Annotated in this window: 91 protein-coding genes, 12 pseudogenes and 1 riboswitch (2 of these 104 cut by a window edge); of the genes and pseudogenes, 58 read left to right on the forward strand and 45 right to left on the reverse strand. The window is 61.4% G+C overall.

Annotated elements, in window-relative coordinates; all coding sequences use genetic code 11:
* Nucleotides 1-362 carry the 5' portion of an HAD-IA family hydrolase gene (locus EJ067_RS18260; protein WP_126087003.1) on the reverse strand. Its footprint begins 304 nt before the window's first position, so 362 of the gene's 666 nt are visible here — the first part of the coding sequence; the start codon lies at nucleotides 360-362; the stop codon falls past the left edge of the window.
* 170 nt (nucleotides 363-532) lie between these two features.
* On the opposite strand from EJ067_RS18260, the gene EJ067_RS18265 reads away from it, so the two are divergent.
* Nucleotides 533-1,402, forward strand: a complete 870-nt coding sequence (locus EJ067_RS18265) for a transglutaminase family protein (protein WP_126087004.1) — start codon at nucleotides 533-535, stop codon at nucleotides 1,400-1,402.
* 304 nt (nucleotides 1,403-1,706) lie between these two features.
* A complete protein-coding gene (locus EJ067_RS18270; protein ID WP_126087005.1) occupies nucleotides 1,707-3,125 on the forward strand; it encodes a pilus assembly protein in 1,419 nt (472 codons plus the stop codon).
* Here the strand turns inward: EJ067_RS18270 and EJ067_RS18275 are convergent.
* Together EJ067_RS18275 and EJ067_RS18280 are read right to left on the reverse strand one after the other, a co-directional pair.
* Nucleotides 3,109-3,306: a hypothetical protein gene (locus tag EJ067_RS18275; protein WP_126087006.1), complete on the reverse strand. Its 198-nt coding sequence runs from the start codon at nucleotides 3,304-3,306 to the stop codon at nucleotides 3,109-3,111. The genes EJ067_RS18270 and EJ067_RS18275 overlap by 17 nt on opposite strands.
* A gap of 328 nt (nucleotides 3,307-3,634) precedes the next feature.
* Complete coding sequence (locus tag EJ067_RS18280) at nucleotides 3,635-4,105, reverse strand: MarR family winged helix-turn-helix transcriptional regulator (protein ID WP_126087007.1); 471 nt, start codon at nucleotides 4,103-4,105, stop codon at nucleotides 3,635-3,637.
* 104 nt (nucleotides 4,106-4,209) lie between these two features.
* On the opposite strand from EJ067_RS18280, the gene EJ067_RS18285 reads away from it, so the two are divergent.
* Nucleotides 4,210-4,578: an antibiotic biosynthesis monooxygenase family protein gene (locus EJ067_RS18285; RefSeq protein ID WP_126087008.1), complete on the forward strand. Its 369-nt coding sequence runs from the start codon at nucleotides 4,210-4,212 to the stop codon at nucleotides 4,576-4,578.
* A 154-nt stretch (nucleotides 4,579-4,732) separates the two neighbouring features.
* Complete coding sequence (locus EJ067_RS18290) at nucleotides 4,733-6,001, forward strand: cyclopropane-fatty-acyl-phospholipid synthase family protein (RefSeq protein ID WP_126087009.1); 1,269 nt, start codon at nucleotides 4,733-4,735, stop codon at nucleotides 5,999-6,001.
* 1 nt (nucleotide 6,002) lies between these two features.
* On the opposite strand, the gene EJ067_RS18295 is transcribed toward EJ067_RS18290, so the two are convergent.
* On the reverse strand, nucleotides 6,003-6,752 hold the full coding sequence (locus tag EJ067_RS18295) for an MOSC domain-containing protein (RefSeq protein WP_126087010.1): 750 nt from the start codon (nucleotides 6,750-6,752) through the stop codon (nucleotides 6,003-6,005).
* Nucleotides 6,752-8,707, reverse strand: a complete 1,956-nt coding sequence (gene acs / locus EJ067_RS18300) for an acetate--CoA ligase (protein ID WP_126087011.1) — start codon at nucleotides 8,705-8,707, stop codon at nucleotides 6,752-6,754. Before acs ends, EJ067_RS18295 begins: the two co-directional genes overlap by 1 nt.
* A gap of 308 nt (nucleotides 8,708-9,015) precedes the next feature.
* On the opposite strand from acs, the gene EJ067_RS18305 reads away from it, so the two are divergent.
* Together EJ067_RS18305 and EJ067_RS18310 are read left to right on the forward strand one after the other, a co-directional pair.
* Entirely contained in the window at nucleotides 9,016-9,288 is a 273-nt protein-coding gene (locus tag EJ067_RS18305; protein WP_126087012.1) for an usg protein, read from the forward strand.
* A 260-nt stretch (nucleotides 9,289-9,548) separates the two neighbouring features.
* Complete coding sequence (locus tag EJ067_RS18310; RefSeq protein WP_126087013.1) at nucleotides 9,549-9,965, forward strand: hypothetical protein; 417 nt, start codon at nucleotides 9,549-9,551, stop codon at nucleotides 9,963-9,965.
* A gap of 108 nt (nucleotides 9,966-10,073) precedes the next feature.
* On the opposite strand, the gene EJ067_RS18315 is transcribed toward EJ067_RS18310, so the two are convergent.
* Nucleotides 10,074-11,108, reverse strand: coding sequence for an aldo/keto reductase (locus EJ067_RS18315; protein ID WP_126087014.1), 1,035 nt, complete (start codon nucleotides 11,106-11,108; stop codon nucleotides 10,074-10,076).
* A 68-nt stretch (nucleotides 11,109-11,176) separates the two neighbouring features.
* A complete protein-coding gene (locus EJ067_RS18320) occupies nucleotides 11,177-12,364 on the reverse strand; it encodes an MFS transporter (RefSeq protein ID WP_126087015.1) in 1,188 nt (395 codons plus the stop codon).
* Nucleotides 12,365-12,486: 122 nt separating this feature from the next.
* Between EJ067_RS18320 and EJ067_RS18325 the strand changes: the two genes are divergently transcribed.
* Nucleotides 12,487-13,392, forward strand: a complete 906-nt coding sequence (locus EJ067_RS18325; protein ID WP_126087016.1) for a LysR family transcriptional regulator — start codon at nucleotides 12,487-12,489, stop codon at nucleotides 13,390-13,392.
* A 56-nt stretch (nucleotides 13,393-13,448) separates the two neighbouring features.
* On the opposite strand, the gene EJ067_RS18330 is transcribed toward EJ067_RS18325, so the two are convergent.
* Together EJ067_RS18330 and EJ067_RS18335 are read right to left on the reverse strand one after the other, a co-directional pair.
* Nucleotides 13,449-14,498: an aldo/keto reductase gene (locus tag EJ067_RS18330; protein WP_126087017.1), complete on the reverse strand. Its 1,050-nt coding sequence runs from the start codon at nucleotides 14,496-14,498 to the stop codon at nucleotides 13,449-13,451.
* 138 nt (nucleotides 14,499-14,636) lie between these two features.
* A complete protein-coding gene (locus EJ067_RS18335) occupies nucleotides 14,637-15,302 on the reverse strand; it encodes a YggS family pyridoxal phosphate-dependent enzyme (RefSeq protein WP_126087018.1) in 666 nt (221 codons plus the stop codon).
* 147 nt (nucleotides 15,303-15,449) lie between these two features.
* Here EJ067_RS18335 and leuS point away from each other — a divergent pair, with 147 nt between their 5' ends.
* The gene (gene leuS, locus EJ067_RS18340; protein ID WP_126087019.1) at nucleotides 15,450-18,077 is read left to right on the forward strand and encodes a leucine--tRNA ligase; all 2,628 of its coding nucleotides are present in this window, start codon (nucleotides 15,450-15,452) and stop codon (nucleotides 18,075-18,077) included.
* The gene (gene lptE, locus EJ067_RS18345; protein WP_126087020.1) at nucleotides 18,064-18,639 is read left to right on the forward strand and encodes an LPS assembly lipoprotein LptE; all 576 of its coding nucleotides are present in this window, start codon (nucleotides 18,064-18,066) and stop codon (nucleotides 18,637-18,639) included. Before leuS ends, lptE begins: the two co-directional genes overlap by 14 nt.
* Nucleotides 18,640-18,708: 69 nt before the next feature.
* Here lptE and fsa read toward each other — a convergent pair whose 3' ends face one another.
* Complete coding sequence (fsa, locus tag EJ067_RS18350; RefSeq protein WP_126087021.1) at nucleotides 18,709-19,365, reverse strand: fructose-6-phosphate aldolase; 657 nt, start codon at nucleotides 19,363-19,365, stop codon at nucleotides 18,709-18,711.
* 90 nt (nucleotides 19,366-19,455) lie between these two features.
* Between fsa and EJ067_RS18355 the strand changes: the two genes are divergently transcribed.
* From EJ067_RS18355 to lepB, 9 genes are all read left to right on the forward strand, one after another.
* The gene (locus tag EJ067_RS18355) at nucleotides 19,456-21,639 is read left to right on the forward strand and encodes a primosomal protein N' (protein WP_126087022.1); all 2,184 of its coding nucleotides are present in this window, start codon (nucleotides 19,456-19,458) and stop codon (nucleotides 21,637-21,639) included.
* A gap of 34 nt (nucleotides 21,640-21,673) precedes the next feature.
* Nucleotides 21,674-22,369, forward strand: coding sequence for an aspartate/glutamate racemase family protein (locus EJ067_RS18360; protein ID WP_126087023.1), 696 nt, complete (start codon nucleotides 21,674-21,676; stop codon nucleotides 22,367-22,369).
* A gap of 141 nt (nucleotides 22,370-22,510) precedes the next feature.
* A complete protein-coding gene (locus EJ067_RS18365) occupies nucleotides 22,511-22,906 on the forward strand; it encodes a DUF4345 family protein (protein ID WP_126087024.1) in 396 nt (131 codons plus the stop codon).
* A 349-nt stretch (nucleotides 22,907-23,255) separates the two neighbouring features.
* On the forward strand, nucleotides 23,256-23,816 hold the full coding sequence (locus EJ067_RS18370; RefSeq protein ID WP_126087025.1) for a F0F1 ATP synthase subunit delta: 561 nt from the start codon (nucleotides 23,256-23,258) through the stop codon (nucleotides 23,814-23,816).
* Entirely contained in the window at nucleotides 23,816-25,345 is a 1,530-nt protein-coding gene (gene atpA / locus EJ067_RS18375; protein WP_126087026.1) for a F0F1 ATP synthase subunit alpha, read from the forward strand. Before EJ067_RS18370 ends, atpA begins: the two co-directional genes overlap by 1 nt.
* A gap of 29 nt (nucleotides 25,346-25,374) precedes the next feature.
* Nucleotides 25,375-26,259, forward strand: a complete 885-nt coding sequence (locus tag EJ067_RS18380; RefSeq protein ID WP_126087027.1) for a F0F1 ATP synthase subunit gamma — start codon at nucleotides 25,375-25,377, stop codon at nucleotides 26,257-26,259.
* Nucleotides 26,260-26,332: 73 nt separating this feature from the next.
* On the forward strand, nucleotides 26,333-27,916 hold the full coding sequence (atpD, locus tag EJ067_RS18390) for a F0F1 ATP synthase subunit beta (RefSeq protein WP_189510035.1): 1,584 nt from the start codon (nucleotides 26,333-26,335) through the stop codon (nucleotides 27,914-27,916).
* Nucleotides 27,917-28,015: 99 nt separating this feature from the next.
* Nucleotides 28,016-28,423, forward strand: coding sequence for a F0F1 ATP synthase subunit epsilon (locus tag EJ067_RS18395; RefSeq protein WP_126087028.1), 408 nt, complete (start codon nucleotides 28,016-28,018; stop codon nucleotides 28,421-28,423).
* Nucleotides 28,424-28,619: 196 nt separating this feature from the next.
* Nucleotides 28,620-29,570, forward strand: a complete 951-nt coding sequence (gene lepB, locus EJ067_RS18400; RefSeq protein WP_245467986.1) for a signal peptidase I — start codon at nucleotides 28,620-28,622, stop codon at nucleotides 29,568-29,570.
* Nucleotides 29,571-29,577: 7 nt separating this feature from the next.
* Here the strand turns inward: lepB and EJ067_RS18405 are convergent, their stop codons facing one another.
* Complete coding sequence (locus EJ067_RS18405; RefSeq protein WP_126087029.1) at nucleotides 29,578-31,125, reverse strand: mannitol dehydrogenase family protein; 1,548 nt, start codon at nucleotides 31,123-31,125, stop codon at nucleotides 29,578-29,580.
* Between the two features lie 294 nt (nucleotides 31,126-31,419).
* Here EJ067_RS18405 and EJ067_RS35825 point away from each other — a divergent pair.
* The 7 genes and pseudogenes from EJ067_RS35825 to EJ067_RS18445 all read left to right on the forward strand — a co-directional run.
* Nucleotides 31,420-32,361: pseudogene (locus EJ067_RS35825) on the forward strand (glucuronate isomerase); the annotation flags it as partial.
* A 25-nt stretch (nucleotides 32,362-32,386) separates the two neighbouring features.
* Nucleotides 32,387-33,160 carry a FadR/GntR family transcriptional regulator gene (locus EJ067_RS18420; protein WP_126087030.1) on the forward strand — a complete coding sequence of 258 codons (774 nt, stop codon included), beginning with the start codon at nucleotides 32,387-32,389 and terminating at the stop codon, nucleotides 33,158-33,160.
* Between the two features lie 16 nt (nucleotides 33,161-33,176).
* Nucleotides 33,177-34,028 carry a 5-dehydro-4-deoxy-D-glucuronate isomerase gene (kduI, locus tag EJ067_RS18425; RefSeq protein ID WP_126089667.1) on the forward strand — a complete coding sequence of 284 codons (852 nt, stop codon included), beginning with the start codon at nucleotides 33,177-33,179 and terminating at the stop codon, nucleotides 34,026-34,028.
* Entirely contained in the window at nucleotides 34,025-34,792 is a 768-nt protein-coding gene (gene kduD, locus EJ067_RS18430; protein WP_126087031.1) for a 2-dehydro-3-deoxy-D-gluconate 5-dehydrogenase KduD, read from the forward strand. Before kduI ends, kduD begins: the two co-directional genes overlap by 4 nt.
* 29 nt (nucleotides 34,793-34,821) lie before the next feature.
* Nucleotides 34,822-35,154, forward strand: a complete 333-nt coding sequence (locus EJ067_RS18435; protein ID WP_126087032.1) for a cupin domain-containing protein — start codon at nucleotides 34,822-34,824, stop codon at nucleotides 35,152-35,154.
* 368 nt (nucleotides 35,155-35,522) lie between these two features.
* Complete coding sequence (locus EJ067_RS18440; RefSeq protein ID WP_126087033.1) at nucleotides 35,523-36,269, forward strand: sulfotransferase; 747 nt, start codon at nucleotides 35,523-35,525, stop codon at nucleotides 36,267-36,269.
* Nucleotides 36,266-37,225, forward strand: coding sequence for a hypothetical protein (locus EJ067_RS18445; RefSeq protein WP_126087034.1), 960 nt, complete (start codon nucleotides 36,266-36,268; stop codon nucleotides 37,223-37,225). The genes EJ067_RS18440 and EJ067_RS18445 overlap by 4 nt, the downstream gene beginning before the upstream one ends.
* 24 nt (nucleotides 37,226-37,249) lie before the next feature.
* Here the strand turns inward: EJ067_RS18445 and EJ067_RS18450 are convergent, their stop codons facing one another.
* Nucleotides 37,250-37,876, reverse strand: coding sequence for a LysE family translocator (locus EJ067_RS18450; RefSeq protein ID WP_126087035.1), 627 nt, complete (start codon nucleotides 37,874-37,876; stop codon nucleotides 37,250-37,252).
* Between the two features lie 166 nt (nucleotides 37,877-38,042).
* On the opposite strand from EJ067_RS18450, the gene recQ reads away from it, so the two are divergent.
* Complete coding sequence (gene recQ / locus EJ067_RS18455; RefSeq protein WP_126087036.1) at nucleotides 38,043-39,887, forward strand: DNA helicase RecQ; 1,845 nt, start codon at nucleotides 38,043-38,045, stop codon at nucleotides 39,885-39,887.
* Nucleotides 39,888-39,903: 16 nt separating this feature from the next.
* Here the strand turns inward: recQ and EJ067_RS18460 are convergent, their stop codons facing one another.
* The gene (locus EJ067_RS18460) at nucleotides 39,904-41,526 is read right to left on the reverse strand and encodes a caspase family protein (protein ID WP_126087037.1); all 1,623 of its coding nucleotides are present in this window, start codon (nucleotides 41,524-41,526) and stop codon (nucleotides 39,904-39,906) included.
* A gap of 335 nt (nucleotides 41,527-41,861) precedes the next feature.
* Between EJ067_RS18460 and EJ067_RS18465 the strand changes: the two genes are divergently transcribed.
* Both EJ067_RS18465 and EJ067_RS18470 read left to right on the forward strand, forming a co-directional pair.
* Nucleotides 41,862-42,482 (forward strand): DUF6647 family protein, encoded by a 621-nt coding sequence (locus EJ067_RS18465; RefSeq protein WP_126087038.1) that lies wholly within the window; start codon nucleotides 41,862-41,864, stop codon nucleotides 42,480-42,482.
* A 285-nt stretch (nucleotides 42,483-42,767) separates the two neighbouring features.
* Nucleotides 42,768-43,307: a sulfotransferase gene (locus EJ067_RS18470; RefSeq protein WP_245467987.1), complete on the forward strand. Its 540-nt coding sequence runs from the start codon at nucleotides 42,768-42,770 to the stop codon at nucleotides 43,305-43,307.
* A 524-nt stretch (nucleotides 43,308-43,831) separates the two neighbouring features.
* On the opposite strand, the gene EJ067_RS35365 is transcribed toward EJ067_RS18470, so the two are convergent.
* The 3 genes from EJ067_RS35365 to EJ067_RS18475 are packed head-to-tail and all read right to left on the reverse strand — an operon-like array spanning nucleotide 43,832 to nucleotide 47,625.
* On the reverse strand, nucleotides 43,832-44,374 hold the full coding sequence (locus EJ067_RS35365; protein ID WP_306462658.1) for a shikimate kinase: 543 nt from the start codon (nucleotides 44,372-44,374) through the stop codon (nucleotides 43,832-43,834).
* Entirely contained in the window at nucleotides 44,262-45,173 is a 912-nt protein-coding gene (locus EJ067_RS35370) for a shikimate kinase (protein WP_245454709.1), read from the reverse strand. Before EJ067_RS35370 ends, EJ067_RS35365 begins: the two co-directional genes overlap by 113 nt.
* Complete coding sequence (locus tag EJ067_RS18475; protein WP_245455307.1) at nucleotides 45,154-47,625, reverse strand: hypothetical protein; 2,472 nt, start codon at nucleotides 47,623-47,625, stop codon at nucleotides 45,154-45,156. The genes EJ067_RS35370 and EJ067_RS18475 overlap by 20 nt, the downstream gene beginning before the upstream one ends.
* A gap of 464 nt (nucleotides 47,626-48,089) precedes the next feature.
* Between EJ067_RS18475 and EJ067_RS18480 the strand changes: the two genes are divergently transcribed.
* Entirely contained in the window at nucleotides 48,090-50,630 is a 2,541-nt protein-coding gene (locus tag EJ067_RS18480) for an EAL domain-containing protein (RefSeq protein ID WP_168247756.1), read from the forward strand.
* A 314-nt stretch (nucleotides 50,631-50,944) separates the two neighbouring features.
* Here the strand turns inward: EJ067_RS18480 and EJ067_RS34615 are convergent.
* A pseudogene (locus EJ067_RS34615) lies at nucleotides 50,945-51,458 on the reverse strand (transposase); the annotation flags it as partial.
* Between the two features lie 122 nt (nucleotides 51,459-51,580).
* Between EJ067_RS34615 and EJ067_RS18490 the strand changes: the two are divergent.
* Nucleotides 51,581-51,793 carry a hypothetical protein gene (locus tag EJ067_RS18490; protein ID WP_126057615.1) on the forward strand — a complete coding sequence of 71 codons (213 nt, stop codon included), beginning with the start codon at nucleotides 51,581-51,583 and terminating at the stop codon, nucleotides 51,791-51,793.
* Nucleotides 51,693-51,975: pseudogene (locus EJ067_RS18495) on the forward strand (transposase); the annotation flags it as partial. The gene EJ067_RS18490 and the pseudogene EJ067_RS18495, both read left to right, overlap by 101 nt.
* Before the next feature lie 298 nt (nucleotides 51,976-52,273).
* On the opposite strand, the pseudogene EJ067_RS18500 reads toward EJ067_RS18495, so the two are convergent.
* The 11 genes and pseudogenes from EJ067_RS18500 to EJ067_RS35830 all read right to left on the reverse strand — a co-directional run.
* A pseudogene (locus EJ067_RS18500) lies at nucleotides 52,274-53,056 on the reverse strand (sensor histidine kinase); the annotation flags it as partial.
* Nucleotides 53,057-53,085: 29 nt separating this feature from the next.
* Nucleotides 53,086-53,718 (reverse strand): Hsp20/alpha crystallin family protein, encoded by a 633-nt coding sequence (locus EJ067_RS18505; protein WP_126057616.1) that lies wholly within the window; start codon nucleotides 53,716-53,718, stop codon nucleotides 53,086-53,088.
* A 531-nt stretch (nucleotides 53,719-54,249) separates the two neighbouring features.
* Nucleotides 54,250-54,474 (reverse strand): DUF982 domain-containing protein, encoded by a 225-nt coding sequence (locus tag EJ067_RS18510; protein ID WP_245454712.1) that lies wholly within the window; start codon nucleotides 54,472-54,474, stop codon nucleotides 54,250-54,252.
* 627 nt (nucleotides 54,475-55,101) lie between these two features.
* Nucleotides 55,102-55,917 (reverse strand): hydroxymethylpyrimidine/phosphomethylpyrimidine kinase, encoded by an 816-nt coding sequence (locus EJ067_RS18520; protein WP_126057617.1) that lies wholly within the window; start codon nucleotides 55,915-55,917, stop codon nucleotides 55,102-55,104.
* A complete protein-coding gene (locus tag EJ067_RS18525; protein WP_126057618.1) occupies nucleotides 55,908-56,513 on the reverse strand; it encodes a thiamine phosphate synthase in 606 nt (201 codons plus the stop codon). Before EJ067_RS18525 ends, EJ067_RS18520 begins: the two co-directional genes overlap by 10 nt.
* Complete coding sequence (locus EJ067_RS18530) at nucleotides 56,510-57,283, reverse strand: thiazole synthase (RefSeq protein ID WP_126057619.1); 774 nt, start codon at nucleotides 57,281-57,283, stop codon at nucleotides 56,510-56,512. The genes EJ067_RS18525 and EJ067_RS18530 overlap by 4 nt, the downstream gene beginning before the upstream one ends.
* A gap of 1 nt (nucleotide 57,284) precedes the next feature.
* Nucleotides 57,285-57,482, reverse strand: a complete 198-nt coding sequence (gene thiS / locus EJ067_RS18535; RefSeq protein ID WP_126057620.1) for a sulfur carrier protein ThiS — start codon at nucleotides 57,480-57,482, stop codon at nucleotides 57,285-57,287.
* Entirely contained in the window at nucleotides 57,451-58,452 is a 1,002-nt protein-coding gene (gene thiO / locus EJ067_RS18540; RefSeq protein WP_126057621.1) for a glycine oxidase ThiO, read from the reverse strand. The genes thiS and thiO overlap by 32 nt, the downstream gene beginning before the upstream one ends.
* Nucleotides 58,449-60,284, reverse strand: coding sequence for a phosphomethylpyrimidine synthase ThiC (gene thiC, locus EJ067_RS18545; protein ID WP_126063809.1), 1,836 nt, complete (start codon nucleotides 60,282-60,284; stop codon nucleotides 58,449-58,451). The genes thiO and thiC overlap by 4 nt, the downstream gene beginning before the upstream one ends.
* A 103-nt stretch (nucleotides 60,285-60,387) precedes the next feature.
* Nucleotides 60,388-60,504, reverse strand: a riboswitch (TPP riboswitch).
* A 121-nt stretch (nucleotides 60,505-60,625) separates the two neighbouring features.
* Nucleotides 60,626-60,853: a hypothetical protein gene (locus tag EJ067_RS18550; RefSeq protein ID WP_245454713.1), complete on the reverse strand. Its 228-nt coding sequence runs from the start codon at nucleotides 60,851-60,853 to the stop codon at nucleotides 60,626-60,628.
* A gap of 662 nt (nucleotides 60,854-61,515) precedes the next feature.
* A complete protein-coding gene (locus EJ067_RS35830; protein ID WP_306283303.1) occupies nucleotides 61,516-61,977 on the reverse strand; it encodes a hypothetical protein in 462 nt (153 codons plus the stop codon).
* Nucleotides 61,978-62,875: 898 nt separating this feature from the next.
* On the opposite strand from EJ067_RS35830, the pseudogene EJ067_RS35375 reads away from it, so the two are divergent.
* From EJ067_RS35375 to EJ067_RS18570, 3 genes and pseudogenes are all read left to right on the forward strand, one after another.
* Nucleotides 62,876-63,398 (forward strand): annotated as a pseudogene (locus EJ067_RS35375) (SMC-Scp complex subunit ScpB).
* A 533-nt stretch (nucleotides 63,399-63,931) separates the two neighbouring features.
* Complete coding sequence (locus tag EJ067_RS18565; protein WP_126057624.1) at nucleotides 63,932-64,582, forward strand: DUF433 domain-containing protein; 651 nt, start codon at nucleotides 63,932-63,934, stop codon at nucleotides 64,580-64,582.
* A gap of 4 nt (nucleotides 64,583-64,586) precedes the next feature.
* Nucleotides 64,587-64,964 carry a DUF5615 family PIN-like protein gene (locus EJ067_RS18570; RefSeq protein WP_126057625.1) on the forward strand — a complete coding sequence of 126 codons (378 nt, stop codon included), beginning with the start codon at nucleotides 64,587-64,589 and terminating at the stop codon, nucleotides 64,962-64,964.
* 21 nt (nucleotides 64,965-64,985) lie between these two features.
* On the opposite strand, the gene EJ067_RS18575 is transcribed toward EJ067_RS18570, so the two are convergent.
* From EJ067_RS18575 to EJ067_RS18585, 3 genes are read right to left on the reverse strand one after another with little or no spacing between them, the layout of a single operon-like run.
* On the reverse strand, nucleotides 64,986-67,619 hold the full coding sequence (locus EJ067_RS18575) for an ATP-binding protein (RefSeq protein ID WP_126063810.1): 2,634 nt from the start codon (nucleotides 67,617-67,619) through the stop codon (nucleotides 64,986-64,988).
* Nucleotides 67,616-68,740 carry a DNA repair exonuclease gene (locus EJ067_RS18580; RefSeq protein ID WP_126057626.1) on the reverse strand — a complete coding sequence of 375 codons (1,125 nt, stop codon included), beginning with the start codon at nucleotides 68,738-68,740 and terminating at the stop codon, nucleotides 67,616-67,618. The genes EJ067_RS18575 and EJ067_RS18580 overlap by 4 nt, the downstream gene beginning before the upstream one ends.
* 13 nt (nucleotides 68,741-68,753) lie before the next feature.
* Nucleotides 68,754-74,717: a DUF3320 domain-containing protein gene (locus EJ067_RS18585; RefSeq protein ID WP_126057627.1), complete on the reverse strand. Its 5,964-nt coding sequence runs from the start codon at nucleotides 74,715-74,717 to the stop codon at nucleotides 68,754-68,756.
* Nucleotides 74,718-75,388: 671 nt separating this feature from the next.
* Between EJ067_RS18585 and EJ067_RS18590 the strand changes: the two genes are divergently transcribed.
* Nucleotides 75,389-78,073, forward strand: a complete 2,685-nt coding sequence (locus EJ067_RS18590; RefSeq protein WP_126063811.1) for an AAA family ATPase — start codon at nucleotides 75,389-75,391, stop codon at nucleotides 78,071-78,073.
* 21 nt (nucleotides 78,074-78,094) lie between these two features.
* On the opposite strand, the gene EJ067_RS18595 is transcribed toward EJ067_RS18590, so the two are convergent.
* Nucleotides 78,095-78,424: a hypothetical protein gene (locus EJ067_RS18595; protein ID WP_186815491.1), complete on the reverse strand. Its 330-nt coding sequence runs from the start codon at nucleotides 78,422-78,424 to the stop codon at nucleotides 78,095-78,097.
* Nucleotides 78,425-78,483: 59 nt separating this feature from the next.
* Here EJ067_RS18595 and EJ067_RS18600 point away from each other — a divergent pair, with 59 nt between their 5' ends.
* From EJ067_RS18600 to EJ067_RS18610, 3 genes are read left to right on the forward strand one after another with little or no spacing between them, the layout of a single operon-like run.
* Entirely contained in the window at nucleotides 78,484-79,941 is a 1,458-nt protein-coding gene (locus tag EJ067_RS18600; protein ID WP_126057628.1) for a metallophosphoesterase, read from the forward strand.
* A gap of 2 nt (nucleotides 79,942-79,943) precedes the next feature.
* Nucleotides 79,944-82,010, forward strand: a complete 2,067-nt coding sequence (locus EJ067_RS18605) for a hypothetical protein (protein WP_126057629.1) — start codon at nucleotides 79,944-79,946, stop codon at nucleotides 82,008-82,010.
* Complete coding sequence (locus EJ067_RS18610; RefSeq protein ID WP_126057630.1) at nucleotides 82,007-83,062, forward strand: hypothetical protein; 1,056 nt, start codon at nucleotides 82,007-82,009, stop codon at nucleotides 83,060-83,062. Before EJ067_RS18605 ends, EJ067_RS18610 begins: the two co-directional genes overlap by 4 nt.
* A gap of 606 nt (nucleotides 83,063-83,668) precedes the next feature.
* On the opposite strand, the gene EJ067_RS18615 is transcribed toward EJ067_RS18610, so the two are convergent.
* Together EJ067_RS18615 and EJ067_RS18620 are read right to left on the reverse strand one after the other, a co-directional pair.
* Complete coding sequence (locus EJ067_RS18615) at nucleotides 83,669-84,727, reverse strand: class I SAM-dependent methyltransferase (protein WP_024504268.1); 1,059 nt, start codon at nucleotides 84,725-84,727, stop codon at nucleotides 83,669-83,671.
* Between the two features lie 57 nt (nucleotides 84,728-84,784).
* A pseudogene (locus EJ067_RS18620) lies at nucleotides 84,785-85,005 on the reverse strand (insulinase family protein); the annotation flags it as partial.
* Nucleotides 85,006-86,059: 1,054 nt separating this feature from the next.
* Here EJ067_RS18620 and EJ067_RS35380 point away from each other — a divergent pair.
* Nucleotides 86,060-86,425, forward strand: coding sequence for an extracellular solute-binding protein (locus EJ067_RS35380; protein ID WP_245454714.1), 366 nt, complete (start codon nucleotides 86,060-86,062; stop codon nucleotides 86,423-86,425).
* Nucleotides 86,426-86,889: 464 nt separating this feature from the next.
* On the opposite strand, the gene EJ067_RS18630 is transcribed toward EJ067_RS35380, so the two are convergent.
* From EJ067_RS18630 to EJ067_RS35385, 3 genes and pseudogenes are all read right to left on the reverse strand, one after another.
* Nucleotides 86,890-88,344, reverse strand: a complete 1,455-nt coding sequence (locus tag EJ067_RS18630) for a glutamate synthase subunit beta (RefSeq protein WP_024504270.1) — start codon at nucleotides 88,342-88,344, stop codon at nucleotides 86,890-86,892.
* A gap of 41 nt (nucleotides 88,345-88,385) precedes the next feature.
* Nucleotides 88,386-88,549: pseudogene (locus tag EJ067_RS18635) on the reverse strand (thioredoxin domain-containing protein); the annotation flags it as partial.
* A 275-nt stretch (nucleotides 88,550-88,824) separates the two neighbouring features.
* A pseudogene (locus EJ067_RS35385) lies at nucleotides 88,825-89,010 on the reverse strand (pyridoxal-phosphate dependent enzyme); the annotation flags it as partial.
* On the opposite strand from EJ067_RS35385, the gene EJ067_RS18645 reads away from it, so the two are divergent.
* Nucleotides 88,925-89,878 (forward strand): TauD/TfdA family dioxygenase, encoded by a 954-nt coding sequence (locus EJ067_RS18645; protein ID WP_024504271.1) that lies wholly within the window; start codon nucleotides 88,925-88,927, stop codon nucleotides 89,876-89,878. The pseudogene EJ067_RS35385 and the gene EJ067_RS18645 sit on opposite strands and share 86 nt — an antisense overlap.
* Nucleotides 89,879-90,472: 594 nt before the next feature.
* Here the strand turns inward: EJ067_RS18645 and EJ067_RS34625 are convergent.
* The gene (locus tag EJ067_RS34625) at nucleotides 90,473-90,742 is read right to left on the reverse strand and encodes a hypothetical protein (RefSeq protein ID WP_024504272.1); all 270 of its coding nucleotides are present in this window, start codon (nucleotides 90,740-90,742) and stop codon (nucleotides 90,473-90,475) included.
* A gap of 993 nt (nucleotides 90,743-91,735) precedes the next feature.
* On the opposite strand from EJ067_RS34625, the pseudogene EJ067_RS18655 reads away from it, so the two are divergent.
* Nucleotides 91,736-91,882 (forward strand): annotated as a pseudogene (locus EJ067_RS18655) (multicopper oxidase domain-containing protein); the annotation flags it as partial.
* Between the two features lie 104 nt (nucleotides 91,883-91,986).
* Here the strand turns inward: EJ067_RS18655 and EJ067_RS35390 are convergent.
* Nucleotides 91,987-92,115 (reverse strand): annotated as a pseudogene (locus EJ067_RS35390) (LysR family transcriptional regulator); the annotation flags it as partial.
* A gap of 370 nt (nucleotides 92,116-92,485) precedes the next feature.
* Between EJ067_RS35390 and EJ067_RS18660 the strand changes: the two are divergent.
* The 11 genes from EJ067_RS18660 to EJ067_RS18710 all read left to right on the forward strand — a co-directional run bounded on the left by EJ067_RS18660 (nucleotide 92,486) and on the right by EJ067_RS18710 (nucleotide 104,401).
* Nucleotides 92,486-92,767, forward strand: coding sequence for an acyl carrier protein (locus EJ067_RS18660; RefSeq protein ID WP_029356603.1), 282 nt, complete (start codon nucleotides 92,486-92,488; stop codon nucleotides 92,765-92,767).
* Nucleotides 92,768-93,976 carry a beta-ketoacyl-[acyl-carrier-protein] synthase family protein gene (locus EJ067_RS18665; RefSeq protein WP_126057631.1) on the forward strand — a complete coding sequence of 403 codons (1,209 nt, stop codon included), beginning with the start codon at nucleotides 92,768-92,770 and terminating at the stop codon, nucleotides 93,974-93,976.
* Nucleotides 93,977-94,829: 853 nt separating this feature from the next.
* Nucleotides 94,830-95,420: a NodA family N-acyltransferase gene (locus tag EJ067_RS18670; protein WP_024505875.1), complete on the forward strand. Its 591-nt coding sequence runs from the start codon at nucleotides 94,830-94,832 to the stop codon at nucleotides 95,418-95,420.
* On the forward strand, nucleotides 95,417-96,076 hold the full coding sequence (gene nodB / locus EJ067_RS18675) for a chitooligosaccharide deacetylase NodB (protein ID WP_126057632.1): 660 nt from the start codon (nucleotides 95,417-95,419) through the stop codon (nucleotides 96,074-96,076). The genes EJ067_RS18670 and nodB overlap by 4 nt, the downstream gene beginning before the upstream one ends.
* Nucleotides 96,077-96,091: 15 nt before the next feature.
* Nucleotides 96,092-97,417, forward strand: a complete 1,326-nt coding sequence (nodC, locus tag EJ067_RS18680) for a chitooligosaccharide synthase NodC (RefSeq protein WP_032899868.1) — start codon at nucleotides 96,092-96,094, stop codon at nucleotides 97,415-97,417.
* Nucleotides 97,418-97,677: 260 nt separating this feature from the next.
* On the forward strand, nucleotides 97,678-98,592 hold the full coding sequence (nodI, locus tag EJ067_RS18685) for a nodulation factor ABC transporter ATP-binding protein NodI (RefSeq protein WP_024505873.1): 915 nt from the start codon (nucleotides 97,678-97,680) through the stop codon (nucleotides 98,590-98,592).
* Between the two features lie 3 nt (nucleotides 98,593-98,595).
* Nucleotides 98,596-99,384, forward strand: a complete 789-nt coding sequence (locus EJ067_RS18690) for an ABC transporter permease (RefSeq protein ID WP_029356621.1) — start codon at nucleotides 98,596-98,598, stop codon at nucleotides 99,382-99,384.
* Between the two features lie 289 nt (nucleotides 99,385-99,673).
* Complete coding sequence (locus EJ067_RS18695) at nucleotides 99,674-100,435, forward strand: sulfotransferase (protein ID WP_024505871.1); 762 nt, start codon at nucleotides 99,674-99,676, stop codon at nucleotides 100,433-100,435.
* A 377-nt stretch (nucleotides 100,436-100,812) separates the two neighbouring features.
* Nucleotides 100,813-102,099 carry a dicarboxylate/amino acid:cation symporter gene (locus EJ067_RS18700; protein ID WP_126063813.1) on the forward strand — a complete coding sequence of 429 codons (1,287 nt, stop codon included), beginning with the start codon at nucleotides 100,813-100,815 and terminating at the stop codon, nucleotides 102,097-102,099.
* 272 nt (nucleotides 102,100-102,371) lie between these two features.
* Nucleotides 102,372-103,433: a LacI family DNA-binding transcriptional regulator gene (locus EJ067_RS18705; protein ID WP_024505889.1), complete on the forward strand. Its 1,062-nt coding sequence runs from the start codon at nucleotides 102,372-102,374 to the stop codon at nucleotides 103,431-103,433.
* A gap of 164 nt (nucleotides 103,434-103,597) precedes the next feature.
* On the forward strand, nucleotides 103,598-104,401 hold the full coding sequence (locus tag EJ067_RS18710; RefSeq protein WP_024505888.1) for a TIM barrel protein: 804 nt from the start codon (nucleotides 103,598-103,600) through the stop codon (nucleotides 104,399-104,401).
* 48 nt (nucleotides 104,402-104,449) lie between these two features.
* On the opposite strand, the gene EJ067_RS18715 is transcribed toward EJ067_RS18710, so the two are convergent.
* On the reverse strand, nucleotides 104,450-105,367 hold the full coding sequence (locus EJ067_RS18715; protein ID WP_024505887.1) for a LysR family transcriptional regulator: 918 nt from the start codon (nucleotides 105,365-105,367) through the stop codon (nucleotides 104,450-104,452).
* Nucleotides 105,368-106,068: 701 nt separating this feature from the next.
* On the opposite strand from EJ067_RS18715, the pseudogene EJ067_RS35835 reads away from it, so the two are divergent.
* The 6 genes and pseudogenes from EJ067_RS35835 to EJ067_RS18740 form a co-directional block, all read left to right on the forward strand.
* Nucleotides 106,069-106,443, forward strand: a pseudogene (locus EJ067_RS35835) (IS110 family transposase); the annotation flags it as partial.
* Nucleotides 106,444-106,534: 91 nt separating this feature from the next.
* Entirely contained in the window at nucleotides 106,535-107,059 is a 525-nt protein-coding gene (locus tag EJ067_RS35840; protein WP_245265439.1) for a transposase, read from the forward strand.
* Between the two features lie 1,218 nt (nucleotides 107,060-108,277).
* Nucleotides 108,278-108,559: an acyl carrier protein gene (locus EJ067_RS18725; protein ID WP_126057635.1), complete on the forward strand. Its 282-nt coding sequence runs from the start codon at nucleotides 108,278-108,280 to the stop codon at nucleotides 108,557-108,559.
* Entirely contained in the window at nucleotides 108,560-109,768 is a 1,209-nt protein-coding gene (locus tag EJ067_RS18730; RefSeq protein WP_126057636.1) for a beta-ketoacyl-[acyl-carrier-protein] synthase family protein, read from the forward strand.
* A 762-nt stretch (nucleotides 109,769-110,530) separates the two neighbouring features.
* A pseudogene (gene nifA / locus EJ067_RS18735) lies at nucleotides 110,531-111,574 on the forward strand (nif-specific transcriptional activator NifA); the annotation flags it as partial.
* Nucleotides 111,575-112,156: 582 nt separating this feature from the next.
* Entirely contained in the window at nucleotides 112,157-112,723 is a 567-nt protein-coding gene (locus tag EJ067_RS18740; protein WP_024505228.1) for a sugar O-acetyltransferase, read from the forward strand.
* Between the two features lie 307 nt (nucleotides 112,724-113,030).
* Here EJ067_RS18740 and EJ067_RS18745 read toward each other — a convergent pair whose 3' ends face one another.
* From EJ067_RS18745 to nifB, 5 genes are all read right to left on the reverse strand, one after another.
* The gene (locus tag EJ067_RS18745; protein ID WP_024505229.1) at nucleotides 113,031-113,924 is read right to left on the reverse strand and encodes an SIR2 family protein; all 894 of its coding nucleotides are present in this window, start codon (nucleotides 113,922-113,924) and stop codon (nucleotides 113,031-113,033) included.
* A 34-nt stretch (nucleotides 113,925-113,958) separates the two neighbouring features.
* Nucleotides 113,959-114,171, reverse strand: coding sequence for a putative nitrogen fixation protein NifT (gene nifT / locus EJ067_RS18750; RefSeq protein ID WP_024505230.1), 213 nt, complete (start codon nucleotides 114,169-114,171; stop codon nucleotides 113,959-113,961).
* Nucleotides 114,168-114,488 (reverse strand): nitrogen fixation protein NifZ, encoded by a 321-nt coding sequence (locus tag EJ067_RS18755; RefSeq protein ID WP_024505231.1) that lies wholly within the window; start codon nucleotides 114,486-114,488, stop codon nucleotides 114,168-114,170. The genes nifT and EJ067_RS18755 overlap by 4 nt, the downstream gene beginning before the upstream one ends.
* 85 nt (nucleotides 114,489-114,573) lie before the next feature.
* On the reverse strand, nucleotides 114,574-114,768 hold the full coding sequence (locus EJ067_RS18760; protein WP_024505232.1) for a 4Fe-4S binding protein: 195 nt from the start codon (nucleotides 114,766-114,768) through the stop codon (nucleotides 114,574-114,576).
* Nucleotides 114,769-114,797: 29 nt separating this feature from the next.
* Nucleotides 114,798-115,343, reverse strand: partial view of a nitrogenase cofactor biosynthesis protein NifB gene (nifB, locus tag EJ067_RS18765; RefSeq protein ID WP_024505233.1) — the end only. 936 nt of this gene lie beyond the right edge of the window; 546 of the gene's 1,482 nt are visible here — the last part of the coding sequence; the start codon falls outside the window, past its right edge — the gene reads right to left on this strand; it ends in the stop codon at nucleotides 114,798-114,800.

Genomic DNA, 115,343 nt, shown 5'->3' on the forward strand with positions numbered 1-115,343 from the left:
CCGGCCGCCGCAATGCGCAGCAGCGCGAGCTCGCGCGGCGCCGAGGTGACGATGGCCCAGCGTTCCGGCCGCAGCGACTTGAGAAACGCCACGGCGCCGGGGATCGGCACGATGCCCTCGAGGTCCGCGGCCTCGGCCTTGAGCAGCGCATCGGCCTCAGTGACCGGATCGACGCCGGGGAGCTTCAGCGCCGAGATCGTCTCGATCGCGCGCTTGCCGTGGATCGTCGGCAGGAAGCCCGCGACGTCGAGACCTTGGCGATTGGCCCACTGCGTCCACACGCGTTCCGCCGCTGCGATCGAATTGAGGACTGTGCCGTCCATGTCGAAAAGGAAGGCGGCGAACTTTCTGCCTGGAAACATCGGATATCCTGGGAGTGTTTTTTGGGGAGGGCAAAGCCTGGATGTATGGTAGACTGGCGGGCGCCGCATTGGAAGGCGCGAGGCAGTCTTTTCGACCCGACGCAGGAACAACAGACCCGTTGCCGCGTTGATTGGAAAGTCTTTCCAAGAAATGACGAAGGGGGAACGCGATGCTGATCCGGCTCGGCTACGAAATCGCTATCGAATGCGTCCAGGCCACGCCGATCATCTCGCTCCTCGATATCCATCCCGACCGCCATGCCGATATCAAACGGCAGACGCGCGTGCTCACCTCGCCGTCCGTGCCGACCCGGACCTATCGCGACCGCCACAACAATATCTGCCGCCGCTTCACGGCGCCGCCCGGCGGGTTCCGCATCCTTTACGATGCGGTGATCGAGGACAGCGGCGGGACCGACGAGGTCAACAGGCTGGCGCGCGAAACACCGGTCGCGGATCTGCCGGATGACGTGCTGGTCTATCTGCTCGGCAGCCGCTATTGCGAGACGGATCACCTCAGCGGCCGCGCCTGGCAGTTGTTCGGCCATCTGCCGTCCGGCTGGGCCCGCGTGCAGGCGATCGTCGACTATGTCCACAGCCGGCTTTCCTTCGGCTATGGCTATGCCCGCGCCACCCGCACGGCGGCACAGGCGCATGAGGAGCGCGTGGGCGTCTGCCGCGACTTCGCGCATCTGGCGATCGCGCTCTGCCGCGCAATGAACATTCCGGCGCGCTACGTGAATGGCTATCTCGGCGATATCGGCGTGCCGGCCGATCCCGCGCCGATGGACTTCTCGGCCTGGATAGAAGTGTTCCTCGACGGCAAATGGTACACGTTCGACCCGCGCCACAATTGTCCGCGGATCGGCCGCATCGTGATCGCGCGCGGCCGCGACGCCACCGACGTGCCGCTGCTGCACAGCTTCGGCCCGCACAAGCTCGTGCTGTTCAAGGTGTGGACCTACGAGCAGGAAGGCAACCGTTTCAACCCACCGCATCGTGGCCTCGACCGTACGATCAGCGCGGGGATGCTGGCATAAGCCAGCCGGCTGTCCCGCCACGCTTTCGGCGCCGTTGCTGACCCGCTTCGGCACAGGCCAGGCTGTACCGAAGCGGGAAGCGCCGCGATCGCTCCGCAGAACATGGTAAGCGCTTCCTGAACGATATTTCACCGCCAGTTTCTTGTTTACCCGCCATTCACCTTCCTGTCTGCCGAAATGATGAGAAAACAATGAGTTAACTTGCTGCTGGCCATCCTTCGGCGAGGCGGCGGCCGCATCTGGCCGAAATCCTGCAGCGCCTGCGCCGAGCGGCTCCGATGCCGCGGACAGCGGAGGCGGAAGGATGCGGCAGTTCAAAGGTCTCGTTCGTGGGGTGAACGGGTTTGCCCGGGATCGCGGAGGCAATTTCGCGGTTCTGTTCGGGGCTGCCGTATCGGTCCTGGCGCTGGGGGTGGGATTCGCGGTCAATATCTCGCAGATCTACAATGCCAGATCGAGTTTGCAGAGCGTCGTCGACGCCGCCGTGACCTCGACGGCACGCGATCTCACCCTCGGCGTCATCAAGGAGGCCGATGCCAATCAATCGGTGCAGGCATTTCTCGACGCCAACAGCACGGCCGGCATCCTGCAGGCCGACCAGATCGTGCTCGACAAGCTCACGATCGACAGGACAGCGAAAACCGTGCAGGCGGATGTGCATGCCGACATTGGTCTCTATTTCCCGCTTTTCAGCATGGGCAACATGCAGCGCGTGACCACTTCAACCACCGCTCTCTATTCTGACAAGAAGATCGAGGTGGCGATGATGCTCGACATCACCGGCTCGATGGCGCCTAACAGGCGCGCCAAGACCAACAAGATCGGCGACCTGCAAGCGGCCGCATCGCAAACGGTCAAGGATCTTCTGGGACAGAACCGGGATCCCAACGACCCACGGATCCGGGTGGCGATCGTTCCCTATGCCGAGGCGGTCAACACCGGCGGCCTCGCCGGGACTGTATTCGTCGAGACGGAGGATGGACCAAGGGTGCCGCCGCCGATCGATGCGCCGGCGGCGGTCTCCACCACGACGGCTCCCGACAAGTGCGCCACCGAACGCAAGGACAAGGATGGCTATGCCGACTATTCGTCCGATGGCCCCGATACACTTCGCCGAAACAACAAGGGCAAGACCTATCAGGCCAAAGTCAACCGCGACTACCGCATGCGGACATGCCCCGCGGCGGCTCTGGTTCCGCTGACCGCCGACCAGGACAAGCTGCTCACGGCAATCGGTCATTTCCAGGCCGCGGGCGTGACTGCGGGCGGCATTGCCGCGCAATGGGGCTACTACATGCTCTCCCCGTCGTGGCGCGCGACAATTGCCGATGCCCGCCTGGGCGCCGGCCCGGCCAATTTCGATCCGAAAAAGGTGGCCAAGATCGCCATCCTGATGACGGATGGCCAATTCAACACCGCCTTTGCCCGAGGGCGCGGCGCTGGCGCGTGGCAGGACGAGGGCGAGACTTCGCGCGCCAATGCCGAAGCCATTTGCGACAACATGAAGCGCGACGGCATCGAGGTCTTCACCATCGGCTTCGATCTCAATGACCCATCGATGACCGCGGCCGAGCGGGATCAGGCCAAGTCCGTGTTGAAGGACTGCTCGAGCGCAGACACCTCCTCGTTGAAGCACTATTACGAGGCCGCCACGGGCGCCGAGTTGTCAGATGCCTTCGGCGAGATCACCCGCAACATCGAAAAGCTCACCATCGACCGCTGACCGCCCTTAGAGCGGTTCGGCGATTCATAGAATCGCCGAACCGCTCTAAGTATTTGTTTTTACGCAATTCCGAACGGAAAACCGTTACACACTTTTCCTGGATTTGCTCTAGGCAGACCGCGAGAAAGGAAAAGGCCGCCGCTTCTTGACGAAGCAGGCGGCCTTCCGTGTTTCCGTCCATGACGCGGCTCCTGGCGGCGACCCCTTCGGGTCACCTGCCGCGCGTCTCGCGCCTTAACGGGAAGACTGCTTCCCGGAAGTGCAATCCGCTGAGCTCACGTTATGGAAAACGAAATCACTCGACATCGGATCACCTCCTTTCGGTTTGTTGAACACAGGCAGATGATGGGGTGCATCGCGGCAAAAGACAAGATGACGCGACGGAATGGCCATGCCTCGGGCGGGAAATCCTTCTCCGGCGGTGCTTTTGCGCAACAGGTCGGGATTGCGGTTCAGGGAGCAATGCCTCCCGCCCGATGTCATCACCTTCAGAACCTGGCCGCGCCACGTCACGCCTGCTCTTCTGCTTCTCCTTCCAGCTTCCGGCGAAGCGCCTTCACGACAGAGTGCGTGGTCTCCAGTTCGCCGACCTCGATCCCCTCCGAGAGCCAGTTCACCCAAGGCGCCTGCAGGCGCATGGCGGCGTCGAATGCCTGTTTCCCGGTATCGGTCAGCACCACGAGCTGCGCCCGCCGGTGATGTGGGTTGGGCTTGAACGCGACAAGCCCCTCTTCCGCCAGGTCGTTGACGATGCGCTGGACGTTCTGACGATTGGCGCCCATGTCGCGCGCCAGCCACGCGACCGGCTGCGGCCGGTCTGCCGCGACGATGGTGCCTAGCACCTGCCAGCGGGCGCTCGTCAGGCCGAGGCCGGCGACGAGCCTGTCGCCGGAGGCGATGACGAGGTTGTTGAGCCTGAACAGATCGAGAAAGAGACCGGTCAACGCGGCGGCGGCCTTGGTTCGGTCGGTTCCATGCATTTTTTGTCACCATACAATGATATTGACATCATAGTGTCCAAGTGGATATATTGGCTCTATCATACCGAACTGACACCATGAAACCATATCGAACGGAGTTTGTCATGCCTCATATGCGCCCATTGGACCCTGCCTTCCCGATCGAACGCCAGATCGCCGTCGACGCTTCCCCCGTCGTGCTCGTCAACATCTTCACCCTCGACAAGGCCGACGAGCAGACCTTCCTGCAGGCCTGGGAGGTTGACGCGCATTTCATGAAGCGCCAGCCGGGTTTCATCTCGGCCCAGCTTCACAGGGCCATTGGCGACAGCCCGACCTATCTCAACTATGCCGTCTGGGAATCGACGGCCGATTTCAGGGCCGCGTTCATGCATCCGGACTTCAGGGCGAAGCTCTCGGCCTATCCGTCCTCAGCCGCGGCATCCCCACACCTGTTTCAGAAGGTTGCCGTGTCTGGCATCTGCGTTGTGTAGCACTGCCGGAAGCGAGCAGGGGCGCCAGGAGCCTCCGCCGGGCCCGATCCGGCGGTCAACTCTGTCTCGTCCCCCCGGCCTTTGAATTTCGTCGAGGTCCCGACATAATCCGGATGCGGCGCCGTGACAGTTTGCGCCGCATCGGGAGGTGGGAATGGACGCCGCCGACAGAGCCGCGCGGATCGTGCGAACGGTCATTGAGACGCTGAAACCGGGCTTTGCGGTCAGGTTGTGGACCGGCGAGCGGATCGGCCCCGTCGGCGGTCCGGTGCTCGCCATCAACGACCAGGACATCGTCTGGCAGCTGGTTCGCCGGCCAGCCTTCGCGACGCTGGTCGAGATGTGGATTTCCAAGACCGTCGACATCGAAGAGGGCACGCTGTTCGATCTCTACGCCTTGCCGTCGCAAGGCAAGCTCAAGACGAAGCTCAAATCCCTGCCCAAGCTGGCGATCCTGCGCGACCTGCCGATGGTGCTGTTTTCACGGAAGCAGATGACGGCGCGCAGCGACCTTTCCGGCCGCAAGCCTTTCGTCAGCGGATCGAACAAGGAGGCGATCCAGCATCACTACGACATCTCGAATGCCTTCTACCGGCTCTTTCTCGACGAGCGCATGGTCTATAGCTGCGGCTACTTCCGCGATTTCGCCAACGGCATCGACCAGGCCCAGGTCGACAAGCTCGACCACATATGCCGCAAGCTCAGGCTGAAGCCGGGCGAAACGCTGCTCGACATCGGCTGCGGCTGGGGCGCCATGCTCATCCACGCGGCGAAGAACTACGGCGTCATCGGCCACGGCGTCTCGCTGTCGCAAGCCCAGACCGAGCTTGCCCGCGAGCGCATTCGCGCCGAGGGGCTGGAGGATCGCATCACCATCGAGATCAAGTCCTATGCCGAGCTCTCCGGCACCTTCGACAAGATCTCGTCGATCGGGATGTTCGAGCATCTCGGGATTGCCAACCACGACGCCTATTTCTCGGCCGTGCACCGCCTGCTGAAGCCCGGCGGCATCTACCTGCACCACGCCATCACCAGGCGCAGCAAGGGCGACATCCGGAAGACATTGCGCAAGGGTCCGGAATACAAGGCGCTGATCAAATACATCTTTCCCGGCGGCGAGCTCGACACGATCGGCATGACGCTCGGCAATCTCGAGGCGCATGGCTTCCTGGTCCATGACGTCGAGAACCTGCGCGAGCACTATCAGCGCACCTGCCGCCTGTGGGCCGAGCGCCTCCATGCGCGCTTCGAGGAGGCGATCGCCGAGGTCGGCGAGGCGAAGGCGCGGCTCTGGCTGCTCTATCTCACCGGCTGCTCGATCGCCTTCGAGCGCGCCTCGGCGCAGATCTTCCAGACCGTCGCCACAAAGCGCGCGCGTGGCGCCAGCGGCCTGCCGCCGACGCGGGCCGATTTGTATCGATAGCCTACACGAACCGCATCGGCGCGCCGATCTCGACGCGCGCCGGCCGGTCGACGGTGCAGTAGACGCCGAGATTGTGGGCGTTGTGGCGGACGAGGTTGCGCAGGATGCCGGGATCGTTGTCGAAGCCGTCCTGGGCGATGATGGTGAAGCCGCAGCGCCGGCAGGGCTCCGAGACGGTGAGCAGGAGATCGCCGACCGCGAGCTTGCGGCCGATCCATTCGGTCTCCGGGAAGGAGCCTTCAACCGGATCCATGTCGACGACGATATTGGGGCGGAAACGGCGCGGATCGGGCACGCCTTCGGGGTGCAGCGCCTTCAACCTTGCCAGCGAGGCGGTGGTGAGCAGGTGGATCGGCGCCTTGCGGTAGCGGGCGGCGGTCAGCGGGCCGGCGTAGCCGGGCGCGGTGCCTTCGCGGTCGAACGGCCGGATCGACGCCTTGAAGCCGAGATAGTCGGAAACGGCGCGATCGCTTTCGACCCCGGGCGCCGGCAGCCAGTCGCCCTCCGGCACTGCCACCTCGAGCTTCCTGTCTGCGGACAGCCTCGTGCGGATGCGTGGCACCTTGTGCCATTTGACGTCGCGGTCGGGCCGCGCGATCTCATTGTCCGTGGCGTCGACAAGGCCGAAAATGCGATCGCCTTCGATGCTTTCGGTGCCGATCGAGATGGCGTCCAGCCGCTCGCCGGCGAGCGAGCTCGCCGGATAGCGCCAGATCTGGCTGACGGTGCCGAGTGCCGCCTGGACGGTCATCAGGCCCGTTTGTTCTGCCGGTTGGCGACGAGATCGTCGACGACGGCCGGATCGGCGAGCGTCGAGGTGTCGCCGAGCGCGCCGTAATCGTCCTCGGCGATCTTGCGCAGGATGCGGCGCATGATCTTGCCCGAGCGGGTCTTGGGCAGGCCCGGCGCGAACTGGATCTTGTCGGGCGTTGCGATGGCGCCGATCTCCTTGCGGACATGGGCGACGAGTTCCTTGCGCAGGTCCTCGCTCGATGTGCTGCCGGCCATCAGCGTGACGTAGCAGTAGATGCCCTGCCCCTTGATGTCGTGCGGATAGCCGACGACGGCGGCTTCCGAGACCTTGTCGTGGCTGACCAGCGCCGACTCCACCTCCGCCGTGCCCATGCGGTGGCCGGAGACGTTGATGACGTCGTCGACGCGGCCGGTGATCCAGTAGTAGCCGTCGGCGTCGCGGCGGCAGCCGTCGCCGGTGAAGTACTTGCCCTTGTAGGTCGAGAAATAGGTCTGCACGAAACGGTCGTGGTCGCCATAGACGGTGCGCATCTGACCCGGCCAGGAATCGATGATGCAGAGATTGCCGTCAGCAGCCCCTTCGAGCACGTTGCCCTCGCCGTCGACCAGCTGCGGCTGGACGCCGAAGAAGGGCCGCGTCGCCGAGCCGGCCTTGAGGTCGGTGGCGCCGGGCAGCGGCGTGATCAGGATGCCGCCCGTCTCGGTCTGCCACCAGGTGTCGACGATCGGCCTCTTGCCGTTGCCGACGACATTGAAATACCACTCCCAGGCCTCCGGGTTGATCGGCTCGCCGACCGTGCCAAGCACGCGCAGCGACTTGCGCGAGGTCTTCTTCACATGGCTGTCGCCGGCGCCCATCAGCGCGCGCAGCGCCGTCGGCGCGGTGTAGAAGATGTTGACCTGGTGCTTGTCGATGACTTCCCAGAAGCGGGACTGCGAGGGGTAGTTGGGCACGCCTTCGAACATCAGCGTCGTGGCGCCGTTGGCCAAAGGTCCATAGACGATGTAGCTGTGGCCCGTGACCCAGCCGACATCGGCGGTGCACCAGTAGATGTCGCCGTCGTGGTAATCGAAGACGTATTGGTGCGTCATCGAGGCATAGACGAGATAGCCGGCGGTGGTGTGCAGCACGCCCTTCGGCTTGCCGGTCGAGCCCGAGGTGTAGAGGATGAACAGCGGGTCCTCCGCCTTCATCTTCTCCGGCTTGCACTCGGCCTTAACGGTCGCTGCCTCTTCGTGGTACCAGACGTCGCGTCCGGGCACCCAGCCGGTCTTGCCGCCGGTGCGGCGCACGACAATCACCTTCTCGACCTTGGTGCCGGCTTTTGCCGCGATGTCGATTGCCTTGTCGGTGTTGTCCTTGAGCGGGATCGGCTTGCCGCCGCGCAGGCCCTCGTCGGTAGTGACGACGAGGGTCGACTTGCAGTCGTCGATGCGGCCGGCCAGCGCATCCGGCGAGAAGCCGCCGAAGACGACCGAATGGATGGCGCCCAGCCGCGTGCAGGCCAGCATCGCGTAAGCCGTTTCCGGAATCATCGGCATGTAGATGGTGACGCGGTCGCCCTTCTTGACGCCGTGCTTCTTCAACACGTTGGCGAAGCGGCAGACATGCGCATAGAGCTCGTTATAGGTGATCTTCCTGTCATCGTAAGGGTTGTCGCCCTCCCAGATGATGGCGGTCTGGTCGCCGCGCTTCTTCAGATGCCGGTCGATGCAATTGTACGAGACGTTGGTCTGGCCGTCCTCGAACCACTTGATCGAGACCTTGCCGTCGAAGGAGGTGTTCTTGACCTTGGTGAAGGGCTTGAACCAGTCGATGCGCTTGCCGTGCTTGCCCCAGAACTTGTCCGGGTTCTTCACGCTGTCGGCATACCATTTGAGATAGGTGTCATTGTCGACTAGCGCGTTCTTCTTCCACGCCGGCTGGACGCGGTGGACATGGACGTCGGACATTTTTCAGCTTTCCTCCGGAAACGTTCCGCCGGCTTGACGTGCCGGCGGCATCGCGGCGAAGCGGCCGCGAATTCGCGGGCATTATTAACAGTTCCGCCGTGACGGCAATATTAGACGTTGGATTCGCGCGGCGGGATGACGCAGGGGCAACCGCGAGACGCTGTCAGCACTCGGCTGCGGTCGCTGCTAAGCATATGTTTTTTCGTGACAAAACCGATGGCGACCACTAGAATATCAATAGACGGGTAAGCAATAGCGCGCACAATTTGGTGTTGGGAGGAAAGGAGAATTCAAGTCTGGGGGCTGCAATGCGCGATCATTCCGAAATGGACCTGATGCTCAGAGGCTATGGGCTGACCACGGCCAAAATCCTCTATCACTTTCCTGACCACCCGCATTTGCTGCAAAGCTTCATCTGGCAGGACTACGACATCGCGCCGAAGTTTCCGGTGCTGATCCGCTTCATCGAATTCTGGAAGACGAAGCTCGACGGTCCGCTGCATTCTGTCACCTACACGCACCAGAAGCTGATCGCGCCGAACGAGTGGCGGAAGGTGGATGGGGAGTTTTTGGTGCATTAGTGCGTTTCACCGTTTCACGGAAACGGCGAAACGCCCTATCTCCTTGTTTTTACGCAATTCCGGACGGAAAACCGCTCACACTTTTGCTGGAATTGCTCTAGTTTCCCGGCGCCGTTGGACGCACCGCTTGCGTGGCTTGGCGAGTGAGGGATTCGTCATAGTCGACGCGGTGGCATAGGTGCCATCCTTGCGCCCACAGGAGTGGCAGCCTGCGCGTTCGGGCAAACGGCCTGGAGGTCGATGTGAAGCTTGGGTGGACGATGTTGATCGGTCTTACGCTTGTCGGCCCCGTCGCCGCGGAAGAGGCGAAATGTCCGAAAGGCGAAGCGCCGATCCAAACGGAGGACATCGAAGCCGCGCCGGGTTGCATCCAGGCTCACAAGCTGCACGAGGCTTGCGCCTGGGGGTCGAGCGGCGATGCCAATATGACCGAAATCGTCGTGAGGAAGTGCGAGGCCGGTTTCTTCGACCGTATGACGGCCGCGCAAAAGCGCCGCTATGAAGCTCGCGGCCAGGCGTGCGGCAAGCGTTATCCGATCACGGAGCTTGGCGGGTCGATCCAGATATACCTGTCCGCCATGTGCTTCGAAGACCTCGCTGCGACCTATTTCAAGGCGGCCAAAGGCGGGCGCATCGTGGGAACGCCACGGTGGAAGGTTCCGGACATAGCCGAGTAGATTAGGGTTGCTTTCGGTAAACCCCAAGCAGCGCTGCGGCGAAAGGTCGATGGCGAATTCTTGGCCCGCCGAACCGCGGCTATGTCGCCGCTCGGCGGGCCCAAGAATTCAGACGGCCGGCGGGTTGAGCCGGGCAAAGCCTTCCTGTCGCCGATAGGGGAAGTACGGGTAGGGCGCGGTCACCGCGCTTGCTTCGTCGAGGGCCTGGACCTGCTCCGGCGTCAATGCCCAGCCGACGGCGCCGAGGTTCTGGCGCAATTGCTCCTCGTTGCGCGCGCCGATGATCACCGACGACACGGTCGGCCGCTGCAACAGCCAGTTGATGGCGACCTGCGGCACGGTCTTGCCGGTTTCCTCGGCGACGACCGCGAGCGCATCGACCACCCGGTGGAGATGCTCGTCCTCGACCGGCGGGCCGAAATCAGCGGTGTCGTGCAGACGGCTCTTCTCCGGCAGCGGCTGGCCGCGACGGATCTTGCCGGTCAGCCGGCCCCAGCCGAGCGGGCTCCACACCAGCGCGCCGACGCCCTGGTCGAGGCCAAGCGGCATCAACTCCCATTCGTAGTCGCGTCCGACCAGCGAATAGTAGACCTGGTGCGCGACATAGCGCGGGTAGCCATGCCGGTCGGCCAGGCCGAGCGACTTCATCACCTGCCAGCCTGAGAAATTGGAGACGCCGACATAGCGCAGCTTGCCCGAGCGCACGAGGTCGTCCAGCGTCGACAGCACCTCCTCGATCGGCGTCGCGGCGTCGAAGGCATGGAGTTGCAAGAGGTCGATATAGTCGGTGCCGAGGCGTTTCAGCGCCGCGTCGACCGACCTGATCAGTCGTGAGCGCGACGAGCCGTAGTCGGCCGGGCCGTCGCCCATCGGCAGCGCGGTCTTGGTCGAGATCAGCACCGCGTCGCGACGGCCCTTGATCGCTTCGCCCAGCACCTCCTCCGAGGCGCCGTTCGAATAGACGTCGGCCGTGTCGAAGAGATTGACGCCGGCCTCCAGGCAGATGTCGACGAGCCGTCGCGCCTCTTGCGCGTCGCTGTTGCCCCAATGGCTGAACAGTGGTCCGGAACCGCCGAAGGTTCCGGCGCCGAAGGAAAGCGCCGGCACTTTCAGGCCGGAGGCGCCGAGACGTCGATAGTCCATGGTTTTGCTCCTTGTGATCTTGAGGGGGAGATCTTGAGGGGGTGATCCTGAGGGCGGATTTGGGCGGGTCAGCACTGCGCCGTGACCGGCGCGCCGATCGCACGGCCGCGCTCGAGGCGCAGCGCCAGAAGCACCACGGCGAGCGCCGCAAGCGGCACCAGGCCGGCGACAAGCGTGACGGCGCCGAGGCCCGGTCCGTGATCGATGACGAAGCCTCCGAGCCAGGCGCCGATCGCATTGCCGAGATTGAAGGCGGCGATGTTGAAGGACGAAGCGAGGCCCTGGCCGGCGCCCTTGGCCTTCTCCAGCACCCACATCTGCAGCGGGGCGACGGTGGCGAAGGCGGCCGCGCCCAAAAGGCCGACGGCAACGATCGCCGCAATCGGCTGATGGATGGCGGCGGTCATTGCGAACAGCACAGCCGACAGCGCGACCAGCGTGCCGATGACGGTCGGCACCAGACGCCGGTCGGCAAGGCGGCCGCCGAGAAGATTGCCGGCGACCAGCCCGCCGCCGAAGACGAGCAGGATCGGCGACACGGCGGCTTCGGAAAAGCCGCTGATGCGGGTGAGGATCGGCGCCATATAGGTCAAGGCGGCAAAGACGCCGACCCAGCTCAGCACCGTGGTCAACAGGCCGAGCAGCACCGGCCGGCGGCCCAGCACGGCCAGCGCGCCCTCGGAGCTCGCCTCGTCGTCGGGCGTGGCCGGCTCGTCGCGCGGCACCAGCAGCGCGATCACGGCAAAGGCGACAACGCCGACCAGGGTGACCGCAAGGAAGCTCGAGCGCCAGCCATAGGCCTGGCCGAGCCAGGTGCCGAACGGCACGCCGAGGATGTTGGCGACGGTGAGGCCGGTGAACATCAGCGCGATCGCCGAGGCCTTCCTGCTGGGCGCGACAAGACTGGTGGCGACGACCGAGCCGACGCCGAAGAAGGAGGCGTGGGCGAAGGCGGTGAGCACACGCGCGGCCATCAGCGTCCAGTAGTCGGGCGCCAGCGCACAGGCGAGGTTGCCGATTGTGAAGACCACCATCAGGGCAAGCAGCAATGTCTTCTTGGCCAGGCGGCCGGTGAGCGCGCCGAGCAGCGGCGCACCGATGACGACGCCCAGCGCATAGCCGGAAATGAGCAGGCCCGCGGCCGAGATCGAGACGCCGAGATCGGCGCTGACGTCGAGCAGCAGGCCCATGATGACGAATTCGGTGACGCCGATGCCGAAGGCGCCGGCGGTGAGGGCATAAAGAGCAAGGGGCATGGCGGTGGTCCGATTGATCATGGAGGGACGCCCAATCCCGCGCCCCGGCCGCGAAGATCGTGATCCGCCAAGCTGTGAACCAGCCTTGCGCCAGGCATATTTTCTGTGAAATAGATTCACGAATGGCGAGACCCGAAATCAACCGCTCCGGCGAGATCGAAGTGTTCGTCCGCGTCGTCGAGGCGGGCAGTTTTTCGGCCGCGGCGCGGGCTTTGCGCATGACGCCGTCGGCGGTGAGCAAGCTGATCGCGCGGCTGGAGGCGCGGCTTGGCGCGCGGCTCGTCAGCCGCTCGACGCGCAAACTGCAACTCACGCCGGAGGGAACAGGCTTCTACGACAGCGGGATGCGCATCCTCGCCGATCTCGACGCGGCCGAGCGCGAGGCGGCGGCGGGCGCGGCGCCGCGCGGCAGGCTGAGGGTCAACAGCTATGTGCCGTTCGGCCAGCATAGGCTGATGGCGCTGTTGCCGCGTTTCGTGGAGCGTTACCCCGAGATTTTCGTCGAGGCGGTGCTGACCGACAGCGTCATCGACCTTCTGGAAGAGCGCGCCGATGTCGCCATCCGCGCCGGGCCGTTGCGCGAGTCACGGCTGGTGGCGCGCAAGCTCGGCCAGAGCCGGATGGTGCTGGTCGCGTCCCCTGCCTATCTGGAATCGCGCGGCACGCCGCGCGCGCTCTCCGATCTCACCCGCCATAACATGCTGGCCTTCGGCTTCGCCAGGCATATCGAGGGCTGGCCCTTCGTCGATGCGGCGGGCAAATCGATCATTCTGCCGATTGTCGGAAACATGTCGCTGACCGACGGCGAGGCGATGCGGCGGACGGCATTGGCAGGAGCCGGCATCGCGCGGCTGGCGCGCTGGCACGTCGAGCCCGACATTGCCGCCGGGCTGCTCGTGCCGTTGCTCGAGGAATTCAATCCCGGCGACGAGGAACCGACGCACGCCGTCTATGTCGGCCAGGGAAAGCATCTGCCAGCGAGGGTGCGGTCTTTCCTCGATTTTCTGGTCGAGACGGTACGGATATGAAAGGCCGCGCATCCGGGAACGCGCGGCTCTTCTATTGCGGCTGATACCCTGAACGATCAGGTCTTCGGCACGAAAGCCGCGGGATGCCGGCCGGCGCCCTGCCGCTCCAGCATCCAGCCGGGATATTCGGAAGGCAGCGCGCTCACCTCGTCCAGCTTGGCGAGATCGTCGGCGTCGAGCTTGAGCCCGGTGGCGGCAAGGTTCTGCTCAAGCTGGTCCATGCGGCTGGCGCCGATGATGACGCTCATCACGAAGGGCTTGGCCAGCACATAGCCCAGCGCCACCGTGGCGACGCTGACATCGTGCTTCCTGGCGATCTCGCGCATGGCGGCGACCGCCGTCCAGGCGCGGTCCTCGTTGACCGGCGGGAAGTTGAAGGAAGCGCGGCGGCCCTCGCCATTGCCCGGCGCGCCCGGGCCGTATTTGCCTGAGAGCAGCCCGCCCGCCATCGGCGACCAGACCATGAGGCCGAGCTTCTCCTCGTTGATCAAAGGCACGATCTCGCGCTCGAGATCGCGGCCGGCGATGGAGTAATAGGACTGGACCGTCTCGAAGCGGGCATAGTCCTTGCGCTCGGCGATACCCAGCGCCTTGGCGATGCGCCAGGCCTGCCAGTTGGAGACGCCGACATAACGGACCTTGCCGCTAGCGACGAGGTCGTCGAGCGCCCGCAGCGTCTCGTCGATCGGCGTCGCCGTATCGGTGCCATGCAGCTGGTAGAGGTCGATGTGATCGAGCTGCAGCCGCTCGAGGCTGGCGTCGATCGAATCCATGATGTGGCCGCGCGAGGAACCGCGCTCGTTCGGTCCGCTGCCCATGGCGCCGTGGACCTTGGTGGCGATGATGACGTCGGAACGCTTGACGCCGAGATCCTTGAGCGACTGGCCGAGCAGCCGCTCTGACTGGCCGAAGGAATAGACGTCGGCGGTGTCGAAGAAATTGACGCCAGCGGCGATCGAGCGGCCCACGATCTCGTTCACGCCTTTCTGGTCGAGGCTGGCGATGAGGCCCCATTGAGCATTCTCGCCGGCGGCGCCGAAGGTCATGGTGCCGAGGCAGAGTTCGGAGACGAACAGGCCGGTATTGCCAAGCTGGTTGTAGCGCATGATGGAAGTTTCCCGGAGCGTGTTGAATGACACGAGGGATATAGGAACGCACCGTTTCGTTTCAACCGCTGGCGCAACGATATCGCTCGGCTGGCCGGCCTATGACGAGATCGTGAAAGGAAAGTCGCGCGGAGACGCCTAGGTTCGACTGCCGAAGATCGCCGAGCCGACCCTGACGCTGGTCGCGCCGAAGGCGATCGCGGTCTCGTAATCGCCGGACATGCCCATCGAGAGCCTTGCCACTCCGGCCTCGCGGGCGATCTTTTCCAGAAGCGCGAAATGCGGGCCCGGATTCTCGTCGGCCGGCGGAATGCACATCAGGCCTTCGATGGCGAGGCCGTGCACCTCGCGGCACCGCTTGACGAAGGTGGCGGCCTCGCGCGGCTCGATCCCGGCCTTTTGCGGCTCGGAGCCGGTGTTGACCTGGACGTAGAGTTTTGGCGCCCGGCCCTGCCTGGCGGTTTCCCTGGCGAGCTCGACGGCGATCTTCTCGCGGTCGACCGCCTCGATGACGTCGAAAAGCGCCACCGCTTCCCTGGCCTTGTTGGACTGCAGCGGGCCGATCAGATGCAATTCGATGTGGGGAAATGCTTCCTTCAGCGCCGGCCATTTCGCCTGCGCTTCCTGCACGCGGTTCTCGCCGAAGACCCGCTGGCCGGCCTCGATCACAGGGCGAATGTCTTCGGCCGCGAAGGTCTTCGACACCGCGACCAGCGTGACTGCGCCCGGGTCGCGCCTGGCCTCGCGCTCGGCCTTCGCGATCCTCGCCTTGACCGCGAGAAGCTGTTCGACGGCACTCGTCATGCCCATATCCTGCCTATAGTTTTTGGCGCCAACGCCGGGTCGCCACAGTTGACGGGTCCGGCAATCCATGGTGAACACCGCGACGACATTTCCTCGGCCGCCGGCCTTGTCCGGCGCCGCGTACCGCTTTTAAGTGAAAAACATCCGATGGCAACCGAACGATACAATCCGCGCACGTCAGAGCCCAAATGGCAGAAGGCCTGGGCCGAAAAGAAGCTGTTCGAGGCCAGGAACGACGACCCGAAGCCGAAATACTACGTGCTCGAGATGTTCCCCTATCCGTCGGGGAAGATCCATATCGGCCACACCCGCAACTATACGATGGGCGACGTGGTGGCGCGCTACAAGCGCGCCAGGGGCTTCAATGTGTTGCACCCGATGGGCTGGGACGCCTTCGGCATGCCGGCCGAGAACGCGGCGATGCAGAACAAGGTCCATCCCAAGGACTGGACCTATGAGAACATCGCCGTCATGCGCGAGCAGCTCAAGATGATGGGCCTGTCGCTCGACTGGGCGCGCGAGTTCGCGACCTGCGACGTCGACTACTATCACCGCCAGCAGATGCTGTTCCTCGACTTCGTCGAGAAGGGGCTGGTGACGCGCAAATCCTCCAAGGTCAACTGGGACCCGGAGGACATGACGGTGCTCGCCAACGAGCAGGTCATCGACGGCCGCGGCTGGCGCTCCGGCGCGCTGGTCGAGCAGCGCGAGCTGACGCAGTGGTTCTTCAAGATCACCGAATTCGCGCAGGATCTGCTGGAATCGCTCAACCTGCTCGAGGAGTGGCCGGAAAAGGTCAAGCTGATGCAGCACAACTGGATCGGCCGCTCGGAAGGGCTGCTGATCCGCTGGCCGCTGGCCGCACCAGTGGGCGACATGCATGAGCTCGAAGTCTACACGACCCGGCCCGACACCATCTTCGGCGCCTCCTTCATGGCGGTCGCCGCGGACCATCCGCTGGCGAAAAAGGCCGCCGAGAGCAATGTCGAGCTGGCCAAGTTCATAGACGAGGTCCGCCATATGGGCACCTCGGTGGCGGCGCTCGAGACGGCCGAGAAGAAGGGCTTCGACACCGGCATCCGCGTCGTCCATCCGTTCGACGAGAACTGGACGCTGCCGGTCTACGTCGCCAATTTCGTGCTGATGGAATACGGCACCGGCGCCATCTTCGGCTGCCCGTCGGGCGACCAGCGCGACCTCGACTTCGCCAATAAATACGGCCTGCCGGTGATCCCCGTGGTGATGCCGGAAGGCGAAAATCAAGGAAGCTTCCAGATCATCGAGGAGGCCTATGACGGCGACGGCGTGATGATCAATTCGCGCTTCCTCGACGGCATGAAGCCCGAGCGGGCCTTCGACGAGGTGGCGAAGCTGCTCGAGCAGAAGACGATCGGCGGCCGGCCGATGGCGGAGCGCAAGGTGAATTTCCGCCTGCGCGACTGGGGCATCTCGCGCCAGCGCTACTGGGGCTGCCCGATCCCGATGATCCACTGCGAAGCCTGCGGCGTGGTGCCGGTGCCGAAGGCCGACCTGCCGGTCCGGCTGCCCGACGACATCGAGTTCGATCGTCCGGGCAATCCGCTCGACCGCCACCCGACCTGGCGGCATGTCAAATGCCCGCAATGCGGACGCGACGCGCGCCGCGAGACCGACACGATGGACACCTTCGTCGACTCGTCGTGGTATTTCGCGCGCTTCACCGCGCCCTGGGCCAACGAGCCGACCGAGCCGAAGGCGGCCGACGAATGGCTGGCGGTCGACCAGTATATCGGCGGCATCGAGCACGCGATCCTGCATCTGCTCTATTCGCGCTTCTTCACCCGCGCCATGCGCGAGACCGGCCATCTCAATCTCGCCGAGCCGTTCAAGGGCTTGTTCACGCAAGGCATGGTCGTGCACGAGACCTATCGCGTCGGCGGCTCGTCGACCAATGGGCGCTGGCTGTCGCCGGGCGAAGTCAGGATCGAGGATGTCGGGGGCAAGCGTCGTGCCATCGAGATCGCCACCGGCGAGGAGGCGACGATCGGCGCGCTCGAGAAGATGTCGAAGTCGAAGAAGAACACGGTGAGCCCGGAAGAAATCACCGATGGCTATGGCGCGGACACAGCGCGCTGGTTCATGCTGTCGGACTCGCCACCCGAACGCGACGTCGAATGGACCGATGATGGCGCGGCCGGCGCACATCGCTTCGTCCAGCGCATCTGGCGCCTGGTGCAGATCGCGGCCGAGCAGCTCGCCGGCGTCAAGCCGGCTGCGGCGAGGGACGGCGAGGCGGGCGCCGTTTCCAAGGCTGCGCACAAGACCCTGAAGGCTATCGGCGAGGACATCGAGAAGCTCGGCTTCAACCGCGCGATCGCCCGCATCTACGAGCTTGCCAACGCGCTGACCACGCCGCTCAACGACGTCGCCGAAGGCAAGGCCGACGCGGCGCTGAAAGCCGCCTGCCGCGAGGCGGTGGAGATCCTGGTGCATGTGATCGCGCCGGTGATGCCACATCTGGCCGAGGAATGCTGGGAGGCTCTGGGCGGCACGCACATGGTCGCGGAACGGCCGTGGCCGGTCTACGACCCGGCTTTGGTCGTCGACAACGAGATCGTGCTGCCGGTGCAGGTCAACGGCAAGAAGCGCGGGGATTTGACAATTGCACGCGACGCGGATCAAGGTGCCGTCGAAAAAGCGGTGCTGGCTCTCGACTTCGTGCAAAAAGCGCTCGATGGTAAGGCCCCGCGCAAGGTGATCATCGTCCCGCAGAGGATCGTCAATGTCGTTGCCTGATCCGGAAAAGTCACAGGCGGCGCGTTTGCTGCGCCGCGCGACTCTCTGCGGGCTGGTCGCCTCGCTGGCCTTGGTCTCGGCCTGCACGGTGCGGCCACTCTATTCCAGCCAGCCGCTCACCGTCGGCTCACCGGTCGCCGCCGCCGCCGAGCTGGCATCGATCTCGATCAAGCCGGTCGGCACGCGCTACGGCCAGCAGGTGCGCAACAATCTGATCTTCGCTTTCGGACAGGGCTCGGGCGAGCCTGCCTCGCCCGCCTATACGCTCGATCTCGGCGTCACCGAGCTGGTCGAGTCGGCGGCCATCGTTCAGGTGCAGACCGAAGAGGACGAGCCGACGGCGGGCACCGTGACGCTCACCGCCAATTATGTGCTGCGGGATGCGACCGGCGCGGTGGTCGCGGTCGGCAAGCGCTCGATCCCGTCGTCCTTCGACCGGCCGCGCCAGGAGTTCGCGGCTTACCGGGCGCAGATCGACGCCGAGAACCGCGCCGCGCGCGAGCTTGCCGATCTGCTGCGCCTCGCGATTGCTCAGGACCTGGCCAAGCACAAGAAGGCCTGACCGGCACTGGCACTGGGTCACAAAAGAAAAAGGCCGGTTGCCCGGCCTTTTTCTATTCGGCGTACCGCCTCAGCCGATCTTCTGGCCGGTCTTGGCCCAGTCGGCGAGGAAGGCCGCGAGGCCCTTGTCGGTCAGCGGATGGCTGACCAGCGCCCTCAGCGTCGCCGGCGGGGCCGTCACCACGTCGGCGCCGATGAGCGCCGCCTGCTTGACGTGGTTCACGGTGCGCACCGAAGCGGTCAGGATCTCGGTCTTGAAGTCGTAGTTATCGTAGATGGTGCGGATTTCCGAGATCAGCTCCATGCCGTCCGAGCCGGTATCGTCGATGCGGCCGACGAAGGGCGAGATGAAGGAGGCGCCGGCCTTGGCGGCAAGCAGGGCCTGGTTGGCCGAGAAGCAGAGCGTCACGTTGACCATGCGGTTCATTTGGGTGCGGATCGTCTTGCAGGCCTTCAGCCCATCCAGCGTCAGCGGCACCTTGATGCAGACATTCGGCGCGATCTTGGCCAGCACCTCGGCCTCGGCCATCATCTGATTGAACTCGGTTGCCACGACCTCGGCCGAGACCGGGCCTTCGACGATGTCGCAGATCTGCTTCGTCACCTCGGAAATCTTGCCGCCCGATTTCAGGATCAGCGAGGGGTTGGTGGTGACGCCATCGAGCAGCCCCAGGTCGTTCAGCTCCTTGATCTCCTTGATGTCGGCGGTGTCGACAAAAAACTTCATGGTGGTCTCCTTGGGAATTCCTGGTGCCGGTCCGGCACGTTCGAGAGTCACCCTTTGATCTAGAGCAAAGTCGGGGCAAGGTCACGCCTCATGATCGAAGATTCGCCCTTTGTCGCGGCCGCACCGGTGCTGGTGCCGATGCCGGCCGAACGGCCCTACACCTATGCCGTGCCGCCCGGCATGCGCGTGGTGCCGGGCTCGATCGTGCGCGTGCCGCTCGGACCCAGGCAGGTCGCAGGCATCGTCTGGGACGGCGTCGTCGAAACGGTCGATCCGAAGAAGCTGCGGCCGATCGAGGAGGTCTTCGACTGCCCGCCGATCGACAGGGCGATGCGCCGCTTCGTCGACTGGATCGCGCAATACACGCTCTCTGCCCCAGGCATGGTGGCGCGCATGCTGCTCCGCGCCCCCGAAGCCTTCGATCCGGAGCCTTGGATCGAAGGACTGCAGCGCACGCTTGCCGAGCCCGACCGGTTGACCGACGCGCGGCGCCGCGTGCTCGAAACGGCGGAGGGCGGCCTGGCCTGGACGCGCTCCGGGCTGGCGCATGCGGCGGGCGTCTCCTCGACCGTCATCGACGGCTTAAGGGCGCAAGGCGTGTTCGAGACGGTGATGATCCCGCCAAGGCCCGTGGTGGCGGCGCCCGATCCCGGCCATGCCGTGCCGGGACTGATGCCGGACCAGAGGGCGGCGGCCGACAAGCTTCGCGCCGCCGTCGCCGCCGACGCCTTCAACGTCACCCTGCTCGACGGCGTCACCGGATCCGGCAAGACGGAAGTCTATTTCGAGGCGGTGGCGGCGGCGCTCGACAAGGGCAGGCAGGTGCTGATCCTGCTGCCGGAAATCGCGCTCACCCATGCCTTCCTCGAACGCTTCCAGGATCGATTCGGCGCCAAGCCGGCGGAATGGCATTCCGACCTGCCGCCACGGATGCGCGAACGCGTCTGGCGGCAGGTGGCGGAAGGCGGCGTGCGCGTCGTTGCCGGCGCGCGGTCGGCGTTGTTCCTGCCGTTCAAGGAACTCGGCCTGATCGTCGTCGACGAAGAGCACGACCCGGCCTACAAGCAGGAAGACCGCGTCTTCTACAACGCCCGCGACATGGCGGTGGTGCGCGGCCATATCGGGACCTTCCCGGTGGTGCTCGCCTCGGCGACGCCTTCGGTCGAGAGCCGGGTCAACGCCAGCCAGGGCCGCTACCATCGCGCGGTGCTGTCGTCGCGCTTCGCCGAGGCGGCGCTGCCCGACCTCAAATCGATCGACATGCGCCGCGCGCCGCCGGCGCGCGGCAGCTTCCTGTCGCCTCTGCTTCTGGAGCAGATGCAGCGTACGCTGGAAAGGCAAGAGCAGTCGCTGCTCTTCCTCAACCGGCGCGGCTATGCGCCGCTGACGCTCTGCCGCGTCTGCGGCCATCGCTTCGGCTGCCCGGTCTGCTCGGCCTGGCTGGTCGAGCACCGCTTTCGCGGCCAGCTCGTCTGCCACCATTGCGGGCACAACGAGCGGCGGCCGGACGCGTGCCCGGAATGTGGCACGCTCGATCATCTTGTTGCCTGCGGGCCAGGCGTCGAGCGCATCGCCGAGGAAGTGGTGGGCCATTTTCCCGAGGCGCGCACCATCGTGCTGTCATCCGACCTTCTTGGCGGCGTGCGCCGGCTGCGGCTCGAGCTCGAGGCCGTCGCCAATGGCGAGGCCGACATCGTCATCGGCACGCAGCTTGTCGCCAAGGGGCACAATTTTCCGGGCATGACCCTGGTCGGCGTGGTCGACGCCGATCTCGGCCTTGCCAATGGCGATCCCCGCGCCGCCGAGCGCACCTTCCAGCTGCTCAGCCAGGTGACGGGGCGCGCCGGCCGCACCGGCAAGAAAAGCCTCGGCCTCTTACAGACCTACCAGCCCGACCATCCGGTGATGCGGGCGATCGTCTCGGGCGATTCGGAAGCCTTCTACGAGCGCGAGATCGCCGAGCGCGAGCGGGCGGCGCTGCCGCCTTTCGGCCGGCTGGCCGGCATCATCGTCAGCGCCGCGACGCGGGGCGAGGCCGAAGGCCACGCGCGAGGATTGAGACGGGCGGCGCCACAAGCCTCCGATCTCTTCGTGCTCGGCCCGGCGGAGGCGCCGCTGTCGCTGATCGGCGGCCGCCACCGCTTTCGCCTGCTGGTCCAGGGCGAGCGGCGCGCCGACATGCAGGGCTTCATTCGCGCCATGCTGGCGGATGGGCCGAAGCTGCGCGGCTCGGTGCGGGTGCAGGTCGACATCGACCCGCAGAGCTTTCTGTGAGAGACATCTTGCAGTCCTGCTGGAGCACTCCGTTATGAAAACCCTTGGCCTCATCGGCGGCATGAGCTGGGAATCGACCGCGATCTATTATCGCCTGCTCAACGAGATCGTGCGCGAGCGTCTCGGCGGGCTGCATTCGGCGAAGCTCTTGCTGTGGTCGTTCGATTTCGCCGAGATCGCCGAACGCCAGCACGCGGGCGATTGGGAAGGCGCCGGCGCCCTTCTCGTCGAGGCGGCGCTCGGGCTGGAAGCGGGCGGCGCGCAAGGCCTGGTGATCTGCACCAACACCATGCACAAGCTTGCCGATAATGTGGCGGCGGCGGTGTCGATCCCGCTCATCCACATTGCCGATGCCACGGCGCGCGCTGTCGTCCATGCCGGCGTGAAGCGCCCGGCGTTGCTCGCGACGCGCTTCACCATGGAGCAGGATTTCTACAAGGGGCGGCTCGCTGACAAATATGACTTGCGGCCGGTGGTGCCGAATCAGGCAGGCCGCGACCTGGTGCACAGGGTGATCTACGACGAGCTCTGCCAGGGCATCGTCAAGGAGGACTCGAAGGCCGCCTATATCGCCGAGGTCGGCCGCCTGCGGCGCGACGAAAAGATCGACGGCCTCATCATGGGCTGCACAGAGATCACCATGCTGATCGGCCAGGGCGACTTCGACATCCCGGTGTTCGACACTACGCGCATCCATGCCGAGGCCGCGATCGATTTCGCGCTCTCCTGACCGGATACCCTCCTGATCGGGCGCTCGCCTGATTCGGGGGTTCTTGATGCGCCTTCTCTAATGTGCCGGCCGCCATCTGGCGCGCGGCTTTTCCTCAGCTAGAATGCCGGCAATTTCAAACAAGAATCTACAGGGGGAAGGATGGAATTCGCGTTTCCGTGGCCCGCGAGCCAGGGCGAGTGGCTGGCATGGTCGAGCGCTGTCGTCACCCTGCTCATCGGCCTCGTCCTGTTCCTGGCGCCGAACCTTGCATTCCGAATCCTGCGTCTGCAGGCAAAGCCGGAGAAGGCGGCGGCGATCGCCGAGGGGCGCGGCCGCATGTCGGGCTTCTATCTCGGTGTCAGCCTGTGCTGCATTCTTTTGGCGCAGCCGCTGCTCTATATGGCGCTCGGCTTCTCCTGGCTGTTCACCGCTTTCGGTCGGCTTCTGTCGATGATGTCGGACGGCGCCAACACCCCTTTCAACTGGGCCTCCATCGTGGTTGAATTGGTGCTGGCGGCGCTGCCGCTGGCCTTTGCCTTCGGCTTCGTGCCGTGAATTCATGACCAAGCGCGTCGCGCTGAAACGGATTCAAGCGACGCGCTTCAGGTTCTTGTTTCGATGCATGTCGTTCCCCAAAAACCGCCGCACACTTTTGGGCGACATGCATTAATCCGGCGCTTGGAGTTGGCCTTCGCCGGCTGATGCGACAAAAGTGCCTGAAAACCATGCCGGGCGACGCATTGCGGTCTTAAAAGGCCTGTGCTAGACGGCAATCGACTTTCGGCCGGGGATAGCGGAAGCCGCGCCTCCGTGCTTGGAAAAATGCAGTAAGGTCAAAGATTTAGCCAGAGTTTTCGCTCGCGCCAACAATCTGCGGCCTGTCAGACAAGAGAAAAGACGGTCCGTGGCTCAATCGTCATCGCCAATCTCAGCTGTCGCAGAACGCTATGCGGGTTCGCTGTTCGAACTCGCGCTGCAGGCAAATTCGGTCGCCAAGGTCGAGGCCGACCTCACCAGTTTCGAGGCGCTGCTTGAAGGCAGCGCCGATCTTGCCCGGCTGATCAACAGCCCGGTGTTCTCCAGCGAGGATCAGGCCAAGGCGATCGCTGCGATCGTCGACAAGGCAAAGCTCGGCGGGCTTGCCGGCAATTTCCTGCGCGTCGTCGCCAAGAACCGCCGCCTGTTCGCAGTGCCCGGCATGATCAAGGCTTTCCGCCGGATCGCCGCCGACCATCGCGGCGAGGCGTCCGCCGAGGTCACCTCGGCGCACGCGCTGACCGATGCGCAGCAGGCCGAGCTCAAGGCGACGCTGAAGAGCATCGCCGGCAAGGACGTGGCCATCGCCATGACCGTCGACCCGTCGCTGCTCGGCGGCATGATCGTCAAGATGGGCTCGCGCCAGATCGATACGTCGCTCAAAACCAAACTCAATTCGCTCAAGCTTGCACTGAAAGAGGTCGGCTGATGGACATCCGCGCCGCGGAAATTTCCGCAATTCTGAAAGACCAGATCAAGAATTTCGGCAAGGAGGCCGAGGTCTCCGAAGTCGGCCAGGTTCTGTCCGTCGGTGACGGCATCGCCCGCGTCTACGGCCTCGACAACGTCCAGGCCGGCGAGATGGTCGAATTCCCGGGCGGCATCCGCGGCATGGCGCTGAACCTCGAAGCCGACAATGTCGGCGTCGTCATCTTCGGCAACGACCGCGACATCAAGGAAGGCGACACCGTCAAGCGCACCGGCGCCATCGTCGACGTTCCGGTCGGCCCCGGCCTGCTCGGCCGCGTGGTCGACGCGCTCGGCAATCCGATCGACGGCAAGGGCCCGATCAAGGCCACCGAGCGTCGCCGCGTCGACGTCAAGGCACCCGGCATCATTCCGCGCAAGTCGGTGCATGAGCCGATGTCGACCGGCCTCAAGGCCATCGACGCGCTGATCCCGGTCGGCCGCGGCCAGCGCGAGCTGGTCATCGGCGACCGCCAGACCGGCAAGACCGCCATCATCCTCGACACGATGCTGAACCAGAAGTCGGTGCACGACAACGGCCCCGAGAAGGAGAAGCTCTACTGCGTCTACGTCGCCGTCGGCCAGAAGCGCTCGACCGTCGCGCAGTTCGTCAAGGTGCTGGAGGAGCGCGGCGCGCTCGACTACTCCATCATCATCGCCGCCACCGCGTCCGACCCGGCGCCGATGCAGTTCCTGGCGCCGTTTGCCGGTTGCACGATGGGCGAATATTTCCGCGACAACGGCATGCATGCGCTGATCAGCTATGACGACCTGTCGAAGCAGGCCGTCGCCTACCGCCAGATGTCGCTCTTGCTGCGCCGCCCGCCGGGCCGCGAAGCCTATCCGGGCGACGTCTTCTACCTGCACTCGCGCCTGCTCGAGCGCGCCGCCAAGCTCAACGACGACAACGGCAACGGCTCGCTGACCGCCCTGCCGATCATCGAGACGCAGGCCAACGACGTGTCGGCCTACATTCCGACCAACGTGATCTCGATCACCGACGGCCAGATCTTCCTCGAAACCAACCTGTTCTTCCAGGGCATCCGCCCGGCGGTGAATGTTGGTCTGTCGGTGTCGCGCGTCGGTTCCTCGGCGCAGATCAAGGCGATGAAGCAGGTCGCCGGCTCGATCAAGGGCGAGCTCGCGCAGTACCGCGAGATGGCGGCCTTCGCGCAGTTCGGTTCCGACCTCGACGCCGCCACGCAGCGCCTGCTCAACCGCGGTTCGCGCCTGACGGAGTTGCTCAAGCAGCCGCAGTTCTCGCCGCTCAAGGTCGAGGAGCAAGTCGCGGTGATCTTTGCCGGCGTCAACGGCTATCTCGACAAGCTGGCGCTCAACCAGGTCGGCAAGTTCGAGCATGGCCTGCTCAGCCACATGCGCTCGGCCGGCAAGGACGTGCTCGATGGCATCCGCAACGAGAAGGCGCTGTCGGACGATCTGCGCGCTAAGCTGAAGGCGGAAATCGACGCCTTCGCCAAGACCTTTGCTTGAACGAAGCCGGACGGGATCGGGTTTGAAGCATGGCTTCGTTAAAAGACCTTCGTAACCGTATCGCCTCGGTCAAGGCGACGCAGAAGATCACCAAGGCGATGCAGATGGTCGCCGCGGCGAAGCTGCGGCGCGCGCAGGAAGCGGCGGAAGCGGCGCGTCCTTACTCCGAGCGGATGGGCGCGGTGCTGGCCAACATCACCCAGGCGATCGGCGGCGGCGGCGATGCCCCGGCGCTGATGACCGGCACCGGCAGGGACGACGTGCATCTGCTCATCGTCTGCACCGCCGAGCGTGGTCTGTGCGGCGGCTTCAACTCGCAGATCGCTCGCCTTGCCCGCGACCACATCCGCCGGCTTCTCGCCGACGGCAAGCAGGTCAAGATCATCTGCGTCGGCAAGAAGGGTTTTGACATCCTGCGCCGCGACTACGGCTCGCTGATCCTCGAACGCGTTGACCTGCGCGAGGTCAAGACGCTCGGCTTCGTCAACGCCGACGCGATCGCGCGCAAGGTGATCAACCTCTTCAACCAGAATGGCTTCGACGTCTGCACGCTGTTCTATTCGCAGTTCAAGTCGGTGATCAGCCAGATCCCGACGGCGCAGCAGATCATCCCGGCGGCCCAGGCTTCCGCCGCCGCCGAGACGAGCAATGGCGCCACCGCCGTCTACGAGTACGAGCCGGAGCCGGGCGAAATCCTCTCCGACCTCATTCCGCGCAACATCGCCGTGCAGATTTTCCGCGCGCTGCTGGAAAACGCGGCCGGCGAGATGGGCGCCAAGATGAGCGCGATGGACAATGCGACGCGCAACGCCGGCGACATGATCAACAGGCTGTCGATCACCTACAACCGTCAGCGGCAGGCGCAGATCACCAAGGAACTGATCGAAATCATTTCGGGCGCCGAGGCGCTCTAGGCGCGGGCCGCGCGGGGGCAATAGCCTCGCAGCGGGCAGCGTGAACAACAGACAGACGAAAAGGGCAAAGACGATGGCGAAAGCAGCTACCCCGAAGACCGCGGCCAAGGCGGCACCGGCCCCCAAGGCGGCGGCAAAGGCTCCGGCAGCAGCCGCGAAGGCCGCTCCGGCCAAGAAGGCGGCCGCTCCGGCCAAGGCAGCGGCACCCGCCAAGGCGGCAAGCGTTGTGGCGAAGCGGGTCGGCGCCGCCGGCAAGGTCCGCCAGGTCATCGGCGCAGTCGTCGACGTGCAGTTCGAAGACCATCTGCCGGCCATTTTGAACGCGCTCGAAACCGATAATGTCGGCAACCGCCTGGTGCTCGAGGTCGCCCAGCATCTCGGCGAGAACACCGTGCGCTGCATCGCCATGGACTCGTCCGAAGGTCTGGTGCGCGGCCAGGACGTCTTCGACACCGGCGGCCCGATCTCGGTTCCGGTCGGCCCGGGCATGCTCGGCCGCATCATCAACGTCATCGGCGAGCCGGTCGACGAAGCCGGCCCGGTCGACGCCGTCGAGCTGCGCGCCATCCACCAGCCGGCTCCGGCCTATGTCGACCAGTCGACCGAAGCGCAGATCCTGGTCACCGGCATCAAGGTTCTCGACCTGCTCGCGCCTTACGCCCGCGGCGGCAAGATCGGCCTGTTCGGCGGCGCCGGCGTCGGCAAGACCGTGCTGATCCAGGAACTGATCAACAACGTCGCCAAGGCGCATGGCGGCTTCTCGGTGTTCGCCGGCGTCGGCGAGCGCACCCGCGAAGGCAACGACCTCTATCACGAGTTCATCGAATCGGGCGTCAACAAGAAGGGCGGCGGCCAGGGCTCCAAGGCCGCGCTCGTCTACGGCCAGATGAACGAGCCGCCGGGCGCGCGCGCCCGCGTCGGCCTGACCGGCCTCACCGTCGCCGAATATTTCCGCGACCAGGGCCAGGACGTGCTGTTCTTCGTCGACAACATCTTCCGCTTCACGCAGGCGGGCTCGGAAGTGTCGGCGCTGCTCGGCCGCATCCCGTCGGCCGTGGGCTATCAGCCGACGCTGGCCACCGACATGGGCGCGCTGCAGGAGCGCATCACGACGACGACCAAGGGCTCGATCACCTCGGTGCAGGCCATCTACGTTCCGGCCGACGATCTGACCGACCCGGCGCCGGCGACTTCCTTCGCCCACCTCGACGCCACCACCGTGCTCAACCGCGCGATCTCGGAAAAGGGCATCTACCCGGCCGTGGATCCGCTGGATTCCACCTCGCGCATGCTCGACCCGATGGTCGTCGGCGAGGAGCACTACCAGGTCGCCCGCCAGGTGCAGTCGATCCTGCAGCGTTACAAGTCGCTGCAGGACATCATCGCGATCCTTGGCATGGACGAGCTGTCGGAAGAGGACAAGCAGACGGTTGCCCGCGCCCGCAAGATCGAGCGCTTCCTGTCGCAGCCGTTCTTCGTCGCCGAAGTGTTCACCGGTTCGCCCGGCAAGCTGGTCGACCTCGCCGACACCATCAAGGGCTTCAAGGGCCTTTGCGCCGGCGACTACGACCACCTGCCGGAAGCCGCCTTCTACATGGTCGGCGGTATCGAGGAAGCAGTCGAGAAGGCGCAGCGCCTGGCGGCTGAAGCGGCGTAACGAAGCGAATAGCGAATAGGGAGTAGCGAATAGGGATCAGTGGGCCAGCCGAGTTACTTCACTACTCGCTACTCGCTATTCCCTACTCGCTAGACAGGCATGGCTGAAGCTTTCAAGTTCGAACTGGTCTCGCCGGAGCGGCTGCTCGTTTCCGAGCAGGTCGAGTTCGTCGTCATCCCGGGTGCCGAAGGCGAGATGACCGTGCTGGCGCAGCACGCTCCCGTAATGACCATGATTAAGCCCGGCGTCGTCACGGTGAAGACCGCGGCAGGCAAGGAAGAGCGCTATGTCGTGTTCGGCGGCTTCGCCGACATCCTGCCTTCCGGCTGCACGCTGCTCGCCGAGTCGGCGACGCATGTGAACGACATCGACCGCGCCGATATCGCCCGCCGCATCCAGGAGGCCAGGGAAGACGCCGCCGACGCCAAGGACGACGAGAGCCGCGCCAAGGCCGAGCAGTTCCTCAGCCAGCTCACCACGCTGGAAGGCGCGCTGCTGCCGGCCTGAAATCGGCTTCAGACAATAGATGGAAAAAGGCGGGGCTTGCCCCGCTTTTTTGTTTGCCCGGTTTTCTCCTTTGATGGACAGTCCGCCCTGCTTGTCGGAGCGTCTTGTCTTGACGCAATCCCTGACGGAAAGTTACGGCGAAGGCGCCGAACTCAATCGCTTCGCACTTTTCCTGGAATTGCTCTGGGGGGGCCGGATGTCCAGCGAATCAGGCTCACGATCCAGATGGTCGACGGCGCTCGTATCGGTGTTCGGCGGCTTCCTGTGGATCGGCGCCGGCTGGTTGGCTGTCGCCTGGCTTGTCGGCGTGGGTCTGGCTGAGTTGGCTGTCTGCCATGTCGGCTTTCCGGTCTTTCCGGGCGTCAAGCTTGCCTGGGCCGTCAACCTTATGCGGCTCGGTCTGGCGGTTCTGTCGGTCGTGATCGTCGTTCCCTTCGCGTCGCGTTTCAGGCCCGACAAATGGTACGCGCGCGGGCTCTGGGTCCTGATCCTTGTTCTTCTCGTCTCCTATGGCGCCGCGCTGGCGGTCCGCACATTCCTGGTCCAGCCATTCTCGATGCGGTCCGGCAGCATGGAGCCGACACTTGAGGCCGGCGACTATCTGTTCGCCTCCAAATCCGCTTATGGCTATGGCCGCTACAGCTTTCCCTTCGGGCTGATCCCGATCCAGGAGCGGGTTCTCGGCGGCCTGCCGAAGCGAGGAGACGTGGTGGTGTTCCGGCCGCGCAGCGATCCGGACACGGACTATATCAAGCGCATCGTCGGCCTGCCGGGGGACCGGATCCAGATGGTCGACGGCCGGCTCTACATCAACCGCGTCGCCGTCAAGCTCGAGGATCTCGGCGACTATTCCACCGCGGACATCTCCTCGGCCAGGCTGCAGCGCGAGACGCTGCCGGAAGGCGTCTCCTATCTGGCGATCGACTATGATGTGAGCTCGGTCGGCGATGACACGCCGGAAATCACGGTGCCGGCGGGAGAGTATTTCATGCTCGGCGACAACCGCGACAACTCCGCCGACAGCCGCTTCACCATCGGCACGGTGCCTTACGCAAATCTGGTCGGCAAGGCCGTGCGCCTGTTCTGGAATTCGAACGGGATCGACTATGCCGCGTGGCAGGTCGTGAACGGTTCGGCGGGCGATTAGGCGAGCGTTACCGGCCGTCTATGCCTAGCGCGGCGAATGCCAGCACCGGCCCTTCCCGCCGCAAGTGGACGAGATGCACGGCTACGAGCTCGATCAATGTCTGTCGTTCGGCATGGTCCTTGGCGAAGCCAGCCAGATCAAACACCGCCGTCACCGTTTCATTCGCCGGCAGTTGCTGGTCCAAGAGCGCTGTCAACGCCGCGTCGAGCGGGTCGGTGAAATGCCCTTCCGGCAAGGCCTTTCCCCGCGCCGCGCAGGCGGCGATCCAAGCGGCAACCACCAGGGTCAGATGGACCAGCTCAGTGCCGGCCTCCAGGCACTCCAGGGTTGACGCTATGATGCGCTGCGGTAATTTCTGGCTGCCGTCATTGGCGATCTGCGCGGTGCGATGGGCGAGCGCGGTGTTTGAGAACCGCTCGGCGAGTTCGGCCGTATAGGCGGTCGTATCGAGTCCGGCGTCGTCCGGCAGTGTCGGGATGGCTTCGGCCCACAACGCATCGACGAATTGCCGGATCGCCGGATCGGCGAATGCGCGGTCGACGGTGGCGTGGCCGCTGAGCAGGCCGAGATAGGCGATGCCCGAATGGGCGCCGTTGAGCAGCCTCAGCTTCATGTCCTCGAACGGACCGACATCCTCGACCATGGTGACGCCGAATTTTTCCCAGGCCGGCCGCCCGGCCGGGAAACGATCCTCGATAACCCATTGCCGGAACGGCTCGGTCATCACCGGCCAGGCGTCCCCGAAGCCGAGTTCGCCGGCGATGCGGGCGCGGTCGACATCGGTGGTCGCCGGCACGATGCGGTCGACCATGCTCGACGGGAAAGCCACTTCGTCAGCTAGGTAGCCGGCTAACGGAAGATGATCTGCGCCGGTACGCTCGGCATCGCCCTGTCGGGCGAGCCCGGCATCGACCTGGCGGTCGCGCCGTAAATCGCGCAGCTTCGCAAACTCGACCAGCAGCCGATGCAGCGTGGTGCCGTTGGCCGGCAGGTTGTCGCAGCAGAGCACGGTGAAGGGCGGCGTGCCGTCAGCGCGGCGGCGCGCGAGCGCCTCCGCGAGAAAGCCATGCGCCGTCTTCGGCGATGCCGGGTTCGCCAGATCGTGGACAATATCGGGATGGGCCTTGTCCAGCGTGCCGTCGGCCGCCCTCAGATAGGCCTTTTCGGTGATGGTCAGCGTGACGATGCGGATGCGCGGGTCGGTCAGCGCGGCGAGCACGGCGCCGGGATCCTCCGGCGCCACCAGCAGCGACAGGATCGAGCCGATCACCTGCAGCTGCTCGCCGGCGCTGTCCCTTACCGCCAGCGTGTAGAGCCCGTCCTGCGGCGCCAATGCATCGCGGGTGTCGGGGCTGCGCAGCGAGACGCCGACGATGCCCCAGTTCGTCTCGCCATCCGCCAGGCAGGCGTCGACATAGGCCGCCTGGTGCGCGCGGTGGAAAGCGCCGACGCCCAGGTGGACAATGCCGGGCCTCACGGCGCCGCGATCGTAGCGCGGTATGGCAATGGCGTCCGGCAGTTTAGCGATCGTGGCGTTGGAAAGACGGCTGTTCATTGGCGTTTGAAGTCTCCGATCGGCGCGTCGAGCCCGGGCATGAATGGACGACTGCGGCGTAGCATCCGTCCCCGCCCCATACAATGGCCGGGCTCCACGCAAAAGTCATCATACAACTTAATGATTTTTGTATGTTGACATTATCTCCGGCCGATCTACCAATAAGCCAGCCTGGGAGGAAGCCAAGTGGCAGCACTGACCGATCCGGACCTGCTGTTCGCGCCGGAAACGCGAACGCTTGCCCGCTCGCTTTATGCGGGGGTGAAAGACCTGCCGATCGTCAGCCCGCATGGTCACACGGATCCGCGCTGGTACGCGCTCAACGAGCCGTTTCCCGATCCGGCGCAATTGCTGATCGTGCCGGACCATTACATTTTCCGCATGCTGTTCAGCCAGGGCGTGCGGCTGGAGGAACTAGGGGTGACGAGGCTCGACTCCCCGACTCCCAATGGGGCCCCGGTCGAAACCGACGGCCGGGCGATCTGGCGGCGCTTCGCCGAGCATTATTACCTGTTCCGCGGCACGCCGACCCGGCTCTGGCTCGACCATGTGTTCGAGCACCTATTCGGCATCGACGAGCCGCTCGATGCGAGCACGGCCGACCGCCACTACGACACGATCGCGGCGCTGCTCGGCCAAGACGACTATCGGCCGCGGGCGCTGTTCGAGCGCTTCAACATCGAGGTGATCGCGACGACCGAAGGCGCGCTCGACGACCTCAAATGGCACCGCATGATCCGCGACAGCGGCTGGCAGGGACGCGTGGTCACCGCCTACCGGCCTGACGCCGTGGTCGATCCCGACTTCGAAGGGTTCCTGACCAATCTCGATCGGCTCGGCGAGATCACCGGCTGCGACACCGGCACCTGGGCCGGCTATCTCGAAGCGCACAGGCAACGCCGCGCCTATTTCAAGGCGTTCGGCGCGACCTCGTCCGACACCTTCATGGATATGGGTCCGATGATCATCATCTGCACGCCGATCTTCCTGCCGTTGGTCCAGCACTACGGCGTCGATCCGGTGCATTTCGGCGTCATCACCATCCTCAATCTCGGCATCGGCCTCAACACGCCGCCGGTCGGCACGGTGCAGTTCGTCGCCTGCGCCGTCGGCAAGATAACGGTGTGGGAAGCGATGCGCTCGATCTGGCCGTTCTACGGCGCCGGTATCGTGGTTCTGGGGTTGGTGACGTATATTCCCGCGATCTCGCTATGGCTGCCAAGTGTATTCAGATAGGGCGTATTCAAATAGGGAGTGCGGCGTGGCCGATACCACAACCGACCTCAGGGTCGAACGGAAGCCGAAACTGTCGGAAACGGTGGTTGCGGCGATTCGCAAGCAGCTTCTGGCGGGCGAGATCCCGCCCGGGCACAAGCTGCCCACCGAGGGCCAGCTGACGGAAACTTTCGGAGTCAGCCGTACCGTCATCCGCGAGGCGCTGGCCAAGCTCGCCGCCGACGGTCTTGTCGAGCCCAGGCAAGGCGCCGGCGTCTTCGTCACCGAGCATATCTCCACCACGCTCGGCGTTTTAGCCGCCGACATGGGGGCCAAGGACTCCATCGCGCTCAACGTCCTCGAGGTGCGGCTGGCGATCGAGATCGAATCGGCAGGCCTTGCCGCCATCCGCCGCAACGCCGCGCAGGAGGCGGCGATCCAGGAAGCCTTCTTCGAGTTCGAGCGGCTTTTGCTCGACAGCCAGCCGACGGGTCCGGCCGATCTCGCCTTCCACCGGGCGATCGCCAGCGCCACCAACAACCCGTTCTATGTCGAGATGCTCGACGTGCTCGGCCGCCGCGCCATTCCCTGCGACGTGACCTCGCCCTGGTCGACGGAGCTTGTCCAGTCCGACGAATACCAGCGCGGGCTGCAGCGCGAGCATCTGGTGATCCTCAACGCCATCTCGGCGGGCGATGCGAACGCCGCGCGCGAGGCGATGCGGGCGCATCTCACCGCCAGCCAGCAGCGCTACCGCGAGCGCCTGCAGGCGCGGCAGGCCTATTACGCGAAGTCGGTGGCGGCGGCATCGAACGGATGATCATTCGAGCAAGATGATGGATCAAAAGCACACCGAATTCTCCTCGCGCTTCGCCATCGACCCGACCGCGGCCGCGGCGATGGAAACCGCCGAGCTGCGCCACAATTTCCACGTCGCGGGTCTGTTCCAGCCCGACCGTGTCAACCTGACCTATACGCATTACGACCGCATGGTCGTCGGTGGCGCCATGCCGGTCGATACCGTCCTGCCTCTGGAAGCGATCAAGCCGACCGGTACCCAGGCATTCCTCGACCGCCGCGAAATGATCGCCGTCAATATCGGCGGCGCCGGTACGGTGACGGCCGATGGCCTGCCCTTTGAGATGGCGTCGCGCGACATGGTCTATCTCGGCATGGGCACAGAGCAGGTGTCGTTCGCCTCGGCCAGTCCGGATCAGCCGGCCAAATTCTACCTGCTGAGCGCGCCGGCGCACCAGACCTATCCCAGCCAGTTGATCCGCATCGCCGATGCCAGGAGGCTCGACCTCGGCAGCCAGGCGACCAGCAACGAGCGCTCGATCTTCCAGTTCATCCATGCGGACGGCGTGAAAACCTGCCAGCTTGTCGTCGGCATAACGCAGCTGGCGCCGGGTTCGGTCTGGAACACCATGCCGTGCCATGTGCATGACCGGCGCATGGAGGCCTATCTCTATTTCGACCTGGCCGAGAATGCGCGCGTCTTCCACTTCATGGGTGAGCCGGACGAGACCCGCCATATCGTGATCCGCAACGAAGAGGCGGTGCTGTCGCCGGGCTGGTCGATCCATTCGGGCGCCGGCACGTCGAACTATGCCTTCATCTGGGCCATGGCCGGCGACAATGTCGACTATACCGACGTCGACCAGGTGACGATGGATCAGCTCAGGTGAGCGACCTCTCCGCCTTCAGCCTTGCGGGAAAACGCATCCTCGTCACCGGCGCCAACACCGGCATCGGCCAGGGCATCGCCGTGTCGGTGGCGCGCGCCGGCGGCGCCGTCATCGGCGTCGGCCGCTCGGCGATTGACGAGACAGCGGAAAGGATCACCGCGACCGGCAGCAGCTTCGAAGCGGTGACCGCCGATCTCGGCGATCCCGACAAGGCCGCCGCCATGCTCGACCGGGTCTGGGACGAGAGCGGGCCGCTCGACGGCCTGGTCAACAATGCCGGCATCATCCGCCGTGCCGACGCCGTCGACCTGACCGAGGCCGACTGGGACGAGGTGATGGATATCAATCTGAAGACGGTCTTTCGGCTCGCTCAGAGCTTCGCCAGGCGCGTGCTGGCGGAGCGCGGCCGACGCGGCAAGATCGTCAACATCGCCTCGGTGCTGAGCTTCCAGGGCGGCATCCGCGTCGCCTCCTACACAGCCTCGAAGCATGGCGTGCTCGGCCTCACCCGGCTGCTCGCCTGCGAATGGGCGCCGAAGGGCATCAACGTCAACGGCATCGCGCCTGGCTATATCGAGAGCAACAACACCGAGGCCTTGCGCGCCGATCCTGACCGCAGCGCAGCCATTCTCGGGCGTATTCCGGCTGGGCGCTGGGGCCGGCCCGACGACATCGGCGATGCCGCCGTGTTCCTGCTCGCGCCTGCGTCGGACTACATGCATGGTGCGGTGGTGCCGGTGGACGGCGGCTGGCTGGCACGGTGACCATTTCGATTTCTGAACGGAAGCCTGCAATGACCGACATTTTCGCTCGTGCCGACGAAAAAAGCTGGACGCCGACGCCCGACGGCAACAGGCGGCGCGTGCTGGTGCACACGGACGAACTGATGATGGTCGAATTCGCCTTCGACAAGGGCGGCGTCGGCGCGCTGCACTCGCATCCGCATGTCCAGGCAAGCTATGTCGCCGAAGGCCGCTTCGAGGTCACCGTCGACGGCCGGTCGGAGATCCTGGAAGCGGGGAGCAGCTTCATCGTGCCGTCCAACCTGGTGCACGGCGTCAAGGCGCTGGAAGCGGGCCGGCTGGTCGACAGCTTTGCGCCCCATCGAGCCGACTTCCTCGCCTGAAACGCGGCTTTTGAAATATCGGAACGGAAAACCCGCGCCGTACGGCGCGGGTTTGTTGCCTGGGCGCCCGTGGCGCCGCCGCGGTACTCAAACATTGCCGCAGGACGACAAAGCTGCCGCAACATGGTGAAGATAGGTTTAACAAAGAGACCTGGAACTCTGCTGGCATATCGGCCAAAGAGGCGGCGGCCGCAGATCATCATTCGGCCATGGATGCCGGCCTTGGCAGCGGATGAACCAAAGCGCGACGCGATTCCTTCGGATTCGCTCCACGCGCTTTAGGTTTTGATTTACGCATGTCTTTGTCCCGAAACCGGTTCCCATTTTCGGCAGACATGCTTTAAGCCGGCCGGAGAGAAAGTCGGAAAATGGACGTGGTACAAAAGTCAGAAGCCTTTTTGCGCGAGGCCACCCGGCGGCCGATCAGAGAGATCCGGCGCCTGGCGCTGGATATGAAGCGGCTGTGGCGGCTGTGGGTCACCGGAGGCGCGGCGCGCTACAAGAAGATATTCATCGCCGGCTGCGCGCGCAGCGGAACGACGCTGACCCAGCGTCTGATGGGATGTTTCGAAGACACTTTCGTCCATAGAGCCGAAGCGAAATATACCCAGCTGGATATGCTGGACCGTCCCGAATCCAACCTTGTCGTCAAGCGCACCGAGCGGGGTCACGCGCATCTGGCAAGGTTGCCCAGCGCGATTGGTCTGATCTATTGCGTCCGCCACCCGTTCGACGTGCTCACGAGCTCGCATCCGGAAAGCAGGGCGGAGCGCCGGTTCCATGTCACGTCCGAACGCTGGCTGGCGGAATACGAGGCCTTGCTGCAGCTCAGAAAGGCACAGCCGAATCGCGCGATCATCTACGTCCGCTATGAGGACACGATCGCTCGGCCGGACGAGGTTCAGGAGCGGATCGCGCGGGCATTCGGCCTCAGGCCGCGTATCCTTTTCAGCGAGGATCCCGGCAATCCGATCCGAGCGACTTCGCTTCAGAAGTGGGAACGCAACGAGGAATATCTTGCCTACATCAAAGGCCTGCCGCCGGCGTTCCTCGCCCGGTTGAAAGGGTTCTGCGACGAATTCGGCTACGACATGCCGGAGTGGGCAGGGCCATGACGCCGATGCCCGGCCTTTCTGCCGAACGGCGCGGGCCGTTGATCACGCCCGATATGCTGCCGGGCGACGAGGGGGCCAGCATAAACGGTCCATCGCTGGTCAGGATGCCCGATTGGGCGAAGGGCCGGCTCGGGGCCTACCATCTCTATTTCGCGCATCACAACGGCACCTACATCCGGCTTGCCTATTCCGATGCGATGGAGGGTCCGTGGCGGATCCATCCGGGTGGCGCGCTTTCGCTCGCCGAGTGTCCGTTCATCAAGGGGCACATTGCGTCTCCGGACGTGCATGTCGATGCGCAGAACCAGCGGATCGTCATGTATTTCCATGGTCCGGTCTTGAACGGCCAGGGGCAGACGACCTTCGCGGCCACGTCCGCCGAAGGTCTGTGTTTCAGGCCCGATCCCGAACCGCTTGGACCATTTTACGCGCGGATCTTTCGCCATGGCGGCTGGTGGTACGGGCTCTTCGGCACGGCCAACGTCGAGCTTCGCCGGTCAAGCGACGGTCTTTCCGGCTTCGAGGAAGGGCCGATCGTGCTGCCGGGCTCGCGCTGGGTCCGGCCGCGGCACGCGGCGGTGCAGAAGAGCGGGAGCTCGCTGATCGTCTACTACACGTGCAAGGGCGACGCGCCCGAGCGCGTGCTCTACGGCTGCATCGACCTTTCCGGCGACTGGCGGCGCTGGCGCGTGCGCGGCAGAACCGAATTGCTGAGGCCGGGCACCGACTATGAGGGCGCCGGCCTGCCGGTTCGCCGCAGCCGCGTGGGCATGGCAAGGAGCAGAGAGAACGGACTGCGCGATCCGGCCATTTTCGAGGAGGATGGCCGGACCTGGCTGCTCTATGCCGTCGCCGGCGAAAGCGGCATTGCGCTGGCCGAAATCCAACCGGGCGAACCCAGGGCTCCCGGCTTGCGAAGATCGATTGCGGACCTGTGGAGCCGGCTCGGAGCGTAGCGCCCTCAACTGGCGAAGTTGGGATCAGCGTTGTTGCAGCGCCAGCCGCACGCCGAGCGCGCAATAGATGCCGCCGACCACCTTGCCCTGCCATTTCAGCACGGCCGGGTTGCGGCGCAGGAAGGCGCCGAGACTTCCGGCCGAGACGGCGAAGACCACGGTGCTGAAGAGGCCGAGGAGGACAAAGACGGCGCCGAGGATCGTCAGCTGGAGCATGACCGATCCGTTTTCAGGGCGTACGAACTGGGGCAGGAAAGCGAGGAAGAACAGCGCCGTCTTCGGGTTCAGCACCTCGGTCAATATGGCCTGGCGGAACGCCTTGCCCGCCGGTACGGCCAGGGCGCGGGCCCCGAGATCGGCCGGCGCCTTCTCGAGGATGGCACGGATGCCGAGAAAAACCAGATAGGCCGCGCCGATGTATTTGATGACGGAAAACAGCATCGCCGATGTGGCGATGATGGCCGAGATGCCGAAGATCGCCATGGCGGTGTGGACGACATCGCCCGCCGCGACACCGGCCCCGGTAGCGATGCCGACCTTGGTTCCCGAGCTCGTCGCCCGCGCAACGGTTAGCAGCGTGGCGGGCCCGGGAATGAAGACGAAGCCAAGCACGATCGCGACATAGGTCGCCAATGTGGCCAGGTCGATCATTGCCGGGTTCCTCCGCTGCAGGTCGGGACAACAAGCCACCCTTTTCGCGGAAAGGCAATGCAGCTGCGCTGCGCCAGCAAAACGACGGGCAGCACGGGTTCGGATAGCATTCCGGCGATCTTCTCCGTAAGAAGATTGCCTCAGCCGAATCCGGGAATCACACTCAATGCGGACATCGACGGCAGGTCTCTTTGCCGAGGGACGCGATCCGAAGCGGCGCGCGCTGAAAGACGTGTTCGGCTTCGACGATTTTCGTCCCGGCCAGGCCGACGTGATGGAGGCGCTGCTCTGCGGACGCCATGTGCTGGCCGTCATGCCGACCGGCGCCGGCAAGTCGCTCTGCTACCAGGTTCCGGCGCTGGTGCTGGGCGGGCTCACCATCGTCGTCTCGCCGCTGGTGGCGCTGATGCAGGACCAGGTCGCGGCGCTGCGGCTTGCCGGCGTCGCCGCCGACACGATCAATTCCTCGCTCGACCGCGATGCCAATGTCGCGGCATGGCGCCGCGTCGCGTCGGGCCAGACGCGCCTGCTCTATCTCGCGCCGGAGCGCTTGATGACCGAACGCATGCTCGACGCGCTCGCCAGGCTCGACATCCGCCTGATCGCCGTCGACGAGGCGCATTGCATCTCGCAATGGGGCCCCGCCTTCCGGCGCGAATATGAGGACCTGGCGCGGCTGCGCGACATCTTTCCGCAAGTGCCGATCATCGCGCTGACGGCGACGGCCGACGAGACGACGCGCACCGACATTTCGGCGCGGCTGTTTGCCGACCGCGTCGACACCCTGGTGCTGGGCTTCGACCGGCCCAACATCAGCCTTGCCATCGAGGCGAAGCAGGACAGCAAGCGCCAGCTGCTGCGCTTCGTCGAGCGCCATCCGGGGAAGAGCGGCATCGTCTACTGCCTGTCGCGCCGGAAGACGGAGCAGATGGCGGCCTTCCTCGAGCAAAACGGCATCACCGCGCTCGCCTATCATGCGGGCATGAGCAAGGAGGTGCGGGAGGCCAATCAGAACACCTTCATGACGCTGTCCGGCGTGGTCATGGTGGCGACCATCGCTTTCGGCATGGGCATCGACAAGCCAGACGTCGCCTATGTCTTCCACACCGACCTGCCGGCGAGCCTCGAGGCCTATTACCAGGAAATCGGCCGCGCCGGCCGCGATGGCCGGGTGGCCGAGGCGCACATGCTCTACGGCCTCGGCGACATCCGCACGCGCCGCCTGTTCATCGACGACGAGGATGCCTCGCCGGAGCACAAGAGGCGCTCGCATGGCCGGCTGGACACATTGATCGGCTATTGCGAGACGGCGCAGTGCCGCCGCCAGGTGCTGCTTGGCTATTTCGGCGAAAGCGCTTCGCCCTGCGGCAATTGCGACAACTGCCTCAACCAGGCGCCGCGCGCGGACGGCAGCGCGGAAGCGCGCATCATCCTTGCGGCCATCGCGCAAACCGGCGAACGCTTCGGCGCCTCCCATATCGTCGACATCCTGCTCGGCCACGAAACCGAGAAGGTGCTGGCCAGGGGCCATCAAAGGCTGGCCGGCTTCGGCACCGGCGCGGCGCACAAGCGGCCCGCCTGGCTGTCGCTGATCCGCCAGCTCGTGGCGGGCGGGTTCCTGATGCCGGACCCGGAAGGCTATGGCGGCCTTGCCATTTCCGACAGCGGCCGCGCGCTCGGCCGCGGCGAGGTTGCGTTCGAGTACCGCGTCGAGACGCGACACCGTTCCCTGCGCAACAAGGCGCGTTCGGCCCAGGGTGCCGCCGCGGACGCGGGCGATCCGGACGCCGCGCTGCTCGACGCGCTCAAGGCGCTGCGGCTGCGCCTGGCGAAGGAACGCCAGGTGCCCGCCTATGTCGTGTTCTCCGACCGCACGCTGATTGACATGGCCGGGCGCCGCCCGCGCGACCTCGATGCTTTCGCGCAAGTGAACGGCGTCGGAGAGGCGAAGCTCAAGGAGTTCGGCGCGATTTTCCTGAGCGCGATCGCCGAGCACGAATCCGGAGCCTGATGGCACCGATGTGCCCTCAATAATGCGCGTAGCCGCTCAGCGGACACTTCTGGGACGCGGGAACCTCGAAGGTGCCGTCAATGCCGCTGCAGGTGCGGTACCCGGACTTTCGCTGCGCCGGTTTGGCCGCCTTTGGCGCCGGCCGCGGATTTGCGGCTTCGCGCTGCTGTTCACGTCTCGGTTTCGCGCGGGCGACCGGTTGCGGCTTCTGCGTCTTTTGCGGCGTGGCGCTTTCCTGTTTGTTCGCTTCCGCTTCCGACGCTTTCTGGGCGCGATAGCTCTTCAGGGCGTCGTCCGTGTCGAGTTTCAGGCGGGCATATTGCTTTGAGGTGAGAAAGCTGGTCGGGGGCAGCCGGTTTTCCTCCTGCCACCGGCCGATGGCACGGCGCGTCTTGATGCCGAAGTCGCCGTCGGCACTGTCCAGGTCGTAACCGATCGCCAGCAGCCTTTCCTGCAGATCGATCTTTGCCTGACGATCGAGCCCGATCGCGCTTTCCGTCAGTTCGGTCCCAGCGCCGGTTTCCGGATTGGCGGCCGCGGCCGGAGGTTGCGCCGCCATGGCGGAGCGCGACGCGTCGCTCTCAGTCTTGGCGGCAGCAGCCGGTGCATTGCCGAGCGTGATCGGCGGCTTCTTGAGCTGATCGATGTTGAGGCGGGCGAGGTCCGCGAACGCTCCCTTGGGGAATTGCTGCAGATAGGCCTCGTAGTGGGCAAGCGTGTTGCGCTTCGAAGCCTCGTCCCAGACGCGCTGCTCGATTTCCCATCCGCGCGCATCCGAGCCTGGCGGCTCGACCGGCGTCTCGGTCGCGGACGGCTGCGGCGCGGGCGCGGCCGGCGGCGGCGTCTGCGGGCCGATAAAGACCTCGCGGCCGAGCGAGGCGTTGTGCCAGGGCCGCTGGCGCCCATCGGTTTCGGCCGTCACCTCACCGCGAACCCGGGTCAGCGCGCTCTGGATCTCGACGCCGGGCTCGGCGAGGTGCCTGGCCAGCGACATCGTGTAGGGGCTGTTGGCGCCTTTGCCGTCATAGGATACGGCGCCTGGATCGGTCGCAAAGGCGATCAGCACGCCGCCGGTTCCGACGTCCGACCCGCTGACATCGATCGGCGCCAGGCCGGGCGCGGTGGTCGAGCGGCTCTTCGGCAAGGACGCCGCGAGCGTCCTCGCCAGTGGATTGTCGCGGCAGGCGTCGAGAATGACGATGCCGACGGCAGGGTCCGGCGGGAGAGCGGCGAGCAGCTCGTCCATCTGGACGGTACGGGTCCTGAGATGCGCGGGAGCGGTAAGCTCGGCGTCGACCGGGATCAGATAATTCTTGCCGTTCACCTGCATGCCGTGGCCGGCGTAGTAGATCAGCGCCGTATCCGCCTCATATGAGGCCTCCGTGAACTTGTTCAGCCGGTCGCGCATTCCGGCGTAGTCGAGGTCGACACCTTCGATGACGCTGAATCCCGCCTTGCGCAGGACGTCGGCCATCAGGCGGGCATCGCCGGCGGGGTTGGGAAGAGCCGGCGCGTAGACATATTTGCTGTTGCCGATGACCAGGGCGACCCGGTTGCCGCCGGCGGCAAGGGCGCTGGCCGGCAGCAGGGCTTCCGCGGCCAGGAAAAACAAACCAACAAAGGCGGCCCAGAACCTCATCGCGCGCACTCTCAATCAAGTTGCGGCTTTGCCTGCTCGTTCCAGTCGCATTTCATGCGGGGGATGCCCCTTCCATGAAATGTATAACACATTGGCGGAGGTTGAATGTACATCGCGTCGCATTCCTGCATCGGCTTGTTCGATTCGTCCGGGCAAGCGCGACCGCGTCGCACGCGAGGATAGAGCGCGGATACAAAGTCTGGCTCGCCTGGATGAAGCAATTCAAGGGATTGAGCCCCAGAGTGCGTTCTCGTACCGGACTGGCTTCTTACGGGAGCGAAAGAATAGTAATCGCTAATTTAGATAATTCTGATATATAGTTCGGGCCGCCTTTCATGAGGGAAAAGGATTTGAGGCTTCTTCGACTTCTCCTCGTTTCGACCCTGACGAGCTTGTGGGCTCAGGCCAAGGCCGACGATTTCGAAGTTCAGGCGCAATCCCGCCCGAACGACGTTCCGGCAGCGGTGCTGCCGGGTACGGGTTTCGTTGTCCGGCCCGGCTATTTCGAGACCGGCAATGAGAGCCTGAGGCCATTGCTGGAAGCCATCGCCGTCTGGCTTTCGTCGGAATTCGACCTCCCTCCTCCTTCAAATCCGCCGACGATCTCATGGGTGCCGGCCGAGCGGCTGAGTCGGCTTCGGTTCCGAGGCCTACCCTCCGATCATTGGGGCGGAGAGAAAGCCGATATTCTTGCAGTCTACGATGACGATGCGCGTACCATCTACCTGCCGGCCGGCTGGAACGGCCGAACACCAGCCGAACTATCGATCCTCGCCCACGAAATGGTCCATCACCTCCAAAACCTGGCCGGGTTGAAATTCGCGTGTCCGCAGGAACGGGAGCAAATCGCCTATGAGGCCCAGCAACGCTGGCTGCGATTGTTCGGAAGCGACCTGGCCGCAGATTTTCAGATCGATGGATTCATGCTCCTCGTCCTGACCAACTGCCCCATGTGATCTAACGCGAACCGTGCTCGGTCGCCGTCCCTGTGGAAACATTCCCATTGCAATGCCTCAAAAGAAGAGGTTCGATTAAGTGTCCGGGGAGAGACACAGTCAGTGAACAGGGGCGTGGTACGGCTTATTCCAAAGCCGAGGGTTTCCATATTTATCTGTGGTTGTGGCCATACCGGCTCGACCTTGCTTGCCCGGATATTGGCCGCCCATCCCGATGTCTTCAGCGTCCCACGGGAAACAAGCGCTTTTGTCTCGGACAAAGGCGCCAGATGGACCAAGCTAAGCTTGCTTTTGCTTGAGGCGGCTGTTTCGCGCCGGAGCGTCTGGGTCGAAAAAACCCCCGGCCATATCCACCATACCGGTCAGATACTCGAGACGATTCCGGGCGCCCGTTTCATCGTCGTCACACGCGACGGCCGGGATGTCGTGACCTCGCTCGGGCAGCGTTACGAGGGCGATTTCGACCGAGCTTTCCAAAGGTGGGTTGCCGACAGCAAGGCCTCGATGCTCTGCATCGAGAGAGGCGGGAGCATGCTGTGGCGCTACGAGGATTTCATCGAGGCGCCCGCGCTTTCCATCGAACGGCTATGCCGCTTCATCGGGGTGGCTTTCGATCCGGCCATCCTGGACTATCACCGGCATCCGGTCGTCTGGGGAAGGGAGAGAAGAGTCCGGACGGAGCATTCGGCCCGCCGCTTGACGCAGGTCAACCAGCCTATCACCGACTACCGGGGCGGCTGGAAATCGACGCTGCCGGCGGACGTCGCCTCGCGTTTCGAGGCGGGCGAGGCGCAGGAGCTCATGGCTTATTTCGGATATTGCTGAGAGCGAGCCTCCTTCGCCGAGGCTTCGAAGGACATCCAGTTTCGCGCCGAGAGCTATTGAGGGACTTGTCCTGCGAAGCGCGCAGCGCGAAGCAGGATGGCGGAGAGGGAGGGATTCGGTTTCACGCCTATCCTGCTGAAAATGCTAATCTTTTCGCGCTTTTTGTTACGCAGTTTGTTACACTGCTACAACTGCGATTTACAATCGCTCTTTTGAGCTCGCCTGCCCAATCCATCTTATCTGTCGAAACCGACGCAATGGCGCGGCGGTGGATTGGGTCACTCTGTCATAGTATCCGCGCTTCATTAAGTTGACGATGCCGTTTAGACTCGGAGCTGATCCTTTCCGGTCGATCACCAGGATTTGGCGCGCGACCCGGCACCGGCGGTTCGTCTTTGTACGTTTGTGTCATCCAGGCCGGATCAACTCGGCCATCAGGCTTCTCACGACTTATGCATGCGTTTCCCACTTTTATTAGCATTCGGTGCGAACCCGCACCCTGCACCAAACCTGCGACGCCTAAGCTATCGTCCTCGACTTGAGCGTTCCCTGCTTCTCGTGGAAGACGCTAAATTCGCTCGTGCGTTATTGCCGGCCAGCAAAGGCTGCGGGTCGGCGGTGAGGGTGTCGAGGAGCGGCGGCCGTTCCCTTTCACTCAATAGTGCCGCCGGCGCCTGGATGGTTTCCACGACGCCGCCCCCGCAATCGTAGCCGTTGTGATGATCATCGTGCATGCGCTGAGCTGTTGGGGACATGCTGATGGCGGTGCCGGAAGCACCGGAGACATGTGATATCTCGGCAGCGGGCAGAGCGGCTTCTCTGTCGCTGCACAGGAAAGCGTAGAGTTCCTTCACGCAAATGCGGGCGTCCTTCTTGTCTTTTTGAAAGGGCGGGACGAGGGGCAACCTGATATCGGCCTTTTGGTAGAACGGACTGCGCTCTTCGTACAGCTGGTCAACCTTCTGCTCGATGTCGGCGCCTTGCAGCAGCGGCCGGCTGGTGTCCCTCTCGAGGCGCCTGCGGAGCTCTTTCAGCTCGGGTGTCGAGCCAGATCGACCTCGCCTTATTAAGAATCAGGGCTTGATTGGACTCCTTGCCAAAGCAGCCGCCGCCGGTTGCGATGACGATGGGGCCTCTCTCCAGCTGCTTGGCGAGCTCTTTGGTCTCCAGGTCCCTGAAGTGCGCCTCGCCACGGCCAGGGTCGGCGAACATCTCCATCAGATTGCCGTGATCGGCGACGATATGCTTATCGATGTCGACAAACTCCACCCCCAACTCCTTGGCAAGCTGGGCGCCGATGGTCGACTTGCCGCTCGCCGGCATGCCGACGAGCACGACCGGCCGCGTACCGAGGGCCGCGAGGATCTCGCCGGCTTGCGGCGAGCGAGCGACCGCAATCTGTTGTCTTGCGACGATGGGCGACCTGGAGGTCCCTGCCGCCCTCGACCTGCTTTCTCCTGACGAGTCCCAGTGTAATATCTCCCAGGCACCACGGGGAATGGGGACTAGCTGTGAGCTCTGCGCGCGGTGCGCGAGCTCGGCCCGATAACTGGCCGGCGTAGGGAACTCGACCTCGAAGCGATAGTTCTGCGCGGTTCTGAACGCCGTGTGAACGCCGCGTAACCGCGGCCTGTCCATCCTGATGACCCAGTTGGTGGTCTCGACCTCGCTGCAGTCCCGCTCCTCGAAGGCCAGTGCCGCCTTCCTGAAGGCGCGCGTAAAAGCCTCGTCCGGGATCTCGAAGACATGGCGCACGGCATTGGTGACCAGTTGGGCCTCCGGCGCCGTGCTCACGCTCTGGCCGGTCAACTCGTCGGCTATCCAGACCTGCCCGCCCGACCGTTGGTCAAGATGCGGCACCTTCACCTCGATGCCGTCCTGCCGCAAAAGCTCGGCAACCGCATGCACAATTTTTGGTAATCGCGCTTTCTTGCGCTTCGGCGGGGGCGGCTTCGAGCCTGGCCCGCTCAAGGGCCTGTTCGCTGCTCAGCGTTATCGTGCTGGCGCGGTCGTCTTCGGCCGAGATTGCTAAGGCGCTGAGCAGAATGCGCTTTTCGACGGCGAGTCTGATCGAGGCCTCCATGACCGATGCCGCCAGCGTGGGGTTGTCCTTCAGATCCGCCAGGCTGCCATCGACGTCGAACCGGCCCTGGTGGAGCTTTGCCGCCTGCGCCTTGACATATGGCGCCGACTTGAAGCCCGGCCTCTGCTCCAAGAGCCGCTGCAATTCGGTGGTTTTTTGCATGAACACCCGCGCACCGGTATCGGACTTGTAGGCGTCAGTGCCGACCTTGATGCCGACGCTCAACAGATTGATGGCGCTTTCATGCAGCTTGACTTCCGACTGCTCATGAGCCGGCTCGCTATTGAGCTGCAGGTTCCAGTCCTGGAGCTCGGCCACTAACAACGCGGCCAGTTCGCAGGCCACCGGATGCCTGGCGGCCTTGCTGTCTTCCCTCGCCCTGGCGATGAGCTCATGGAGGGCCTGGCCATCCGGCCGATCTTCCTGCAACAGTGCGCGGATGTCGGCCTTGAGCTCATTATGAATGCCCTCGTAGGTGCCGAAGATGGCACGCTCGGCAAACCAGCGTTGCGCCTCCAGCGGCTGCGCCAGCACGTTGCGCTGCAGGCAGCTGTAGGTCTCCAGCACCAGCCCGGTGGCCGACAGGATCTGCTTGGACCGGGTGAACTGGTAGCCGCTTTTCTCAATGGCCGGCGTGTGCGACTTCGGCGGCTTCATCGAGGCGATGCCGCGCGCCTGCAGCTGCGCGTCGAACTGGCGCACATGCTCGTAAAGGCGAGGCTGGTCGCCAATGATGACGACGGTGTCGCCATCAAAATCGCCGTCGAGCATTTTTTGTTCGACGCTTGGAACCGCAACCAAAGAGCCGGGCGCGAACACCTCCGTCGCCTGCAGGATGCCGACGCACTCGAGCGCGGTGTCGGCCTTGACCCGGTCCTTTTCCTCCAGCCAGTACGAATGGCACTTTACGTCCTCGGCAGACATCACGACCCCGCGCTCGGCGAAGTCCGCCGGCCACATTTCGTCGGGCACAACGATCAAGATGCCTTTGGCAAAGAAGGTCGGATCGTCGGCGGCAAGCCCAGCCCCCGACCTGTGCGCGAAGTTGAAGCTATATTGGAAGGCCACGCACCGATCCAGGAACGCCGCGGTCCGGTCGCCATCGCGCGCCGACCTGACCCGGTCGGCGGCGAACGGGCGCAGGTTGGGCTTGTCATAGGGGGAGCGTCCGACAAGCACGCCAGCGTCACGGGTCAAGGTCTTGCTCTTGCCCGTCGGCACATGCAGGCATTCGTCGCTGGACGGCACGGCGATAGCGCTCGAACCCTCGATATGCCCGCCCGTGACCGTCCGGAACAGCTCCTCGGCGGTGAGGCTTTGATGGGTTTCGAGCCAAGCCTGAGCCTTCTCGCGGGTCTCCTGTGCTACCTCGACGCTACGCGGATAATGTTGCAGCGCCGAGGGCGGTACCGCCGATTGCCTTTTATCGGCATAGGCAGGCATCCGCTCGGGAGCGTCGTGGCGAGCCCGGGCAATGGACGGCATGCGCTCGGCCAGTGAGGCCCTAATGAAGCCGCAGCCGTCATGCGGCCGCAAGGCGATCTCGCCGTCTCGCCCCTCGAACCGGAAGGGATGCACTGCGCCTGCGGGATGGTCGGGCAGAAGGGACAGCTTGAAGCACCCTTCCAGCGCATAATCATGGGGGCCAATGTCGGGGATGCCCGGCGGCGCGGCAAATCCGCGGCGCTGGGTATAGTAATAGGCTTCCTTGAACGGCGCCCAGGCCCGCGACAGCTGCTCAAAGGCCGTACCCGGAGCCGTCTCGGCATAGGGGATCGCCAAAAGCTTGCCGCTTGGGGCCTCTGCGGCCGTGAAAGGCAGGTGAGAGGCAAGCTGGTTCAGGCTCTTTTGCGGCGGCTTCAGTTTGCTGCCGCCGAACAGGTCCATGCGGTAGGGCACGCCCTCCACGGTGAACGTGCGTGTCAGCATGGCTCCAGTCGGAGTTCCCTTTAGCTGCACCGCCACCACCTTCACCGCGCCCGAGGTCAAGCGGTGGAAAATGGAATAGCGCAACTCGGCTTCGCTGGCCAGCGGCCGGCCTTGCATGTCGACCACCGGCAGCCGCATCAGTCCGGCATCGCCTTGCGGCGGTCTCGGCTCGTGGTCCATGGCCTGAAGGACCCGATGGACATCGAAGCTGGAGGCTGCATGCTGGGCCTGGATCATCGATGCGTTCTGCGCCATGAAGGTGTCGAGCGCTTCGAGCGGCTCCTTCGCCTCGATCTCGGCGATCACGCTCGAGTTCGCGCACCGCCTCGGCGCGCGCCGCGGCGCTCCTTCCTCGGCTGATGAACACTGCCGATCATAGATTCGACTGCCAGCCTCAAAGCCCCATCGTCGTGCATAATATGGGCTGGCCTCGCTACATTCGAAGGGGATCGAAGGCCGATCCCACGGTGCGGTGAAAGAAGCTGCAAGCGGCTTCCAAGACTAGGTGCGAGCACCTCGATCTCATTGTAGGCCCGTCATCGGATCATATGGAAATCGGTGAGCTTCATCCGCCGGCCTTTTACAACGTGGTTTGGTCGATCCTCTAGGGGATTACGCAGTCTTAAGCCAGCATTAATACCTTAGACGCGACACTAGGAATACTTTTACTATTCGCTAAAGCTCGATGCTATTTGACGAGGACTGGTCTTGCGTTTGCAGTTTTCTAGATGAGAGGGCTAAAGGACATTAGCGTCGGGACCAAGCTCTCGTTGGGCTTTGGGCTGGCGCTGCTGTGCGTCGTGGCCGTGGGAGTATTTGGGGTCGCGCAACTGCGATCACTCAACAAGGTCACGAGCGAGATCACCAGCGTTTGGTTGCCCCAGGTCCAGATCGTCGGCGAGATGAAGCGCAACCTCGCGGAACACCAGCTCTATGCGACGTTGCGCGTGCGCACTGCCGAGGCTGCGCAGATAGCCGGCATTGAGAAGGAGATGGCGAGGGAAAGCGACGAAATACTGCAAGGTCGGCGCGCCTATCGCCGGAGTGCCGGATCGCTGGCCGAGCAGCAGCTGTTCGACCAGTTCGTCAACCTATGGACGGCCTACGAAGATTCCCTGACATCGATTTTCCCGCTCCTCGAAACAGGAGGGCGAACAATGGCTGTCAAGGAGTTCGAGACGGTATCGCTCCCGACCGTTGCCGCCGCCACGCAGCGATTGGACGACCTGCTGGCCCTCACCAACGAGCGCAGCACGGCCGCGGCGGTGATGGCGGACAGGACCTACACCGTTGCGCAAAGATTGACTTGGCTGGCAGTTCTTTTTGCCGCCGGGTGTCTTGGTGGGCTTGTCGCCTGGATACGCCACAATGTCAGCAAGCCGATCCTCGCCGTGACCGAGGCGATGCGTTGCTTGGCGCAGGGCGAGCGCCGTTCGAGTCTCATTGCGCTGAAAAGGGATCGGCAGGACGAGGTTGGAGTGCTGTTCTCGGCCTTTGCCGGCTACCGGGCCAGCCTGGAGCGCAGCGATGCCTTGGCCCGAGAAGCCGAGCTGGAGCGGCAGCAATTGGCCGCGGCCGCCGCCAATATGCCCGTAGGGCTTTGCATGTTCGATGCGGAGAGGCGGCTGGTTCTGTGCAACCAAAGCTACGCCGATCTCTACCATGTGCCGGAGCCCCTGACTCGTCCCGGCACGCCGTGGATCGATTTGATGCGGTTCCGGATCGCGGCGGGCCTCTATGCCGGCCATGACCCGGAAAAGTATGTGCAGCAGCTGACGGAGACCATCGATCGCGCAGAGCGGACGGTGAGCCTGGTGGAACTCAGGGACGGACGCACCATCGACCTCATCCATCAGCCACTGCCGGGCGGCGGGTGGCTTGCCACTCACCATGACGTGACCGACTTGCGGCGGAGCGAAGCCAAGATTTCATACATGGCGCGCCACGACGGACTTACCGAGCTTCCAAATCGCATATTGTTCCGCGAACGCGCCGAGGAGGCTTTGGTCGAGATGCGGCGTGATGGTAGCAAGATTGCTTTCCACTGCCTCGATCTCGATCATTTCAAGATGGTCAACGACACGCTGGGGCACCCGGTTGGCGACGCCTTGCTGAAGGAGGTCGCCGCCAGACTGAAACAGGTGGCCCGTGAAGGCGACACCGTGGCAAGGCTCGGCGGCGATGAGTTCGTGATCATTCAAACCGCGGTTGATCAGCCGGTCGAGGCGACAGCTCTTGCCCAACGGGTCATTGATGGGCTGAGCGCACCTTATGTCGTCGATGGCCACGGGGTTATGATCAGCGCCAGCATCGGCATCTCGATCGCGCCGGACGATGGCATTGACGCCGACCAACTTCTCAAGACCGGCGACATGGCGCTCTACCGGGCGAAGGCGGAAGGCCGCGGAACCTACAGGTTCTTCGAACCGGAAATGGATGCGCGCATGCAGGCGCGGCGGTTTCTCGAACTCGACCTGCGCGAAGCGGTGGTGCGGCAGCAGTTCGAAATCTACTACCAACCGCTCCTCAATCTCGACCGCGGCGAGGTCAGCTGCTTCGAGGCGCTGCTGCGCTGGCATCACCCGACGCGCGGCATCGTATCCCCGGGAGAATTCATCCCGCTGGCCGAGGACATCGGCCTCATCGTCCCGATCGGTGAATGGGTTATCAAGCAAGCCTGTCTCGACGCGGCAAGCTGGCCCGGTAGCATCAAGGTCGCCGTCAATCTGTGCCCGGCGCAATTTCGCAACGCGCGCTTGCTCTCCACCATCGTCGAGGCATTGGATATCTCGGGACTGCCCCCCAGCCGGCTTGAGCTTGAGATCACCGAGACAGTGCTGCTGGCCAACAGCCAGGCGACTCTCTCGATGCTGCAACATATCCACATGCTCGGCGTTCATATCGCGATGGACGACTTCGGAACCGGATATTCGAGCTTGAGCTATCTGCGCTCGTTCCCATTCGACAAGATCAAGATCGATCAATCCTTCATCACGGACGCCGGAGATATCGACAGTTCCGTCGCCATCATTCGAGCGGTCACGAGCCTCGGCAACAGCCTCGGGATGCAGACCACCGCCGAGGGCGTCGAGACCGTGGAGCAGCTGGAACGGGTCCGAAGAGAAGGCTGCACCGAGGCGCAGGGCTTCCTGCTCAGCCGCCCGCTGCCCGCGCGGGACATCCCCGCGATGCTGGAGCGGACCCGCGCCGTGGTGGCGGGCGAGATCATTGAGACCGAACCCGAAACGTCAGGCGAGCGAGACACGGACAAGCCGGGCAGGCGTCGCAGTAGGGCGTCTGTCCCCGCCTAACCGGGATGCAAGCGAAAAACAGTGCCAACGAACATGAGTTTGCCGGCCTAGTTCAGGCCGCCACTCGGATCATGTCGATAGCGGGTGTGTAGGTCGGCGCGGCTCGAAATTAGGTGTGCTGAGCGCCGGTCAAAGTGGGATTAGCTTGTCATATCGATTATGGGATCCAGGTTGAACCCGACTTGCAGGACTCTGCTCGTAACCGAGCAGATCAACCTCACATTCGGTCGCTGCTCTTCACGGCTGCACCAACATCCCGCCTACGGCCGCTGGGCTCGGGCGACGAGACCATTCTGAGTGAGCGGCGTTTTATATACCCGTTCGGTCGTCAGTACCTTGCGTTCACGACAGATACGCCGGCGATCCTCCTGCTCCGGTGTTGGCTCTTTGACCATTGCACATATGCGCGGTTCGCCTCGCTTGAAGGCAAGGAGAGACGAGCGTTTCACCATCGATCTTATCGGTTTTGGCTCGGCGACTGCGACGAGACACTGCGATAGAAGCGGGATCAACGACGTAGCTCTCGATCCCCGCCTTGCTCAGAACCCGATGGATCCAGGAGCCATCGAGCCCGGCTTCCTGGATAGCGACGACGGGGAAGTCTGGCCCCATGCGTGCTCTTGCCTTCTCTCGCACGCTATCGAAGCGACGGAACAAGGCGGATAAATCACCACTGGGGACACTGTGTTTCGACAACTTCTCGCCGCCACCTGGCGACAACGACGAGATCAGCCAGGTTGAACGGCTGAGCTCCAGCGATACGAAGATTGCGCCCAGACCAGTCCGGATAGCAGTCAGAGTTTCGGATCGGTCGGCCACTACATGCATGGTGTTCCTCCGCGGGGTGTTTGTTAGCAGCGTCACTCTGCCAGAGCACGCGCCGCTATCCATCCGTCGCCATGGGATCTGGTGATTGTTCATGTCGCCGATTCCCGCGAAGGAACGCCACCATGACCAAGATTGAAAGTAAGACCGCCAGCGCTGCCGTCAAAGACATTCTGCTTTCAGACCCGGACGGACTTCACGAAATGATCCGTGCGGTGATGCAGGAGGTGCTCGAGGCCGAGATGGACGACGGTGGAGGAGACCATCGAGCGCACGCTGACCTTCTTTTGCCTGCCGCGCCAGCATCACAAGCATCTCAAGAGCACCAACATGCTTGAACGGCTCAATGAGGAAATCCGCCGGCGCACCTATGTCGTGCGCATCTTCCCCAACGCCGAAAGCTGCCTGCGCCTCGTCAGGGCGCCGGCTGTCGAAACCAACGAAAACTGGATGGAGGCCCTACATCAACATTGACGACCTGCGCGAGCACAAGAAGCTCGCTCTACGCCAAGCCGCATGACCAGCATCGTGGCCGCCCCATTTTGCAGAACTTGACGCACACAACCGCCACTTCGAGTTTACCGACCGCACCGAGTCATCCACGCAAAGACCTGCGCAGCGTCAGCTTCAGAGCTTGGTCCCACCGGCTGAACGCCAAAAAAGCGGATCTTGGCCATCGGAAGCGCCCTCAACCGACTGAGAGGTTTCGGCTTATGCGATGCGACTGGCAGTCCTGCGCTCCGGGGACAAGGCCGTGGCGGCAGAAGATCCCCTGGACATCAGGCGATGTCCGGAAGGCAGCATCGTAGTAACGGTTTTTACGCCGCTCGCGGCACGCGCGAGGTGAACGTCGCCCGGGTGACCGACACGCTGGTGCCGTCAATATCGCTGATAATCTCCACCCTGGCCTCCAGTTGTTTCACCAGTGCTTCGACGATGGCTGTTCCAAGTCCGGTAGCCGGTACGTCGTTGGCGATCTTGCCGACGCCATTGTCCGAAACCGTCAGTTTCCAGTCACTGCCCGCGGTCTCGTAGCTCACCTGGATGCGAGCGCCGGTTCTCTTCTTGGGGAAAGCATATTTGATGGCGTTGAGCACGAGTTCGGTGACAATTAGTCCCAGACTGACTGCCCTTTGCGAATCTATCCTGCCGCCTTCGGCCATTACGGTGACCGTGATCGGCTGGGCTTCGCCGACCATCGACGAGGCGAGGCTGCTGCACAATTTCGGTAGGTAAGAGCCGACATCGATCTCGTCGACGCCGGCGGAGGTGTGGAGATGGCGTTGCACCTCGGCCACGGACAGAACGCGCTGATGGGCGTCCTTGAGATGCTGGCGCGTCTCTTCCGACGTCACCGAGCGTGCCTTCAGCAACAGGATCGAGGCAATGATCTGCAGGCTGTTGGCAACCCGATGCTCCATCTCGCGCAGCAGGACGTCTTTCTGCCGAAGCAGGTCTTCGGTGCGACCGAGCAGTTCTTCCTTCTCCCGCTCGATGATACGACGGGCCGTTATGTCATTGAAGGCGAGAAGGATGGTGATGGCCGAACTATGGTCGTAAAGCACCTTGCGGGCATTGAGCAGCATGGTGCGACGGCCGATCCGCGTTCCTGAGCCATGCTTGCCTCCCTCTATCCCTTGATCTGGATCTTCTTCGGCCGATCCGCCTCCGGCCGGTGCAACTCGACTTCGAGCAGCCCGTTGGCGAAACGCGCCTCGACCCGTTCCGGGTCGACGCGGAATGGCAATTGCACTGTCCGGGAGAAGGTCCCATAGGCGCGCTCACGGCGGTGCCAGACGGATTTCTCGTCCTCCGTTCGAGGCTCGCGCGTTCCCTTCAATGTCAGAATGTTCTCGCGCACCGTGAGGCCGATTTCGTCAGGTGATATCCCCGGCAGTTCCGCGGCCACCGCCACGCTGTCCTCGCCAGTCCAAAGATTGATCGGCGGAAACTCCTGAGCGGCGCTGGCGGTCAGCCCGGCCAAACGCTGGTTTACTTCCTGTTGCATGCGCCGCATTTCCACAAACGGATCGAACCCGATGCGGCCGAAATCCGACAAAAGCATGTACATCCTCCTATGATTCACGACCTTGCATGATTGCCACGCGCGACACGTGCGTGCGCACCGGAAGCGGAATCGATCGATGGCAACAGGAGGGGCGATCAGCACAGAGACCGAGCGGCCCGATCGCGCAACCTCGCAGAATGCGAGAAAGAGGGGTTCGGGCAGACGCCGGAACACATCCTCCTTGCGAAGCGACATGAACCGAACTCGATCCACCGTAGGGCCGGACCGTCATTCCCGTGCCAGGACCCGATAGCGGCATCCGGCTTTATCATTAGGTGGCCCCAAATGGCCTTTCACGAGGTGATCTTTGACATTCCACCAGTCACCTCTTCGGCAACAGCGGGGTCCCTTCGAATCCGTAGCCACGTTGCCTCTAGTCGCTGATTTGGCTTCCCTTTGCGCAACTGTCGGGATCGACGAAGCGTCCCGAATTGCACCGCGGTTCGATCAACTGATCGCAGGCGACGCGCCGCATCGTCATGGTAGCTGACGAATGAATCGGCATGACACGTCGCAGTGACCGAGACATCAAGCCAGCACCTATGTCGGCTTGCCGCAAGTCAAAAGAATCCAGCCCTGCGTGCCGCGTTCGCTGACCTTCGCCAGTGACGCCATTTGCATTTCGGCCGGACAGATGGGCACAGACATGTGCAATTCCCGCATCGCCCATTATTGGAACTCACAAGGCGGCGTTCTTTCCGTCTTGGCGAGCAGCGGGCCAACGCGTTACCGGCGGTGATCTTCCTGCAGCTTTAAATCAGTCGCCACCAACGACGAAATCAGATTTGGCCAGCACGCCGGCAATCCTGGCAAATCCCACAATGCTTGCCGCGCCTGCTCGGGTGTCATCTGTCCGGCGATCGCTGCGTTGCTGCTTCTCACCGCGCAACTGAATACCGGTCCCCGACGCGCTTTTGGCCACTGATTCAGGAATACGAGCGCTTCGCGCACTGTGTTGATGTCGTGACGACGTCGTTGGTCTTAACCTGGACCGGCGATAGGAAAGCCAGACCGGTTATTCTTACCTCCCTGCGATCGCACGCTGGATCTTTCATTCGGTGGTTGGTTGCGTGACAGGTTTCGAACGTTAGGTCTTGTTTTCTCTGGAAGATCGGGCTGTACGACATAATCCAAATGTTGCGACGCAGCGAAGGCTTCTGCTGGTTCCCGAGTTGAAAAAGCCAGTTGCACCTGGATGAGTGTGTCGCCGCCACCCAATAGCCCATCAGATGTTCAATGGCAGGCGGCGTCCGACGCTCGAACAGCAAGCGCCACGGCCGGCGGGTAGCCGATGCCACAGCTTTGGAGCTGCCCCGGATACTATTATAAGACCGATTGACGCGGGGCTCGACGCGTTTGCGGCAAATAAGCTCGAGTGTGGACAGAGATGTGACGTTCTATTGAGTCGCTGACCCAATCGGTAGCGACCTGGTGATCCACGCAACCAATTCCGGTCGTTTCTGTCACTAAGAACTCGATATTCGCTATTTGCACCTCGAAAGTCGCATAATTGGCAGTGAGAAACTCAACGCGTTGTGAGGATGGCATAGAGAAGCAGTAGCCCCTTCTCTAGTCTCGCTACGGGAAAAATTCTGGAAAATGGGTCTGCTTGGCTGGACGCAGAACGCTGTGGTTATTCAGCCGGCATTTCTGAAGCCTCTCCAAGACAAACAGCTTGCCTTCGCGCACGCTGTCTTCGAGCGGCTTCGGCTTCGCCAGATGCGCCGCAATCGCGCTGGCCAGCATGCAACCTGTCCCGCGCATCGATGTGGCAAGGCGCGGTGCATCGAAGCGGATGGGTTCGTGCCCGGAGCGTAACAGAATATCGGTCGACCGGGTTCCCGACGCATGCCCACCCTTGATCAGCAGGGCTTGAGGGCCGGCGGCCAGCAGTCTTTTTCCTTGTTGGAGCGCTCCGTCCTCATCCACTGCCAGTTCGGAGCCACTAAGGAGCGCCAGTTCAGGGAGGTTGGGCGTGACAATGCAGCAAAGCGGCATAAGATCGCGCTTCATGGCAGCGATAGCGCCTGCTTGCAGAAGTGCGCGGCCTGAGGTGGAGGCCAGCACAGGGTCGAGTACTGCGGGGACATGCGGAAATTTGCGCAGCACTGCGGCAACGGCAACAATGATCTTGGCAGTCGCCAGCATGCCGATCTTGATTGTGGCCACGTCGTTGGCCTGCAGCGCGGCGCACATCTGATTGGCCACCAGGCTAGGTGGCGAATAATAGATTTCGATCACGGCGTCATGCGTTTGCACCGTTAGCGCTGTGACGGCGAGACAGGTGCGCACGCCAATGGCAGAGATCGTCTCGATATCGCGTGCAATTCCAGCACCGCCACTGGAGTCCGATCCACCGACGACAAGCACATGTGGTTCTCGCCTCAGCGCCATTGGTCCGTCTTTTCGATCCATTCTCGCGTGCGCGCCTCGGGGTCGTCGTTGAGCGTGATGTCGGTCACCACCGCCGCGCTGTCCGCGCCAGCCGCAAAGACACCGTCGAGCCGCTCAGGGTTGAGGCCACCAATGGCGACCAATTGAAACGGCGCGACCTGGCGCTTCCATTCGCTGATCCGTTCGACCCCTTGCGGCGCCCATTTCATCTTCTTCAGGATGGTCGGATAGATGGGTCCAAGCGCTATGTAGTCAGGCTCGGCGGCCATCGCCGTTTCCAGCTCCTGATGATCATGTGTGCTCAGTCCGAGCCTTACGCCGGCTGCCCGTATCGCCAAGAGGTCAGCGGTCTGCAAATCCTCCTGGCCGAGATGTATGAAGTCGCAGCCTTCCTCGATTGCCAGGCGCCAGTGGTCGTTGACGATGAGTTGGCACTGGTATCGAGCACACAAGGCCTTCGCGGTGCGGATCTCCGCGCGCAACCCAGCCTCATCCACGGTCTTGATGCGCAGTTGCAGAAGCCGGACTCCGAGTGGGACCAGCCGTTCGATCCAGGCAGCGCTGTCGACGATCAGATAAAAGGGATCGAGCTTCATGAAAAAACGGCCCTGCCGACCATCGGTGTCGATGGCACGGCGACGTCGCGCGGTTCGAGCATTCCCGAACTGAACGCCTCACGACCGGCGTCGACCGCCTTACCGAAAGCACGCGCCATGCCGACCGGATATGCCGCCTTGGCGACCGCTGTGTTCAGGAGCACGGCGTCAAAGCCGAGTTCCATGACGGTGGCCGCGTGCGACGGCCGTCCGAGCCCCGCATCCACAATCAGCGGGACGCCAGGGAAATATCCGCGCATCGAGCGCAGCGCCGTCATGTTGACCGGTCCCAAGGCGGAACCGATCGGTGCGCACCACGGCATCAGGACCTTGCAGCCCGTTTCCAGCAGCCGCTCGGCGACAACGAGATCGTCGGTGGTATAGGGGAATACCGCAAAGCCGTCCTCGCACAGGATGCGGGCGGCTTCAACCAGACCGAACACATCCGGCTGTAGCGTGTCGTGATTGCCGATCACTTCGAGCTTGATCCAGTTGGTGCCGAAGACCTCGCGCGCCATTTTCGCGGTGGTGACGGCTTCCTTGACGGAGAGGCAGCCGGCGGTATTGGGCAGGATTCTGGCGCCCAGCGAGCGGATCAACGACCAGAATTGTTCGCCGGCTCTACCGCCCGCCATCTCACGCCGCAACGAGACGGTCACCACCGACGTGCCCGACGCCTTGACTGCATCGGCAAGGATGGCCGGCGAAGGATATTGAGCGGTGCCGAGAAGCAGGCGCGACGAAAGCTCGGTTCCATAAAGCTCCAACATGCTAGCCGCCCTGCATGGGCGAGAGGATTTCGATCCGGTCGCCGTCGCTCAACTGGAACTCCGTGCGGTTGGCTTTGTGCACGAGGTCGCCGTTGACGGCGGTGGCGAGCCAATCGCCCTCATAGTCGAGCGCGGCAAGCAACTCGGCCAGCGTGGTGGCGGCAATCTCACGCGCCTCGCCGTTGACCATCAGTTTCATGAGCATGCTCCTTGGTTCTGTCTTGACTGAAAACCAGGCCGGCAGCCTGGCGCGCCATGGCGGGGGCGAGGAGAAAACCGTGACGATAAAGACCGTTGATCGCGATGATCTCACCGTCTGTTTCGACGCGTGGCAAATTGTCGGGAAATGCCGGACGGACACCCACACCGGTTTCAACGATCTCGGCCTCACCAAAGGCCGGATGGAGGGCATGGGCGGCGCCCAGCAGCTCCATCATGGAACGCGCCGTCACCGGTCCGGCGCTCTGGCTTTCAATCATCGTCGCTCCGATCATGAAACGGTGATCGGTGCGCGGCACGGCATAAAGCGGAAAGCGTGGATGAAGCAAACGGACCGGCCGCGACAGCGAGACATCAGGCGTGCGAAGGATCAGCATTTCGCCGCGAACACCGCGCAGCCTGTCATCGGCCGCTGCCATTCCCATGCAGTCTATCTGACGGGCGAAACCCGAAACAGGCCGGGCGTCGCAGCCGAAGTGGAATTTGACACCCATGGTCGCAAGGTTGTCATGAAGTGCCGCCATCGCCTGGCGTGGGTCGAGGTGAGCCTCGTTGGGGAAGAGCAATCCACGCCGGAAGCGGCCGGCGAGGTCGGGTTCCAGGAGCGCAATTTCGTTTTCATCGACGCGCCTATGCCCTGACGTGCGACTGGCGAACCGGTCAAGCTCACCGGCATCACGCGGCGCGGCCACGACCAATGTCCCGGCCCGTGTCACCTGACCCGACAGCACCGCATCCCACCAGTCGGCAGCGTCGCGTCCGAGATCCAGCACCGGCTGCTCCGCGCTTTCGCGCTCGCACCATGGCGCCAGCATGCCGCCGGCGAACCACGACGCGTTGCCGCCAAGGCCATGCCGCATCTCGGCGACTGTGACCGTCGCGCCGCGGGCGGCGAGTTCGAAAGCGACGGTGAGGCCGGCAACGCCGGCCCCTTTGACGAGCACCCTCATGATGGTTTGGGAGCCTCCGGCACGACCGGTACGCCAGTCTCGTCCGCCGGCATGTAGAGATCGCCGCCCTCCCGGTATTTTGCCGCCATTGCCGCCATGCCTTCCTTCTGAGCCTCGGCACGGATGTCGTGGGAAATGCGCATGGAGCAGAATTTCGGCCCGCACATCGAACAGAAATGTGCCAGCTTGTGCGCCTCCTTGGGCAAGGTCTGGTCGTGGAAGGACCGTGCGGTTTCGGGGTCGAGCGACAGGTTGAACTGGTCCTCCCAGCGGAACTCGAAGCGCGCGCGCGAAAGGGCATCATCCCTGGTTTTCGCTGCCGGATGGCCCTTCGCCAGATCGGCTGCATGGGCGGCTATCTTGTAAGTGATCACCCCAATCTTGACGTCGTTGCGGTCGGGAAGGCCGAGATGCTCTTTCGGCGTGACGTAGCAAAGCATTGCGGTGCCGAACCAGCCTATCATGGCGGCACCTATCCCTGAGGTGATGTGGTCATAGCCCGGCGCGATGTCGGTCGTCAGCGGCCCCAACGTGTAGAACGGCGCCTCACCGCACACTGCGAGCTGCTTGTCCATGTTCTGCCTGATCTTGTGCATGGGGACATGGCCCGGGCCTTCGATCATCACCTGGCAGTCCTTTGCCCAGGCAATCTTGGTGAGTTCTCCAAGTGTTTCCAGTTCGGCGAATTGCGCCGCGTCGTTCGCATCGGCGATTGAACCGGGACGAAGGCCGTCGCCGAGCGAGAAGGAAACGTCATAGGCTCTGGCGATGTCGCAGATCTCCTCGAAATGCTCGTAGAGGAAGCTCTCCCGGTGATGGTGCAGGCACCATTTGGCCATGATCGAGCCGCCGCGCGAGACGATGCCCGTGACCCGGTCGACGGTCAGCGGTATGTAGTGCAGCCGCACGCCGGCGTGGATGGTGAAATAGTCGACGCCTTGCTCGGCCTGCTCGATCAGCGTGTCGCGATAGACCTCCCAGTTGAGGTCCTCGGCGATGCCGCCGACCTTTTCGAGCGCCTGATAGAGCGGCACCGTGCCGATCGGCACCGGTGCATTGCGCACGATCCAGTCGCGGATGTTGTGGATGTTGCGGCCGGTCGACAGGTCCATCACCGTATCGGCGCCCCAGCGGATCGCCCACACCATCTTTTCGACCTCTTCGGCCATCGACGATGTGACAGCCGAGTTACCGATGTTGGCGTTGATCTTCACCAGGAAATTTCGCCCGATGATCATCGGTTCGCTCTCGGGATGATTGATGTTGGCGGGAATGATTGCGCGTCCGCGCGCCACCTCGTCGCGCACGAATTCGGGTGTGACGAAATCTGGGATCGCCGCGCCGAAGGCTTCGCCGTCGCGTTGCAGCTTGCCGCGCATCACCTCGCGGCCGAGATTCTCGCGGATGGCTACGAACTCCATTTCTGGCGTGATGATGCCGGCGCGCGCATAGGCAAGTTGGGTCACCGCCTTGCCCTGCTTGGCCTTGAGCGGCCGATTGCGTATCGGAAATTCCGGTGTCAGGCGCTCGCCGGTGGCGAATCCATTGTCTTCCGGCCGGACGTGGCGGCCGTCATAGGCTTCGACATCGCAACGCGCCGTGACCCATTCGTGGCGAAGCCGGGCAAGGCCTTTTTCGATGCTGGTTTGGACTGATGGATCGGTGTAGGGGCCGGACGGATCGTAGACGGTGACGGGCGGTTCGCCGGCCGTCGGATGGACGGAAATCTCGCGCATCGGCACCCTGATCTGCGGGTAGAGGACGCCGGGCTTGTGGATTTTCCGCGAGGCGGGCAGTGGTCCCGTCGACACGGCGGGGGTGAGGGCATTCATCGTGAGGCTCCTTTGCTCATGCATTGGAGACCCAGTTCTGTGCCGGAAGGATGAAAAGACGCTTCTGTAGACCTGCTGCAGCAGGACCTCGGGCGTAAACTCCCGCAAAGCGCTTGCACCGTCCCTACGCCAGTATGAACTGGATCAGGTTCAACGGGTCACTGCGCCGCGAAAGCCAGCAGTATCTCAGCCCCTTACCGGGACTCCCCTCGTGAATGCCTCAAGTTGAATGGGCCGGTGCTGCTTTGTCAAGCGCCTTCGGGCGCCTTCGGGCGCCTTCGGCCGGTGGCGACGTCCGGCGGCCGGCCGAGCGGAGAGCTCGCGCATGCATCGGGGACAAGTCACGCCCCGTAGACCAGGGCTGGAATGGCCAAAGTCTCATTCGCTTCGTGAAGGATGGAAAAACTGTATCGGCCATGTGCGTCGAGATCGACCGAGTAGCTCAGGCGGTCACGGATGTGGTTATCCTGGTCGAAGGCGACGATTTGCGGCTTCAGCGAGGTGATTTGCACCACGTCCAGGTAGATGGAGTTGCAGATATGATCTGGTCGTCGGGCTGGCAGGTGCAAGCGGCCGCTCTATTCAGGATGCGGCATCGGCGGCGTTCCCGATACCAATGATATCTTGCGGGCAACTTATGCAATCACCGGCTTCGTAAAACCCGACGGCGGCGGCCGTGTCCTGGCGCTGAGGATGTGCCGCTGTTCCAGCAGAGAAATCGCGTGGGCGCGGAGTTTTCGCTCTGCGAGGAAGAGTTGACGCAATCGTTTAGCTTGCTTGCAGTTCGTAGAGACCCGCCTTTGAAAGCAACTAAGCTATTGCATTGATATGTTGGTGCGCGATCGATCGCTACATAGCCGGCCGCCATTATCCGAGTATTGATCCGCCGGTGTTCGTGTTGCCGTATATGGCAATCCCTGCGAGATCGTCGCGGCCGGATCGGCCGCACCCTCTAGTCATAAAAGGGGAAGCGACCGAGAATTCCGCTGCCGAAAACTTCTCTGGCTTGGCTATGCATGCGGTAGATGAGATCGCCGCCTACCGCGACCTGGTCGAGGAAGGCATCGACGCCCAGTTCGGACAGCCTGGTTATCGCAATGCGTTAGCGGCTCAGACTTGCGGTCTCGAGAGCGGCCTTTGGGGGTCACCTCTTTTTTGTTTCAGAGGTTGGAAGACGGCTGCTCGTTACCCAATAGAAATGGCGACTACGGAACGCGATCGATCGCGGCCATCAGGAAACACCTGTCTTCGGCTCAACCTCGACATGGCGTCCGATCGACCGCAGATATACAGCTATCTCGTCCATGAGATGATCGCGTTCGCCGTAGATCTCAGCAATCCTGCGCAGCTGTGGCTCGACGGACCTCCGTTGCGCCGGCGTCAAATCAGCATCGCCAAAGACATATCCCAAGTTGCCAATCGCGCAAATGTTGCAGCCGGCCTCCACAACTGCTTGCACGAATGCCGGAATGTCTTTTTCTTGCATAGTCTTCATGTCGAACCTCTCGTGAATGGCGTGCTTGCGCGCCCATGCTGCCTTTTCAGCGTGTCCTCTGGGCGGCGCAAGCCTTGAGCGTAATTGTGCCGGGCAACCTCGACTATCCCGTCTGCCACGCTCTTTAGAGTCGGTGGGGTCTGGTGATTGCAGGCTGGGCCACTCAAAAGCCTGCAAGAAGAAAGTCATGGCGACCATTGCTCAAGATCGCGAGGGTGCGTGCAAGACCTTCCGTTGGCAGTCATGCACGCTCACCCAGCAACTGGGTATTGAGCAACTGGGTCTCACGTCGCGGGTCTCGTGTGCTTCACAGCCGAAAATAAGGTACCACCGTGGCTATTCTCAAGTGCAGGCTACCTCTTCAGGACACGGCGGAGTGCCTTCCGACGCACCCCTGGTGCAACGTGCGACCTAACGAGACACATCTCGTTCGCGTTCCCTCGACCTTTCTTCGTATTGCTGCTTGCCCTGCGATTTCAGGCCCTCTGCTAGCTTCTCGGCCGCTCTTTGGCCTGCAATGTCACTATTCAAGATCATATCCGACATCCCTGGATGGTCATAACCGTAATGCGCATGCAGTTTCCCTCACGAGCAGCGCCTATCCGTCGATTAGTTCGTCTTCCGGAACCCGAAGCCCTTTTTATCCGGCGTACCTATCCACCATTCAACCGGTATACCTTTCCCAACTTTGGCGGACCATTTACCTCAGGCATGATCATCTCGCGTGACATTTTTTTTTGGCGCCATCATCGCACGTGGCATTTTCTAAAAACCAAGACGTGTCAATTTGTAAAATCAAGGATGCGGCCGCGCCCGTTGCGAGGATTTGCAGGTAGCTCTTCAGCCCCAACACGATGTGTGAGGCGGCGGTGGAAAAGGCAACCGACGGCGTCGACGCGTCCTTTGATGATCGCAAGCGATATGCTTCGTCGCGAGCCCAGATTGCGGTCTCGGGCACAAGGCGAGATCACAGTTCTGCGATCTGTGGTAACGCGAGCCCGCAAAGCGCCGCTGCGGCCACCGCTTTTGGAATCTGGACGAGATTCGTCGTCGTCTGAGATCAGTTGATCGAGCAGTTCGCGCGCGCGGGACGCGCTTGCGGTGCAGTCTCTCCCGCGAGCTCGCCCGTGACCTTCTCATCGACGACATCCGAGAGCTGCGCGGACGGCCCTATGACCTCGTCGCTGTCGCCGGCGGCTGGAAGCACCTGACACGGCCGGCCTATGCCGATGCCATCCGCGCCTGCGGAAGCAGCGGGCGTGCCGTGGACCTGACGTGGTCGGACGTGCTGATGCTGATGTGCATCGGCACTTCCAGCCGATTACCCGCGCCGAATTGTCGTCGGTTTTCGGGAAGTAATCAGTCGCGACCTGATCGGCCATCTGCGGCACCGGCCTGATCGCGTCGAACCCGCGCAGTCCGACGCCCGGCGCTCCCTACACCTATGTGACGACAAAAGCGTCCTGCTCGAGTTCGGCCTCGACACGCTTCGCGATCTCCCGGACTGCGAGGCGCTCGAGGATGCCGGGCTGCTGAGCAGAGATGAGCTGCTTGCTGGTGAAATTATGCCAGAGTTGGCTAGTGGCCATGAGGATGCGGGTTTGGATACGGAGGAATAGCTTGGCGCTGCAGACGCTGTGGCCACCGGGCTTGCGAGTGCTTCCAGCTTTCCATAGCGAATCTAGCGCGCCCAAGGGCGTCCGAAATTTGTAGGCAAATTTCGGACATGGACACGGTCAGCGACGTCAAGCAGGCAGCGGTATGCGGCCTCTGCACCGCTGTCGCCCAAAAATTCGTGGCCATGGGCAAGCCCCACTTGAGACCCCCAGAGAGAACGCTCGTGAGCGATGGAAACGGTTTTGGTCCAAAGCTTGATACAGATGGCCTGCAGATGGGTGTAGGGTTTCAAAGCGCTCGAAGACGCGCCTTCGCAGAGTTAAAAGTCCGCGACGAACTCGTGTGTCGTTTGTCGCCAACTGCAAATTCGATAGTTAGCGCAATTATACTGCGCCGAGTCTGCCATCTCGAGCCCCAAGGGTTTGTGAGGCCTCTCGGCTCACCACCGCCTTTGCTAACCGCCGTGATTCCAAAGACGCGTGCCTTTACGGAGGGGGTCAAACGGCCTATATTATTCTTTATAAGGAGAAGAATAATGGGCACACTTGCTCGCATCTACACCCCCGCAGAGGCAGCCGCCGTCAGCGGGATAGGAATCAAGGCCGTGCACAATGCGATCGACAAACGCATTGTCGATACTGTGCCAAGCACTGCTCGGCGCATCGGTGGGGTCGTCCGACGGGCATTGACCGGCGAGGATTTGCTGCGGCTCAAGCTTTGGTATGGCGTGGGTGCGACATTGCCCGCTGATCGTCGCTACCGCCTGTTCGAGGAAATCAAAGCTGCCCCAAGGGCCAAGACCGTAAGGGCCGACGACCTGCTGATCGTCGACGTCGCCGAGGCACGTAAACAGCTCAAAGCGCGCATCGTGGATCTTGATGAAGCGGAGGCCGCCATCGGCCGCGTTAAAGGGGTGATGGGCGGAGAGCCTGTCTTCAAAGGAACCCGCATCCCTGTTCGTATGATCACGACGATGCTAGCGCAGGGCGCAGATGAAGCGGAGGTTCTGGAGGGATATCCGAAGCTAACGCCGCGCGTGATTGAGCTCGCCAGAATGTGGGTCGCCGCGCACCCGGTTCGTGGGCGGCCTAAGAAGCTGGTCGAGCAGGGCGTGAAAATAAAGTCGTCGAAGCGCGTGGTTTTGAAGGGCGACCCAGGTCCGTCGGCCAGGTCGAGACGCGTGTGACCTCGTGAGGTTTCTGATCGATGAGTGCCTGCACACGTCTCTGGTTGCGGTAGCCCAAGAACGCGGACATGAAGCAAACCACGTCAACTGGCTTGGGCTAAGCGGCGAAACCGACTGGGACCTCATGCCGCTCATTATCGATGAGGATTTCACCTTCGTCACCAACAATGCTAAGGACTTCAGGAAGCTCTATGCCAAAGAACCGGTTCACGCCGGCCTGATTATCGTCGTCCCTCAGGTCGGGCCTGAAAAACAGAGAGAGCTCTTCGATGCTCTCCTCGAGGATCTTGGCCCAGAGGAATTCCTGATTAATGAAGTTATCGAAATCGAGATCGAAAACGGCATTGCAATCGTAACACGATACGATCTGCCGTCGCCCTAGCTGAGGCTGCGCGATCTCCGCTTATGACCGACCCGGTTGCCAGTCGCTCATCTGCAAAATGTTACCGCCGAGTTTTGCAAACGCGCGTTGGCGGCAGGAGAAAACGAGAATCTGCTGATCGTGTGATTGACGATGCAAAGCGTCGAACATGCGCTCGATGCGGTCGTCATCGGAATAAACCAAAGCGTCATCCAGGATAACCGGTGTGGGTCGGCCGTCGCGGGCAAGCAAACGGGCGAAGGCCAGACGTGTCAGAACCGAAAGCTGTTCTCGCATGCCGCCACTCAACCTATCGACATCCTCATCCTGACCATTGCGGCGAACGGTCTGTGGCAACAGTGTGTTCTCGTCGAACACTATGGAGATGTCATCGAATAGCAATCCAAGCAGCGGTCGCAGCTCGGACATGACCGGCTTCAGATAAAGATCGCGTGCCGTCGAGCGCGCAGCGACCAGCGTCGTGCGCAGCCGGTCGAGGACGGCTTTTTCGAATTCGAAGCGTCTCGCTCGCTCTCCAGCGATTTCCAATTTTTCTGTGGCCTCGCGCAAAGCTTCTTCCACCGCGTCGTCGGACCGAGTGCGAATATGGCCATTGAGATCGGCCAGGGTTACACGCAACTGACTTGCTTCCTGTGTGGCGGCATCCTGAACCGAACGGGCGCGGCGCAGAACGGCTTCAGCGCTGGTGAGATCGCGAGCGCCGTCGCGCAGGGGAGCAGCGCGCATTTCGGCCGCTTCGCGCAGCTTTTGTCGTGCGGTGGCCTCGGTGAGCAGCAAGCGCCCCTTTTCCTCGCGCGCTGCATCGGGTCCCAATATGACCTCGAGGCTGGTCAGTTCCGCCTGGATGGTGACATAAGCCGTCTCCGCAGCCATGACAGCCTCGTCGGCATGGCTGCGCAAAGGCAAGGCCTCGCGCACGCTGTTGCGTGTTGTCGCCACACGCTGCTCGGCTGCGGCATGATGTTGCCGGATCTGTTCTGGATCGACTTTGAGTTCGAGGTCCCCGGCCCCGAGGGCACTCAGACGAGCAAGCTCCTCGTGTAATTGCTGTATCCCCTTGGGCGCGAGATCGGCAAGTCGCTGACGCGCCAAGCCCAGTTCGGTAGCTTTGTCGCGCGCTTCCACTAGGCGCTGGCGTGCCGTCCTGAGGCTATCGACACCGAGGGACGCAAGCAGGCTGCGGTGCTTCGCTTCGGCGTCTTCGATGGTCCGGTCGGCCTGCTGCGGCCGATTCGATCGCAGGGTCAAGGCTCCGATGCCGGCAATATCCAGGCGTACGGTGCCAGCAAAGCTTTGGTCTTCTGCATGGGGCAAGGGCTTGGCATCGATGGTCACCAAATCGGCGGCGCCGTCCCGGTATTCCATGCATAGCGTCGGCAGGGTTGCCAGGTGAGCTGCACGAAGGCTGGCGATCTCGATTTCGAGCGCCTGGAGTTGCTCGACAGCTTGTTCCGGCACCGCCAGCATCGCCAGTGCTGCCTCTCCATCTTCGATCTGGGTTCTGGCGACTTCGGCTTGTTTCAACCGGTTGTCCGAGCCGGCCAGTTGTTCGGCAGCGTCACGCGCCAAAAGAGTCGCATCCAGCCGCGCGAGCAATTCGCGTGCTTCGCGCTCTTCCAGTTCGGCTGCTTGAACTTCGCCCATCGCTTGTTCGTTTTCGGCAATGGCAGAAGCGCGCCGATCGAGAACCTCACTGCGGCGAAGCTGCGCAATCGTCGACTGCTGGCGCAAATCCGTGGCTCGTTTGAGCGCGGTCCGAAAACTATCGAGGGCCTGCTGCGCCGCGTCGTGGTGAATTGCGGCAAGGGCAGCTTCCGCCTCGGCGGCTTTCAAGGCTTCGCTGTGCGATTTGGCGGCCTCGACTGCGGCTTCCGCGGCCGAGATGGCTTCCCGCCGAGTGGCGCCTTCTTCGGGGTTTTCAAGCTCAGACAGACGCGCCAACGCCATGCGCCGCTTGTCGAGCGAATCGCGCAGACCGGTGACTTCGGCGCTGAGACGCTGCTCGTCTTTCACCAGCTTGTCACGCTCGTCGAGCGCTGCCGCATAGAGACCGCCGCTCTTGGGACGCAGCGTTGACGTAACCAGGCTATAGAGTTCTTCTTCACATGCCGCGGCGATTTCGGCCATGCGTCGCCCGCCGGTCAGGGCTTCAACTTCCCCCTGAACCGAGGACAGTAGGCTTTCGCGCACGCGTTTTTCGCCGTCCTCCTCGCTTTTGCTGCGCCTTTCGATGCCGGTGACCCCTTGGCGAACCCAGAGCAATCCTGCCGGTCCTGCGCTTCCGCCATGGATTAGTTTGCCGATAAAGGCTTCGGCCTCATCGGCTTGAGCCAACAGTCGCCCGCCGTCGAGGTCAATAACGCTGGCCAGCCTGCCGCCATAAAACTGCTTGGCAAGTCGATAGCGTCCTTCTGAAGTGGTGATGTCGGCCTCCACCACCGGATTGCCCCCACTGTAAGGCCGCAACAGTCGCACGCCTTCGGGTGTGCCCGTGTGAGGCTGGAAAAAGAGTGCGTGCAGCGCTTCGAAGAAGGTTGATTTGCCGAACTCATTGACCGCGCAAAGCACGTTGACGCCGTCGCCGATGTTTTCGATGGCGACGCCTTGCCCGGCGAACCGTTTGACGTTGTGGAGCCGAAGGGCCGTAAGTTTCATGATCCCATCGCCTCGCAATAGCTGAACAACCGAACCAGTGCTTCTCGCGATATGTCGCGTTCGACAGCCGACCGGGTTTCGTCGCTGCTTTCATCCAACAGTGCCTGCGCTGCCTCGCGAAGGGCACCAGAGCGGTCGATCCGATCCAAATCGCCACTTTCGCAGTCGGTCGCGAGCCCGTCCCCGTCCAGTTCCAGATAGGCGAAGTCGGGCGCGGCTACCGCGATCGCCGCTTGAAGGATCGTTCGCCCACTTAACCGCACCCGGCCAGACGCGGCAATTCGCAGCAAAGTCTGACGCCGCAGATGAGCCGGTGGAAGCAACGCTTCAAATGCCGCGGCGCTGTCGTCGCCAGACAGCAGATGCAGGGGAGCGGTTTTCCAGGAAAAGCTAGCTGTTTCAACGGCCACGATCTCGGGCACGGCGCCAGGCCCGGCAATGGAAACGACAAGGGCCTGACCGGGTGTATCATGCTTGAAACGGTCAGGTTCGGGCGCACCGCTATAACGGCTGCGCTCATTGATGGTGACGGGTCCGTGCCAGTCGCCAAGTGCCAGATAATCGAGGCCGGCCTTAGTCGCGCGATCTGGTGCAATGACATCGGACGCTGCTGAATCTTCGGAAAAGTTCTGAATAGCGCCATGAGCAAGGCCGAGCCGGATGGCGCCTTGCGGCGTCGCGGCGCTGTTCATCCACTCGGTAAGGTCGCGACCGGGTCTGCGGGTGGTGCAAGGTGCAGGCAGCAGCGCCACGTCCGCGCCAATGGTCAGGGTTTCGGGCCGCGTCGCCAGCAGGACATTGTCCGGCACAACGCTGTCCGCTGCACTCCACAATTGATCAGCCAACAGGGAATCATGGTTGCCAGGCAGCAATATCCAGCGCAGAGGCGCGCTCTGGCTCATCTCGGCCATGGCCTGCCGCAACATCGCTGGAGTGGGCGTTTCGGTATCGAACGTATCGCCGGCCAGAAGTATGGTGGATGCACCATGGACGCGTGCCTGCTCTGCCAGCCGGCTGATCGCGCCATGGCGCGCTTCACGGAGCCGCCCGCGCAGATCCTCTGGCATGTTGCCGAACCGCTTGCCGATATGAAGATCGGAGCTGTGGATGAATCGAAACATGGAGTCTCCGAGACTATGTCGATGCCAGGTTGCGCTGGGCGCGATCGATGGCTTCATCCAGCCGGGAGCGTGAAATCGCCGCAAGTCGCTCGACACCGAGCAGACGTGCAAGGTCGAGAGCGGGGTCGGACTGTTCCAGAATGTCCTCGTTCGCAACGACGACAGCGGCCAGCTCGGCGATTGGAATGTCGGCAATGGACCGGCGGGCATCGGCATCGAACGGCATGCGATAATCAAGCAGGTCGACCACCGTCCCTCTCTTCCATAGGAAGCTGCCGCTGGATTCTTCAGTTCTATCGAACTCGCGCAGATGCAGGTCGATCCGCTCCCGAATCTTGTTGCCCGTTCTGAGCCAGCCATGCGCCCGTGCGATGCGCTGCGCAAGGACGTCATCTCGCAGAGGTCCTTCCTGCTCGATCACCGCGTCGACCATGGACCGCAGCGTGCCTCGGTAGACGAAGTCATAAAACTGATCCGGGCTGGTGGAAAATCCGGTTAGATCAGTCAGGCGATAACGGCCGCCCGTCGGTACGGTATCATGCGTCGAATGCGCGGCCGCAGGCAAAATTCCTGCAGATGCCGATGGGCGCTCTCCCGTCGCGAGGGGAGCGGCGACAAGTTCTGGCTCTGATTTTATCGACGGATGTTCCGGTTCGCCGGCCGATGCTAGGTCTTCGGCTGGCAATGGGTCCATGGGGTCGACCTTATGTCCCATGTCCCAATGGATCGCGGCTTCACTTTCCTGTTGTTCAGCCTGTTTGCGACGGCTTTCCTCGAGCAGCGCGGCCAGGCTGGCATGAAGCCTCTCGGTGCAACCTTCGAGATCAAACCACCAATCGGTTGACCATACCCGGACAATGTTCCACCCGAGGCCGCGCAGGACCTGCTCGCGGACCTTGTCTCGATCTCGCGCCGTGGCAGAACTGTGATAGGTCGCGCCGTCGCATTCGACCCCAGCCAGATAGGCGCCGGCGAGATCGGGATGCCGGATCCCTATATCCACTCGAAAGCCCGAAATGCCGACTTGAGGAACGATGGTCCATCCGCGCTTCTCAAGCTCGGCAGCGACGGCCTCCTCGAAAGGGGATTCCAGGGCTCCGACCGATCCGCGTTCCTGCGCTGGCAATGCCACAGCGCCGCGTTCGGCAAAATCGAGAAAGGCTTTGAGATGCTGTACGCCGATCGCTTTGGTTCGGTTGGGGTCGATCTGGTCGGCGGCAAAACCTGAAAATACGATCAGTTCCTGCCGCGCACGCGTCACCGCGACATTCAGCCGGCGTTCGCCGCCGTCCCGATTCAGCGCGCCGAAATCCATGCTGCGCTTGCCGGCATTATCTTGCGAAAAGGTGATCGAAAACAGGATTATGTCACGCTCGTCCCCTTGGACATTTTCCAGATTCTTGACGATGGCGGGCTCAATACGCTCGTCGGCAAAGAACCATTCAAGCTCCGGCTCTGTCTGGCGTGCCTTGTCGAAAAGGTCGAGGATGAGCGACTGCTGTTGCGCGTTGAAAGTGATGACTCCGAGCGTGGGTCGGTCCTTTTCCGGTAGGGCCAGCCAACGCCGCATCCTGCTGACCGCCTCGTCGGTTACCGCTTGGGCTTCGATTCGATTGGTGCGGCTTTTGCCACGGTCATAGATGCCGGTCGTGATTTTTCGCAGCTGAACTGCCCGATCTTCCACCGTTGGCGAAGGGAATGTGATGAGCCGGTTCTGATAGTAGTGATGGTTGGAAAAGGCGATCAGCGACTCATTGCGGCTACGATAATGCCAGCGCAGGTCACGTACCGGGATGCCGGCCGCTTTGGCTTCGTCGAGAATGCTCTCAAGATCCTTTTCGTGTTCGACGACTTCCTCGTCCTCCTCGTTGCGGCCAAAGAAATTGGTGGGCGGCAACTGCTTGGGATCGCCTACGATTATGGTTTGATGGGCTCGCGCGATGGCACCGACGGCGTCCCAGGTGGTGATCTGCGATGCTTCGTCGAAAATCACCACGTCGAACAGGGCTTGGTCGGGCGGTAGATATTGAGCGATTGAAAGAGGGGACATCAGCATGCACGGCGCGAGCTTGGCAAAGCTCGTCGGCATCGCGCCAATCATCTCGCGGATTGACCGGCTGGGCCGCTGCAATTCCATCTGATGGCGCAACAGGCCCAACTCGGAATTGCGCGGGACGCCTTGCACAGCCGGCAAACCATGAGCGATGGCACTGATGACGCGAAGGCTTGCTTGAGCGCGGACAAGATCGTCGATTTCCCGGAAATCTTCGATGGCGTGCTCGTGCTGGAAGCGACGGAAATTCCGCAGCACCGGATCGGCATCCAGCGTGGCCGGCAGCCACCAGCGTACATAGGCCAGGCGGAACGCGGATTGAGCTTCAGCTGGTCGCACTAGACCCGCCTCGATATCGTCGACCAACGCTCCCAGATTGTGACTGACAGCCCTGCGACGAATGCCGCACCACGAAGTCCAGTCCCGGAGAAGATGACGGGCGTCGAGCAAGTCTCCCATCGCAGTCGTCAATTCGGTCAGCGGGTTATCATGTTCTGCCCAAGAAGGCGTCTTTCCAGCAGGGATCGCAAATTGGGTCTTGGCAGCCTCGAATGCTGCAGAAGCCGCAAGGAAGCGGGCTGCCCCATAGCGCATCGTGCTATCTGCTGCACCGCTTCGCAGGCTCGGGGCGGTTGCTTGCAGGAGCGCTTTGAAATCCTCCGTGCCGAGGCCGGGCAGGCGTAGCGTCTGTCGAAGCCTTTCGGCCATCGAGAGTATCTGATCGATACGGTGGGTGTCGGTATCAAGTGCGGCAAATCCGATCGGCTTCCCAGATAGGATGTTGGCTTCGACAGTGGCCCGGCGGTCCTGCATCAGGCGCAACAGCAGCAAGTCGTGCTGAGGATCGGCTACCCCCTCTGTGACATAGCCTTGAAGCAGCTTCTGGACTTTGCGTTTGCCCAACTGACTGTTTGGCCAGAATGCAGAAGCGGCCTGCTGCCATTGCTGCTCTATGTCCTCCACCCGTATGCGCGCAACGGCAGCCTCGTCATAGCGGGCCGACAGGTCCTTGCGAGACTTGCGATAGTCTCCGATTGCCTCATTGAGAGTGGCGAGGGCTCCCCGCAACTGGGCGAAATCTCGATCAAAGACAATGCTGACGTCATAGCCGGCACTGTCCTGGAGTGCCGCTGCTAGTTTTCGCAGCGCTTCGAGCTCCGCTTTTGACGCGTCGCCTTTGGCGCGCAGGCCGATGCTCACCAGGAAGGCGTCGAGTGCGGTCGCTAGAACCTCGGACGCATTCTTGAGGGTCTTTGCCCCTTCGAGCAAATTGTCCTGCCAGCCTGACGTCCACTCGGTGACATCTATAAGACGCAAGACCGACCGCATCTCCACCGACTGAAATGCGAGACCTGTTTCGGCGGCAATATGCTCCAGCGCCAGCCGGTTTGCCTCGTCATGGGAATCGCGCGATGGCCAGGACAATCTCGGAGCGTGCTGCCGCTTGTTCTTGAGAGCGATGCCGAGCGCCAGATAAGGCGTCAGACCATTGACATGGTGCCGATGCAGCGCTTCGACATAGGCATTCAGTTCGTCGCGACGGACGCGAAGCCGCTCGTTGATCGCAATCCACTCCGCTGCGTCCACGCGCACGCCGCTTTCCCAGCTGATCCTGAGCTGGGTGAGAAAGTTGCGTCGGTCCGCCTTGCTGGAATGGAGTTCGAGACAATGCGCGCCCAGGCCATGTTCGCGCAGGCGGCGATACACCACATCGAGCGCCGCCGTCTTCTCGGCCACAAACAGCACGGTTTTGCCAACTGAAAGACAGTTGGCAATCATGTTGGCAATGGTCTGGCTCTTGCCAGTGCCGGGAGGACCGATGATGACAAAATCGCGACCCTCAGCGGCGGCAAGACTTGCGGCGGTCTGTGAGGAGTCGGCCGGCAGCAGCAAAACCATGTCGGACGGGGCATAGTGCCGGTCGAGTTCGCGCTCGTCGCGGAATGATGCGCCATTGCCCTCGAAAGCTATCTCCGGCGTGTCGATCAGATGGCGCACGACACGGTTTTCGCGCAGCGCATCGGTACGCTCGACCAGATCCTTCCACATGAGAAACTTGGCGAAGGAAAAGGTCGACAGCGCCGTCTCGTCCACCACCTCCATGCCGGGGACGTCGCGCACTGCCTGGCGCATAAGACCGAGCAGCCTCGGCACATCAACGCCGCTTTCGTCCTCGGGCAGCTCACCGGAAAACTGTGGCAGTTTGAGCTCGAAGTCGCGTTCGAGAAACTGCAACAAGGTTGCGTTGAATCGCGGTTCATCTTCATGGAAGCGCAAGGTAAAATGCGATGTTGCGCTGCGGCGCTCGATTTTGACCGGTACGAGCAGCAATGGCGCGCGATAGCTGCGCTCGTCCTCGGCCTTCTTCTTCCAGCGCAGGAAGCCGACCGCCAGGAAGAGCGTATTCGCGCCGCCCTCGGCAAAATCGTTGCGCACTTGCCGGTAAAGATCGATCAGCCGGGATTCCAATTGACGCCCATCGAGCGTCGACGGGAGCTCGTCGCGCAGAAGCGCTTCCGCGGCAAAGCCACGCTGGAGGTCACGTCCGTGCACCTCGCGATAGAGGACAGCATCCCGCTCGCCCAGTGGATTCTGTTCGGGGAGCGAAATCAGCCGGATCGAAGCGCCTGCCATCAGACGGTCCTCGAGGTAGCCGACGTCAGTACAAAGAAACGGAATTGTCTTCTTGGAGTCCGGAAAATTGAGCAGGCGGTTCCGCAGTGTCAAATCGAGGAGCTTTTTCTGCCAGCGGTCGATCCGTCCGGCCGCTGTCGTCGGCTTTACCTCGACGATCTCGACCGGCAGGGCTACCACGGCCGGTGCGGCTGGCAACGGCAACGCGATTTCGGTTGCCGCCTCTGCATCCACGCTGCGGCGCGTCGGTTCGTGCGAAGCAAGCGGTGTGATGCCGCCGCTGCGCGAGCGGCGTATATCGATGGCTGCGACAAAGGTGGCTACCTGCGTTTCGTCGAGCCGCTGTTCGATTGCGTGTTGGGCAGCCTCCAACGTCATCGCCGGCCGATGCGTCACGCCTGTCGTCTCAAACACGATGAGTTCGCGCGATGCCAGCGCCTTGCGGACCTCCATGGCATCGGGTTCAATGGCGTTGGCGAGCGTCCTTTGTGTCATCCAGACGCCGACGGCCGCGTGTCCCTGAAACATCAAAACGACGGGATGCAAGCCCGTCGCCTCCAGGGCGGACGCGAATAACAGACTGGTATCGAGACAGGTTGCCAGCTTTTCTGCCGTAATAATTGAGGGACGTCGAATTTTTTGGCCGCGGCTTTCGAAGCTCGCAGGTGGCTCTGCATAATGCAGCGATAGGCCAGCAATGGCCGAATAAATTGCGGCCGCCAGCATGAATGCGCGTTGCGGATTGCCGCTTTGATAGCCATCGAGGCTGGAAGGATGACCATGCGCTGCGAGCAGCTCCGCTGCGGAACGCAGCAGTCCTGCGATCGCCGGGTCGTTCGGCATGACGAATGCGGCGAGCAATTGCGCCATATCGACGACGCCACCCCATTCGTCGCGGGCAAGCAGGCGCACCGCAACGCGCTGCTCGGCCAGCACTGCGCCTCCTGAGGTTAGGCGCAACGTTATCTCCCCGCGCTCAGCCTCGTTGAGACCGGCCAGATAGCCGGCGTCGAGATCGATTTTTCGATCGCTTAAGGGAAGCCGGTCGCCAGCAACGATCCGATCAATTGTCCAGCTTTTGGCGCGCAAAAAAGGGGGGTTCGATGTCAGCTCGAGAGTGCATTTTTCGAAACCCTGCTGGGTCGGGTTGTTGAGCGCGATAGACCGGATCACCGGAATAGCATTTTGGAAGGACGCATATGTAAAGCTGGCGGCGATGTCCGCCACGACTTCTATTACGGGCGCGGCTGATATACCGGCAGCATCGCCAGTCTCCGAACTCGTTTCCATACCCCATCCCCTATTTTCATTTACGATAGAACTTTGCCGCCAGAATTTGAAAGTAAATTCTCGGTATGGTCGCCGCTTATGTCCAGCAGCATAGATTTCTAAAAGTGTTACCGCCCAGATAACGGTCGAAATGGAGACAGGCGATAATCGGTCGTCACGATTGGAGGGGATCCAAAAGTCGCGGAAATCGGAGCGCCGGCGCACGCTGCTGAAACCCAAGACGGGCAGGACGTCATCCGCAAATGTGTGGCGGTCCGGGCGCCATGGACCAAGCGTTGCGCGCCTATCGCGAGCGCTGTCGTGGCGCCTATCGCGGACTCGGACCCAGCCCGACAGTGACGGCGAACCTCGATCGGCCTATCGGTGAGGCGGTCGAATTCCGCCCATAGACTATCGAAAGGCACGCACTTCCAGCTCTATCTCCTCGTACGCGTTGCCGGCTACCTAAATTCGTGCGCGCGGTCCAATGCCTTTGATTGCTGATGTCGTTGTGGAGACGTTTGATCGCTGAAGCATTTGTTTGCTGACCTAGCGGCGCGGGGGGAGGTCATTTATTGGGTACATCTCCAGCACTCTATGTGCGATCGCGAGGAAAATTTGTCCAGACAAGCGAATTCATCGAATCTGGACTAATCAATAAGTATAATGATGGTAAGATTCGGGGGGCAGGAATGGCCGAGGTTGGACTTTTGGAATGGGCGGATAAGCAGCCCGACTGGATTAGGGATGCCTTAAGAAGACACGCCGCGCGGCCGGGCTTCAACCTCGAGCAGGAGGATAAGGCCGGTGTAACAGCTCGGGTCCGCCACGTCGGTGGATTTACCGCTGATCTGCCCGAATGCTCTCCGCTCTCGGCGGAGCATTTGAGGGCCAACAGTTCGAACGAGCCGCGCGCGGTGCTTTGCTCACTCGGCCCCGTCAAGCATTTGAACCGCCTCGCCGAAGAGCAGCAACTGCGTTTCGCCACCGATGGCATCACCATTATCTACGGCGACAATGGAAGCGGAAAGAGCGGCTATTGCCGGATCGCGAAGAAGCTTTGCCGTAGTCTGACGGCGGATGATCTTCTTGGCAACGTGTTCGAGATCGGCACCAAACCGCCAGCCGAAGTGCTTGTCCGGTTTCTCGAAGAGGGTGCTACGGAACCGACCCCCATAACCTGGAAGGACGGAACGCTGCCCCCCGCGTCAATTGCACGGATCTCCGTTTTCGACTCCGCGAACGCTCGCCTCTACGTCGATAAGCAAAACCGTATCGGTTTTCTGCCCGCAGCCATCGCGCTTCTCGAAAGCCATGGACGTCACCGCACCGAGCTCGAAGCCGACTTCCGGGAAGAAATCAAAGCGATCGAAAAGAACCTAAAGACACCATTGCCGAGTGGGTACACAGCTGCCGGCGCGGTCGTAAAGCTGCTGGCTCGTCTCGAAATCAAGTCAAAGGACGTGATGCCTTCCGCAGCCGAAATCAAAAACCTCGCTGCCCTCTCAGAGCAGGACATGGCTGATCTCGCTGGCCTCGAACAGGCTCTGGCAAGCGACCCTTCAACGATGGCGACAAAGCGTCGGCGTGCCAAGGCGGCCTTGGAAAAACTGCTGACTGCATCTGAACAGATCGACGCGGCTCTCTCAGCGGCGGCCCTCGAGATTTATCGCAATCTATATGCAACAGCCGATTCTACAGCGCAGGCTGCACAACTTGCCGCCTCAGGAGCGTTCGCGACTATGCCGTTGAGCGGCGTTGGGCTTTCTCCCTGGCGGTATATGTTCGACCATGCACGAGCCTATTTAGCGAGCGTCACTGGCATCGATCATCAGCACTTGCCAGATCAGGAAGGCGATCGTTGCATGCTCTGCCAGGAGCCGATGACGGCGGACGCCGCGGGGCGGATCCAATCCTTCAATGACTTCGTAACGGGCGCCGCAAATAAGGCGGCGCAAGTCGCATCTATTGCCCATGAAGAGGCCCTGCGCCAAATCAAAGGACTCACCATTGCGACCGGGGAGGCGGTTGAGGCGGCTCTCGGAGAGTTTGGCGATCTGTCCGCCGCACGCAAGGCGATGGTGGCCCTGATCTCGGCATATTATGTCGAGGCAGGTAAAAGGCGTGATGCAATTGTCGTTGCGGCTGCGCTGTCCGAGTACGCTGCGTTCCCGCAACTTGCGGCGCCAGTTGCATCGAAACTCCGAACGGAGGCGGAGGCGCTAGAGGCCGAAGCGCTGACGGACGACAAGGCAGCGGCCGACGACGGGAACCGCGCTACCGATCGAGCTCGTCGCGATACACTCAAGGATCGGAAAAAACTGGGCGACGATCTCACCATCGTTCTCGCGCGCTTGGCGAATCTCGAAGAGCGGCGCAAGCTTCTCTCATGCTGCGATGCTGTCGAAACAGGCTCGGTGTCACGGCAGATGACGTCGCTTCGACGAAGCCTCGTCATGCAGGATCTCGAAAAGCGCGTCGTCGCCGAGATTGAGACTCTGGCGTTAACGCACATCCCGTTCGCAGTTAATGATCGTAGTCAAGATGGGCAGAGCTATTTCGAGGTCGGGCTCAACGCGGCAAAAGCGATCTCAAACAGCAAGGTCTTAAGCGAAGGAGAGCAGCGCGCGCTTGCCCTGGCCTGTTTCTTAGCCGAGGTCGGAGGAGACACATCGCGTCAAGGCATGATCATCGACGACCCCGTGTCATCTCTCGACCATGTTCGGATCAGGCGGGTCGCGGCAAGGCTCGTAAAAGAAGCGGCCACAGGACGTCAGATTATTATTTTCACCCATAATCTTCTGTTCTTCAACGAGGTGGTTGACGCAGCTGCGCAGGCCAATCCGCCGATTCCCCTTGTTCGAAACTACATCAACAAGTCCGAATCTGCCGGTTTTGGCTTGATTAGCGAAACTGACGAGCCGTGGATCGCACAGTCTGTCACGAAGCGCATCGAGACTCTCAAGACGCGCCTGAAGAGCTTCGACGGCGCCACTGATTTCACCACCGATGCTTGGCGAAGGTCAGCGAAGGATTTCTACAGCGATCTTCGGGAAACCTGGGAGAGGCTCGTTGAAGAAATCCTGCTCGGTAAAGTCGTCGAGCGATTTAACAGCGATGTCAAGACACAGAGCCTGAAGGGTGTGGTGGTCGAGGACGAAGACCACAAGCGAATCTATTGGGCCATGAAGCGAGTTTCGGAGCGTTCTGGACATGACATGGCGTCCGCCAAGGCCATTCCAGTTCCAACACCAAACGATATGAAGAGCGATCTTGATGGAATTGACCAATATCGTATCGACACCACCAAACGAAAAAAGGATGCCGAAAAGCGCCGGATTGAATTCGAACAGCCTCCCAAGGCGACTGTACTCTAGCCTAATGACTATTGTCGTGTATTACTGGCCCTCACTGGCTTCATCCTGCTGCGCATGCCGGTGTCCGCCTGCCGCGGGCGAAGCCGACGTGACGAGGAAGTATCGCGAGGGCGCCAAGCCATCAATGGCTGTGCGCTCGCTCTTCATCTTGGATTTCAGCGCCGAGAAGCCTGACCGCTGGTAGTGCTTCGCCTGCACAATGTCGCCGCCGGCAAGGGCATGTCGACCATCCATCGCGTCGTCCGGTCCCTCGGGAAAGGCCTCGAAACGCTTGTCGATCTCGCGACCTACGAGGTCGCGGGCCAAATCCTCAAACTCGTTATGGGACAAACTCGAGAAATCATAAGCCATGCGCCCAGATTGAGTGCCCATTTGGTGGGCAGACAAGCAACCGGGGGCACAATTGCGTCGTGCCTCTCCATTACCAACAAAAAGATAAACGCGCTTTCCAGGCGATGCGGTCGGATGATCGTTTCGCGCTTGGCAAAAGCGAACGGATTAGTCTATGGCTCTCGGCGGGGGGGCGAGTTATGCGACGGGTGCGAATCCTTCAAGTAGGCGATATTCACTATCCGGATTGGCATCCTTCCTCTAGCAACATCGATGCCAAGGATAGCAAGTTCGCTCCGAAAATAACGCAGAAGCTACGCGCGTCTTCGCTGCGTGCCGTCTTGACGAAGCTTCGGCGGCTGACGACTTCGAAGCCCTTGGATTCGATCGCCTTCATGGGGGATTTCACGAGCCGTGGCGACAAGACTTTCATTGCTTCGGCATTCCAGCATTTCACGTTGCTCTGCCGCGCACAGGGGCGCAGTTCAAAGGCGCTTCCGTTGATATTCGTACCGGGAAATCACGATGTGAACCGTGATGACGCGCGCGAACTTGGACCGACTGAGAAATTCAGCGAAATGGCGAGTTTAGCCGCCCGCTTGGGTTGGCAGACCGTTCCCGTGGACCAACCCGTGCACTTCAGACTTCCGACAGGATCCGCAGGCGCAAACTTCATCCTCGTCAACACAGCGATAGGCAGTTGGGAGCTTCAGAACCTTCCCGCGTTCCTTCGTGATCGTCTCGAGGCACTCGGTCCTTCTACAGAACCTGTAGATCTCGGCTCGCCGGACACCTCGGGACATTCGCCCGCGACACCTCCCAGCGATCCAGACAAGGAGGCGTCCGACGACGAGTATTACGGTCAGATGGACACGCCATACATCTCGCGTGAGATGCTTGCAGGCCTACAGGAATTGCTCCAGCAGCCCGACATGCGTTACGGCATCATGATCGGCCATCACAATCTGCTGCCACAAAAGACTCCGCGCATTACGCCATACGCGGAGATGCTCAACAGCGGATTTGTCAGAACTCAGCTGCTGCAGGGCAACAAGCCTATCGTCTACCTGCATGGACACATACATGCCGATCCGGTCGAGATCGTCAACGATCCAAGGTTTCCGGACGGCAAATTGATCTGCATCTCAGCACCAGAGATACAGTCAGGTTTCAATGAGCTCGTCTTCTTCACGACCGATCAGGGAGAGCTCGTCGGCATCCGACTTATACCCTACCGCACCAATGTCGCCGACGGGACGGTCATGGAAGGCGAACATTGCTTCATCTCGACTATGTCCAACGGCAAGGCCTTTCTGAACAACGACACGTTTGACCTGATGCGCCGACTGCGCGACCATGCCACCAGGCGCGGGAATGGGTTACTCTTCTGGGACGAGATCACTGAGATTGCCGCCTCCGCCGAGCTCGGGCTAGATTTGGAAGACTCTCTTCTGATGCTCCAAGCGGCGCGCTTCGTCGAGATAGACGGCCTCACGAAGGCAAACTCGGCTTGGCGCATTAAGGTAAGGGACGAATAGAGATGGAGAATCCGTTCGGCCCCAACAGGATCGAGTACGAAAGTCGCCCGATACTGTGGTTCAGTCAGAAGTCGGCCTTGATTTCTGCCGCCGCCAAGCCGGTCTTCGTCGCAGGGACGAGAGGCAGCGGCAAGACCAGTATTCTTCGCTCGCTTTCCACAGTTCATATCCTCGAAGACAAAAGTCTCGCGGACCAAGTCGGCAAGCTCGGCTGGTATGGCGTCTTCTTCCAGCTCAATGAGACATTTTCGCCCCTAATCGACAACGCGGTTCTGAACCTCATTCCGGAGCGGATACGCTTCGACACGGCCGCCGTGATCCCGCGGCAATTCGTAATCTTCTCTCACTATCTGGAGCTGAAGATAGTCGAACGCCTGCTCGAGAGCATCAGCCAGCTCAGACGCGACAGCCACTTGAAATACCGGGCCTCTGAAGATAGGGACGTCGCCTTGGCACTGCATCGCGAAGTGCTGCACTTCATACCCCAACCTGCCCGTCTCGACTTCTTCAGCATAGATGAGCTGCGGGGTGGGATAACCCGGTACGTCGACGAATGCTTCAACGCGTTCTTCTTTGCCGCCGATGAGGGAGCGACCGGCTTCAGAGCGACAGACCCTGGCGCGATCATTAACAAGGTCGCGACCGCGATCACCCCACTTTTAAATGGCCCATCTTTCGCCGGTGACAGGGCGCCCTTCTTCAAGATCCTGATTGACGACTGTGAGGCACTGACACCGCTCCAACAGCAGTTCCTGAACACCTTGGTGAGGAAGACGCGCGGCAATGTGAAATGGGTCCTCGCCTACATCGGCGGCCTTTACGACACGATCCGGACGATCATACCCGGCCAGTCGCTCTCGAATGCTGACCGGGACGTCGAGAATCTTGATTCAGTCGATCCGAGGGAGTTCGCCACGCTGTGCGAGAACGTGTCGTCGCTTCGGCTCTACTATGCGCTTCCTGACCATCTGCGGAGTGATCTCAAGCGCAACGATGCGCTCAGCGCGTTTTCGCTCAAAAACCGGCTGGGGCGGCTTTCCGTCAATGACATCATCGAGCGGGTTATCATATCGGGTCATTCCGAGGGCAGAGAAGAGCTTGTGGCACTCGCTGATGCAGCACGTGAATTCCTCTCCGTGAATTTGAGGACGGCGGATCAGCAGCAATTCCTTCTTGATCGAAAAGCGCGCCCTTATGCCGAAGGGCTGGCGCTCGCGCTCATGAACCCGGAAATCAAGCGCCGGCCCATGAGCAAGGCGGATGCTTCAAATCTGAAGAGGTCGATCGCCCGGAAACAGGGATGGGCTTTTCTGAAAGCGTGCCAGATGCTGCGTCTGCATGACTACCCGTACGTAGGGCACCAGATCATCACATCATTGAGCGACGTCTGTATACGCGATTTCCTTGATATAATGGGAGAGATCTTCCGCCGCAGTGTTCCGAGTTCCAGTGATCCACGAAAACTGGTGGAATTCATCAACTCGGATTTACAGATTCATCTCGAACAGCAGAGACAGGCTGTGAACGCCGCCTCTCAACGGAAGCTTGATGGACTTCAGGCGCTTTCACATCCGTACGAAGAAGAGAGCGTGCGCATGGTGCGGGCGTTGGGTTACCTGACCGCTCGCCTCCAGACAGAGTTTGCCGAAGAAAATGCTCTAGGAACGACAGAGAGAGGCATTTTCAGGGTTGATCTAAAGGAAATGCGCTCGCTGGTGAACCGACTGGAGCAACCCAGCGGAAAACTGGACGAGGTCCTGCGTCGGGCGGAAAGGGATGGGTTTATCCGGGAGGTCTCCGCCGCCGGCAACTTTGAGGTGGACCGCGCCGACCCCGCATCGAAGGAGATGCTGATCAGATTGCATCGGCGATTTGCACCTTACTTCGGGTTCTCCTATCGCGGCCCGTACGAAATCAACACAATCCCTGCGGCGCAGATGGTCGACCTGCTTTTTACCAGGCATCGGCTCCCAGAAGACTGGGCCGACTCGGTGTTTAAGGAGCTCGTCGCGCGGCCCGCACTCAAGACCGAATTCCAGCACTCGCTTTTCGAGAGCGATCTCGAATGACCGCTTCAACTGTCGAGTATCGAGTCTTCGGCCATCTGGCCGTCACTGAGAAGGCGAGAGATGCAGGTACCTGCGAAACGATGGAGGCAGATATCGCGATCGTCGCGCTTGGATGGGAAACGCGTTTCGCCGCGTTCGAAAACCATCTTGACCTGAAGGTCGGCAAAATCGTGGTTCTGGACTTTGCTCTGAAGGAAGCGAACGTCCCAGCCGTCGAAGAAAACCGGCGAAAGCTCATCGCTATGGGTACCCGATGGGGCGTCGAAGTGACTGCGATCACCCTCGAGCCTTCCATCGAGTATCAGAAGAACATCAATCTCCTCGATCACCTGCTCACTCAGATGGCCGCTTCATGTGGCTCATACGAAGGAAGCCTGCGGAAGGTTTTCGTCGAGTGCTCGACGATGCCGCGAATCTACATCCAATGGCTGATTGCGGTGGCATTCAAGAAAATGTCGATTCAGTCTCTCGAATTCGGGTACGCCGAAGGTATCTACGGGAACGCGATCGGCAAAGAGGATTTTTCCAGCGGCTTGGACCGATACGTCACCGTCCCTCATCTTCAAGGCAGCGGAGGAATGGGCGAAGAGAAAGTCCTGCTCGTGGGGATCGGAGGAGATGCCGACGTATTCTACGGATTGATCGATATCGTCAGTCCGGAACGGATCTCGCTCCTCGTCCCAAGAAGCGAGAAGAATGCGCATATCGATGCTTTGCTCGATCAACAGGTGGCCAAGGTACGTGAAACCCACCGGCTCGAAGATGGCGAAGTTCGCGACATCCAGGCTTTCGGGCTGATGGCCCACCTCGATGCTTTCGAGACGTATCTCGACGGGTTCGGCTCGCGTGCGGTGGTGAACGTTTTTGTCAGCGGCCCGAAGGTTCAGGCCATCGCTGCTGCCGTGCTCGCCTGCTCCGACAGCCGCGTCCATCTCAAGGCACGAATTCCCACCTCCTATGCCCATCGTGAAGTCTCAGCGAATGGGCGGTATCATATCTATAGGCTGATTGACCTGACATCCCCTGCCTGCAGCCTTCCCGGGACGTTCTGACACGATCTTGCATTCGAGTAGCATCATGGTCCCAGTAGCCGTTCCGCCAAGCCTTCAGCGCATGTTCGTGTCGCCCGATCCGGTCGATGGGGGACTAATTCCCACTTAGAAGCTGCTCTACATCAGATCAGGGGAAATGCAGACTGGCAGAATTCCATAATTAGCGACTCAAAACATATACTCAGGCGAGACTGTTTAGCATAGAAATAGTGAGCGCTCTCCAATATGTTAGGCTCTGTCGCAGTAGCGCAACAAGCTCAGTCTTTGGATGGGTGGTATGAGGATGAGACGACTGAATGTGTACAGGCTCAGTCATTTTATCGAGGCTCTCGTTTTTGTCGTAAGCGCGTTCGGTGCGACGTGGCTTACCAGCTTTGTGAACGCGCCATGGTGGGCATATGTGATTATAGCGGCCATCACTATGGGCATGTTCGTAGCCGTGCGTCGGGTCCTTTCTGAGCCGCAACGTATGGGACTCTTGGCACACAACTCGGCAGCGACCTCTGCGTGAACCCAGGCGCCTTGAAAATGTCCCCGATGCGTCCGGATTTTTGGCGGTGATCTTCAATCAAATGCGATGAGCTGCAATTTCTGGCGACGGCCACGCTAAGGGCGGGCCTCCAGCACCATGTTGAACGGTGTCTCCGCGGCGCGACGCAATCGCTTGAAGCCGCCGCCGGTCACAACCTTGCGCAGCCTCGCCTCACCGGCCTGGGCTCCAAGCGCGAGCCCGACTTCCTGCGACACGGATGCGGGCGTGCACACGAAAGTGGAAGCGGCATAGTAAACGCGGCCGACGGGATTGAGGTTCGCCGCCAGATGATCATGCGCGAACGGCTCGACGATCATCCACGTGCCGTCCGGCTTGAGCGATCCGTGGACATGGGTGGCGGCGCCCGTCGGGTCGCCCATGTCGTGAAGGCAATCGAAGAATGTGACGAGGTCATACGTTCCGGGATAGCTCTTGGCGGCCGCCACGTCGAACCGCGTGTTAACGCCGACGCCGGCTACCTCGGCCGCCTTGCGGGCGCGCTCAATCGAGGGGGCATGATAGTCGAAGCCGACGAAGCGCGAATTGGGGAAGGCCTGTGCCATGAGCACGGTCGATGCACCATGACCGCATCCAACATCCGCGACGTCCACGCCGCGTTCGAGCTTCTCGACGACGCCCTCCAAGGCCGGCAGCCAGGAGTCGATCAGATTGGCATTGTAGCCTGGACGGAAGAACCGTTCCGTACCGCGAAACAGACACGCGCTATGATCGTGCCACCCGACGCCCTTGCCGGACTGGAATGCCTGCCTCACCTTTTCTTCATCGAGCCACAGCGCGGACAGGAACTCGAATGCGCCTGCCATGAAGGCCGGGCTGTCTTCATCAGCGAACACCAGCTCTTGCTCGGCGTTGAGATAGAATTTGTCGCTCGCTTCATCGTAGTCGACGTAACCCGCCGCCGCCTGCCCGGAAAGCCATTCCCTTACGAGGCGTTCCTGGGTGCCGGTGCGTGTCGAAAGTTCGGCGGCCGTCATCTTGCCGCCTTCGCGCAATGCCTTAAACAGGCCGAGTCTGTCCCCCAGCAGGACTCCCGCGCCCGTTGCGATCGCACCGAGATCGCCGACCATTTTCCCCAAGAATGCGTCCAACTTTTCCTGATTCGCTTCAGACATCTGAATCTCCCTTTGGGTTCAATCTCTCCAGGCGACGGAGCCGTGCTCGTCATGAGGCGCCTTGAGCATCAGATGCTCGAAGACATGCAGATATCCCCGGCGGCTCATCCGCGCTGCCGATCCTGCACCAGACCATATCGGTGACGAGCGGCGCGGTGGTCGGGAATGACAGCCACCTCCATGCCGTTGAAAAGCAGGAAATCCGTCACTTTGCCCTCGTCGGTAACCGGCGGAGCCGGAGTGGTCGTCACCAGGGCAAGCCCTGTTGCAGCAGGTATCCTTGGGCAGCCTGTCAGAACATCGATGACTCCGGTTGTGGTGCCGGGGCGGGCGATCAGGGGCCAAGTGATTGTTCCGCGGCGGCTGTATGTTGTGGTAAGGTGATCATGCGAACTCTTGTTGGTCGGTCACGTGTTTTGCGGATGACCCGCATGTACTGTGCCAAATGAGAAAACCATTCAAACGCAATCCAGTAGATCTGACTGTATCCGACATTGTCGGAATTTGGACATCGCCGAACGCGAAGCGCTCGGGGCTTGTGACGATACTTGAGCGTGCTGCTTCGGAGGAGGGATGCGCCTCGAACCGGCCGCGAGGCCTTTTTCTGGCAACGGATATTCCGGCCGGGTTAGGCCGCGAGGAAAGCGACGGTGAATAAGAGGTAGAGGACCAACCGTTTTGAGCGGGTAGTTGCCGTGTTGCGCCCCCAGGCAAAGGCCAGCACCACGGAGCAGTATTTCTGGTGGCGATACTACATCGCCTTTAAGTGCCGGTTACCCGTTTTTACCCAGTTGGCCTGGTGCATTCAGAGCGAGGTCGTTGGAAACCGCTTATTGTGGCTATGAGCAAACTCGGGATGGAGGAGTGGACCCAAAAATTGGCAAAATGCCCCAGGGAGGATTACATGGGTCGCTCATTCCCCGTACTCGTTACAGGTGCGCGTCGCTACGCAAACAGCTTGCTTTTGACTTGGCGTTTCTTGCCGTTTCGGCATCGCTCACTAATTCGGCCGCTGCCGACACCGTGAACTGGCGTCAATTCGAAGGGACCAGCATAACTTGGGCCTACGACATCCACCCCTATGCGGATGCTCTCGCTGCGCAACTTTCCGGAGTTCGAGAAGCTGACCCGGCATCAAGGTCACGCCGGAACTCTACCCAGACGATTCTTACTGGAACAAGATGACGATCCAACTGACGACGAAGTCGCCAGCATGGGATGTGTTCGGCACTGGCATTCAGCCCGCGTAGGACCTCGCTCCGAGTGGCGCCTGCTGGACAAATACCTGAGTGATCCGAAGCTTACCGATGCTGGATACGACTACATTCGGACATGATCAAGAAGTGCGCGGCTCCTTCCTTCGCCAATGATAACTGGAACCAGGTCGTGGACGGCATCTCGTCCGGCCGCACCGCGATGACGATCGACTCAAAAATGTTCGGCTTCTGGAACGATGTTGCGGGGAAGCCGGCATCCGGCAAGATCGCCTTCGCTCCGCCGCTGCACGCACCGAGCGCCACGAGCTTGGATTCTGACATCTGGATCTGGGCTCTCGCCATGAACGCGGCTTCCGAAAAGAAGGGCACGGCCTGGCTGTTCATCCCGTGGGCCACCTCCAAGCAGGTGGCGCTCAAGGGTGCCCTTGCTGGCCAGCTCGTCAATCCGCCGCGCACGTCGACCTGGCAGGACGATACCTAGACTAAGTACGCTTCGCAGCCCGAGTTCAACAACTTCGTTGACAGCTTCAAAAAGATACAGGATCAAGCCGCGCTGGCTTTCACACCGCGTGTCGGCTTCGGCGAAGCCATGAACGCATGGGCCGTGGCGATGCAGAAGATGGCAAACGGCGATGACGTCGAGACGACGTTGAGGGCGCTTGCCGAAGAAATCCGCACTGGCCTCTGATCAAAAGGAACAGGGCAGTACTATTGCACTGCCCTGTTCCCGCCAACGGCGGAGATCACGCCGTGTCACCCCAAGCACTTAAACCCAGCGCTGCTTCGCCCGGCCGCGCCGACGATTTTTCTTGGCCGCCAAGGCGGCAGCCTGCGGCCGGGGCCACAACCGAAACGACCACGGCGATCAGTCCGTAAGCTGCCCGGGGCAGCGGAAGGGCGGAAAGCGCCTTCAGGTGGCCGCACAAGTAGGGTCTCGAGACGGACTCAGCGCGGCAGCACGCTCGATCCCATCAGCGCCTCATCGATGGCGCGCGCCGCCTGGCGGCCCTCGCGGATCGCCCAGACGACCAGCGACTGGCCGCGCCGCACGTCGCCCGCCGCATAGAGCTTTTCGACGCTGGTCCTGTAGTCCCGGTCATTGGCCTCGACATTCTTCGAGCGGCGGCTGTCAATGGCGATCTTCATCTGGCCGGCCAGTTCCGACACCGGCCCGCGAGCGGCTGGCCCGGCAAAGCCGATGGCGATGAACGCGAGATCGGCACGAATGACGAATTCGCTGCCGGCGATCGGCTTGCGCTTTTCGTCGACCTCGCAGCATTTGACCCCGGTCAGCTGGCCGTCTTCGCCGATGAACTCGAGCGTCGCCACCTGAAACTCGCGCTCGGCGCCTTCGGCCTGCGAGGACGAGGTGCGCATCTTGGTCGCCCAGTAGGGCCAGACCGAAAGCTTGTCTTCCTTTTCCGGCGGCTGCGGACGGATGTCGAGCTGGGTGACGCGGACCGCGCCCTGGCGGAAGGCGGTGCCGACGCAGTCGGACGCGGTATCGCCGCCGCCGACGACGACCACATGCTGGCCGCCGGCGAGGATCGGATGCGACGGCCACGCCACCGACTGGATCGGTTCGCCGCCGACACGCCTGTTCTGCTGCACCAGATAGGGCATCGCGTCATGCACGCCGCCGAGATCGTCGCCGGGAATGCCGGCCGCGCGCGGCGTTTCGGAACCGCCGCAATAAAGCACCGCGTCATGTTCGGCGAGCAGCTCGGCAACCGGCTTGTCGACGCCGACATTGACGCCGCAATGGAAGGTGACGCCCTCGCCCTGCATCTGCTCGATGCGCCGGTCGATATAGTGCTTCTCGATCTTGAAGTCGGGAATGCCGTAACGCATCAGCCCGCCGGGCCGGCTCTCGCGCTCATAGACATGGACGTCGTGGCCGGCGCGGCCGAGCTGCTGGGCAGCCGACATGCCGGCCGGGCCGGAGCCGATGACGGCGACGCGCTTGCCGGTCTTCTTCTCCGGCGGATAGGGCCTGATATGGCCGGTCTCGTAAGCCTTGTCGGCGATCGCCTGCTCGACCGTCTTGATGGCGACGGGAATGTCCTCGAGGTTCAGCGTGCAGGCTTCCTCGCAAGGTGCGGGGCAGATGCGGCCGGTGAATTCCGGGAAATTGTTGGTCGAATGCAGGTTGCGGATCGCATTGTCCCAGTCGCCATTGTAGACGAGGTCGTTCCAGTCCGGGATCTGGTTGTGGATGGGACAGCCCGTTGGCCCGTGGCAGAACGGAATGCCGCAATCCATGCAGCGCGCGGCCTGTTTCTCGACCTCCTTGTCCGACATCGGCAGCGTGAATTCACGGAAATGCCGGATGCGGTCGGAGGCCGGCTGGTACTTGTGCACCTGCCGGTCGATTTCGAGAAAGCCTGTTACCTTGCCCATAGTCCAGCTCCTGCTGTCCAGATGGCGCGCCTGGCGACGCCCTGCAGCTGGATCAGATGGGGCATCCCGTCCACACATGGGCCGCACCAAGTTGCCCAAAATTCGACTATGTACACTTGCCGGGCTCAAAGCTCGTGAGGGGCTCGCCATGCAGCCAGTTCTCGACTCTAATCGAAGGAGCCGGGGACTCCATCTGCAATACCACGTTGCGGTCCAAAGCTATTTCCAAAGGTTTCTGCACGAGCTGGTTTCCTCTCAGAGACGGCACACGGGTTCAGGGAGGAGCGCATCGCTCGTCTTGCCCCATTAAGTGCAGTCACAGTCACTCAGTCTCAAAAGCCATGCCAACGCGCTCAGCGCGCAGTTAGCGCCCATTGCTTCGAAAAACCTCGTCAGTGCCCAGATGTTGGTTGTAATGAACCTGACATTTGTCTGACGCTGTCAGCTTTTGGACACGCGATCACGCGCTTCGTGCCGCCAGGCCAGGCCGAGCCCTGTGTTGCCAGCGGTCGCTTCGATGATTGTACCGCCCGGCGCGAGCTGGCCACGCTGTTCGGCATTAACGATCATCGACAACGCAATGCGATCCTTGATCGATCCGCCGGGATTTTGGCTTTCGAGCTTGACGAAGAGAATTCCTGACTCCGACGTTGTACCGCTGACCAGCCGTGTTGGAGCTGAAATCAGAGGAGTTCGCCTTGGTGGAGACCTTTCGGACGCAGCGATAGCAGCCATCAACCAGCTTCTTCTAAAACACAAGGTGATCTTCTTCCGCGGCCAGGAGCATCTCGACGATGCGGAGCAGGAATTGTTCGCGCGGCGTCTGGGTAACCTTGTACCTCATCCCACGCAGGGGCCGGCAGCCGGCACGGCCTCAATCCTCAATCTCGATTCCGGCCGTGGCGGTGGCAGGGCAGACCAGTGGCATACCGATGTGACTTTCGTCGATGCCTATCCGAAATTCTCGGTCCTACGTGGCGTCGTCATTCCGGCGGCGGGGGGCGACACGATCTGGTCCAACACGCACGCCGCGTACGAGAATCTGCCGGCGCCGCTCAAAATATTGGCGGACAATCTGTGGGCTATTCATAGCAATGCCTACGACTACGCAGCCGTGCGCCCGCGCGCCACAGCCGAAGAGAAGAAGCACTTCGAGGAAGTTTTCACATCGACGATCTACGAGACCGAGCATCCGGTCGTGCGCGTCCATCCGGAAACCGGGGAGAAGTCGCTGCTGCTCGGCAATTTCGTGCAGCGCCTCGTCGGCCTTTCCAAGAGCGATTCCGCCAAACTCTACGAGGTGTTCCAGTCCTACGTCACTGCCCCGGAAAATACCGTGCGGTGGCGCTGGCAAGTAGGCGACGTCGCTATCTGGGACAACCGTGCTAACCAGCATTATGCGGTCAACGACTATGGCGACCAGCACCGGGTTGTGCGTCGCGCTACGGTTGACGGTGACGTTCCGATCGGCGTCGACGGTCGCCGCAGTATAACCCATGTCAAGGCAGCCAAGCCGGCGGCGAAGGCAGCCTGACCGTCTGAACAGGGTAAAGATGAAAACTTCGTATCGCCGCGGCCATATCGCGCTGCTTAACCGCCCCACAAAGCCTTATGATTTCCGAGAAGCAAGGCGAGTTGCGGGCTCGAGGCTTGGCCCGAAATCGAGGTCCTGCAGCGTGGCGCATGGCTCGAGTCGCTGCTCGTGGCCCCGCTGCAGCGGTACAGGTCCCCCACCGCCCCACCATCTCGCCCGCCCTGCACCTCGGATAGCGATCATTCACCGTTTGTTCATTATGATAGCGCACGATCATAACTGGACATGCTGGTAGCTCGTACATGCCTGAAGGCCCTGCGCGCCGACCCAGCGCCGGGGCCTTTTTACTTCCGCAAAATCGATTCCAGCAACGCGGGCACTTCGCAGGATGTCGGAATCCCGCGCTTGCGATGATACGCCGTACAGCGAATTGCGCGAGTCAAACGAATTTGGGTTTCTCAAATATAGAATCGTCGATACCGATCCTGATGGATCGAGCCTCGACGACGAAGTCAACCATCTTCAAACGGAATTATTCAACATTGCCGAGAGCTCCCGGTGTGCCGTCGAAGCCGACATTGGGGAGGTCAGCGGTCACCAACGATCATGGTGATCGCCAGCATCTTTCGTATTCACATAACCGTCGGCCTTGTACTTTCCCGAGGCCATGACATGAGTGGGTCTTCCAAGCACCGATTTGGCCCGGTAGGATTTGCAGGGGGCGCGGACAAGCGGATGAACAAACGGAATGATGCCGGAAAACTGCGCGCGCCTGCTGGGATTTAGCCGACCGTCGATAGGAACATAGCCCTGGTCGACGGCTTTCTGAAGGGCAAGAGTTTCGCCGACCTGGCTCAGGAACATGGCTTGTCGACAACGAGGGTGCGCCAAATCATCGAGAAGGCCGATCGGCTCGTGGGCGGCGCATTCAGACCAAGACTGAAACGTCCAACGCCTCGCCTCGGTCCGATTTCATGGTCGACTATCCCTATGTGTGCAAATGGCCGAGAAGCACCGGCTGGGTAGCGTCACGCCGCATCATTCTTTGCGGAGCTGGAGCGCGCGGGATCGCTGGAGCGGCTGGTGAAAGCGGTTGCCGGGGCGCACAACACGTGAGCTGGCGCCTCGTGTGGCAAAAGGAGAGGGCGAGAGCCCATGGCCTGCAATGAAGCGATCAAGCATTGCGATCGTGGAACCAAGCTAGTCGACCATCCGGACCGCGGCCTTCAATGCCAGCTCGCCTTGGAATCGGCCTTCCAGGAATTGGCTGAGCGCGCAGCGGAATCCGGCTGGACCGAGGAGATAGCCACGCGCTCCTCGAACTCGCCGGCGCGCGCCTCAGGAGCGACTCCGCCAATGACAGACTGAGAGGACGATTAATCGTGCCAGGGCAACGAGAGAGCGGCAGGTTCAAGAAGCTTCGCCTGAACCGATAGGAACGTCGCTGCGCCAATAAAATTGGCGGTGAAGGCTGACCGCGGCCGAGTCGGGCAAGCGAGCGAAGTGCTGAAATAAGGGCGTGAGAATCCAAGACATCGTTTGTAGAGAGCATCGAGCTTCGCGAGATTGTGGTACAGGATCGACCGCAGGTGTTCTCGCAGCGCTCGCAGAACCCGGGATTCTTCCGCGGCACCCGCCAAGGCGAAGAACGGTCAGAGTTGCACGATAACGTTTAAAAGCGAGCCTTCCTCCGAAAGTCTGCGCGCGCAGTTCCACGGTCCGATGCGCTTTCATAGCTATTCCAATCGCCGCGCCCATCCTCTCCCGGATCAGGTCCAGCGGGTCTGCAGTGCATGCGCCCCCAAAGTGGACGCCATTGGGCCGGGTGAACCGGGCTCGATTGCGCGCCGAAGGCCCGTTCCAGGCCCGGAAATCCGGGTCCGTCAGGGCGAGCGCGTGCGGGTCGAGGTAGAGAACGGCCTTGCCGAGAAAACGACCGTGCACTGGCATCGCGTGCGTGTGCCACATGCCATGGATGGCGTGCCTCACCTCACGCAGAAGCCCGCGAAAAGGCAACGGAAGATCTAGCATTTATGGGGGAAATGTTTTTTCGGAGTGCTTGACCCGCAGGAAGGGCAGGGCATGACTGCCTATCGCCCGACCCGGCCGGCCGCACTCATGACCGGCTGGGCTCGGTTAATCCTGCATGCCGCGCCCATGAGGTTGCGCTCTGTCGGGAGTGCGTCGAGCACAACGACGAGATGTAGTTCACGATCTTTGAAACGCGTGTCAACCATCCAAAGTGTGGATGCCTTTCATCGAAACAAACGATTTCATCAATGTTCTGGAATCCTGCATGGGCAGAACAGAAACCGCCCGAAAGGAGATTTTTCATGCGCTCTACCGGGCAGTGGAGTGCTGGGAAAGGGAGTTGCAACTGACCGGGTCCGACTTCTTCCGAGTCTATGGACAGACTGGGAGACGCGCACGGTGTAGCGGCTCACATCGTCATACTGCACCTACGCCACACACCGGCCGGACCTGATCCGGCTTTATGAGCATTGGGCTTTGTCAGTTGCCCAAGCGTGATGGCTTTCGCGACGCGGCGCGCCTCAGGAACTGAGCCGCGTCCAGGTCGAAACGCGGGAAAGAAAGACAGGAAACAGAATGGCCGATCAATTCGCAACGGACGTCATTGCCCTGATCAAGAAACGCGCCGAGTCGGAGAGCGGTGAGGGAATGCCTGCGTCATTCGTCGGCGAGATAACAATCGCCACGGAACTGGACGCGCTCGGGTTTGATTCGCTGGGTTTGGCGGACGTCCTCTGGGATGTGGAGCAGGCCTACGGCATCAAGATCGACATGAACACGGCCGATGCCTGGTCCAATCTCAAGAATGTCGGCGACGTCGTGGAAGCCGTCCGCGGCTTGCTTGCGAAGGAGGCTTGAATGGACAGGCGCGTCGTTATCACCGGAGTGGGCGGCCTGTGCGGACTGGGCACCGACGCCGCCTCTATGTGGAAAGAGATGCGCGAAGGCCGCTCCGCCATCGGCCCGATCGCCAATTCCGAGCTTCATGACCTGGAGGGCATGACCGGCGCTGAGATCAAGGCGCTGCCCCAGCACGACATCAACCGGGGGCATCTCATCTCCATGGACCGCTTCAGCTTGCTCGCCGTGCTTGCAGCGCGCGAAGCCATGCGGCAGGCCGGACTTTCCTGGGACGAGGGGAATGCCCATCGCTTCGGCGCGACAGTGGGCGTCGGATTTACCGGTTCATACGCAACAGAACAAACTTACCGCTCACTGCTTTTGGGTAGCGCAATCCGTGCTGAACTCTTCACTGGAGTAAAGGTGATGCCCAGCGCCGCTTCCGTCCATCTTAGCTTGAGCCTCGGCTTGCGCGGGCCGGTCTTCGGGGTGACCTCCGCATGTGCCTCGGCCAACCATGCGATCGCCTCGGCGGTGGACCAGATCAAGCTGGGCCGGGCCGACGTAATGGTTTCCGGAGGCAGCGACGCACCCTTCGCATGGGGCGTGCTGAAAGCATGGGAAGCAATGCGCGTGCTTTCACCCGATACCTGCCGGCCCTTCTCCGCCGATAGGAAGGGCCTGGTGCTGGGCGAGGGTGCGGGCATGGCCGTGCTGGAAAGCTACGAGCATGCCACGAGGCGTGGTGCCACAATTCTTGCCGAGATCGCCGGCGTCGGCCTTTCCGCCGATGCCTTCCACATTGCCGCGCCATCTGTCGAGGGGCCAGCGTCGGCGATGCGCGCCTGCCTTGCCGATGCCGGGCTGAATGCCGAGGACGTCGACTACCTCAACGCGCACGGCACCGGTACCAAAAGCAATGATCAGACTGAAACGGCGGCGATCAAGCGTGTGTTTGGAAACCACGCTTATTTGATGTCCATCTCTTCCACCAAGTCCACGCACGCGCATTGCCTCGGCGCAGCGAGCGCGCTTGAAATGATCGCCTGCGTGATGGCAATCCAAGAGGACGTCGTGCCGCCGACCGCCAACTATCGCGAGCCAGATCCCGCTTGCGACCTCGACATCACACCCAATGTGCCGCGCGAGCGCAAGGTGCGCGTCGCCATGAGCAACGCCTTCGCCATGGGCGGTACGAACGCAGTTCTGGCATTCAGGCAGGTGTAGAAGCCATGCAAGACGCCTCATTTGAGGTCACCTGTCGTATCTAGCTGCTTGCCGGACCACTATGTGAAGCGAGCGCTATTGGCTGCCTCTGCGATGCGGGAATTGGCAGCGGACGTCTCACGATCAAACAGGCATCTGCTTGTAGAATTCTTTTAATCGTGAAGCGGCGCGAGTGCGCTATCCGTTGAGGTGAGCAAGGCCGGCGCCCTGGGTGAGCGCTGGTGTCGGGTGGTGGAAAGTACAGGGGGAGCTGTGTGGCCCCCTCTTTCTCGGCCTCGACGATGTGCGAAGGAGCCTGTGCGGCGAACGGGCCGACGCCCCAGGCTCAGAACCTGGGCGAACCTAACTCCCGCCAAAGGACAGCCCAGAGCTGGATACACGAAAGAGATACTGAACCCGCGAATCAGATTCTGATCAATCGTCGTGTCTGAGCTCCGCTCGGCTCTTACGGAGATAATCGCGCGGCCCGGCAACGGCCGCGCGTGCCGCGGGCGTGAGCTTTGCGCTTCGTCAGAAGTGCCTCGAGCGTGACGACGATAATTGACCAGCCATATGGAACGCATTCGCCCAGTTATCCAAAGCGTGGATACCTTTCATCTAAACAAAGGATTTTACCGTTTTTGCTGCAGGTCCCATAGAGGCGCTTCAAGTTGGAAAGATAGGTAGTTCCCATGGTTGCGTTGGATCCGAGGAGCATCATCTGGTGTGCGGGGCGCACAAAGTCAGTCGCATCTGCATTACGGCTTGGTCTTTCGGCGGTCTCCACAAGTTACGCCCCGTTGGTGCGATGCCAATTATTTAACCAATGCTTGGACATTTATCTCAACCAGACAGCTCCAAGGTGAGGTCTTCCATGCGCCCGAATGTCGATTGGAAGTTGTGCTGGGAAAATGAGCTGCAACTGGCCGACCATGTCGAACTCTCCGACTTTTTTCGAAAGACCTATGGACGGACTGGCGCCTTCAACGCGGAGCCATTCGAAGGCGGCCGCAGTTGGGCCGGCGCGAGGCCGGAATTCCGCGCAATCGGCTACGACGCGCATGGGGTAGCGGCTCACATCGGCATGCTGCGGCGCTTCATCAAAGTTGGCGAGGTCGACTTGATCGTCGCTGAATTGGGCCTGTACGCGGTTCGTCCGGATCTTGAAGGGCTCGGAATCGGTTTTTCGATGCGCGTGGCGTACCCAGTGCTCCATCAGTTGGGTGTTCCATTCGCTTTCGGCACGGTTCGGCACGCGCTGCGAAACCATGTCGAAAGATTCTGCAGAGCCGGCCTCGCGAACATTGTGTCGGGCGTTCGCGTACGATCGACCCGTCCAGATGTGCATCCCGACCTGCCGCCCACGCGCCTGGAAGACGTACTCGTGTTGGTTTCGCCGATCGGACGCTCGATGGACGAGTGGCCGTCCGGTACCCTGATCGACCGGAACGGTCCGGAACTATGAAGCCTCTGGACTACATATGCGAAGGGCAGAGTGACAATGCCGATGGCACTGCAGAGCGCAGCGTCTATCTGACGTTTGACGATGGTCCCAATTCATTTTTCACACCGCAGATACTCAATGTGCTGGCGCAACATCAGGTGACGGCGACCTTCTTCGTTGTTGGGGCCTACGCGGCCGACGAGCCGGAACTCGTTCGCCGAATTATTACAGACGGGCACGGTATAGCCAACCACACGATGACTCATCCGGACCTGGCCAAATGCGGGTCCGTCGAAGTCGACTGCCAGATAGTTGAGGCAAACAGAGTCATAGGGATGGCTTGCCCGCAGGCCATGGTTCGGTACTTTCGTGCACCGTATGGCATCTGGACCGAAGAAGTAATCGCTGCATCAGCGGGTGCGGCATTGGCGCCCGTCCATTGGTCCATTGATCCACGCGACTGGTCTCGCCCCGGCGTTGACGCCATCGTCGACAGAGTGCTCGCCGATATCCGGCCGGGCGCAATCGTGCTGTTGCACGACGGGTGCGCTCCCGACGAATTGCAACCAGGCAATCAAGCCAGTCTGCGCGACCAGACGGTGACAGCGTTGTCACGCCTAATTCCAGAATTGCACGGCCGCGGATTTGTAATCCGATCACTTCCTCAACACCCCTGAACAAACAGAGATCCTATGGACCTTCTCACCACAGCCAGTACTGTTGCCGTTTCGTCTTATGCGGTGCTCTCGACTGTTTACAGAGGCATGCAAGCGGTCTACTCCCAACCGGAAAATGTTACGCCGCCGTCGGAAAGCTTGTTCGGATCCGACCGTTGGCCGAGCGTGGATGTCATTATCCCCTGCTACAATGAGGACCCGCGCACACTCGCGGCGTGTTTAGCTTCCATTGCAAATCAAGATTACGCCGGAACATTTCAGGTCTATCTGGTTGACGACGGTTCTGGAAATCGTAATGCCGTCATCCCGGTACATCACGCCTACGAGGGCGACCCGAGATTCAATTTCATTCTGCTCCGCGAGAATGTTGGCAAACGCAAGGCGCAGATCGCCGCCATCCGCCGCTCATCTGGAGATTTCGTGCTCAGCGTCGACTCTGACACGACACTTGCGTCCGACGTCATCACAAAGCTTGCAGTAAAAATGCGGGATTCCATGGTCGGAGCGGCCATGGGCCAGCTGACGGCATACAACCGCAGCGACACTTGGTTGACCCGATTGATCGATATGGAATACTGGCTGGCTTGCAATGAGGAGCGCGCGGCGCAAGGTCGCTTTGGTGCGGTCATGTGCTGCTGCGGCCCATGTGCAATGTACCGCCGGTCTTGTCTCCTTTCTCTGCTGGATCAATACGAGACGCAGCTGTTCAGGGGGAAACCAAGCGACTTCGGTGAAGACCGTCATCTTACGATCCTCATGCTGAAAGCAGGCTTTCGAACCGAGTACGTTCCAGGTGCCGTCGCGGCGACAGTCGTTCCGGACAAGATGGGACCTTATTTGCGCCAACAACTCCGCTGGGCACGAAGCACCTTCCGGGACACGATGCTTGCGCGAGGTCTACTGCGTGGCCTGGATCGCTATCTAACTTTGGATGTGATGGGAGAGAATCTCGGCCCATTGTTGCTCGGCATCGCGGTAGTAACGGCGCTCGGTGAGCTACTATTTTCACATACAGTAAATTGGTGGACGGTGCTGGCTATTGTCACGATGACCATAATCAGATCTACGGTGTTATCTTTCCGCACTCGGCAGCTTCGATTCATCGGCTATTCAATGCACGCGTTAATCAGGATATTCCTGTTGATCCCCTTGAAGGCTTACGCCCTGTGTACATTGAGCAATAGCGATTGGCTGTCGCGTAAAAGTGTTCCCCTGCCCAACAGGAGCACAAAGGAAATCACAAGCGCGATGCCGCTTGCCGGAGCAAATGCTGCGGGCAATTCTGGAATTGCGGAGTCACTTCATACTGCAGATCTTTCGCTCACAGCTGGTGAAGTCTGACGGCCTTGCAGCGCCGAGTGACCGAGTAAGTTGTGTCAGTCGACACGGGGTGAAGCTTTCGAGTTACCTATGGTCAGAACGGGAACTATCTGGAAGCGACACGTGGCATCTTGACGTTATTCTTTGGCGGAAGCGATACACGCGTCGCTCCGGCCGCGACTTTCCAAAGGTGCCATCTCAAGGCGGTGGCCTGCTCTGAACCAGAATTCGCAAGTAAGCTGCCGGTGGCCAATCGGACTCATTCCGCTTGAGATAGACGCATGTCCAATGTAGCAATCGACCTTACCGGCGTAACCAAATTATTCGGAAACAAGCTCGTTGTGGACGGGCTGTCCTTCACCGTTGCATCGGGAGAGTGCTTCGGTCTGCTGGGGCCGAACGGCGCAGGCAAGAGCACGATTGCGCGTATGCTCCTCGGTATGACCCGGCCTGACGCGGGTGATATAACAGTCCTCGGTCTACCAGTGCCGGCACGCAGCCGCTTGGCCCGCAAGGGCATAGGCGTGGTCCCGCAGTTCGACAATCTCGACCTGGAATTTACGGTACGCGAGAACCTGTTGGTGTTCGGGCGCTACTTCGGCATGAGTACAAGAGAGATCAACGCCGTCATCCCACGGCTCCTCGAGTTCGCTCGCCTTGAGAGCAAGGCGGATTCACGTGTCGGCCTGCTATCCGGCGGGATGAAGCGGCGCCTGACGCTGGCACGTGCTCTGATCAACGACCCCCAGTTGCTTGTGATGGATGAGCCCACGACCGGCCTCGACCCGCATGCCCGCCATCTGATCTGGGAGCGACTTCGTTTCCTGCTGGCGAGCGGAAAAACGATCATTTTGACCACCCATTTCATGGAAGAGGCTGAGCGGCTTTGTGATCGGCTGTGTGTTCTCGAGCGGGGACGCAAGATCGCCGAGGGCAGTCCTCATGCGCTGATCGACGAGTACATTGGGTGCAACGTGATCGAGATCTTCGGCGGCAATCCACAGGAGCTGATTTCGCTGATCAGACCGTACGTTCAGCGTGTCGAGGTAAGCGGCGAGACGCTCTTTTGCTATGCGCCTGAGCCGGAGGATGTGCGCATCCAGCTTCGCGGTCGAGCGGGTCTGCGTATTCTAGAGCGTCCACCCAGTCTGGAGGACGTTTTCTTGAGGTTAACCGGACGTGAGATGGAGAAGTGAGCAATGGGTGAACGTTTTGCGGCCGCTCTACCCGCCAACGCCTGGAACTGGATCGCGGTGTGGCGCCGCAATCATCTGGCATGGAAGAAGGTGGCATTTGCTTCAATGCTCGGCACCCTTGCTGATCCGATGATTTACCTTTTCGGGCTCGGCACTGGCCTTGGACTGTTGGTAGGCCGCATCGAAGGTGCATCCTACATCGCCTTTCTGGCAGCCGGCATGGTTGCGACGAGCGCGATGACAGCATCAACCTTCGAAACAATTTACGCGGTTTTCGGTCGAATGCGCGATCAGGGCACTTGGGAAGCAATCCTGCACACACAACTTACCCTCGGCGACATCGTTCTCGGTGAATTGACCTGGGCAGCCACAAAGGCCTTTCTGGCCGGTACGACAATTGCGATTGTTGCCGCCGCGCTAGGTTATGCCGCGTGGACGTCGGTTCTCTACGTGCTGCCGGTCATCGCTCTCACCGGGTTCGCCTTTGCGAGCCTGGCCATGCTCGTCATCGCGCTCGCGCCCAGTTATCACTATTTTATTTTCTATCAGACGCTTGTCATCACACCCATGCTGTTCCTTTCGGGCGCGGTTTTTCCAGTCGGCCAATTGCCAGGAGTGTTTCAGCAGATTGCGGCCTTCTCGCCGCTGGCGAATTCTATCGATCTAATCCGTCCGGTGATGCTCGGCCGCCTGGGCGACAATGTAGGGCTGCATATAGGCGCACTTTGCATGTTCGCTGTATTGCCTTTTTTTCTGTCGGCTGGACTGTTTCATCGACGACTAATGCGTTGACGCTTACCTACGCCCATCAACGAGAAGGAGGTCCGCAATGCCGGATTGCAAACTGCCCCCAGCGGCCCGGAGGCATGCGTGTGCCAGGAATCGCGAGTGGTACAACAACGCCGAAGCCGGGCGCCACCCAGCCGCTGCAGGCACGCGCCCATCTTCGCGACCACACCTCGGAGTACAGGCTGGGTGGTGAGGCGCGCGGACCCACCCGGAGCGTTCAAGCGATAGCAGCCAAGCTTCTTGTGCGCGTCCCCAGACCGTCGCGGCCATTATTTAGTTGGATACACATGCAATGACCCACAACGAACCAACTCCTGAGCCTTTTGTGATCCTTGCTATGCCAAGGACCGGAACACACTATTTAGAAGAATTGCTAAACGAGCATCCGACCGTTCTGAGTAACGGTGAGTTGCTAAACGAATATGATCCCAATTGGCCCAGCACGGATCGCCTGCTAGGCACGGATCGCGAGCTTCTTGAGCTTGCCTATGTGCGCTGCCCTATGCGCGACTACAAGAATGTGACGCATCTTGGCTGCAAGATCAATGAACCTCAGTTTCGCGAGCGTCCAGCATTCTTTGCGGAATTAGCTCGTTGGCCAGCACTCAAGGTCATCCTCGTTGTTCGCCGAAACGTATTGGAATCGCTCCGATCCTTTGTGCAGGCCAGGGAAAGCGGTCAGTGGCTGAAGTTCAGCTCGGACAACGATACCGCTCGGCCACCGAGCGTCAGGTTGTCAATCGCCGACTGTGAGGCTTATTTCAAAGCCGCCGACGATTTTCACGCTCGCGTTATGGACTCCTTCACGTCGACCAACCTGCTTGTAATGGAATACGAGAGCCTACTTCACGAACCTGCCCAATGCTTGGGAGCGGTTTGGGATTTCCTGGGCGTTCCAGCGCTTGAGCCATCAGATAACGCCATCTTGCAGCGCCAGGAAACGCGACCGCTTGATCAAACGGTGGAGAACTTTGACGAGTTGCGGATTCACTTCGCACGCGGACCTTATTCAAGATTTTTTGACCTCGGAGATTCAATGCGCTCCTACGCTTAATCGCTTGTACCGCGTGCTCTGATGGGCGTGTAGGATATCCTGCAGTTTGCGCGCATTCCGTTCCAAAACTGACAAACCAAAGTCACCAAGGCAACCGGCAGTCGATCTGCGGCGAACATCAAAGGGCACGGGCGCAAGGCGACCTGGTCAATTCCCTCTCTGATGAAGCACTTCCTCAGACGCGATCTTTGGCGAGCCTCGAGTGCAGAATTCCGGCAAGGTGGAGGGTTCCAGTGCGCAACTGCACCAATCTCGCTGGACGGGACAGGCGTCCAGTTGGCACGGCGCTTGCTCCGAGATGACAGCAGCGCTCGACCGGAGCGCAGCATGGGAGAAGGAGGAGCCCCCACCCCGATCCGGTCAGGGAGAGAGAAACGATGTTGGTTCCAAGAGTCCCCCGCGCGATCGCAGCGCCCCGCAAGCGCCATTTTGCCCGGACCTACGTGCAGGTACTTGCCGCCATGGTCCTTGGAGCCGCAATTGGCTACCTCTATCCGGAAACCGGCCAAAGCCTGAAGCCGCTCGGCGATGCCTTCATCAAAGTCATCAAGATGATTATCGCACCTGTCATCTTCCTGACAATTGCGACCGGCATTGCCGGCATGAGCGATCTGCAGAAGGTCGGCCGAGTTGCCGCCAAGGCGATGGTTTATTTCCTTACCTTCTCGACGCTTGCACTCGTTGTCGGGCTGATTGTCGCGAATATCGTTCAGCCTGGCGCCGGCCTCAACATCGATCCGGCCTCGCTCGATGTCGAAGCCGTTAAGGGCTATGTGGCCACGGCTCACGAGCAGTCCGTGACCAGCTTCCTGATGAACATCATCCCGTCAACGATTGCCAGTGCCTTCGCGGAAGGCGACATCCTGCAAGTCTTGTTCTTCTCGGTCTTGTTCGGCATTGCTCTGGCGATGACCGGAGAGACGAGCAGGCCGGTCGTTACCTTTCTCCAGGCGCTCACCGCCCCCATTTTTAAGCTCGTCGGCATTCTGATGAAGGCTGCACCCATCGGCGCCTTCGGCGCTATGGCCTTTACGATCGGCAAATACGGAATCGGTTCGGTGGCCAACCTCGCGATACTGGTCGCGACGTTCTATCTGACCGCCTTCCTCTTCGTGTTCGGGGTTCTCGGCGTGGTCTGCCGCTGCAACGGCTTCTCGATCTTTTCTCTTGTCCGCTACATCAAGGACGAGCTGCTGCTTGTCCTGGCAACGTCCTCCTCGGAGGCCGCGCTGCCCTCGCTCATGGAGAAGATGGAGAAGGCCGGCGCCGCGCGTTCGGTCGTAAGTCTCGTCATCCCTACTGGATACTCATTCAATCTGGACGGCACCAATATCTACATGACGATCGCCGCCCTCTTCATCGCGCAGGCGACGAACACAGATTTGTCAATTGCCGATCAGATCCTCCTGCTGCTAATTGCGATGCTTTCCTCGAAGGGTGCGGCAGGCGTCACCGGCGCCGGCTTCATCACATTGGCCGCTACTCTGTCTGTCGTGCCGAGTGTTCCCGTTGCCGGAATGGCTCTAATTCTTGGCGTGGACCGCTTCATGTCGGAATGCCGCGCGCTGACGAATTTAGTCGGTAATGCGGTGGCATCGCTCGTTGTCGCTCGCTGGGAAGGCGAATTGGACCAGTCCCGGATGGAAGCCGCTTTCCGCGGTTAGGGTTACATCAAACGGGCTCCCCGCAAGCAAGCAATAGCGCGACGTGTAAGTCACGGCCTTCACAGCAGTCGAATTGCCGGCCTCCAAAGAGCGCTGGAAATAGTGTACTAACGCGGAGAGTAATACAACACCATGAAGCCCCTAAGCAAACGAACGGTTCACGGAAACTCATCTGGGTCCGCATGGAGCGCTGTTCGTCGAATGCGTTATCAACCGTGGGGTGTGGTAACTATTTCAGCTTGCCGCCCCAAGCCGTCGCGGGATCGCACCGGATGACGGAGGACCGGCCGATCAGAATCGCTAGGGGAAAGCGCGTCACAATTGCCGATCTCGCCCGCGAAGCCGGAGTCAGCGTAGCAACAGTCGATCGGGTTCTGAACGTCCGCCTTCCGGTGCGAGAGGAGACCGCCCAGCGGGTCCATGCGGCCGCGCACGCGATCGGCTATCATGCTGCCGGTCTCATCAAACAGCGCTTGCAGCAGCACCTGCCGCACTACAAGCTGGGCTTCATCTTGAGAAAACCTGCCCACGATTTTTACCAAGATTTCGCTCGCAATATTGAAGAGTCGGTCAGTATGGCTAAATCCTTCCACGGCCTTCCGATCATCGAGTTCGCGCAGTCACATTTGCCGCGTGACCTGCTCCCGCTTCTTAAGGACCTTGGAAGCCGCTGCCAGGCGATCGCCATGGTGGCGGCCGATCACCCGAAAATCACAGCATCAGTCGAGGAGCTCAAGGCGAAAGGTATCCCGGTATTTTCGCTGTTATCCGACTTCGCCGATGGCGTGCGCGAGGGCTACATCGGCCTCAACAACAGCAAGGTCGGACGGACTGCCGCTTGGGTGTTTTCCAAGGCCGCAAAACGGCCCGGCAAGGTGGCGGTGTTTGTCGGAAGCCATCGCTTCCAGGCGCATGCGACGCGGGAAACGGCCTTTCGTGCCTATTTTCGTGAGAACGCGCCCAAATTCGAGGTGCTTGATCCGCTCGTGAACCTTGATGAACGGCAGCTCACTTACGAAAAATTGCTGGATCTTATGCAGCGGGAACCAGAGCTCGTCGGCTTCTATATGGCCGGCGGGGGTATAGAGGGAGCAATTTCCGCGCTCCGAGAAGAGGGGAGCGGTCAGGATCTCGTCGCGATCGTGAGTGAAATGACGCCGCAGTCACGTGGGGCGCTTGCGGATGACATCTTGACGATGGCGGTCGGCACGCCAATGCGCCGACTTTGCCAGGAGCTGATAATGGCAATGGAGCGGGCCATCAAAGCCGGCGTCGCGGAGAGCCCGGGGCAGACATTTCTGCCGTTCGACATTTATCTTCCGGAAAATATTTGACCTTGATGGATTTCTATCATGAGCGCCCATTTTCCTTTCACCGATGAAAGGAAAGCTCGATTGACTCGGCCGTCTCTGTCCGATCTGTGAACCGGCGTGGTTCCGTCTTGAAAGAAGCCGGATGCCGAAATGGCAGCCGCGCTTCATGGAAGGAAAGTCAAGCAATGCGCCAGGTATCGCCCCGCTTTGCACTCGATCACATGGCGGCGCCCCGCCTTGACGTCAGTGCGCTTTTCGCGCTTGCCCGTGACCAAGGCCTGACCGACGTCCAAATCCGTTACCCTCATTTCAGCAATCCTGTCGCACGCGGCATTCCGGCTGCGGACGTTCGGTTTGCCGCTACCGAAGCGGGCGTCACGATCATCTCTGTCAACGCCTTGCAGCGGTTCAACGACTGGACTCCAACGCGTCAGGCCGAGGCAAGCAACCTCGCCGATTATGCGACGGCGTGCGGGGCAGAGACGCTCGTGTTGGTGCCGGCCAACCGCAGCTCGTGGCCCACCAATAGCGAGCGCCAGGACAATCTTCGTTTCGCTCTAAACGAGATCAAGCCAATCCTCCAGTCGCGGGGTCTGATCGGTCTCATCGAGCCGCTGGGTTTCCGAACCTGCTCGCTTCGATCAAAGAAGGAAGCGGCCGAGGCCGTTGCCGCGGTTGATGGCCAGTCCGTCTTTCGCCTCGTGCACGACACGTTCCACCACACCCTGGCCGGGGAGACATGCCTGTTCTGCGAGCTTACCGGCCTGGTGCACATTTCAAGCGTAAACGACCCGACCTTCTGGATTTACCCCGATCGCTTTCTTGCAGGTTCCGACAATGGCAGCCAGATTCAGGCGCTGCTGGATGGCGGCTACGCGGGACCTTTCTCGTTCGAGCTGATCGAGGAAGTCCATTCTCTGGACGATCTCGCAGGCGCACTTGCCGCCAGCATCGACTTTATCCGGCGAGGGCTATTGTCGTCAAAGTAGATGGTGACAGGTGTAGTGACTATAGGTGCGCCTGAATTTTCCGAGGGTTCACAGCGGGGCAGCCATCCGAGATGCCTCCTGTATCATTATCTCCCGCATCCAGATGCTTGCCGGATCGCTATTGTGGAGGGCCGGCCATTGGAGGGTCTCGGTGAATGTGGGAAATGGCAGCGGAAGTTCGATAACCCGCAGGGGGAACGTTTTTTCGAAATGCCTGACCAGCCGTAAGGGCATGGTCGCTATACGAGCTGTGCCGGACACCATAGGTGGAATCATGCTGAAGCCCTGCACGGCGACCTCGACACGTCTCTTAAGGCCATGCTCAAGCAAAAACCATTCCTCGATAGACGGCTTCATCGTACGCCCGAACCTGACCGCGACGTGCCTCATCGACATGTATCTCTCGAATGTAAGCTGCTGTGGCAGCTGCTTGTTTGTGGGACAGCCTACGCACACGAGCTTCTCGTCAAACAGCGCAATGCTTGAATGCACACTCGACGTGAACATATCCGGTAGAATTAGAAAATCGACGTCACCGCGCCGGAGAAGCTCATCGGGGCTATCGTCGACAGGCAGCAGTTCGAAGCTGACGGCGGGGGCTTCCCGTGAAATACGCTCCACAAGCTTTTCGAAAAACACGAGCGTGACGAAATCGGAAAGAATGATCCTGAAGAGGCGATCGGCTCGAGCTGGGTCAAACGGATCCGAAGAAATAATCGAGCACTGGATGTGCTGGAGAGCGTCGCGAACTGCGGGGGCAAATGCTGCCGCACGCGGGGTTAGAAATCGTTCGCGACCTCTTATCGTAAACAGTTCATCGCGGAAATAATCGCGCAGTCGGGCGACGGCCGCACTCATGGCGGGCTGACTCAGGTTGATCCTGCGTGCCGCCGCCGAGAGATTACGCTCCGTCAGGAGTGCGTCGAGCACAACGAGGAGATTTAGATCAAGTCCTTTGAAACGCATGTCATCAGCCATCCATGGGATGGATGCCTTTAACCGAAACAAACGACTTTAACAATTTAGCATTCTTGCAATCTTTTGTCGCAAAAAGTTTATGATGGATGACGTTAAGGTCCGACATATGAGCCGCGTGATCTGCCGAAGCGAGCAATCGTTCGTACTGTGCAGGTCAGAGATTGGCAGTTTGAAACGCCGGGCCGATGGCGCCGGGCTATCAACCAGCGTCTTCGGCGGCCCCGACCTAGCTGGGCGTGGAATCTAATAGGGTGCACCTTTCCAGTCCGAGGCGACTGATGGGCGGTTTGATCCTAAGCTGCCGTGAGGCCTGTGCCAATTGTATCGGCGAGCCAATGCAGCAGTCCGGCAGCGTTTTTGAGAGCTGTTGTAGGCTCGGCCTAAGCCCATTGGCGCAAGCCTATCTGAACGAAGCGCTTGGCCTTGCCGCTATCCGGTATGTGATCTGTGGTGTCTTCTCGTCCTGCTGTTCTTGTTTTGGAACGCCCTTATGGTGAGCCCATCCGGGACGTGGGGCACCGGGAGCACAAAGGTGCAGGCAGGCCGTCAATAGACCGTGGGCTGAGAGCCCGAGCTCGTTACATGGCCGCCCCTGGCGACTTTCCCGGATGCGCTGCGAGCGCGGATCAGTAGATGTCGTGTTGCCCGCCAGCTCCCGTCTTTGACCGAGCCAAGAAGGAGGAACGGGCATGCTTATCATCGGACTGGATATTCACCGCGCCTTCGCCGAAGCAGTGGCATGGGAGGAGGGCAGGCTCAGGCGACTCGGCCGCGTCGACATGCGGCGCGATCTGCTGGCGGCGTTCGCCGCGAAGCTGTCGCCGAACGATGTCGGGGTGATCGAGGCCACCGGCAGCGCGACGTCCGCTGCAGCTGTGATTGCGCCGCATGTGAAGAAGGTGGGGATCGCCAAGCCGAAACAGGTGTTTATCGTTGCCTATGCCAAGATCAAAACGACGATCGACGCCGACGTTCTTGCGCAGCTCTATGCCAGCGGCTTCTTGCCAGAAGTCTGGATTGCGGACGAGCCGACGCAGGCTCTGCGTCGACAGGTGACACGGCGCAATCAGATTGTCCGACAGAGATCTCGATTGAAGAGCGTCATCCAGTCGATCCTTCATAGCCACCTGATCCGTCCTGCCCGCATGCCGACCTGTGCGGCGCCAAGGGTCGGACCTGGTAATCGAGCAGGTCGTACCGCAGGACGAGCGCCTCGCGATCGATGGGCATCTGCGCGAGTTCGACCGATTGGGCGAAGACCTCCAGGTCATCGAACGCGATCTTGTCCGCTCGGCTCTCGAGGATGAAGGCGTGAAGCGGCTGATGACCATTCCCGGCGTCGACATCACCGTCGCGCTGGCGATGAAGGGCGGCGATCGGCGACGTGTCGCGCTTCGACGATCCGCAGAAGCTCGTGACCTATCTCGGGTTGAACCCAAGCGTCCAGCAGTCCGGCCAGGTCCGGCCTACCATGGGCGGATCACCAAGCAGGGCCGTGGTCATGCGCGCGGCATGCTCGTCGAGGCGGCCTGGGCGGCCGCTCGTGCTCCCGGACCGTTGCGAGCCTTCTCCCTGCGGCGTGCGAGCCCGGCGCGGACAGCATGTCGCGGCCGTGGCAACCGCACGCAAACTCTCTGTCGTGATCTGTCATCTGTTGAGAAGGGCGAGAGTTACGCGTAGGCTCGACCCTCCCTGCATGCCAAGAAGCTTGCGCGATGTGGAACTCAAGGCCGGGAGCAAGGCTGTGCGCGGCCAAAAGGGAGCGCACGCCTACAACATAAAGAGCCACCGGGAAGAAGAGCGCCGCTGGGTGGAGCAGGCCGAGGGCGCCTATGCACGCCTCGTCGCCGGTTGGAACCCACGAGGTCCGAAGAGGGTAGGCACGGATGCCGCAAACCGGGCGCCCAGCTTGGCATAAGGGCTACGTGGCCTCAGGAAGCGTCGTCGCCAATGCAGACCATGGACGAATTCCCAGCCGATGCCGAGATGCCGGTCGACCGTGCCTGTCGCCGTCCGGTGATGCGATGCCCCCGAGCGGATGAGTTCGCCCCGGATGCTCCCGGTCACGACGCACGGGTTCGGGTTCCAAGGCGCTCAGTTTTGTTCGCGCCCAATCGGTGTAGGACGCGGCAGAAAATACGAGCGTGACGAAATCGGGAAGAATGATCCTGAAGCGGCGATTCGGTAGAGCCGGGTCAAACTATCCGACGAAATAAACGAGCACTGGATGGGCGGGAGAGCGTCGCGAACTGGAGGGCAAGAGCTCCCGGACGCAGCGTTAAGTTTGAATACCTCCGCGGACATGGTCGCGAGCTTATCGCGCAAATAATCGAGCAGCCGAGCGCCGGCCGCACTCATGACCGGCTGGGCTCGGTTAATCCTGCATGCCGCGCCCATGAGGTTGCGCTCTGTCGGGAGTGCGTCGAGCACAACGACGAGATGTAGTTCACGATCTTTGAAACGCGTGGTCAACTATCCAAAGTGTGGATGCCTTTCATCGAAACAAACGATTTCATCAATGTTCTGGAATCCTGCATGGGCAGAAGCACCTGACGCACACCGATGCCCCCACTGCCTCATGGCGTGGCGAGCGTCTTAAGAAACCGCCCGAAAGGAGATTTTTCATGCGCTCTACCGGGCAGTGGAGTGCTGGGAAAGGGAGTTGCAACTGACCGGGTCCGACTTCTTCCGAGCCTATGGACAGACTGGGAGACGCGCACGGTGTAGCGGCTCACATCGTCATACTGCACCTACGCCACACACCGGCCGGACCTGATCCGGCTTTATGAGCATTGGGCTTTGTCAGTTGCCCAAGCGTGATGGCTTTCGCGACGCGGCGCGCCTCAGGAACTGAGCCGCGTCCAGGTCGAAACGCGGGAAAGAAAGACAGGAAACAGAATGGCCGATCAATTCGCAACGGACGTCATTGCCCTGATCAAGAAACGCGCCGAGTCGGAGAGCGGTGAGGGAATGCCTACGTCATTCGTCGGCGAGATAACAATCGCCACGGAACTGGACGCGCTCGGGTTTGATTCGCTGGGTTTGGCGGACGTCCTCTGGGATGTGGAGCAGGCCTACGGCATCAAGATCGACATGAACACGGCCGATGCCTGGTCCAATCTCAAGAATGTCGGCGACGTCGTGGAAGCCGTCCGCGGCTTGCTTGCGAAGGAGGCTTGAATGGACAGGCGCGTCGTTATCACCGGAGTGGGCGGCCTGTGCGGACTGGGCACCGACGCCGCCTCTATGTGGAAAGAGATGCGCGAAGGCCGCTCCGCCATCGGCCCGATCGCCAATTCCGAGCTTCATGACCTGGAGGGCATGACCGGCGCTGAGATCAAGGCGCTGCCCCAGCACGACATCAATCGCAAGCAGTTCGTCTCCATGGCCCGCTTCAGCTTGCTCGCCGTGCTTGCAGCGCGCGAAGCCATGCGGCAGGCCGGACTTTCCTGCGACGAGGGGAATGCCCATCGCTTCGGCGCGACAGTGGGCGTCGGCGGCTTGGGCTGGGATGTGATGGAGGAAACTTACCGGGCCCTCCTTTTGGACGGCGCGAGGCGAGTTGGCATCCTCGCTGTACCCAAAACGATGCCAAGCGCCGCCGCCGGCCAGGTGAGCTTGAGCCTCGGCTTGCGCGGGCCGGTCTTCGGGGTGACCTCCGCATGTGCCTCGGCCAACCATGCGATCGCCTCGGCGGTGGACCAGATCAAGCTGGGCCGGGCCGACGTAATGGTTTCCGGAGGCAGCGACGCACCCTTCGCATGGGGCGTGCTGAAAGCATGGGAAGCAATGCGCGTGCTTTCACCCGATACCTGCCGGCCCTTCTCCGCCGATAGGAAGGGCCTGGTGCTGGGCGAGGGTGCGGGCATGGCCGTGCTGGAAAGCTACGAGCATGCCACGAGGCGTGGTGCCACAATTCTTGCCGAGATCGCCGGCGTCGGCCTTTCCGCCGATGCCTTCCACATTGCCGCGCCATCTGTCGAGGGGCCAGCGTCGGCGATGCGCGCCTGCCTTGCCGATGCCGGGCTGAATGCCGAGGACGTCGACTACCTCAACGCGCACGGCACCGGTACCAAAAGCAATGATCAGACTGAAACGGCGGCGATCAAGCGTGTGTTTGGAAACCACGCTTATTCGATGTCCATCTCTTCCACCAAGTCCACGCACGCGCATTGCCTCGGCGCAGCGAGCGCGCTTGAAATGATCGCCTGCGTGATGGCAATCCAAGAGGACGTCGTGCCGCCGACCGCCAACTATCGCGAGCCAGATCCCGCTTGCGACCTCGACATCACACCCAATGTGCCGCGCGAGCGCAAGGTGCGCGTCGCCATGAGCAACGCCTTCGCCATGGGCGGTACGAACGCAGTTCTGGCATTCAGGCAGGTGTAGAAGCCATGCAAGACGCCTCATTTGAGGTCACCTGTCGTATCTAGCTGCTTGAGGGGCGGGGCATTGTGATACAGGGAGAGCTGTGGGGTCCCTCCTTCTCGGCCTCGACGATGTGGAAGGAGCCTGTGCGGCGAAACGGGCTAGACGCCCCCAGGCCCAGAACTTGGGCGAAACCAACTCCCACCAAAGGACAGCCGGTTTAGTAGCCGAACAATGAAACCTCGCTCGACGAGCCGCCGTCTCTACTGTCTCCGGCCTCACGCGGTTGAAGCGAACAGCGCAGCAGCTACTGTTCCGCACAACTCGGATGGCAATTGGGACAAGTCCGCACATGTCGTCACGTACGCTGAACGCCGCAGGTACAGCCAAACTGGGGCGGGGCGTTTCTGCCGTTTTGATAGAATTCTATCAAACTGACAATTTTCCTTGCATAAATGCAAGGAGAGCTCGGTTGACTCCCCTCCTTTCTTGTCAAGGATGAGTTTGCAGGCTGCGGTGCGGCAGAAGCCGGACAGAACAGCGACCGGTCGAGTAAAGGCCTGCGCAAACCGCATATTGCGAGCGCCCGCGCGGAGGAAGACGCTCGTCCTGGTGAAAGGCAACGATGCTCAGGCGCCATTGCCATTTGCCGAGGGCGTCCGCGCGCCGAAAATTTCGAAGCAACAAAGGTGAGATCGAGAATGATGATGACGAAATACAACACAGCTCACCGTCCAGTGCAGTTCTACCGGCGGGTGGCGGAGTGGGATGGGCTGCCAAATGGAACGTAAAAAGATCAGCAAGGAGATGCTTGGCGATAGTCAGGCGCTGCGCAAGCTGCGTGAGCACCTTGTCAAGGTGGCCAAGGCGAAGACTACGGTCCTGTTGCGAGGTGAATCCGGAACCGGTAAGGAGCTGGTTGCCAAAGCCATTCACGAGCTCTCGCCTCGCGCCAAGCAGCCCTTCATCAAGGTCAATTGCGCGGCGCTCACCGAGACGCTTCTGGAATCTGACTTGTTCGGTCATGAGAAGGGTGCCTTCACCGACGCGAGCAGTTTGCGCAAGGGGCGCTTTGAGGCTGCCGACAAAGGCACATTGTTTCTGGACGAGATTGGCGAAATATCAGGTTCGTTCCAGGCTAAGCTGCTGCGTGTCCTGCAGGAGCAGGAGTTTGAGCGCGTCGGCAGCAACCACACCATTAAAGTTGATGTTCGCGTGATTGCCGCAACGAACAGGGACTTGGAAACGGCAGTTCAACGCAAGGAGTTCCGGCAAGACCTCTATTATCGCATCAACGTCGTCACTTTACGCGTGCCGGCATTGCGCGAAAGGCGAGGTGATATTCCGCTCTTGGCCGCTCAGTTTCTCAAGAATTTCAATACTGAGAATGATCACACGCTGACCTTCGCTCCCGAAGCGATTGAGGTGCTAATGAACTGCGAATTTCCAGGCAACATCCGAGAGCTCGAAAACTGCGTTCAACGGACGGCAGTTCTGGCGACGGGTCCATCAATCCTCAGAACTGACTTTGCCTGTTACGCGGATCAGTGCTTGGCCGCGGCGCTGTGGAAGAACGGACCGCCGACGTCAGAGAAGTCGACTACGATCCAGCCTTCCGCCGCCTGTGCCGCCCCGCCCGTCGGCGACGGGCAAGCGCCGATAGGCCCTGCCACGAGTCGTGGTAGGGTGCCCGATGCCGATACGGTCATTGCTGCCATGGAAAAGTGTGGCTGGGTGCAGGCAAAGGCGGCGCGCCTGCTCGGTTTGACCCCGCGCCAGATCGGCTACGTGCTGAGAAAACGCGGTATCGAGATCAAGCGTCTCTGAAACAACCCGCCGAGCAAGAGCTGGAGCAGGTCAAGCATTGGTGCTCTGGCGAGCCCATCGGCCAGGCTTACGAAGTGGGTGTGAACAGCGCTGCCAAGATTCCGGCCGTGTGCTTTCTACCACGTAGTCATACTGGGGCTCTGCGACTGACAAACTAAAAAGGAGTAATCCTATGGCTAGTAACTTCGCTCTACACCGCAAGGCAAATCAATTCGACGTGCCTGGATCCAGAAATAATCGATGTATTATTGGTGACACGCCAGCATGCGTAGAGGCGACGCGCAGATCTCCGCTGGCGGGACCTGGTCGATACATTAGCTGATGGCTTACCGCTCGATATCACGCAATCTGAGATGGGCATGAAAGTGAGTTCGACCGCTGGACAGTTGCCGACCTCGTCAGGTATTGGCCCCTGCGACCGGTTGATCTGCGATATCCAAATTCGCGGAAGTTGGTCGAGACGAAACTGTCGCCCCGGCTCGTGACCGACCGCGCGCCCGGCAAGACCGAGTTACAAAGTTGCCGAGGCAGTTTGATGTGCGTTCCTGCATCACTGTACGGGACACGACCTGACGGGAGACTATGATGCGTAGCCAAAAAGAAAAGATGCTCGCAGGCGAGTTTTACAATGCGGCGGATCCGGAGATCCAAGCTGACCTGTTGGCCACCGGGGCTTGGCTCAAGCGGTACAATGATACGCTGGGGCAGACCACGGGGCATTGGCATGAGCTTTTGTCCGAGCGGCTGGGAGAGGTTGGGCGCGGAACGGTCATCCGTCCGCCCTTTTTTTGCGACTACGGATTCAATATCCGCATTGGAGCCAATGCCTACATCAACTTCAACTGCGTTATTCTTGACGTGGTAGAGGTCAAAATCGGGCAAGGAACGGCAATTGGGCCTGCTGTGCAGATTTATACCGCCGATCATCCACATGATGCCGAGCAGCGGCAGGCCGGCCTGCAGGTCGGGCGTCCTGTTCACATTGGCAGCCGTGTCTGGATCGGCGGTGGAGCAATCATTCTGCCTGGCGTCACGATTGGTGATAATGCAGTGGTAGGCGCTGGCTGCGTGGTCACACGAGATGTTCCCGCCGGGGCAAAGGTAGTGGGAATTCCTGCTCGCGTGGCCGACCCACATAAACAGGCATAATCAACCTCGTTGACCCTGGAGGTGCATGCGAACTGTCGAAACTGTGCCGAATTTTTGTCGAAGCCATTGAGCGCTGCATATGTTGTCGCGACTCGGGCGCTTCAGTTCTTTTGCCACGGGGGTCACAAGATCATGTGCGTAATGCCGCCGCAACGTGCTCACGTCCCGCAGCAGCGGACCCTTTCACATCGCCCAACGAATTCAGAGCCTACGTTGTGCTGCCACTAGCATTACTACTCACGAATGTATTCCCAACTGAGTTTTCGCCCTTGGAGGCAAGCAGCGACTCACCAGCAATCGCCGGCCATTAATCCTGGCTAGCATCGACCCCGACGAGGCGAGCCGCGGCGTTGCGGATCGGCATGTCGATGACCGTGATTGCGCCTTCGGCAAGGAAACGACGTTCGTTTCTGGTCAGCGTAGCCGAATCGATCACCGCAAAATGTGGGCCAGTGGAGCGCTTCATCAGCTGTCTGGCATATGTGCGCAGCATCTGATCGTTGAAGCGGCAGCCCACGAAGAAAAAACCCCGGTTGACGCGCCGTTGCTTCACCGCGTCCGGGATCGGCGTCTGGATATCAATTTCGGTTAGGACTTCGACGTAATCGGAATCAGCCACGAGGAAGTTTGCCGCCGGCCTGACGCTGCCGTGCGGCGCATAGAGCACCGTCCTAGCCACTTGTTCGGCCTCGAGTTCTGTTCCTGACAAATCGTAAGTTCTCGTCCAGATGTTACCGATTCCGGTCGCGCGCGTCGTTCCTTGTATCTCGACAACGTCTGTTTGGCCGGCCTCTGCAAGGGCTGCTCGCATGGCGCCATCGTACCAGCTGTCGATGATGACAGACAGTTGAAGGGTTGCGAGCCAGGCGTGAAGAACGGTCGGCTCGGCGGGGGCTGCGAATATCTCCGCCATCCACGCTTGGAGAGTCCGACGATGTCGGCGCTGCTCGATAAACTGCGCGACCGACCACATATTGGTGCGAATCCTGGAAGGGGCAGGCGCCCGCTTGTTGAGGGCCGCGGCGACATCTTCAGGGGTGCAAGGTACAGGTGATTCCGGTGGGTTAAGCTGCAGAAGACCAGGACCGAGATAGGGGATCACTCGATCGGCCTTGAGAGCGCCGTTCAGCAGGTCAATCAGTTTTTTGGCAAAACTGCCCCGGACGACGACGAGATGGTCCCAGCTCAGCATCGTGTTCATACGCGTTTCCTCTCCGCCACTGAACCCACCGGCATCAGGCCCCGTCGGAAATCTTCATCGCCTCGACGGTGATCGGCAAACGCGTGTCGCGCGGAAGGTCGGGCAGCATGAGCCGCCAACCGTTCCTGAGCGTCACGGTCCCGCCCCATAAGTCAGCGTTCTCAATCTCGGTGATCGGCTCTTCGAGATCCTTCTTGGGGACATAAGCCGACAAGCCAGTAGCGGTCCTGCGAATCATTACTTTCATCCGGCTGTTCCCCCGTTGGAAATGCCTTCAGCTCCGCAGGGAACCTCGACTTTGTCGAGGCTAATGAGTTCGCGCGCTCGCATGCCGACGACCGTGCCACGATCGATCCATTCGACCGCATAGATGAAGAATTGCTGGAGAAAGGTTCCAATGTCGCGCACGTAGCCTTCGTCGCCCTTCCGCACGAGGTTTTCGCCGATCTCCTTGCCGGGATAGGTGCCGTCGTTTTTTATGTGGCGTATCGCACGGACCCGCTCACCCTGCATGAACCGTGGCGGTCTGCCGATTTCGACCTCCTGTTCGCGTCTGGACCACATGCTGTCCATTCCTTTCTCGAGGCTTTTGTTGTGGTCGCGGGTTGCAGGCGTCGTCGTGCGGCGAACCCGACCGTTTCGGTAGGAATCAAGCGGGAACGCAGGTTTTCGGTACCGGACAGACCGACACGCATTGCTGCGTATCGAAGGCCTCCTTGCATTCGGTGCACTTGTTTGGATCGATCACATAGGCGTCGCCCTTGAACTTGATCGCTTCCGAAGGACATTCGAACTCGCAGGCCCCGCATTGGGTACATTGGGATGCGATGATCTTTAAAGCCATTCTAACTCCTGGTTATCGGACGAGACGGCTCAGGCCGTCGCCGCTAGTGGTCTGATCCCAAACTCTGCCGCGTAAAGTGCGCTGACTGCGGTCTCGATGTAGTCATGGCCATAGGCGTCGGTTACGCGCAGTCCAGCTCGCGAGAGTTGTTCCTTCGGGCGATTTCCGATCTTGGCGCATAGCACTATGTGTATGCCTTCGAGCGCTGCGATGACGCCCTCGAGGATGGCGTCTTCGCCCCCGCCTCCGAGGCAATACCGCTCGACCTTCCGATGCCCGACCAAGCTGATCCCTCTAGGCGAGACTTCATAAACCTGGAATTCCTTCGCGTGGCCGAAGTGTTCGTTGACCCGTCCACCTCCCTTAGTGGCCACCGCAACCAGAAGCGACTTTTCGGAGTCTGTTGCCTTGACCATACCGATGGCCTCGCTCCTCGCCGCCTCATGATCACGGCGCTCGTGTGCGACCACCTGCCGATAGGCCTGACGCTTGCCAGCATCGTAGGCGACATCGTCGGGAATCCCGTCCAGCGTGAATTCCTGGCCACGATCTTCACCGAGCAGGCCGACAGCATC

This window comes from Mesorhizobium sp. M1D.F.Ca.ET.043.01.1.1 (assembly GCF_003952385.1).
In the GTDB taxonomy this organism is placed as follows: Bacteria; Pseudomonadota; Alphaproteobacteria; order Rhizobiales; family Rhizobiaceae; genus Mesorhizobium.

Coding starts and splice junctions, on each gene's coding strand:
- EJ067_RS18265 (WP_126087004.1), top strand. CDS start 533: ATGCTGATCCGGCTCGGCTACGAAATCGCTATCGAATGCGTCCAGGCC.
- EJ067_RS18270 (WP_126087005.1), top strand. CDS start 1,707: ATGCGGCAGTTCAAAGGTCTCGTTCGTGGGGTGAACGGGTTTGCCCGG.
- EJ067_RS18275 (WP_126087006.1), bottom strand. CDS start 3,306: ATGGACGGAAACACGGAAGGCCGCCTGCTTCGTCAAGAAGCGGCGGCC.
- EJ067_RS18280 (WP_126087007.1), bottom strand. CDS start 4,105: ATGCATGGAACCGACCGAACCAAGGCCGCCGCCGCGTTGACCGGTCTC.
- EJ067_RS18285 (WP_126087008.1), top strand. CDS start 4,210: ATGCCTCATATGCGCCCATTGGACCCTGCCTTCCCGATCGAACGCCAG.
- EJ067_RS18290 (WP_126087009.1), top strand. CDS start 4,733: ATGGACGCCGCCGACAGAGCCGCGCGGATCGTGCGAACGGTCATTGAG.
- EJ067_RS18295 (WP_126087010.1), bottom strand. CDS start 6,752: ATGACCGTCCAGGCGGCACTCGGCACCGTCAGCCAGATCTGGCGCTAT.
- acs (WP_126087011.1), bottom strand. CDS start 8,707: ATGTCCGACGTCCATGTCCACCGCGTCCAGCCGGCGTGGAAGAAGAAC.
- EJ067_RS18305 (WP_126087012.1), top strand. CDS start 9,016: ATGCGCGATCATTCCGAAATGGACCTGATGCTCAGAGGCTATGGGCTG.
- EJ067_RS18310 (WP_126087013.1), top strand. CDS start 9,549: ATGTTGATCGGTCTTACGCTTGTCGGCCCCGTCGCCGCGGAAGAGGCG.
- EJ067_RS18315 (WP_126087014.1), bottom strand. CDS start 11,108: ATGGACTATCGACGTCTCGGCGCCTCCGGCCTGAAAGTGCCGGCGCTT.
- EJ067_RS18320 (WP_126087015.1), bottom strand. CDS start 12,364: ATGCCCCTTGCTCTTTATGCCCTCACCGCCGGCGCCTTCGGCATCGGC.
- EJ067_RS18325 (WP_126087016.1), top strand. CDS start 12,487: ATGGCGAGACCCGAAATCAACCGCTCCGGCGAGATCGAAGTGTTCGTC.
- EJ067_RS18330 (WP_126087017.1), bottom strand. CDS start 14,498: ATGCGCTACAACCAGCTTGGCAATACCGGCCTGTTCGTCTCCGAACTC.
- EJ067_RS18335 (WP_126087018.1), bottom strand. CDS start 15,302: ATGACGAGTGCCGTCGAACAGCTTCTCGCGGTCAAGGCGAGGATCGCG.
- leuS (WP_126087019.1), top strand. CDS start 15,450: ATGGCAACCGAACGATACAATCCGCGCACGTCAGAGCCCAAATGGCAG.
- lptE (WP_126087020.1), top strand. CDS start 18,064: ATGTCGTTGCCTGATCCGGAAAAGTCACAGGCGGCGCGTTTGCTGCGC.
- fsa (WP_126087021.1), bottom strand. CDS start 19,365: ATGAAGTTTTTTGTCGACACCGCCGACATCAAGGAGATCAAGGAGCTG.
- EJ067_RS18355 (WP_126087022.1), top strand. CDS start 19,456: ATGATCGAAGATTCGCCCTTTGTCGCGGCCGCACCGGTGCTGGTGCCG.
- EJ067_RS18360 (WP_126087023.1), top strand. CDS start 21,674: ATGAAAACCCTTGGCCTCATCGGCGGCATGAGCTGGGAATCGACCGCG.
- EJ067_RS18365 (WP_126087024.1), top strand. CDS start 22,511: ATGGAATTCGCGTTTCCGTGGCCCGCGAGCCAGGGCGAGTGGCTGGCA.
- atpA (WP_126087026.1), top strand. CDS start 23,816: ATGGACATCCGCGCCGCGGAAATTTCCGCAATTCTGAAAGACCAGATC.
- EJ067_RS18380 (WP_126087027.1), top strand. CDS start 25,375: ATGGCTTCGTTAAAAGACCTTCGTAACCGTATCGCCTCGGTCAAGGCG.
- atpD (WP_189510035.1), top strand. CDS start 26,333: ATGGCGAAAGCAGCTACCCCGAAGACCGCGGCCAAGGCGGCACCGGCC.
- EJ067_RS18395 (WP_126087028.1), top strand. CDS start 28,016: ATGGCTGAAGCTTTCAAGTTCGAACTGGTCTCGCCGGAGCGGCTGCTC.
- lepB (WP_245467986.1), top strand. CDS start 28,620: ATGTCCAGCGAATCAGGCTCACGATCCAGATGGTCGACGGCGCTCGTA.
- EJ067_RS18405 (WP_126087029.1), bottom strand. CDS start 31,125: ATGAACAGCCGTCTTTCCAACGCCACGATCGCTAAACTGCCGGACGCC.
- kduI (WP_126089667.1), top strand. CDS start 33,177: ATGGATCAAAAGCACACCGAATTCTCCTCGCGCTTCGCCATCGACCCG.
- EJ067_RS18435 (WP_126087032.1), top strand. CDS start 34,822: ATGACCGACATTTTCGCTCGTGCCGACGAAAAAAGCTGGACGCCGACG.
- EJ067_RS18440 (WP_126087033.1), top strand. CDS start 35,523: ATGGACGTGGTACAAAAGTCAGAAGCCTTTTTGCGCGAGGCCACCCGG.
- EJ067_RS18445 (WP_126087034.1), top strand. CDS start 36,266: ATGACGCCGATGCCCGGCCTTTCTGCCGAACGGCGCGGGCCGTTGATC.
- EJ067_RS18450 (WP_126087035.1), bottom strand. CDS start 37,876: ATGATCGACCTGGCCACATTGGCGACCTATGTCGCGATCGTGCTTGGC.
- recQ (WP_126087036.1), top strand. CDS start 38,043: ATGCGGACATCGACGGCAGGTCTCTTTGCCGAGGGACGCGATCCGAAG.
- EJ067_RS18460 (WP_126087037.1), bottom strand. CDS start 41,526: ATGAGGTTCTGGGCCGCCTTTGTTGGTTTGTTTTTCCTGGCCGCGGAA.
- EJ067_RS18465 (WP_126087038.1), top strand. CDS start 41,862: ATGAGGGAAAAGGATTTGAGGCTTCTTCGACTTCTCCTCGTTTCGACC.
- EJ067_RS18490 (WP_126057615.1), top strand. CDS start 51,581: ATGACCAAGATTGAAAGTAAGACCGCCAGCGCTGCCGTCAAAGACATT.
- EJ067_RS18505 (WP_126057616.1), bottom strand. CDS start 53,718: ATGTCGCTTCGCAAGGAGGATGTGTTCCGGCGTCTGCCCGAACCCCTC.
- EJ067_RS18520 (WP_126057617.1), bottom strand. CDS start 55,917: ATGGCGCTGAGGCGAGAACCACATGTGCTTGTCGTCGGTGGATCGGAC.
- EJ067_RS18525 (WP_126057618.1), bottom strand. CDS start 56,513: ATGAAGCTCGATCCCTTTTATCTGATCGTCGACAGCGCTGCCTGGATC.
- EJ067_RS18530 (WP_126057619.1), bottom strand. CDS start 57,283: ATGTTGGAGCTTTATGGAACCGAGCTTTCGTCGCGCCTGCTTCTCGGC.
- thiS (WP_126057620.1), bottom strand. CDS start 57,482: ATGAAACTGATGGTCAACGGCGAGGCGCGTGAGATTGCCGCCACCACG.
- thiO (WP_126057621.1), bottom strand. CDS start 58,452: ATGAGGGTGCTCGTCAAAGGGGCCGGCGTTGCCGGCCTCACCGTCGCT.
- thiC (WP_126063809.1), bottom strand. CDS start 60,284: ATGAATGCCCTCACCCCCGCCGTGTCGACGGGACCACTGCCCGCCTCG.
- EJ067_RS35830 (WP_306283303.1), bottom strand. CDS start 61,977: ATGGTCGCCATGACTTTCTTCTTGCAGGCTTTTGAGTGGCCCAGCCTG.
- EJ067_RS18565 (WP_126057624.1), top strand. CDS start 63,932: ATGGGCACACTTGCTCGCATCTACACCCCCGCAGAGGCAGCCGCCGTC.
- EJ067_RS18575 (WP_126063810.1), bottom strand. CDS start 67,619: ATGAAACTTACGGCCCTTCGGCTCCACAACGTCAAACGGTTCGCCGGG.
- EJ067_RS18580 (WP_126057626.1), bottom strand. CDS start 68,740: ATGTTTCGATTCATCCACAGCTCCGATCTTCATATCGGCAAGCGGTTC.
- EJ067_RS18585 (WP_126057627.1), bottom strand. CDS start 74,717: ATGGAAACGAGTTCGGAGACTGGCGATGCTGCCGGTATATCAGCCGCG.
- EJ067_RS18590 (WP_126063811.1), top strand. CDS start 75,389: ATGGCCGAGGTTGGACTTTTGGAATGGGCGGATAAGCAGCCCGACTGG.
- EJ067_RS18595 (WP_186815491.1), bottom strand. CDS start 78,424: ATGGCTTATGATTTCTCGAGTTTGTCCCATAACGAGTTTGAGGATTTG.
- EJ067_RS18605 (WP_126057629.1), top strand. CDS start 79,944: ATGGAGAATCCGTTCGGCCCCAACAGGATCGAGTACGAAAGTCGCCCG.
- EJ067_RS18610 (WP_126057630.1), top strand. CDS start 82,007: ATGACCGCTTCAACTGTCGAGTATCGAGTCTTCGGCCATCTGGCCGTC.
- EJ067_RS18615 (WP_024504268.1), bottom strand. CDS start 84,727: ATGTCTGAAGCGAATCAGGAAAAGTTGGACGCATTCTTGGGGAAAATG.
- EJ067_RS35380 (WP_245454714.1), top strand. CDS start 86,060: ATGATCAAGAAGTGCGCGGCTCCTTCCTTCGCCAATGATAACTGGAAC.
- EJ067_RS18630 (WP_024504270.1), bottom strand. CDS start 88,344: ATGGGCAAGGTAACAGGCTTTCTCGAAATCGACCGGCAGGTGCACAAG.
- EJ067_RS18645 (WP_024504271.1), top strand. CDS start 88,925: ATGCGATCCTTGATCGATCCGCCGGGATTTTGGCTTTCGAGCTTGACG.
- EJ067_RS34625 (WP_024504272.1), bottom strand. CDS start 90,742: ATGTTCCTGAGCCAGGTCGGCGAAACTCTTGCCCTTCAGAAAGCCGTC.
- EJ067_RS18660 (WP_029356603.1), top strand. CDS start 92,486: ATGGCCGATCAATTCGCAACGGACGTCATTGCCCTGATCAAGAAACGC.
- EJ067_RS18665 (WP_126057631.1), top strand. CDS start 92,768: ATGGACAGGCGCGTCGTTATCACCGGAGTGGGCGGCCTGTGCGGACTG.
- EJ067_RS18670 (WP_024505875.1), top strand. CDS start 94,830: ATGCGCCCGAATGTCGATTGGAAGTTGTGCTGGGAAAATGAGCTGCAA.
- nodB (WP_126057632.1), top strand. CDS start 95,417: ATGAAGCCTCTGGACTACATATGCGAAGGGCAGAGTGACAATGCCGAT.
- nodC (WP_032899868.1), top strand. CDS start 96,092: ATGGACCTTCTCACCACAGCCAGTACTGTTGCCGTTTCGTCTTATGCG.
- nodI (WP_024505873.1), top strand. CDS start 97,678: ATGTCCAATGTAGCAATCGACCTTACCGGCGTAACCAAATTATTCGGA.
- EJ067_RS18690 (WP_029356621.1), top strand. CDS start 98,596: ATGGGTGAACGTTTTGCGGCCGCTCTACCCGCCAACGCCTGGAACTGG.
- EJ067_RS18695 (WP_024505871.1), top strand. CDS start 99,674: ATGACCCACAACGAACCAACTCCTGAGCCTTTTGTGATCCTTGCTATG.
- EJ067_RS18700 (WP_126063813.1), top strand. CDS start 100,813: ATGTTGGTTCCAAGAGTCCCCCGCGCGATCGCAGCGCCCCGCAAGCGC.
- EJ067_RS18705 (WP_024505889.1), top strand. CDS start 102,372: ATGACGGAGGACCGGCCGATCAGAATCGCTAGGGGAAAGCGCGTCACA.
- EJ067_RS18710 (WP_024505888.1), top strand. CDS start 103,598: ATGCGCCAGGTATCGCCCCGCTTTGCACTCGATCACATGGCGGCGCCC.
- EJ067_RS18715 (WP_024505887.1), bottom strand. CDS start 105,367: ATGCGTTTCAAAGGACTTGATCTAAATCTCCTCGTTGTGCTCGACGCA.
- EJ067_RS18725 (WP_126057635.1), top strand. CDS start 108,278: ATGGCCGATCAATTCGCAACGGACGTCATTGCCCTGATCAAGAAACGC.
- EJ067_RS18730 (WP_126057636.1), top strand. CDS start 108,560: ATGGACAGGCGCGTCGTTATCACCGGAGTGGGCGGCCTGTGCGGACTG.
- EJ067_RS18740 (WP_024505228.1), top strand. CDS start 112,157: ATGATGCGTAGCCAAAAAGAAAAGATGCTCGCAGGCGAGTTTTACAAT.
- EJ067_RS18745 (WP_024505229.1), bottom strand. CDS start 113,924: ATGAACACGATGCTGAGCTGGGACCATCTCGTCGTCGTCCGGGGCAGT.
- nifT (WP_024505230.1), bottom strand. CDS start 114,171: ATGAAAGTAATGATTCGCAGGACCGCTACTGGCTTGTCGGCTTATGTC.
- EJ067_RS18755 (WP_024505231.1), bottom strand. CDS start 114,488: ATGTGGTCCAGACGCGAACAGGAGGTCGAAATCGGCAGACCGCCACGG.
- EJ067_RS18760 (WP_024505232.1), bottom strand. CDS start 114,768: ATGGCTTTAAAGATCATCGCATCCCAATGTACCCAATGCGGGGCCTGC.